At 58.6% G+C, this 115,343-nt stretch carries 101 protein-coding genes and 1 pseudogene (1 of these 102 running past the window's edge); 34 read left to right on the top strand and 68 right to left on the bottom strand.

All coding sequences use genetic code 11. The features are described 5' to 3' along the window. Nucleotides 1–796, top strand: partial view of a succinyl-diaminopimelate desuccinylase gene (dapE, locus tag ABLV64_RS06270; RefSeq protein ID WP_060656186.1) — the 3' portion only. It extends 332 nt beyond the left edge of the window; only the last 796 of its 1,128 coding nucleotides appear in the window; its start codon lies beyond the left edge, outside the window; the stop codon is at nt 794–796. A gap of 34 nt (nt 797–830) precedes the next feature. Further along, nucleotides 831–1,034 carry a YpfN family protein gene (locus ABLV64_RS06265; protein WP_002913768.1) on the top strand — a complete coding sequence of 68 codons (204 nt, stop codon included), beginning with the start codon at nt 831–833 and terminating at the stop codon, nt 1,032–1,034. 48 nt (nt 1,035–1,082) lie between these two features. Here the strand turns inward: ABLV64_RS06265 and ypfH are convergent, their stop codons facing one another. From ypfH to dapA, 6 genes are all read right to left on the bottom strand, one after another. Continuing rightward, nucleotides 1,083–1,778, bottom strand: a complete 696-nt coding sequence (ypfH, locus tag ABLV64_RS06260) for an esterase (RefSeq protein WP_004201952.1) — start codon at nt 1,776–1,778, stop codon at nt 1,083–1,085. 76 nt (nt 1,779–1,854) lie between these two features. After that, a complete protein-coding gene (locus ABLV64_RS06255; protein ID WP_065697516.1) occupies nt 1,855–3,858 on the bottom strand; it encodes a GNAT family N-acetyltransferase in 2,004 nt (667 codons plus the stop codon). A 9-nt stretch (nt 3,859–3,867) separates the two neighbouring features. Continuing rightward, nucleotides 3,868–4,743, bottom strand: a complete 876-nt coding sequence (locus ABLV64_RS06250) for a neutral zinc metallopeptidase (protein WP_004201945.1) — start codon at nt 4,741–4,743, stop codon at nt 3,868–3,870. 119 nt (nt 4,744–4,862) lie between these two features. Continuing rightward, nucleotides 4,863–5,576 (bottom strand): phosphoribosylaminoimidazolesuccinocarboxamide synthase, encoded by a 714-nt coding sequence (gene purC, locus ABLV64_RS06245; protein ID WP_002913801.1) that lies wholly within the window; start codon nt 5,574–5,576, stop codon nt 4,863–4,865. Between the two features lie 228 nt (nt 5,577–5,804). After that, a complete protein-coding gene (gene bamC / locus ABLV64_RS06240) occupies nt 5,805–6,839 on the bottom strand; it encodes an outer membrane protein assembly factor BamC (protein WP_004201942.1) in 1,035 nt (344 codons plus the stop codon). A gap of 16 nt (nt 6,840–6,855) precedes the next feature. Further along, entirely contained in the window at nt 6,856–7,734 is an 879-nt protein-coding gene (gene dapA / locus ABLV64_RS06235) for a 4-hydroxy-tetrahydrodipicolinate synthase (RefSeq protein WP_017900447.1), read from the bottom strand. Nucleotides 7,735–7,887: 153 nt separating this feature from the next. On the opposite strand from dapA, the gene ABLV64_RS06230 reads away from it, so the two are divergent. Together ABLV64_RS06230 and bcp are read left to right on the top strand one after the other, a co-directional pair. Beyond that, the gene (locus tag ABLV64_RS06230; protein ID WP_002913804.1) at nt 7,888–8,454 is read left to right on the top strand and encodes a glycine cleavage system transcriptional repressor; all 567 of its coding nucleotides are present in this window, start codon (nt 7,888–7,890) and stop codon (nt 8,452–8,454) included. Between the two features lie 3 nt (nt 8,455–8,457). After that, nucleotides 8,458–8,928 carry a thioredoxin-dependent thiol peroxidase gene (gene bcp, locus ABLV64_RS06225; RefSeq protein ID WP_004201935.1) on the top strand — a complete coding sequence of 157 codons (471 nt, stop codon included), beginning with the start codon at nt 8,458–8,460 and terminating at the stop codon, nt 8,926–8,928. 60 nt (nt 8,929–8,988) lie between these two features. Here bcp and ABLV64_RS06220 read toward each other — a convergent pair whose 3' ends face one another. Together ABLV64_RS06220 and ABLV64_RS06215 are read right to left on the bottom strand one after the other, a co-directional pair. Next, entirely contained in the window at nt 8,989–10,053 is a 1,065-nt protein-coding gene (locus ABLV64_RS06220) for an AI-2E family transporter (RefSeq protein ID WP_004201933.1), read from the bottom strand. A 54-nt stretch (nt 10,054–10,107) separates the two neighbouring features. Continuing rightward, nucleotides 10,108–10,224 carry a hypothetical protein gene (locus ABLV64_RS06215; protein WP_032425793.1) on the bottom strand — a complete coding sequence of 39 codons (117 nt, stop codon included), beginning with the start codon at nt 10,222–10,224 and terminating at the stop codon, nt 10,108–10,110. Between the two features lie 51 nt (nt 10,225–10,275). On the opposite strand from ABLV64_RS06215, the gene bepA reads away from it, so the two are divergent. From bepA to ABLV64_RS06200, 3 genes are all read left to right on the top strand, one after another. Beyond that, nucleotides 10,276–11,739, top strand: coding sequence for a beta-barrel assembly-enhancing protease (gene bepA, locus ABLV64_RS06210; protein WP_004201932.1), 1,464 nt, complete (start codon nt 10,276–10,278; stop codon nt 11,737–11,739). Between the two features lie 9 nt (nt 11,740–11,748). Continuing rightward, nucleotides 11,749–12,108 (top strand): arsenate reductase (glutaredoxin), encoded by a 360-nt coding sequence (gene arsC / locus ABLV64_RS06205; RefSeq protein WP_048297992.1) that lies wholly within the window; start codon nt 11,749–11,751, stop codon nt 12,106–12,108. 126 nt (nt 12,109–12,234) lie between these two features. Further along, the gene (locus ABLV64_RS06200) at nt 12,235–13,158 is read left to right on the top strand and encodes an Rpn family recombination-promoting nuclease/putative transposase (RefSeq protein ID WP_023290620.1); all 924 of its coding nucleotides are present in this window, start codon (nt 12,235–12,237) and stop codon (nt 13,156–13,158) included. On the opposite strand, the gene ABLV64_RS06195 is transcribed toward ABLV64_RS06200, so the two are convergent. The 5 genes from ABLV64_RS06195 to bglK all read right to left on the bottom strand — a co-directional run bounded on the left by ABLV64_RS06195 (nt 13,155) and on the right by bglK (nt 18,515). Further along, on the bottom strand, nt 13,155–13,856 hold the full coding sequence (locus tag ABLV64_RS06195; protein ID WP_020947395.1) for a DnaA inactivator Hda: 702 nt from the start codon (nt 13,854–13,856) through the stop codon (nt 13,155–13,157). The genes ABLV64_RS06200 and ABLV64_RS06195 overlap by 4 nt on opposite strands. Before the next feature lie 98 nt (nt 13,857–13,954). After that, nucleotides 13,955–15,241, bottom strand: a complete 1,287-nt coding sequence (gene uraA / locus ABLV64_RS06190) for a uracil permease (RefSeq protein WP_017900445.1) — start codon at nt 15,239–15,241, stop codon at nt 13,955–13,957. A gap of 86 nt (nt 15,242–15,327) precedes the next feature. Next, complete coding sequence (gene upp / locus ABLV64_RS06185; RefSeq protein ID WP_004201927.1) at nt 15,328–15,954, bottom strand: uracil phosphoribosyltransferase; 627 nt, start codon at nt 15,952–15,954, stop codon at nt 15,328–15,330. Nucleotides 15,955–16,181: 227 nt separating this feature from the next. Further along, nucleotides 16,182–17,612: a 6-phospho-beta-glucosidase gene (locus tag ABLV64_RS06180; protein ID WP_064794935.1), complete on the bottom strand. Its 1,431-nt coding sequence runs from the start codon at nt 17,610–17,612 to the stop codon at nt 16,182–16,184. A gap of 9 nt (nt 17,613–17,621) precedes the next feature. After that, a complete protein-coding gene (gene bglK / locus ABLV64_RS06175; protein ID WP_017900443.1) occupies nt 17,622–18,515 on the bottom strand; it encodes a beta-glucoside kinase BglK in 894 nt (297 codons plus the stop codon). 263 nt (nt 18,516–18,778) lie between these two features. Between bglK and purM the strand changes: the two genes are divergently transcribed. Continuing rightward, entirely contained in the window at nt 18,779–19,816 is a 1,038-nt protein-coding gene (purM, locus tag ABLV64_RS06170; RefSeq protein WP_117131100.1) for a phosphoribosylformylglycinamidine cyclo-ligase, read from the top strand. After that, complete coding sequence (gene purN, locus ABLV64_RS06165) at nt 19,813–20,454, top strand: phosphoribosylglycinamide formyltransferase (protein WP_348843166.1); 642 nt, start codon at nt 19,813–19,815, stop codon at nt 20,452–20,454. The genes purM and purN overlap by 4 nt, the downstream gene beginning before the upstream one ends. 50 nt (nt 20,455–20,504) lie before the next feature. On the opposite strand, the gene ABLV64_RS06160 is transcribed toward purN, so the two are convergent. After that, nucleotides 20,505–21,845 (bottom strand): glycosyl hydrolase family 28 protein, encoded by a 1,341-nt coding sequence (locus ABLV64_RS06160; protein ID WP_316937969.1) that lies wholly within the window; start codon nt 21,843–21,845, stop codon nt 20,505–20,507. 420 nt (nt 21,846–22,265) lie between these two features. On the opposite strand from ABLV64_RS06160, the gene ABLV64_RS06155 reads away from it, so the two are divergent. Both ABLV64_RS06155 and ABLV64_RS06150 read left to right on the top strand, forming a co-directional pair. Next, on the top strand, nt 22,266–23,714 hold the full coding sequence (locus ABLV64_RS06155) for an MFS transporter (protein WP_004201918.1): 1,449 nt from the start codon (nt 22,266–22,268) through the stop codon (nt 23,712–23,714). Continuing rightward, nucleotides 23,689–24,786: a glycoside hydrolase family 88 protein gene (locus ABLV64_RS06150; RefSeq protein ID WP_023318864.1), complete on the top strand. Its 1,098-nt coding sequence runs from the start codon at nt 23,689–23,691 to the stop codon at nt 24,784–24,786. Before ABLV64_RS06155 ends, ABLV64_RS06150 begins: the two co-directional genes overlap by 26 nt. A 5-nt stretch (nt 24,787–24,791) precedes the next feature. Here the strand turns inward: ABLV64_RS06150 and ABLV64_RS06145 are convergent, their stop codons facing one another. Continuing rightward, on the bottom strand, nt 24,792–26,459 hold the full coding sequence (locus tag ABLV64_RS06145) for a hypothetical protein (RefSeq protein ID WP_087771356.1): 1,668 nt from the start codon (nt 26,457–26,459) through the stop codon (nt 24,792–24,794). Between the two features lie 177 nt (nt 26,460–26,636). Here ABLV64_RS06145 and ppk1 point away from each other — a divergent pair, with 177 nt between their 5' ends. Together ppk1 and ppx are read left to right on the top strand one after the other, a co-directional pair. Next, complete coding sequence (gene ppk1 / locus ABLV64_RS06140) at nt 26,637–28,697, top strand: polyphosphate kinase 1 (protein WP_002913838.1); 2,061 nt, start codon at nt 26,637–26,639, stop codon at nt 28,695–28,697. A 3-nt stretch (nt 28,698–28,700) separates the two neighbouring features. Next, nucleotides 28,701–30,233 carry an exopolyphosphatase gene (ppx, locus tag ABLV64_RS06135; protein WP_004201914.1) on the top strand — a complete coding sequence of 511 codons (1,533 nt, stop codon included), beginning with the start codon at nt 28,701–28,703 and terminating at the stop codon, nt 30,231–30,233. A 55-nt stretch (nt 30,234–30,288) separates the two neighbouring features. Here ppx and ABLV64_RS06130 read toward each other — a convergent pair whose 3' ends face one another. After that, complete coding sequence (locus ABLV64_RS06130; protein ID WP_017900442.1) at nt 30,289–32,517, bottom strand: EAL domain-containing protein; 2,229 nt, start codon at nt 32,515–32,517, stop codon at nt 30,289–30,291. Between the two features lie 370 nt (nt 32,518–32,887). Between ABLV64_RS06130 and ABLV64_RS06125 the strand changes: the two genes are divergently transcribed. Next, complete coding sequence (locus ABLV64_RS06125) at nt 32,888–33,061, top strand: YfgG family protein (protein WP_017900441.1); 174 nt, start codon at nt 32,888–32,890, stop codon at nt 33,059–33,061. Nucleotides 33,062–33,158: 97 nt separating this feature from the next. On the opposite strand, the pseudogene ABLV64_RS06120 reads toward ABLV64_RS06125, so the two are convergent. Further along, a pseudogene (locus ABLV64_RS06120) lies at nt 33,159–34,071 on the bottom strand (LysR family transcriptional regulator). 73 nt (nt 34,072–34,144) lie between these two features. Between ABLV64_RS06120 and ABLV64_RS06115 the strand changes: the two are divergent. Then, nucleotides 34,145–35,365: an MFS transporter gene (locus tag ABLV64_RS06115; RefSeq protein WP_130944532.1), complete on the top strand. Its 1,221-nt coding sequence runs from the start codon at nt 34,145–34,147 to the stop codon at nt 35,363–35,365. Between the two features lie 138 nt (nt 35,366–35,503). Here ABLV64_RS06115 and guaA read toward each other — a convergent pair whose 3' ends face one another. After that, on the bottom strand, nt 35,504–37,081 hold the full coding sequence (gene guaA / locus ABLV64_RS06110; RefSeq protein WP_004201905.1) for a glutamine-hydrolyzing GMP synthase: 1,578 nt from the start codon (nt 37,079–37,081) through the stop codon (nt 35,504–35,506). 67 nt (nt 37,082–37,148) lie between these two features. Continuing rightward, entirely contained in the window at nt 37,149–38,615 is a 1,467-nt protein-coding gene (gene guaB / locus ABLV64_RS06105) for an IMP dehydrogenase (protein ID WP_004151980.1), read from the bottom strand. Between the two features lie 158 nt (nt 38,616–38,773). Here guaB and xseA point away from each other — a divergent pair, with 158 nt between their 5' ends. Further along, nucleotides 38,774–40,165, top strand: coding sequence for an exodeoxyribonuclease VII large subunit (xseA, locus tag ABLV64_RS06100; protein WP_017900437.1), 1,392 nt, complete (start codon nt 38,774–38,776; stop codon nt 40,163–40,165). On the opposite strand, the gene ABLV64_RS06095 is transcribed toward xseA, so the two are convergent. The 12 genes from ABLV64_RS06095 to ABLV64_RS06040 all read right to left on the bottom strand — a co-directional run bounded on the left by ABLV64_RS06095 (nt 40,149) and on the right by ABLV64_RS06040 (nt 58,224). Continuing rightward, on the bottom strand, nt 40,149–40,367 hold the full coding sequence (locus tag ABLV64_RS06095; RefSeq protein WP_004201901.1) for a zinc ribbon domain-containing protein: 219 nt from the start codon (nt 40,365–40,367) through the stop codon (nt 40,149–40,151). The genes xseA and ABLV64_RS06095 overlap by 17 nt on opposite strands. 49 nt (nt 40,368–40,416) lie before the next feature. Then, entirely contained in the window at nt 40,417–41,496 is a 1,080-nt protein-coding gene (locus ABLV64_RS06090; protein ID WP_348843164.1) for a Gfo/Idh/MocA family oxidoreductase, read from the bottom strand. Nucleotides 41,497–41,613: 117 nt separating this feature from the next. After that, nucleotides 41,614–43,092, bottom strand: a complete 1,479-nt coding sequence (gene der, locus ABLV64_RS06085; RefSeq protein ID WP_004201897.1) for a ribosome biogenesis GTPase Der — start codon at nt 43,090–43,092, stop codon at nt 41,614–41,616. A 113-nt stretch (nt 43,093–43,205) separates the two neighbouring features. Then, a complete protein-coding gene (bamB, locus tag ABLV64_RS06080) occupies nt 43,206–44,384 on the bottom strand; it encodes an outer membrane protein assembly factor BamB (protein WP_004201895.1) in 1,179 nt (392 codons plus the stop codon). 10 nt (nt 44,385–44,394) lie between these two features. After that, nucleotides 44,395–45,015 carry a YfgM family protein gene (locus ABLV64_RS06075; protein WP_004201892.1) on the bottom strand — a complete coding sequence of 207 codons (621 nt, stop codon included), beginning with the start codon at nt 45,013–45,015 and terminating at the stop codon, nt 44,395–44,397. A 34-nt stretch (nt 45,016–45,049) separates the two neighbouring features. Next, complete coding sequence (gene hisS / locus ABLV64_RS06070) at nt 45,050–46,324, bottom strand: histidine--tRNA ligase (RefSeq protein ID WP_004201891.1); 1,275 nt, start codon at nt 46,322–46,324, stop codon at nt 45,050–45,052. A 91-nt stretch (nt 46,325–46,415) separates the two neighbouring features. Then, entirely contained in the window at nt 46,416–47,537 is a 1,122-nt protein-coding gene (ispG, locus tag ABLV64_RS06065; RefSeq protein ID WP_004201890.1) for a flavodoxin-dependent (E)-4-hydroxy-3-methylbut-2-enyl-diphosphate synthase, read from the bottom strand. A gap of 26 nt (nt 47,538–47,563) precedes the next feature. After that, a complete protein-coding gene (rodZ, locus tag ABLV64_RS06060; protein WP_048295284.1) occupies nt 47,564–48,556 on the bottom strand; it encodes a cytoskeleton protein RodZ in 993 nt (330 codons plus the stop codon). Nucleotides 48,557–48,832: 276 nt separating this feature from the next. Continuing rightward, nucleotides 48,833–49,999, bottom strand: a complete 1,167-nt coding sequence (locus ABLV64_RS06055) for a bifunctional tRNA (adenosine(37)-C2)-methyltransferase TrmG/ribosomal RNA large subunit methyltransferase RlmN (protein ID WP_002913894.1) — start codon at nt 49,997–49,999, stop codon at nt 48,833–48,835. 358 nt (nt 50,000–50,357) lie between these two features. Beyond that, complete coding sequence (ndk, locus tag ABLV64_RS06050) at nt 50,358–50,789, bottom strand: nucleoside-diphosphate kinase (protein WP_004144312.1); 432 nt, start codon at nt 50,787–50,789, stop codon at nt 50,358–50,360. Between the two features lie 160 nt (nt 50,790–50,949). Beyond that, complete coding sequence (gene pbpC / locus ABLV64_RS06045; RefSeq protein ID WP_217324741.1) at nt 50,950–53,274, bottom strand: peptidoglycan glycosyltransferase PbpC; 2,325 nt, start codon at nt 53,272–53,274, stop codon at nt 50,950–50,952. Beyond that, nucleotides 53,275–58,224 (bottom strand): alpha-2-macroglobulin, encoded by a 4,950-nt coding sequence (locus ABLV64_RS06040; RefSeq protein WP_348843163.1) that lies wholly within the window; start codon nt 58,222–58,224, stop codon nt 53,275–53,277. Nucleotides 58,225–58,430: 206 nt separating this feature from the next. Between ABLV64_RS06040 and sseA the strand changes: the two genes are divergently transcribed. The 3 genes from sseA (at nt 58,431) to ABLV64_RS06025 (ending at nt 61,047) form a co-directional block, all read left to right on the top strand. Next, a complete protein-coding gene (sseA, locus tag ABLV64_RS06035) occupies nt 58,431–59,288 on the top strand; it encodes a 3-mercaptopyruvate sulfurtransferase (RefSeq protein WP_017900432.1) in 858 nt (285 codons plus the stop codon). A 164-nt stretch (nt 59,289–59,452) separates the two neighbouring features. Next, the gene (locus tag ABLV64_RS06030) at nt 59,453–60,103 is read left to right on the top strand and encodes a DUF5066 family protein (RefSeq protein WP_049116083.1); all 651 of its coding nucleotides are present in this window, start codon (nt 59,453–59,455) and stop codon (nt 60,101–60,103) included. A gap of 101 nt (nt 60,104–60,204) precedes the next feature. Continuing rightward, nucleotides 60,205–61,047: a hypothetical protein gene (locus tag ABLV64_RS06025; protein WP_230127888.1), complete on the top strand. Its 843-nt coding sequence runs from the start codon at nt 60,205–60,207 to the stop codon at nt 61,045–61,047. A 66-nt stretch (nt 61,048–61,113) separates the two neighbouring features. Here the strand turns inward: ABLV64_RS06025 and sseB are convergent, their stop codons facing one another. The 11 genes from sseB to trmJ all read right to left on the bottom strand — a co-directional run bounded on the left by sseB (nt 61,114) and on the right by trmJ (nt 70,001). After that, nucleotides 61,114–61,890: an enhanced serine sensitivity protein SseB gene (gene sseB, locus ABLV64_RS06020; protein WP_004201877.1), complete on the bottom strand. Its 777-nt coding sequence runs from the start codon at nt 61,888–61,890 to the stop codon at nt 61,114–61,116. Nucleotides 61,891–61,986: 96 nt separating this feature from the next. Then, a complete protein-coding gene (gene pepB / locus ABLV64_RS06015; RefSeq protein WP_004201874.1) occupies nt 61,987–63,273 on the bottom strand; it encodes an aminopeptidase PepB in 1,287 nt (428 codons plus the stop codon). A 107-nt stretch (nt 63,274–63,380) separates the two neighbouring features. Then, nucleotides 63,381–63,581 carry a Fe-S cluster assembly protein IscX gene (gene iscX, locus ABLV64_RS06010; protein WP_002913954.1) on the bottom strand — a complete coding sequence of 67 codons (201 nt, stop codon included), beginning with the start codon at nt 63,579–63,581 and terminating at the stop codon, nt 63,381–63,383. A gap of 1 nt (nt 63,582) precedes the next feature. Beyond that, on the bottom strand, nt 63,583–63,918 hold the full coding sequence (fdx, locus tag ABLV64_RS06005) for an ISC system 2Fe-2S type ferredoxin (RefSeq protein ID WP_004201872.1): 336 nt from the start codon (nt 63,916–63,918) through the stop codon (nt 63,583–63,585). Nucleotide 63,919: 1 nt separating this feature from the next. After that, nucleotides 63,920–65,770, bottom strand: coding sequence for a Fe-S protein assembly chaperone HscA (gene hscA / locus ABLV64_RS06000; RefSeq protein WP_004201870.1), 1,851 nt, complete (start codon nt 65,768–65,770; stop codon nt 63,920–63,922). A 15-nt stretch (nt 65,771–65,785) separates the two neighbouring features. Beyond that, a complete protein-coding gene (gene hscB, locus ABLV64_RS05995; RefSeq protein ID WP_004201868.1) occupies nt 65,786–66,301 on the bottom strand; it encodes a co-chaperone HscB in 516 nt (171 codons plus the stop codon). Between the two features lie 74 nt (nt 66,302–66,375). After that, complete coding sequence (iscA, locus tag ABLV64_RS05990; protein ID WP_002913979.1) at nt 66,376–66,699, bottom strand: iron-sulfur cluster assembly protein IscA; 324 nt, start codon at nt 66,697–66,699, stop codon at nt 66,376–66,378. A gap of 17 nt (nt 66,700–66,716) precedes the next feature. Further along, on the bottom strand, nt 66,717–67,103 hold the full coding sequence (iscU, locus tag ABLV64_RS05985; protein ID WP_002913991.1) for a Fe-S cluster assembly scaffold IscU: 387 nt from the start codon (nt 67,101–67,103) through the stop codon (nt 66,717–66,719). Between the two features lie 26 nt (nt 67,104–67,129). Continuing rightward, nucleotides 67,130–68,344 carry a cysteine desulfurase gene (iscS, locus tag ABLV64_RS05980; RefSeq protein WP_017900428.1) on the bottom strand — a complete coding sequence of 405 codons (1,215 nt, stop codon included), beginning with the start codon at nt 68,342–68,344 and terminating at the stop codon, nt 67,130–67,132. Nucleotides 68,345–68,522: 178 nt separating this feature from the next. Next, complete coding sequence (gene iscR / locus ABLV64_RS05975; RefSeq protein ID WP_002913993.1) at nt 68,523–69,014, bottom strand: Fe-S cluster assembly transcriptional regulator IscR; 492 nt, start codon at nt 69,012–69,014, stop codon at nt 68,523–68,525. A 252-nt stretch (nt 69,015–69,266) separates the two neighbouring features. After that, entirely contained in the window at nt 69,267–70,001 is a 735-nt protein-coding gene (gene trmJ / locus ABLV64_RS05970) for a tRNA (cytosine(32)/uridine(32)-2'-O)-methyltransferase TrmJ (RefSeq protein WP_017900427.1), read from the bottom strand. A 120-nt stretch (nt 70,002–70,121) separates the two neighbouring features. On the opposite strand from trmJ, the gene suhB reads away from it, so the two are divergent. Next, complete coding sequence (gene suhB, locus ABLV64_RS05965; protein ID WP_002913995.1) at nt 70,122–70,925, top strand: inositol-1-monophosphatase; 804 nt, start codon at nt 70,122–70,124, stop codon at nt 70,923–70,925. Between the two features lie 48 nt (nt 70,926–70,973). Here the strand turns inward: suhB and ABLV64_RS05960 are convergent, their stop codons facing one another. Both ABLV64_RS05960 and ABLV64_RS05955 read right to left on the bottom strand, forming a co-directional pair. Beyond that, nucleotides 70,974–71,954, bottom strand: a complete 981-nt coding sequence (locus ABLV64_RS05960) for a nickel/cobalt transporter (protein WP_135722300.1) — start codon at nt 71,952–71,954, stop codon at nt 70,974–70,976. Then, complete coding sequence (locus ABLV64_RS05955) at nt 71,945–72,583, bottom strand: DUF1007 family protein (protein ID WP_004201860.1); 639 nt, start codon at nt 72,581–72,583, stop codon at nt 71,945–71,947. Before ABLV64_RS05955 ends, ABLV64_RS05960 begins: the two co-directional genes overlap by 10 nt. A 124-nt stretch (nt 72,584–72,707) precedes the next feature. On the opposite strand from ABLV64_RS05955, the gene csiE reads away from it, so the two are divergent. Continuing rightward, nucleotides 72,708–73,985 carry a stationary phase inducible protein CsiE gene (csiE, locus tag ABLV64_RS05950; RefSeq protein WP_017900424.1) on the top strand — a complete coding sequence of 426 codons (1,278 nt, stop codon included), beginning with the start codon at nt 72,708–72,710 and terminating at the stop codon, nt 73,983–73,985. On the opposite strand, the gene ABLV64_RS05945 is transcribed toward csiE, so the two are convergent. Further along, nucleotides 73,982–75,118 (bottom strand): 3-phenylpropionate MFS transporter, encoded by a 1,137-nt coding sequence (locus tag ABLV64_RS05945; protein WP_049003912.1) that lies wholly within the window; start codon nt 75,116–75,118, stop codon nt 73,982–73,984. The genes csiE and ABLV64_RS05945 overlap by 4 nt on opposite strands. Before the next feature lie 300 nt (nt 75,119–75,418). Here ABLV64_RS05945 and ABLV64_RS05940 point away from each other — a divergent pair, with 300 nt between their 5' ends. After that, the gene (locus ABLV64_RS05940; protein ID WP_048326434.1) at nt 75,419–75,841 is read left to right on the top strand and encodes a DoxX family protein; all 423 of its coding nucleotides are present in this window, start codon (nt 75,419–75,421) and stop codon (nt 75,839–75,841) included. A gap of 55 nt (nt 75,842–75,896) precedes the next feature. On the opposite strand, the gene glyA is transcribed toward ABLV64_RS05940, so the two are convergent. Continuing rightward, nucleotides 75,897–77,150 carry a serine hydroxymethyltransferase gene (gene glyA, locus ABLV64_RS05935; protein ID WP_002914027.1) on the bottom strand — a complete coding sequence of 418 codons (1,254 nt, stop codon included), beginning with the start codon at nt 77,148–77,150 and terminating at the stop codon, nt 75,897–75,899. A gap of 325 nt (nt 77,151–77,475) precedes the next feature. Here glyA and hmpA point away from each other — a divergent pair, with 325 nt between their 5' ends. Then, on the top strand, nt 77,476–78,666 hold the full coding sequence (hmpA, locus tag ABLV64_RS05930; protein WP_032456468.1) for an NO-inducible flavohemoprotein: 1,191 nt from the start codon (nt 77,476–77,478) through the stop codon (nt 78,664–78,666). 74 nt (nt 78,667–78,740) lie between these two features. Here the strand turns inward: hmpA and glnB are convergent, their stop codons facing one another. The 5 genes from glnB to purL form a co-directional block, all read right to left on the bottom strand. Then, nucleotides 78,741–79,079, bottom strand: a complete 339-nt coding sequence (gene glnB / locus ABLV64_RS05925; protein WP_002914032.1) for a nitrogen regulatory protein P-II — start codon at nt 79,077–79,079, stop codon at nt 78,741–78,743. Nucleotides 79,080–79,144: 65 nt separating this feature from the next. Then, nucleotides 79,145–80,482, bottom strand: coding sequence for a two-component system response regulator GlrR (gene glrR / locus ABLV64_RS05920; RefSeq protein ID WP_004201849.1), 1,338 nt, complete (start codon nt 80,480–80,482; stop codon nt 79,145–79,147). Beyond that, nucleotides 80,469–81,155: a two-component system QseEF-associated lipoprotein QseG gene (gene qseG / locus ABLV64_RS05915; RefSeq protein WP_048295292.1), complete on the bottom strand. Its 687-nt coding sequence runs from the start codon at nt 81,153–81,155 to the stop codon at nt 80,469–80,471. The genes glrR and qseG overlap by 14 nt, the downstream gene beginning before the upstream one ends. Nucleotides 81,156–81,184: 29 nt before the next feature. Further along, nucleotides 81,185–82,606: a HAMP domain-containing sensor histidine kinase gene (locus ABLV64_RS05910; protein ID WP_004201845.1), complete on the bottom strand. Its 1,422-nt coding sequence runs from the start codon at nt 82,604–82,606 to the stop codon at nt 81,185–81,187. Between the two features lie 591 nt (nt 82,607–83,197). Then, entirely contained in the window at nt 83,198–87,085 is a 3,888-nt protein-coding gene (gene purL / locus ABLV64_RS05905) for a phosphoribosylformylglycinamidine synthase (protein WP_048325373.1), read from the bottom strand. A gap of 175 nt (nt 87,086–87,260) precedes the next feature. On the opposite strand from purL, the gene mltF reads away from it, so the two are divergent. Continuing rightward, the gene (gene mltF, locus ABLV64_RS05900; protein WP_094311772.1) at nt 87,261–88,877 is read left to right on the top strand and encodes a membrane-bound lytic murein transglycosylase MltF; all 1,617 of its coding nucleotides are present in this window, start codon (nt 87,261–87,263) and stop codon (nt 88,875–88,877) included. Here the strand turns inward: mltF and tadA are convergent. Both tadA and yfhb read right to left on the bottom strand, forming a co-directional pair. Continuing rightward, nucleotides 88,874–89,383, bottom strand: a complete 510-nt coding sequence (gene tadA / locus ABLV64_RS05895) for a tRNA adenosine(34) deaminase TadA (protein ID WP_023318886.1) — start codon at nt 89,381–89,383, stop codon at nt 88,874–88,876. The two genes, mltF and tadA, sit on opposite strands and share 4 nt — an antisense overlap. Nucleotides 89,384–89,445: 62 nt before the next feature. Then, nucleotides 89,446–90,081 (bottom strand): phosphatidylglycerophosphatase C, encoded by a 636-nt coding sequence (gene yfhb / locus ABLV64_RS05890; protein WP_017900418.1) that lies wholly within the window; start codon nt 90,079–90,081, stop codon nt 89,446–89,448. A 211-nt stretch (nt 90,082–90,292) separates the two neighbouring features. Between yfhb and ABLV64_RS05885 the strand changes: the two genes are divergently transcribed. Beyond that, nucleotides 90,293–91,141: a MurR/RpiR family transcriptional regulator gene (locus ABLV64_RS05885; RefSeq protein ID WP_017900417.1), complete on the top strand. Its 849-nt coding sequence runs from the start codon at nt 90,293–90,295 to the stop codon at nt 91,139–91,141. A gap of 56 nt (nt 91,142–91,197) precedes the next feature. Beyond that, nucleotides 91,198–91,458 carry a YfhL family 4Fe-4S dicluster ferredoxin gene (locus tag ABLV64_RS05880; RefSeq protein WP_004144350.1) on the top strand — a complete coding sequence of 87 codons (261 nt, stop codon included), beginning with the start codon at nt 91,198–91,200 and terminating at the stop codon, nt 91,456–91,458. 12 nt (nt 91,459–91,470) lie between these two features. On the opposite strand, the gene acpS is transcribed toward ABLV64_RS05880, so the two are convergent. The 11 genes from acpS to rpoE all read right to left on the bottom strand — a co-directional run bounded on the left by acpS (nt 91,471) and on the right by rpoE (nt 100,840). After that, the gene (gene acpS / locus ABLV64_RS05875; RefSeq protein WP_004201835.1) at nt 91,471–91,851 is read right to left on the bottom strand and encodes a holo-ACP synthase; all 381 of its coding nucleotides are present in this window, start codon (nt 91,849–91,851) and stop codon (nt 91,471–91,473) included. Then, nucleotides 91,851–92,582, bottom strand: coding sequence for a pyridoxine 5'-phosphate synthase (pdxJ, locus tag ABLV64_RS05870; RefSeq protein ID WP_017900416.1), 732 nt, complete (start codon nt 92,580–92,582; stop codon nt 91,851–91,853). Before pdxJ ends, acpS begins: the two co-directional genes overlap by 1 nt. 11 nt (nt 92,583–92,593) lie before the next feature. Next, nucleotides 92,594–93,331, bottom strand: coding sequence for a DNA repair protein RecO (gene recO, locus ABLV64_RS05865; RefSeq protein WP_004201833.1), 738 nt, complete (start codon nt 93,329–93,331; stop codon nt 92,594–92,596). 11 nt (nt 93,332–93,342) lie between these two features. Next, the gene (gene era / locus ABLV64_RS05860) at nt 93,343–94,248 is read right to left on the bottom strand and encodes a GTPase Era (protein WP_017900415.1); all 906 of its coding nucleotides are present in this window, start codon (nt 94,246–94,248) and stop codon (nt 93,343–93,345) included. Further along, nucleotides 94,245–94,925: a ribonuclease III gene (rnc, locus tag ABLV64_RS05855; protein WP_002914065.1), complete on the bottom strand. Its 681-nt coding sequence runs from the start codon at nt 94,923–94,925 to the stop codon at nt 94,245–94,247. Before rnc ends, era begins: the two co-directional genes overlap by 4 nt. Nucleotides 94,926–95,174: 249 nt before the next feature. Beyond that, entirely contained in the window at nt 95,175–96,149 is a 975-nt protein-coding gene (gene lepB, locus ABLV64_RS05850) for a signal peptidase I (RefSeq protein WP_004201827.1), read from the bottom strand. A gap of 15 nt (nt 96,150–96,164) precedes the next feature. Continuing rightward, nucleotides 96,165–97,964, bottom strand: a complete 1,800-nt coding sequence (gene lepA / locus ABLV64_RS05845; protein WP_004201823.1) for a translation elongation factor 4 — start codon at nt 97,962–97,964, stop codon at nt 96,165–96,167. Nucleotides 97,965–98,149: 185 nt separating this feature from the next. After that, nucleotides 98,150–98,629, bottom strand: coding sequence for a SoxR-reducing system protein RseC (gene rseC / locus ABLV64_RS05840; RefSeq protein ID WP_004201822.1), 480 nt, complete (start codon nt 98,627–98,629; stop codon nt 98,150–98,152). Beyond that, entirely contained in the window at nt 98,626–99,582 is a 957-nt protein-coding gene (rseB, locus tag ABLV64_RS05835; RefSeq protein ID WP_004201821.1) for a sigma-E factor regulatory protein RseB, read from the bottom strand. Before rseB ends, rseC begins: the two co-directional genes overlap by 4 nt. Further along, nucleotides 99,582–100,232: an anti-sigma-E factor RseA gene (rseA, locus tag ABLV64_RS05830; RefSeq protein WP_004201820.1), complete on the bottom strand. Its 651-nt coding sequence runs from the start codon at nt 100,230–100,232 to the stop codon at nt 99,582–99,584. The genes rseB and rseA overlap by 1 nt, the downstream gene beginning before the upstream one ends. A gap of 32 nt (nt 100,233–100,264) precedes the next feature. Next, on the bottom strand, nt 100,265–100,840 hold the full coding sequence (gene rpoE, locus ABLV64_RS05825) for an RNA polymerase sigma factor RpoE (protein ID WP_002914074.1): 576 nt from the start codon (nt 100,838–100,840) through the stop codon (nt 100,265–100,267). A 420-nt stretch (nt 100,841–101,260) separates the two neighbouring features. On the opposite strand from rpoE, the gene nadB reads away from it, so the two are divergent. Continuing rightward, nucleotides 101,261–102,880, top strand: coding sequence for an L-aspartate oxidase (nadB, locus tag ABLV64_RS05820; RefSeq protein WP_004201819.1), 1,620 nt, complete (start codon nt 101,261–101,263; stop codon nt 102,878–102,880). Here nadB and ABLV64_RS05815 read toward each other — a convergent pair. Next, the gene (locus ABLV64_RS05815; protein WP_004201818.1) at nt 102,865–103,602 is read right to left on the bottom strand and encodes a tRNA1(Val) (adenine(37)-N6)-methyltransferase; all 738 of its coding nucleotides are present in this window, start codon (nt 103,600–103,602) and stop codon (nt 102,865–102,867) included. The two genes, nadB and ABLV64_RS05815, sit on opposite strands and share 16 nt — an antisense overlap. A gap of 131 nt (nt 103,603–103,733) precedes the next feature. Here ABLV64_RS05815 and srmB point away from each other — a divergent pair, with 131 nt between their 5' ends. Then, nucleotides 103,734–105,065, top strand: coding sequence for an ATP-dependent RNA helicase SrmB (gene srmB, locus ABLV64_RS05810; protein ID WP_004201817.1), 1,332 nt, complete (start codon nt 103,734–103,736; stop codon nt 105,063–105,065). Between the two features lie 46 nt (nt 105,066–105,111). Here the strand turns inward: srmB and grcA are convergent, their stop codons facing one another. Beyond that, on the bottom strand, nt 105,112–105,495 hold the full coding sequence (grcA, locus tag ABLV64_RS05805) for an autonomous glycyl radical cofactor GrcA (protein ID WP_002914084.1): 384 nt from the start codon (nt 105,493–105,495) through the stop codon (nt 105,112–105,114). 311 nt (nt 105,496–105,806) lie between these two features. Between grcA and ung the strand changes: the two genes are divergently transcribed. Beyond that, entirely contained in the window at nt 105,807–106,496 is a 690-nt protein-coding gene (ung, locus tag ABLV64_RS05800; protein WP_004201816.1) for a uracil-DNA glycosylase, read from the top strand. Nucleotides 106,497–106,551: 55 nt separating this feature from the next. Here ung and ABLV64_RS05795 read toward each other — a convergent pair whose 3' ends face one another. Further along, entirely contained in the window at nt 106,552–107,637 is a 1,086-nt protein-coding gene (locus ABLV64_RS05795) for a tRNA/rRNA methyltransferase (protein ID WP_023318890.1), read from the bottom strand. Nucleotides 107,638–107,840: 203 nt separating this feature from the next. On the opposite strand from ABLV64_RS05795, the gene trxC reads away from it, so the two are divergent. The 5 genes from trxC (at nt 107,841) to ABLV64_RS05770 (ending at nt 113,561) form a co-directional block, all read left to right on the top strand. Then, nucleotides 107,841–108,266: a thioredoxin TrxC gene (trxC, locus tag ABLV64_RS05790; RefSeq protein WP_002914091.1), complete on the top strand. Its 426-nt coding sequence runs from the start codon at nt 107,841–107,843 to the stop codon at nt 108,264–108,266. A 69-nt stretch (nt 108,267–108,335) separates the two neighbouring features. Next, entirely contained in the window at nt 108,336–109,034 is a 699-nt protein-coding gene (tapT, locus tag ABLV64_RS05785) for a tRNA-uridine aminocarboxypropyltransferase (protein WP_032456473.1), read from the top strand. A 34-nt stretch (nt 109,035–109,068) separates the two neighbouring features. After that, nucleotides 109,069–111,720, top strand: a complete 2,652-nt coding sequence (pat, locus tag ABLV64_RS05780) for a protein lysine acetyltransferase (RefSeq protein ID WP_032456474.1) — start codon at nt 109,069–109,071, stop codon at nt 111,718–111,720. A gap of 120 nt (nt 111,721–111,840) precedes the next feature. Then, a complete protein-coding gene (gene pssA, locus ABLV64_RS05775) occupies nt 111,841–113,196 on the top strand; it encodes a CDP-diacylglycerol--serine O-phosphatidyltransferase (RefSeq protein ID WP_004201812.1) in 1,356 nt (451 codons plus the stop codon). Between the two features lie 41 nt (nt 113,197–113,237). Next, nucleotides 113,238–113,561 (top strand): YfiM family lipoprotein, encoded by a 324-nt coding sequence (locus tag ABLV64_RS05770; RefSeq protein WP_004201811.1) that lies wholly within the window; start codon nt 113,238–113,240, stop codon nt 113,559–113,561. Between the two features lie 3 nt (nt 113,562–113,564). On the opposite strand, the gene ABLV64_RS05765 is transcribed toward ABLV64_RS05770, so the two are convergent. After that, nucleotides 113,565–114,863, bottom strand: coding sequence for an MFS transporter (locus ABLV64_RS05765; protein WP_085845888.1), 1,299 nt, complete (start codon nt 114,861–114,863; stop codon nt 113,565–113,567). Nucleotides 114,864–115,343 lie beyond the last annotated feature (480 nt).

The following is a 115,343-nucleotide window of genomic DNA, read 5'->3' as shown; positions in this document are numbered from 1 at the left end:
AGAGCGTTTTGTCGCGCAGTACCCGGACCATCGGGGCCGGCTGGCGTTTTTGATCACCTCTGATGAAGAGGCCAGCGCGAAAAACGGCACCGTCAAAGTGGTGGAGACGCTGATGGCGCGTAACGAGCGTCTGGACTACTGTCTGGTCGGCGAACCCTCCAGTACCGAAGTGGTCGGCGATGTGGTGAAAAACGGCCGCCGCGGCTCGCTGACCTGTAACCTGACCATTCACGGCGTACAGGGCCATGTCGCCTATCCGCACCTTGCCGATAACCCCGTCCATCGCGCCGCGCCGATGCTGGCGGAGCTGGTCAATATCGAGTGGGATAAAGGCAATGAATACTTCCCGCCGACCAGCATGCAGATTGCCAACGTGCAGTCCGGTACCGGCAGCAACAACGTGATCCCGGGCGATATGTTCGTCCAGTTCAACTTCCGCTTCAGTACGGAGCTGACGGACGAGACGATCAAAGCCCGGGTGGTCGCCCTGCTGGAAAAATACCAGCTGCGTTACAGCGTGGAGTGGTGGCTCTCCGGCCAGCCGTTCCTTACCGGACGGGGCAAGCTGGTGGATGCGGTCGTCAACGCCATTGAGCACTATAATGAGATCAAACCGCAGCTGTTAACCAACGGCGGCACCTCAGACGGACGGTTTATCGCGCGCATGGGAGCGCAGGTGGTTGAGCTGGGCCCCGTGAACGCCACAATTCACAAAATTAATGAATGTGTGAACGCCGCCGACCTGCAGCTGCTGGCGCGGATGTATCAACGCGTAATGGAACAGCTGGTCGCCTGACGTACTGACGTACTGACGTAAAGAGGAAGCGCGCATGGAATGGCTTATTAAACATTGGTGGATTCTGGTGCTGGTCTTTTTGGTGGGGGTAATTATCAACGTGATTAAAGATCTAAACCGCGTTGACCACAAAAAATTCCTCAACAACAAACCCGATCTGCCGCCGCACCGTGATTTTAACGATAAATGGGACGATGACGACGACTGGCCGAAGCACGACCAGTCGAAGAAACCGTAAGTTTGCCGTTATCGCGGTAGCGCCCGCCTGTAACCCCGCCCGCCGGGGTTACAGCATTTCGATGATATCGTCCCCTTTCGGCGTACTGCCGCTCAGCGCCTCATCAAAATAGTGCTTCGGCACGGTGTAGCGCAGTCGCTCGATCGCGAACTGCATGCTGCGATCGTCAATGGCATGCCCCAGATCGTCCACAATATCTAAGGTCACGTCGCCCCCCGCCTGCAACAGCGCCTCCTGTGCCGACACCGCCCACGCCAGATCGATAACCCGATCGTCACCACCGTGGATCAGGTGAATGGTGGTGGCCGTCGTTGCGGTAACCGGCAGCGTCGCATAGCGGCCATTAAAGGCGATCACCCGCGAAGCCAGATCCGGCGCTGCTTTGATGCTTTCCAGCGACATGATCGCCCCCTGAGAGAAGCCGATCAGCGCGGTGGCCAGTGGGCTGATGCCGCTCTTTTCCTGCCAGTAGCGCACAATTTCAATAAAGGTCGGCATAATGGCGTCGATACGCTGCTGACGATTCTCTTCCGTCACTCCCTGCACCGAAAACCACTGCCGACCGTCAGGACCGCAAGGCTCCACCCCGCCAATGCTCACGATCAGCGCATCAGGAAACTGCGGCGCGAACCAGCTGCCAATTTGCCCCATGGAGACCGGGTTATCCCCCACGCCATGAAACAGCAGCAACAGCTGTTGCGCAGGCGTCGCAGGGCTTTGAACAATAAAATGATCGTGTTTCATGGCTGTCTCCTTAGTGTATGCGGGCAGTGTACGCCGCTCGCCAGATATGACCATGCCATTTAACTGAATGAGTTAGTTAAAAAAATTGCAGGTTCGCCACCTGCTGATGCAGCGCCTCGGCGCGCGCTGCATCGAGGAAGCGCAAGGCGTCAGCGGCCTCCTGACGCCATCTCGCCAGCAGGGCTTTACGCCCTGTTAGCTGCAGCGCGGCGCAGAGTTCGGCCTCTTCTTCCCCCTGCAGACGCCCGCGCAGGGCCGGCAACGGGATGTCGACCTGCAACAGCAGGCGATTGAGGCAACCCAGCGCCGCGGCCAGCGGGCGATGGGCGAAAGCAAAGCTCGCCGCTTCCAGCCAGTCCTCATCACTAAGCATAGCCCCTGAAACGGCCGGCAGCGGCGCGGACGCTTGCCGCCACGGGCGCAGCCAGTATTCATCACGCTGTAGCCGCTGTGCCTCCCGTTGCGCGAGCTGATGCCCCGCTGCAGTCAGCGGGAACAGAGCCATCGCGGTATAGCACCCGCTGCTGGCCTCGCGATGGGTGCCCAGCCGCACGAGAATAAACCCACAGCGTTGCCAGAAGCGCCACAGCTCAGGGGTATAGCCAAAGCTGACGGAGAGATAATCATAACCTGCGGCATCGGCGGCGATATCGGCGATCATCTGCTGCCCAAGCCCTTCGCGCTGGCGGGCTGGGTGGACGGCGATCCGGCTGACCCGCAGCCCGCGCAGCGTCGCCGCCAGGGGAGTGCCGCCATGCGCCGCCAGCGACTGGGCGACCAGGTTCCCCCGCGGCCGGCGAAAACCCGCCCACACCGCCCGGCTGAGTTCGGGAGAAAGTCCCCCTTCGGCCACCAGCCACAGGGCGCCCGCCACCGCACCGCCGGCGCGAGCGCAGCGGAAAGCCTGGCCTGGAGCGTCCATCATGCGCCGCAGATCGAGAGGAGAAGTGCGGTAATGCGCCCCGGATAACAGCTGGTACATCGCTTCCGGCAGCGCCGGCTGCGTTTGCCAGCTGGACTGATTGACCGCCTCCAGGACTACCTCCCCCGTCGGCGCGTCGCGAAATGCCTCATCGCTGAAGATCAGCAGCTGGCTGATGGCCGACTCCAGCGGGCAGCCTGCGGCCCAGCGGATCGGCGCGCTCAGGCTGAACAATTGCAGATAGGGCAGGCTGGCGCAAAATTTCAGCAGGAACCCGCGACCGGTGCCCTCATAACCCTGCACCGTCGTGGTAAGTAGCGTGCGGGGAAAACGGCTAACCAGCTGCCGGAGAAGCGGAGCCGGTATAGCCGCGGCCTCATCGACAATCAGCCAGGACGCCTTTTCCTTCGACGACAGCAACGCATCAGGAGCCATAAAGCGAAACGCCTCGCCGGCAAAGCTCGCCAGCACGTCGACGGCGCTGCGGGTCGGGGCGGTAACGATGGCCTCACCCGCGAGCTGGCGCAGCAGCATGCCCGCGAGGGCGGATTTCCCTCGCCCTCGTTCAGCCGTCACTGCTGCGATACCAGGCGGTAGACGCAATAATTGCCCAAGGATCGCCGCCTGTTCGGCCAGCGGGTGACCATCGGCGGGATGCCAGTCAGGGCGCCGGACGGCCAGCGGGAGCCGCGGCGAGTCCGACTGCCGCCAGAGCAGCACCTCGGGGTCGGCGATAAACTGCCGACAGCAGCGGAGAACAAAGTTGGGGGTAGAGATCGGGTCGGGCGTATCGCTCCAGCGCAGGGAGTCCTCATCCACCCGGGACGGCCAGTCGGCGAAAGAGGGCGTCAGCAGCACCAGCCAGCTTCCCGCCCGCAGCGTACCGCTCAGGGCCGCCAGGGCGGCCACATCAAACCCGCGCCGGGCATCGAAAAAGGCGTGCATCACTTCCCGCCCCAGCAGCGTCTTCAGGGCGCCAGGCGCCACGCCGGGCGCAGAAACCGGCTCGGAGCCCACCCACAGGCCATCGCCGCCGAGCCGCTCCCGCAGCGCCTGCGCCTGCTGCAGCGTCCAGGCCTCGTCGCCGCTGAGCACCAGCAGGCGGCGAATCCCCTCCCGCGCCATCTGCGCGGTGAGGTCAAGCAGCGCGTCCATCATCAGGGGCGATTACAGCGCGCTGCCGAAGGTGTTGCACTGCGCCGGGTCGCCGCTGTCGAAACCGCGTTTGAACCAGGTGTAGCGCTGTTTTGACGTTCCGTGGGTAAAGCTGTCCGGTACCACCCGCCCCTGGCTCTGCTGCTGCAGACGGTCGTCGCCGATGGCCTCGGCGGCGTTTAACGCCTCCTGCAGATCGCCGGTTTCCAGAATATCCTGCTGCTGCATATTATGCCCCCAGACGCCGGCGAAGCAGTCTGCCTGTAGCTCCATCTTAACCGACAGCCGGTTGGCTTCGGCCTCGGTGGCATGCTGCTGTTGCTGGCGAACCTTCGGCTCAATGCCCAGCAGTTTTTGTACGTGATGACCCACTTCATGGGCAATGACGTACCCCTGGGCAAAGTCGCCATCGGCGCCCAGTTTATTTTTCATCTCATCGTAGAATGACAGGTCGATATAGACCGTACTGTCGGCAGGACAGTAGAACGGCCCCATCACCGACTGGCCGGTACCGCAGCCGGTACGGGTCGCGCCGCGGTAGAGCACCAGCTTTGGCTGAGGGTACTGGCGGCCCATCTTTTCAAAAATCGGTCCCCAGGTATCTTCGGTGGTGGCCAGAATGACGGAAGTAAACTTCGCCGCTTCATCGTCTTTCGGACTGATGGAGCGCTGCGTGGAGGTCTGCTGCTGCGGCATCGGTTCGCCGGTCAACATGCCGGTCAAATCCACGCCGTAGTAGCCCGCCACCAGCACAATAATCAGCAGTACAATGCCGCCCTTCCCGCTCGGCAGACGGAAGCCGCCGCCCCCGCCGCCGCCAAACGGCGAGCCTGATTGTCCACGTCGATCTTCAACATTGTCGCTTTCGCGACGCCCTTGCCAGCGCATAAGCACCTCATTCCCTGTTATGTATCAATAGCAGAGATCGTAGGCGGTTCAGCGCAGGATTACCACAGGAAACAGCAAGAGACGCCAGAAGATGAGGCCATCTTCTGGCGGCGGGCGGGTTAGTCGAGCTTAACGCCCAGACGGTGAGCCACTTCTTCGTAGGCTTCGATCAGGCCGCCAAGGCTCTGGCGGAAGCGGTCTTTGTCCATTTTATCGAGGGTGTTTTTGTCCCACAGGCGGCTGCCGTCCGGCGAAAACTCATCGCCCAGGACCACTTCGCCTTTGAACAGACCAAACTCCAGCTTAAAGTCCACCAGAATCAGACCGGCGTCATCGAACAGCTTTTTCAGCACGTCGTTGGCTTTGTAGGTCAGCTCGCGCATCCGCGCCAGATTCTCTTTGCTCACCCAGCCGAAGGTTTCGCAATAGGAGTCGTTGACCATCGGATCGTGCATGGCATCGTTTTTCAGGAACAGATCGAACAGCGGCGGATTCAGCTCGATTCCTTCTTCAATGCCTAAACGTTTTACCAGCGAGCCTGCCGCACGGTTACGCACCACGCACTCCACCGGCACCATATCCAGTTTTTTTACCAGGCATTCGGTATCGGAGAGCAGCGCTTCCATCTGGGTAGGGATGCCCGCTTCTGCCAGTTTGCTCATAATGAAGTGGTTGAACTTGTTATTCACCATGCCTTTACGATCGAACTGCTCGATGCGCGCGCCATCACCTGCTGACGTATCGTTACGGAATTCCAGTACCAGCAGGTCCGGATTATCGGTGCTGTATACTGTCTTCGCCTTACCACGATACAACTCAGCTTGCTTTTTCATCTTTCACTACTCCAGTGATATTGAGCCTAAAAATACGTTTCCACCTATACACAAAATCATTCAAAGTGCATCGAGGCGGCAACTGAGCGAATCCCCAGGAGCTTACAAAAGTAAGTGACTGGGGTGAACGAAGGCGGCCAACAAAGAGGCAATTTGAAGGATGATGTGCATACGCACACGTTTGCGTCACTATATATTAAAAGGGCCGGATTGCTCCAGCCCTTTCGTTTACTTGTTAAATGCGGCCTGGAATACGGCTACCAGGGCGTCATTTTGCGACTGCGTCAGGGTGTGGCCTTTCGGGTCGATGAACTGCAGGCTACTGCGGTTATCGAGGTCGCCGACCTGAAGTTTGTAGTCACCGGAGGCCAGCTGCGGGTCGCGTGCGCCCAGCTCCTGCCAGCTGCTGTCAGACAGCGGCTTGTAGGTCAGCGCCATGCTGCCCTGAGAGCGCGTGCTGTCGGTCACTTTCATCCCCACTTTCTCGAGGGCGCCTGGCAGACGCTGCCACACCATGTTAAACGGCGCGCGAACAACGAGCATCGGCAGACCCGTATCGTCGGCAGCGCTCTGCACGTCGAAGGTGGCGCCCGCGCTGCGCTGGGCGGCGTTCTGGGCGCTGGTGGCGTTCATGTCCAGGCCTTCCGAAATGACGTTCAGCATGGCGGTGCTGTAGCGCTGCAGTGACGCCGGATCGGCAACCGGTTTACCCGCCTGCTCCAGATTCACCAGCTTGACCACCACCGCTTGCTGATAGCCCTGCGGTTTGACGGAGATTTGATAACGACCGCGATACTGCTGATCTTCATCAAGACGGTTCCACTCAACCCAGTCGGTGTTCAGCGTCTGGCTCGCATCATCGCGCTTGGCGATAACGTAGTTCTTCGACTGAAGAATGCTGGTAACCTGCGCCCACAGCGAACCGCTGCGGCCGTTCTCGACCATCAGCGTCGCGGTATCGCCGTTGAACTGGGTGCGGGCGCCGCTAACCAATGCCAGCGGCTGCGCCGGCGGGCGAATGTCCAGCGCCTTGCCGACCGCGCCGGTGCTGTTGGCCACCGGAATGTTGTAATCACCCACCTGAATCGGCAGGATCATCCCCGCCGGCGCGTGAAGTTCGCTCAACGGTGACGCCTGTAAATAGGCCTCATCACCGCTCACCTGACGCTTATAGCGCGAGTCGGAACTACAGGCCGCGAGGAGTAGAACCAGCGAAACACCCGCAACCTTCGCCAGGCGCGACTTCTGTACTGAGTAAGCCATCAAATCTCCCTAAACTTTACAGCAAACCGGCATGCTTCAGCGCGGCGGTAACGGCTTCACGACCCTGGTCGGTGATAGGCGTCATCGGCAAGCGCAGCGTATCGGTCGCCACAAGACCCAACGCCTTGCATCCCCATTTCACCGGGATAGGATTGGGTTCGACAAATAATTTTGTATGCAATGGCATCAGACGCTGGTTAATCGCCCGGGCTTCGGCAAATTGACCCGCCAGCGCCAGACGGCACATGTCGGCCATTTCGCGCGCCGCCACGTTGGCGGTGACGGAAATCACGCCCACGCCGCCGAGCTGCATGAAGTCCATACCGGTCGCATCGTCACCGCTCAGCAGAATAAAGTCGTCTGAAACCAGCTCTTTGATCTGGTGAACGCGACTTAAGTTCCCTGTAGCTTCCTTAATACCGACAATATTTTTAATTTCCGCCAGACGGCCAACGGTTTCCGGCAGCATATCGCAACCGGTACGGGACGGCACATTATACAGAATTTGCGGCAGGTCAGTATGTTCGGCGATAGCTTTAAAGTGCTGGAACAGGCCTTCCTGGGTAGGACGGTTATAATAAGGAGTGACCGTCAGGCAGCCGACAACGCCGCTGTCGTTAAAACGCTTGGTCAGGCTAATCGCCTCTGCGGTTGCATTGGCTCCCGTTCCAGCGATCACCGGGATACGCCCGTCAGCCAGTTCCAGCGTCATCATCACCACGTCGCCGTGCTCTTCATGGCTCAGCGTTGCGGATTCACCGGTAGTCCCTACCGAAACGATCGCCGAGGTTCCGTTGGCGACATGGTAATCAATCAGTTTTTTCAGGCTTGTCCGGCAGACATTACCGTTTTCATCCATCGGCGTGACAAGCGCTACAATACTTCCCGTGAACATGGGCCATCCTCAGAGCAGAAGTGCGACAAGATTCTCAATGTTACGTTTGGAGCTGCAATAAAAGCAAGAGACCCGACGCCATCAGGGATGTTGTATGGCGGTTTTTTTTATGCTTTCCTAATGTTACCTCACCTTTTTAAAGGAAGAACAGGTTTGACAGCCTCATTACAACACTATCTGGTTATTACCGCCCTGGGGGCTGACCGTCCCGGCATCGTGAATACGATCACTCGCCACGTCAGCAGCTGCGGTTGTAATATCGAAGACAGCCGGCTGGCCATGCTCGGTGATGAGTTTACGTTTATCATGCTGCTTTCCGGGTCGTGGAATGCGATTAACCTGATCGAATCAACCCTGCCGCTGAAAGGCGCGGAGCTGGAGCTGTTGATCGTGATGAAACGCACCACCGCGCGCCCCCCGCAGGCCATGCCAAACACCGTCTGGGTCCAGGTTGAGGTGCCGGACTCACCGCATATCATCGAGCGCTTCACTGCCCTGTGCGATACATGGAATATGAATATCGCGGAACTGGTTTCCCGCACGCAGCCGGGAGACGGTGATTCCGCGCAGCTTTTTATTCAGATAACTGCCCACAGTCCTGCGACGCAAAATGCAGCAAATATCGAACAAGCGTTCAAAGCCCTATGTACAGAACTCAACGCACAAGGCAGTATTAACATCGTTAATTATTCACAGCATGATGAACAGGATGGAGTTTAACCCATGACCCCACTGAAAGCCGGTGATCTTGCACCGAAATTTAGCTTACCGGACCAGGACGGCGAGGAAGTAAATTTAACCGACTTCCAGGGACAGCGTGTCCTGGTTTATTTTTACCCGAAGGCCATGACCCCGGGCTGCACCGTCCAGGCGTGCGGCTTGCGCGACAACATGGACGACCTGAAGAAAGCCGGTGTGGAAGTGCTGGGCATCAGCACCGATAAACCGGAAAAGCTCTCCCGCTTCGCCGAAAAAGAGCTGCTGAACTTTACGCTGCTGTCTGATGAAAACCATCAGGTTTGCGAGCAGTTTGGCGTCTGGGGCGAAAAATCCTTTATGGGGAAAACCTACGACGGGATCCACCGTATCAGCTTCCTCGTCGATGCCGATGGCAAAATCGAACACGTCTTTGATGACTTCAAAACCAGCAATCACCACGACGTGGTGCTGAACTGGCTGAAAGAAAACGCCTGATGCAAAGCAAGACGCCGGGTGAGAGAACCTCGCCCGGCGTCTTTTTTTATCCTCAATGCCTTAGTCGTCGTCGACCACCAGGCCATCCGGCCAGGCATGCACCACCGCTTTAATCAACGTGGCCAGCGGAATGGCGAAGAAGACGCCCCAGAACCCCCACAAACCGCCAAAGATCACCACCGACAGGATAATCACCAGCGGGTGCAGATTCACCGCTTCCGAGAACAGCACCGGGACCAGCAGATTGCCGTCAAGCCCCTGAATAATCAGATAGACCGCGAACAGACTCCAGAACTCGGTGCCCGCGCCAAACTGAAACAGCGCCACCCCCACCACCGGAATGGTCACCACAAATGCACCGATATAGGGGATCAGCACCGAGAAGCCCACCAGCACCGCCAACAGCAGCGAGTAGTTGAGGCCGAAAAGGATGAAGCCTATCCAGGTGGCGACGCTGACGACAATCATCTCCAGCACCTTACCGCGAATGTAGTTGGTGATTTGCTGGTTCATCTCCTTCCATACCTGCCCGGCCAGGCCGCGGTTGCGCGGCAGCACGCGGCGTACCGCGTTGAGCATCTGCTCTTTATCCTTCAGCAGGAAGAAGACCATCAGCGGCACCAGCACCAGATAGACCGCCAGCGTAAGCAGCCCCACCAGCGAGGCGAGAGAATACTTGACCACCGAGTCGCCCACCGTCAGCATCCGGGTGCGCATATTTTCCGCCATCGCATCGATGATGCCGGCATCCATTAACGCCGGATAGCGCCGCGGCAGCGTGGCGGCAAAATCAGAGAGCTTGTTGAGCATGCCCGGCATATCGCGGATAAGGTAGATCCCCTGCTGCCAGGCCACCGGCAGCACCACGAAGGCCAGCAACAGCAGGATGCCCACGAAGAGGATCAGCACCAGCGAGGTCGCCCAGGTGCGCGACAGACCGATGCGTTCCAGGCGCACGGTCGGCCACTCCAGCAAATAGGCCAGCACGATAGCCACCAGTAACGGGGCCAGCAGGCCGCTGAAAAAGAACATGATGCCGAAACCGGCAAGCAAAATAACCAGCAGCGCTATCGCCTCAGGGTCGCTGAATCGACGGCGGTACCACTGCATTAACATCTCGAGCATAAAACCTTCCCTGAAGCGCAAAGCGGCGACAAACGGAGGAATTGTATCGAAATGTCACAAAAAAGACTTCGCTTTTTGATGCGCAGCAGACAAACCCGTCTCCGCCGTGAAGAACCTATTTTCAATGTGTCTAACGCCAGCTAAACTCGCTGGGATGCGGCCAGGGAACATTGCGTCGCACAATCGGTCAAACTGGCACACCCACATTACAGGACAGAGGTTATGTTCAGGCAGTTGAAGAAAACGCTGGTGGCGACCGTGATCGCGTCGCTGACGCTGGGTTCGTTAGGCCCTGCTTTTGCTGACTCCGCAGATACCCTGCCGGACATGGGGACCTCCGCAGGAAGCACGCTGTCGATTGGTCAGGAAATGCAGATGGGGGATTACTACGTCCGCCAGCTGCGCGGCAGCGCGCCGCTGATCAACGACCCTCTGCTGGTGCAATACATCAACGGGCTGGGCATGCGTCTGGTCTCGCATGCGAATTCGGTGCGCACCCCGTTCCACTTCTATTTGATTAATAACGACCAAATCAACGCCTTCGCCTTCTTCGGCGGCAATGTGGTCCTCCACTCGGCCCTGTTCCGCTATTCCGATAATGAGAGCGAACTGGCCTCTGTCATGGCGCACGAAATTTCCCACGTTACGCAGCGGCATCTTGCCCGCGCAATGGAAGATCAGAAGCGCAATGCGCCGCTGACCTGGGTCGGCGCGCTGGGTTCAATTCTGCTGGCGATGGCCAGCCCGCAGGCCGGGATGGCGGCGCTGACCGGGACGCTGGCCGGTACCCAACAGGGCATGATCAGCTTCACCCGCCAGAACGAAGAAGAGGCCGACCGGATTGGTATTCAGGTTCTGCAACGCTCGGGATTCGACCCGCAGGCCATGCCGATGTTTATGGGTAAACTGCTTGATGAGTCGCGCTACTCGACGCGGCCGCCGGAAATGCTGCTCACCCACCCTCTGCCGGAAAGCCGGCTTGCCGATGCTCGTAACCGCGCCAACCAGATGCGCCCGGTTGTCGTACAGTCCTCAGCGGACTTCTATCTGGCGAAGGCGCGTACCCTCGGAATGTACACCAACGGCGACAATAAGCTGGGCACCGATCTGCTCAACGCCTGGGATAAAGGCAATATCCGCCAGCAGCATGCCGCGCAGTATGGCCGCGCCCTGCTGGCGATGGAAAGCAACAACTTTGACCAGGCGCGCAAAACGCTGCAGCCGCTGCTCAGCGCCGATCCGCAAAATCCCTGGTATCTCGATCTGGCTACCGATATCGACCTCGGGCAGAAGAAAACCGGCGACGCCATCAACCGCCTTAAAAACGCCCGCGAGCTGCGCACCAATCCGGTGCTGCAGTTGAACCTGGCCAACGCCCTGCTGCAGGGCGGCCAGCCCGGGGAAGCGGCGACCATCCTGAATCGTTATACCTTTACCTATAAAGAGGATGGCAACGGCTGGGACCTGCTGGCTCAGGCGGAAGGCGCCTTGGGCAATCGCGACCAGGAGCTGGCGGCGCGGGCAGAAAGCATGGCGCTGGTCGGCCAGCTGGAACAGGCGATTTCCCTGCTCAGCAGCGCCAGCTCGCAAGTGAAACTCGGTAGTCTGCAGCAGGCCCGCTACGATGCCCGCATCGACCAGCTACGTGAGCTACAGGCCCGCTTCCGCCCCTACCAAAAAATGTAAGGAGACCCCATGACCGACGCGGTAAAAATTTACCATAACCCACGCTGCTCGAAGAGTCGCGAAACGCTGAGCCTGTTGAAGAGCCACGGCATCGATCCTGAGGTGGTGCTTTATCTTGAGACGCCACCGGATGCCGGGACGCTGCGTCAACTGCTGCAGCTGCTGGGTATGGAGAGCCCCCGCGAGCTCATGCGCCAGAAAGAGGATCTGTATAAATCGCTTAATCTTGCCGACCCGGCGCTCAGCGACGCGGCGCTGATACAGGCGATGGTCGACAACCCTAAGCTCATCGAACGCCCCATTGTCGTTAGCCGCGGCCAGGCGCGTATTGGCCGACCGCCGGAGCAGGTCCTCGAGATCGTGAGCTAACCCACCCGCGCCGCGCTATCGCGGCGCTTTTTTACGTAGCCGATTCCAGATCTTCCACGCCAATCCCTCCCGCCCGTCTTGCAGTGCTACTGTTCATCTAACGCTCAATCCACTGGACGGATGAACATGAAAAAACCAACCTCAACGCCTCACGATGCCGTATTTAAGACCTATCTCTCCCATCCTGATACCGCCCGCGATTTTCTGCGGCTATACCTGCCCGAGACGCTGCTTAAGGTGTGCGATCTGCGTACGCTGCATCTCGAGTCCGGGCATTTTGTCGAAGACGATCTGCGTCCCTTTTACGCCGACATTCTGTATTCCCTGAAAACCACGGCGGGAGACGGCTATATTTATGCGCTTATCGAACACCAGAGCACGCCCGATCGGCATATGGCCTTTCGTCTGATGCGCTACGCCATCGCCGCCATGCAGCGCCACCTTGATGCCGGCCACGATCGGCTGCCGCTGGTGATCCCTGTTCTCTTCTACCACGGTCTGGTGAGCCCCTACCCGTTCTCGCTGCGCTGGCTCGATGAATTCGTCGCTCCGGAGCTGGCCGGCCACCTTTATCACGGGGCGTTTCCGCTGGCGGACATTACCGTCATTCCGGATGACGACATTGCCACCCATCAGCGCATGGCGACGCTGGAGTTACTGCAAAAACATATTCGACAACGCGATCTGGCGCAGCTCCTCGACAAGCTGAGCGAATTATTATTGACTGGTCTGGCGACGGAATCGCAGGTACAAGCCCTGATGCACTATCTGGTGCAGGCAGGCAACGCGCGAGAGCCGATCAAGTTCATTCGCGAGCTGGCGTTACGTACGCCGCAGCACAAGGAGACGTTGATGACAATTGCGGAATATCTGGAACAACAGGGCCTGGAGCGGGGCCTGGCGCAGGGCCTGGCGCAGGGCCGTCAGGAAGGCCGGAAGGAAGAGGCGCAGCGTATCGCCGCCGCTATGCTACACAGTGGCCTGGCGCGCGATCTGGTCGCCCGGTTGACCGGGCTGACGGAGGAGGAACTGACTCCGCAGGCGGACTAGAGTTTAAGGATCTCTTTCACGAAGGGGATCGTCAGCTTGCGCTGAGCGGTAATCGAGGCATGATCCAGCTGATCGAGGGTCATAAACAGCGAGCGCATTTCGCGATCCAGCCGCTTCAGCAGGAAGCGGCAAACGTCCTCCGGCATCTCGAAGCCGCGCAGTCTGGCGCGCAGCTGCAGGGCCTGCAGCTTGTCTTCATCCGACAGCGGCTGCAGCTTATAGATCTGCCCCCAGTCAAGCCGCGAGGCGAGATCCGGCAGACCAAGATTCAGTTGCCGCGGCGGCCGATCCCCGGTGATCAGCAGACGGGTTTTACCTGATTCCAGGATCCGGTTGTAGAGATTAAAGATGGCCATTTCCCAGGGCTCATCCCCGGCGACGCACTCGATGTTATCGATGCAGACCAGCGCCAGCTGTTCCATCCCCTCCAGCACCTCCGGCACAAACCAGGTGCGTTTATCCAGCGGCACGTAGCCCACGGCATCCCCGCGCTGGGAAAGCTCGGCGCAGGCGGCGTGTAACAGGTGGCTGCGACCCGCCCCTTCACGTGACCAGATATAAATATACCCGCTGTGTTCCTGGCGCAGTACGTTCTGGAGGGCAGCAAGTAGGGAAGGATTATCACCCGGCCAGAAACTCGCGAAGGTTTCGTCGTCAGGAAGATACAGTGGCAAAGAGAGCTGTGCCGGTGCGTTCAGATGGACCTCAACATAGGCTTACAGAAAAACCCGAAGAGTTTATCACAGATTTAGGTCAGGAGAGAACCGGGCGGGATCGCCGCCCGGCCAGACGATCGTTATTTAACCTCTTCGCTATCCGCGGCGTCGAGAACCACCTCTTCCGGACGCAGGACGCTGATAAGCTTGAAAATCAGGCTGAGCGCGATACCGACGATGGTGGCCAGCGCCATCCCTTTCAGCTCAGCGGCGCCGATGTGCACTTTGGCACCGCTGACGCCGATGATCAGGATCACGGAGGTGAGAATCAGATTCTGCGCCTTGCTGTAATCCACCTTCGATTCAATCAGTACGCGGATCCCTGAGGCGCCGATTACCCCGTACAGCAGCAGCGACACGCCGCCCATCACCGGCACCGGGATGATCTGGATCGCCGCCGCCAGTTTGCCGACGCAGGAGAGCAGAATCGCAATGATCGCCGCGCCGCCGATAACCCAGGTACTGTAGACGCGGGTAATCGCCATCACGCCGATATTTTCCCCGTAGGTGGTGTTAGGCGTCGAGCCGAAGAAGCCGGAAACGATCGTCGACAGGCCATTGGCAAACATCGAACGATGCAGGCCCGGGTCGCGGATCAGATCGCGTTTGACGATATTAGCCGTCACCACCAGGTGACCGACGTGCTCGGCAATCACCACCAGCGCAGCGGGCAGAATGGTGAAGATGGCGAACCATTCAAAACGCGGCGTGTAGAAGGTTGGCAGCGCGAACCAGTGCGCTTCGGCGATCGGGGTGGTATCGACCACGCCCATCACAAACGACAGCGCATAGCCCACCAGAACGCCAATCAGGATCGGGATAATCGCCAGGAAGCCGCGGAACAGGACCGAACCAAACACCGTCACCGCCAGGGTCACCATCGAGATAATAATGGTTTTACTGTCCGGCGACTGGCCGTCGGCCGGCAGCAGCCCGGCCATGTTGGCCGCCACGCCCGCCAGCTCCAGACCGATAACCGCCACGATGGCCCCCATCGCCGCCGGGGGGAACATCACATCCAGCCAGCCGGTACCGGCTTTTTTGACAATAAAGGAGACGAGGCAGAACAGCACGCCGCACATAATGAAACCGCCCAGCGCCACTTCATAGCCCAGCGGCAGCAGGAGCAGCACCGGAGAGATAAAGGCGAAACTCGATCCCAGATACGCCGGGATTTTGCCTTTACAGATAAAGAGGTACAGCAGCGTACCAATACCGTTGAACAGCAGCACGGTGGCTGGGTTGATGTGGAACAGGATTGGCACCAGCACCGTTGCGCCAAACATGGCAAACAGGTGCTGCAAACTAAGCGGGATAGTCTGTAAAAGCGGCGGTCTTTCACTCACCCCGATAGCACGGCGCGTCATAGTGTTTTCCTCTGAGATGGTTAGTTATGTGTGTTTTATTCAAAAAAAAGCCGACTCTCAAAGTCGGCTTATTTATCGTTATGCGATTATTTCGTACCAAAGATCTTGTCGCCGGCATCGCCGAGACCGGGAATGATGTACCCGTGCTCGTTCAGTCCCTTATCGACAGAGGCGGTGTACAGCTCAACGTCCGGGTGCGCTTTCTCCAGCGCGGCAATTCCTTCCGGCGCCGCCACCAGTACCAGCACCTTGATGCTGGTGCAGCCGGCGTTTTTCAGCAGATCGATAGTGGCGATCATCGACCCACCGGTGGCCAGCATCGGGTCAACCACCAGCGCCATACGCTCATCGATGTTGGACACCAGCTTCTGGAAGTAAGGTACCGGCTCGAGGGTCTCTTCATTGCGATAAATACCCACCACGCTGATACGCGCGCTCGGCACGTGCTCAAGTACCCCTTCCATCATGCCGAGGCCTGCGCGCAGGATTGGCACGACGGTAATTTTCTTGCCCTTGATCTGCTCAACTTCCACCGGGCCGTTCCAGCCTTCGATGGTCACTTTCTCGGTCGCCAGATCGGCAGTGGCTTCATAAGTCAGTAAGCTGCCCACTTCAGAGGCGAGTTCACGGAAGCGTTTGGTGCTGATGTCGTGCTCGCGCATCAGGCCCAGCTTGTGTTTGACGAGTGGGTGTTTGACTTCCACAATCTTCATTCTCTTTCTCCTCTGAGGGGCAGCCACAAAAAAAAATCGCGGGATTATACCGCTTTTTTCGGATTAGGCCATACCCATCTTGCTTGACGTATATCAAGCAAAGTGATTTAGAGACAAAAAAACCGGAGGCGAGGCTCCGGTTTTAGCGCGGGGTTCTGCCGGGCGGCGCTAACGCTTACCCGGACCGCAAACCCCGCCGGCCCGATAAGCGCAGCGCCACGGGGGAATTATAGCTGCTCCCCGTTGCTGGCAATCACCTTCTTATACCAGTCGAACGACTTCTTCTTACTGCGCTCCAACGTGCCGTTGCCTTCATTATCTTTATCCACGTAGATAAAGCCGTAGCGTTTTTTCATCTCCCCCGTTCCGGCGGAAACCAGATCGATACAGCCCCACGGGGTATAACCCATCAGATCGACGCCATCCTCGACCACCGCCTTTTTCATCTCCGCTATATGCGCGGAGAGATAATCGATACGGTACTGGTCATCCACGCTGCCGTCCGCTTCACGAACATCGATCGCGCCAAAACCGTTTTCGACAATAAACAGCGGTAGCTGATAGTGATCCCAGAACCAGTTCAGCGAATAGCGCAGGCCGACCGGGTCAATCTGCCAGCCCCAGTCCGACTTTTTCACGTACGGGTTGGAGACCAGGCTGGTGGTTTCATCATAATCGAGCAAGGGGTTGTCTTCGGTGGCTTTGGTGGCGAAGGACATATAGTAGCTAAAGCCGATGTAGTCGACACAGCCTTCTGTTAACGCCTGACAATCGGCTTCGGTGATGTCCAGGCTAAAGCCGCGGCGGGCAAAATAGTTGAGCAGATGCTGCGGATAGCGGCCGCGCACGTGGACATCGGTGAACCAGTACCGACGGTGCATGGCGTTCATCGCCATCATCATATCGTCCGGCGCGCAGGTCAGCGGATAGATAGGGCACATGGCGATCATGCAGCCTATCTGCAGAGCAGGGTTGATCTCGCGCGCCGCTTTCACCGCCAGGGCGCTGGCCACCAGCTCATAATGTGCGGCCTGGTACATTACCGGTTCCCGATCTTCACCCGGCAAATACTTCAGACCGGAGTTGGTGAAAGGGGCGAAGTCCTCATGGTAGTTAGCCTGGTTGTTGATCTCGTTGAAGGTCATCCAGTACTTCACTTTATGCTGATAGCGGGTGAAGACGACCCTGGCGAAGCGCACGAAAAAGTCGATCAGCTTGCGGTTACGCCAGCCGCCGTACTCGGTGACCAGGTGATAGGGCATTTCAAAATGCGACAGCGTAATGACCGGTTCAATACCGTGTTTCAGACATTCGTCGAACAGATCGTCATAAAACTGCAGGCCAGCCTCGTTCGGCTCCTGTTCATCGCCCTGCGGGAAAATACGCGTCCAGGCAATCGAGGTGCGGAAACATTTGAAGCCCATTTCGGCAAACAGCGCCAGGTCCTGCGGGTAGCGATGATAAAAATCGATCGCCTCATGGTTCGGGTAGTTTTTTCCCGCCACCACGCCGTCGGTGATTTCCCGCGGCACGCCGTGGGCGCCGGCGGTCATCACATCCGCCACGCTGACCCCCTTGCCCCCCTCCTGCCAGCCGCCCTCTAACTGATGCGCCGCCACCGCGCCGCCCCACAGAAAACCTTCTTTAAATCCGGACATAGTCTCTCCCTAAGGTCGATCGTCGCCAGGCGAACGATAGTGCTGATTGAAATGGTAAACCGCGCCAATCAGGCCGGCATCGTTGCCGTGACTGACGGTATCGAGATAGTCGGCAATGCCGAACCAGGCCAGATGCTGGCGCAGCAGCGTCAGAAATCCAGGACGTTCCACAACGCCGCCGCCGATAAAAATGGTCTGCGGATCGAAGATATTGACGAGGTTATAAAGGCCATGGCCCAGGCCATTGAAGAACTCGGCGACCAGACGCTGGCAAACCGGGTCGCCGGCGTCATAGCGGTCAAAAATCATTTCGCCAGTGACGCTATCCAGCGGCGCGCCAATATGTTCTGCATAGCGATAGCGCAGCACCCGCAGGGTGCAGTTTTCATTCATCGAGTAGCGACGGGGATCGCGTCCGCCGGGACGATCGGTAAGCATATAGCCGAACTCGCCGGCGCGAAAACGCGCCCCGTGGATCAGCTGATGTTGGCAAAAAATCGCTCCACCGATGCCAGTGCCGATAGTGAGCACCAGAAAATTGGCCATCTCCGCCGCTTTACCCTGCCAGCGCTCGGCCAGCAGCACGCAGTTGGCGTCGTTTTCCACCGAGACCGGCAGCCCGGTTCGCGTCTCGAGCCATGATTTCATGGCGAAGTTATCAAATCGACGAATAGCGCCGCCCATGGTGATAAATCCGCTGTGCGGATCGACATAGCCCGGCGCGCTGATGGCAATGCCTTCGCATGACGGGTGGGCCGCCAGCCACGACAGCATGGTCTGTAAGATATGATCGCCATCGCTGTCATTGATTGACTGCTTCGCGGTTTCCAGCAGCCTTCCGTCGCGGGTCATGACGCCCATCTTTAACGCGGTGCCACCGATATCAAATGCCGCAATCTTCATTCATCCCTCCCCTGTCGAACATAAATCACCGGTAATCCATACGGCGATCAATCACAGAAACCGGTTTCAGTAATATGATGGGGATTACCTGACACTGAGGCAAGCACAAGGCTGTACCCGGTTTCATTTTCGTGAGCAGTATCAAATTTGACCATCCGCCAACGGTTTTAAGCCGACTGTAAAGCAGGCTCGCAAACGTTTGCTTTCCCTGTTAGAATTGCGCCGATTTTTCTTGCTTACCGCAAACGCGTGGAGACTTCGCAGTGACCGACAAAACCTCTCTCAGCTATAAAGATGCCGGCGTGGATATTGATGCAGGCAACGCTCTCGTCGACCGTATTAAGGGCGTGGTGAAGAAAACCCGTCGCCCGGAAGTGATGGGTGGACTGGGCGGATTCGGCGCGCTGTGCGCACTGCCGCAGAAATACCGCGAGCCGGTACTGGTCTCCGGCACCGACGGCGTCGGTACCAAGCTGCGTCTGGCAATGGATCTGAAGCGTCACGACACCATCGGCATCGACCTGGTCGCCATGTGCGTGAACGACCTGGTGGTTCAGGGCGCTGAACCGCTGTTTTTCCTTGATTACTACGCCACCGGTAAACTGGACGTCGATACCGCAGCCAGCGTCATCAACGGTATCGCCGAAGGCTGCCTGCAGTCCGGTTGCGCGCTGGTGGGCGGTGAGACCGCAGAGATGCCGGGGATGTACCACGGCGAAGATTACGACGTGGCGGGTTTTTGCGTCGGGGTGGTGGAAAAATCAGAAATCATCGACGGCAGCAAAGTCGCTGACGGCGATGTGCTGGTGGCGCTGGCCTCCAGCGGCCCGCACTCTAACGGCTATTCGCTGGTGCGTAAGATTATTGAAGTTAGCGGCGTTGACCCACAGACCACCGACCTTGACGGCAAACCGCTGGCCGACCATTTGCTGGCGCCGACCCGCATCTATGTGAAATCGGTTCTCGACCTTATTGCCAGCGTTGACGTCCACGCCATCGCCCATCTGACCGGCGGCGGCTTCTGGGAAAACATCCCGCGCGTACTGCCGGACAACACCCAGGCGGTGATTGATGAGTCTTCCTGGCAGTGGCCGTCCGTTTTCAACTGGCTGCAAACCGCCGGTAACGTCAGCCAGCATGAGATGTACCGTACCTTTAACTGCGGCGTGGGGATGGTTATCGCCCTGCCGGCAGCAGAAGCAGACAAGGCCATTGCCCTGCTGAACGAGAAAGGTGAAAACGCGTGGAAAATCGGGTATATCAAAACCTCCGATTCCGAACAGCGTGTGGTCATTGCATGAAAAACATTGTGGTGCTGATTTCCGGTAGCGGCAGTAATTTGCAGGCGATCATCGACGCCTGTGGCCGGAAACAGATAAACGGCACCCTGCGTGCGGTATTCAGTAACAAGGCCGATGCGTTCGGCCTTGAGCGCGCGCGCGCGGCCGGGATCCCGGCCCACGCGCTGGCGCAAAGTCAGTTTGCCGACCGGGAAGCGTTCGATCGTCAGCTGATGCATGAAATTGACGCCTACGCCCCGGATCTGGTGGTGCTGGCGGGCTATATGCGTATCCTTAGCCCGGCCTTTGTCAGCCACTATCAGGGACGACTGCTGAACATCCACCCTTCGTTACTGCCGAAGTATCCTGGCCTGCATACCCATCGCCAGGTGCTGGAAAACGGTGACGAGGAGCATGGGACCTCGGTGCACTTCGTCACCGATGAGCTGGATGGCGGTCCGGTTATCCTGCAGGCCAAAGTGCCGGTCTTTGCTGGCGACAGCGAGGAAGAGGTTACGGCGCGGGTACAGGCCCAGGAACATGCCATTTATCCGCTGGTGATAAGCTGGTTCGTCGAGGGGCGTCTGCGCATGGTGGGCAACCACGCCTGGCTGGATGAACGACAGCTTCCCCCCCAGGGCTATGCCGCTGAAGAATAAGCACGTCTCGCCCCGGTCATTGCCGGGGCTACTTTCTCACTTCTCCCCGGTTATTTATCTGTGTTTTCCAGGCAAAGTGCGTTGTGGTTCCACCCCGCAGGCAATGGCGTCGGCCGCTGGTAATCAAACTCACGTAGCGTCAGGTCAGTCACGCCGTTGGCATACATCACCGGCAGCCCTCCCGGGTAAGGCTCAACCCCCCAGGCACGGCCGCTGTACGGATTCAGACACCAGGCATTATCCATGCCCATGCCGGTTGGCGACTGCGGGTTACACGGCGGACGCACATCATAAAGCCCCTGCTCCGCCTGTGGATTAAGCTTCTGGTGGAGCTGGATGCCGTCAAAAAGAATGCGCTGGATCAGGCCCGCTGGTTCACTATGCAAATTAATCGCCCCTTCACACTCCCCGACCAGACCGCGAAACTGGATCCGAGTGATGGCGCCGGGGGCGATAGCCGGATCGCGATGGCGTGCGGAAAGAAAAACCGGATCCGCCTCCCCCCAGTGACAGGCTGGCGCGCTCACGCAAGCAAACGCTATGTTGCTGAAGATCATCCGCCGCAGCTGGCCGCCGTCGCGGGATAGCAAGCCGATCCCGCGATTGGAATCAAAGATGGTGCAGTTGCTGACCAGCACATCTTCAATATCCTGCCAGGTTTCCGTACCGACTTTTAAGGCGCAGCTTTTCGACCGCAGCGTACAGTTCACGATCGTAACCTGACGCAGCGGACGCTGAATATGCGCAGGCTTGGCCGTGGTTTTCAGACAGATAGCGTCATCGGCGGCGCTGAAATAGCAGTTGGCGATATGCACCTGCTGGCAGCTGTCGATATCCAGCGCGTCGGTATTGGCCATCGTCAAATCGTTATCCACGGTAATCCCGTTAATCGTCACGCCGATACACGAGACCAGATGTATGGTCCACATCGGCGCATGGCGCACGGTAATATTTTCCAGTCGCACGCCGCGGCAGTTCTCCAGCAAAATGATGCGCGGCCGCCGCTCGACGGGCTGGCGGTACCCCATGGCATCGACATCCCGGGAAAACCAGCCGTCGGCGCTACCGTAGATCTCACCGCCGCCACAGATACTCACATTTTGCGCATCGAGAGCATAAAGAAAGGCCCGGTGGGAGCACTCTGCCTGGCTCAGCGCGACCGCTTGGGTAAAATCATCGCCGTTTTCGCTGACGATCAGCTTGGCGCCCGGCGACAGCCACAGGCAGGTATTTGACCCTATCCGCAAGCCGCCGAGCGCGTACCTGCCGTGATCGACCACCAGCGTACCTCCTCCGGCCTCCGCCAGCTCGTCCAGCGCCTGTTGAAAGAGAGCGGTATCGGGAGTGACGCCATCCGCGTGGGGATGGCGCTGAGAAAGATGAATATTCATAGCGTATCCTGAAAATCAAACAGGCAGCTATCACACCATCTCCTGCCCGACCAGCGTAGGGGAGAAACTGCCCGCGGGGCAATATCTGCGCAGCATTTCACATTCACCAGGTCCGTCCGGGATAAAATGTGATGGATAACGCAAATCCTGCGCGGCCAACCGCGAAAAGCGTACTCTCCGCACAGTTCCCGCCCGCGGCCATCGCGTCAGCCGTGAGCCATATCACGGGATTTATTTCATTTCATCGCCATTTGGCAGGCTGCTCGCAGAACGGCGCAAAATCCCCGTATCCGGCATTTTCGCCCCCGCCCCCCCTCTTTTACTGTGCAACCTCGCTTTCCTTACCAAAGAGATACGCTTATGACGAGGACAGTAACCCCAACGCGAGAAGTCAAAACCCGCAATATCCTCTGCTGGGGGATGGGTGATATTTTCGGTAGCGGCGCGATGACCATTACCGGCCTGTGGCTGCTCTACTTCTATATTGAGGTCGCCGGGCTCTCCCCCGCCGCCGCCGCCTCCATTTTCGCCATCGCCAAAATCTGGGATGGGATCACCGATCCGGTGATGGGCTACATCACTGACAACATCCGCACCCGCTGGGGACGCCGGCGGATTTTCTTTATTCTCGGCGCGCCGATGTCGCTCTGTTTCGCCCTGATGTGGGTGAGCGGTTTCGGTTACGCCTGGTACCTCGGCACTTATTTACTTTTCAGCACCGTGTTTACGCTACTGATGGTGCCTTACGATACACTGCCGGCAGAAATGACCTCGCGCTACGATCTGCGCTCTAAGATGTCGGGCGCGAGGATGCTGTTCGCGCAGGCGACGGCCTTTCTCGCCGCGCTGATCCCCGGGCAAATCATGGCTCACGTCGCCGACCAATCGCAGGCATTTCTCTATATCGGCATCGTCTTCGCCCTGCTCTTCGCCCTGCCGTGGATTTTTGTCTGGCGCGGCACCTGGGAGCGCGACGCTCTTCCGCCACCGCAGGCCCGCCAGGGGTTGCTTAAAACCCTGGGGTCGTTATACCGGGAGATGGCTTCAACGTTTCATCTGCGCACTTTCCGCATTCATATCATGATGTACGTCGGCGGCGCGGTGGCGTTGGATATTTTCGGCTCGCTGTTTATGCATTACATGACCTATGTATTGCGCGTCGGGACCTCCCTGGCATCGCAGGCGATGAGCCTGATGACGCTGTTTCAGTTCTTCGCCATCCCGTTCTTCACCTGGCTGTGCATTCGCGTTGGCAACGGCAATGCCTATAAGCTGGCCATTGCGCTGATCCTCTGCGCTTTGCTGTGGTTCAGCCAGCTTAGCGCCGGCTTTAGCCATCTCTCCTGGCTGCTGCTCGGCGGTGCGGTGGTAATGGGCGTCGCCCGCGGGGGAACCTATCTCATTCCGTGGAACGTCTATAACTTTCTGCCGGATGTCGATGAGGCCTATACCGGCGTGCGCCGCGAGGGAATTTACGCCGGCGTGATGATGCTGACGCGCAAGTTCTCCCAGGCGCTGGCGCTGTTTATCGTCGGACTGGCGCTGGAGGCGTTTGGCTTCACCAAGGGCGCTGAAGCGCAGAACGCCGCCGCCCTTAACGGCATCTGGTGGGTTTTCCTGGTGGGCCCCGGCCTGCTGGCGATCCTGGCCATGTATGGCGCATTTCGTTTCCGCTTAAGCCAGCCGCGCCATCAAATTCTGATTAACGAGCTGGAGCGCCTGCGCGCTGGCGGCCATCCGCAGGATGCCAGCCCGCAGACGCGAGAAACTATTGAACTACTAACCGGTCATCCGCACCGCAATGCCCGCTGGCAACACGCCGTCTTACCGCAAGGGAGTGATTATGTCGCAGAAAAGCAACCGTCCTGAACTCCTTCAGCGTATTGAAGCGCTGATCGATAACCTAACCGCCATTAACGATAAGAGCGGCCAGTATCTGCAGCGGCTGGCCGATGGCCGGGTCATTGATACGAAAGGCTGGGAGGGCTGGGAATGGACGCACGGCATCGGTCTGTTCGGACTGTTTCGCTATCAGCAGTTGACCGGTTCCCCCCGCGCCCGTCAGCTGATTGACGACTGGTTCAGCGCCCGCTTCGCCGAGGGAACGCCGGAGAAAAACATCAATACGGCTTGTCCGTTCTTAACGCTGGCGCTGCGCTACCAGCAGGCGCCGCGCAGCGACTGGCGCGCCTACCTCGACTGCTGGGGCGAAGCCATCTATCGCCAGATGCCACGCACCGATGAAGGCTGTCTGCAGCATGTCACCTATGAGAGCGCGCATCAGCAACAAATCTGGGACGATACGCTGATGATGGCGGTATTGCCTCTGGCCATACTGGGCAAAATGTTTGATAAACCGCGCTGGGTGGAAGAGGCCATCTACCAGTTTTTACAGCATCTGCACTATCTCAGCGACCGCCAGAGCGGCCTGTGGTATCACGGCTGGCATTTCGCCGGCCGACACCACTTCGCCGGCGCTCTGTGGGCCCGAGGCAACAGCTGGATAACCCTGGCGATCCCGGAGCTGCTGGAGATGCTCGATCTCGACGAGCATGATGCTGTTTACCGGCAATTGCAAAATACCCTGCAGATACAGGTCGCCGCGCTTGCCCGCTGCCAGAGTGACAACGGTTTGTGGCCAACGCTGCTCAACGACCCCGACAGCTATCTGGAAGCCTCGGCGACCGCCGGGTTTGCCGCCGGCATCTTCAAAGCGATACGCCTCGGCTATCTGGAAGCGGATTATCTGCCGGTGGCCGAGCGCGCGTGCGAGGGAATTATCGACCATATTTCACCACAGGGTGAACTGTTGCAGGTGTCGTTCGGCACCGCGATGGGCCACGACCTTGATCACTATCGTCACATCCCGCTCACCGCCATGCCCTATGGCCAGGCGATGGCGATGCTGTGCCTGGTGGAAGCCCTGCATCGCACGCTGTAAAAGCGTTACCTGAGCGCCGTCAGTTCGGTGCTCAGGCTATCCGCCAGGCTACGCACCCGTCCGGGATCGAACATGACGTAGAACGCCGGCGAGGCGTCGCTCATCTGCTGGCAGAGCGTTTCCATCTCAGACGCGCAACGGTACAGCGCCTGCACATTGATATGGCAGATCTCCCGCATGCTCCAGCTGTTCTCCACCTCGCGGGCGAAATGCAGCGTAAAAAAGGCCTTTTGCGCATGGGTAAACAGCTGGCAATAGAGCGCCAGCCCCTGCCACTCTTCACGCCACTGCCGCTCCAGCGCGGCAGGAAACTCCGCCGTGTGGGCAAACGCCAACGCCTCTTCCCCCAGGCGCTGCGCGCCGCTGGCCACCTCATCCTTTTCCTGCGCGATTTGCGTCAGATTGCTCATCGACTTCTGCGGGTCGTCGCGGGTGAAATGAATATCCTGCGCCGACCCCGGCAGCCAGTGGCTACGCGCCAGCTGACCGTACAGGCTCCACACCGCCTGCCCGTAGCTTTCCGGCAGCTGGCTGTGGCGATGGAAGACGTGGTCGCGCACGTAGATCGCCTGGTAGAGCGTTTGCGCTCCCTGCTCGAGAAGCTGCCGGAACTGCTGCGCCACGTCGTCAGGCGGACACCAGCCGTAGCGCTGCGCCAGCCACTGGTCGAGCAACTGCTGCTGGTTTTTCGCCATCCCGTCCCCCAGCAGCTGGCTGCAGGCGAACAGGTTGCATTCGCTTAAGGTATCGGGGATCCAGTGGTTATCAATACTTTCCCAGCTGGCTTTACAGATAGCGCCGGTGATACGCGGATTCCGGCTTTGGCACCACAGCAGCCGCCCCTGCAGTTCATCGATACGCAGAAACGGCATAACTCCCCAACCAACTTCCTCCCCGGCCAGATCGATATCAACCCACACATCCCGCGTCTGCACCGCCAGCAGCGCCGGGTTATTGGGAAAGGCTGGCCAGAAGCGTTCCGGGGTCAGTTTAATCGATACCGATACCGTCGGCGGCAGCGGTTCAATAGCGTCCAGCACGGTACTGAGATCGTCGTTGCTTGCCGGGAAGACGCGTATTACCAGATGTTTGTTTTGCGCCGCGACGGCCTGGCTCAAGGCGCCAAAACAGCGGCGATACAGCACGAAGCTCTGCGCCGGCTGGCGCCCTTCCCCCGCCTCGCGACGCTGCCTATCCCACTGCGGGCGGGAGATCGGCAACAAGCCGTCAGTGCTGGAAAGGGCGATAATCAAGCCGCTGAGCGCCGGTACGCCCTCGCAGACGGCGCGGACTTTGTCGGTCAACCAACGGCTCCAGAAATCCACATCAAAACGCACACCGCCCGGGTTATCCAGCAGTTCCGGATGCGCTAACAACAGCTCCGTCGGGAAACTGAGCTCTTTCGCCTGCAGATAAAAGCGCAGCCCCAGTTCCCGACAGCGCAGCGCCAGGCGGTTGAGATAGATACAGCGCGCTCGCTGCTGGCTCGACAACCGGTCGTTATAGTCAAACGGCGTGTAGCCCTGCGGCGATACCAGCTTGCCGAACAGCTCCGCCTGGCCGATCACCACGGTATTAAAACCATGTTTTATGGCATATTCCATTAAGCGACAAGCTGACGGCCAGTGCCAGATATCCTGATTATTGAGCTCCAGCGCCCGCGTTTCCCACATCGTTTCGCCCCCCATTTACTCATGATTGAACATAACGTAAGCAAACAAACGCGTCCGCTTTTTCCCGACATCAGGTTGAAAGAAAACTGTCATATTGCTTTGACATAGTTGGACATTCAATGGCAATGCTCGCCATAATGAAACAAGCGACATCAATGATCCGGAGTGTGAGTTGTAATGGGCCAGGAAAAGCTATACATCGAAAAAGAACTCAGCTGGTTATCTTTTAACGAACGCGTGCTGCAGGAAGCGGCGGACAAAAGTAACCCGCTGATTGAGCGCATGCGCTTCTTAGGGATCTACTCCAACAACCTTGATGAGTTTTACAAAGTGCGCTTCGCTGAGCTTAAGCGCCGGATTATTATCAGTGAAGAACAAGGCAGTACCGCCCATTCTCGCCACCTGTTAGGCAAAATCCAGGCCCGCGTTCTGAAGGCCGATCAGGAATTCGATAGTCTGTATAACGAACTGCTGCTGGAGATGGCGCGCAACCAGATCTTCCTGATCAACGAGCGCCAGCTGTCCGTCAATCAGCAGGCCTGGCTGCGCAACTACTTTAAACAGTATTTGCGGCAGCATATCTCGCCGATCCTGATTAACCGCGAAACGGACCTCGTGCAGTTCCTGAAAGATGATTACACCTATCTGGCGGTGGAGATTATCCGCGGGGAGAACATCAACTATGCCCTGCTGGAAATTCCGTCGGATAAGGTCCCGCGCTTCGTAAACCTGCCGCCGGAAGCGCCTCGCCGCCGTAAACCAATGATCCTGCTGGATAACATTCTGCGCTATTGCCTGGACGACATCTTTAAAGGCTTCTTTGATTACGATGCGCTGAACGCCTACTCGATGAAAATGACCCGTGACGCCGAGTACGATCTGGTGCATGAGATGGAGTCGAGCCTGATGGAGCTGATGTCCTCCAGCCTGAAACAGCGCCTGACCGCCGAGCCGGTTCGCTTCGTCTACCAGCGCGATATGCCGGACGCGATGGTCGAAATGCTGCGCGATAAGCTCTCCATCTCCAACTATGACTCAATGCTGCCGGGCGGCCGCTATCACAACTTCAAAGACTTTATCGGCTTCCCGAACGTGGGTAAGGCCAATCTGGTCAATAAACCTATGCCGCGCCTGCGTCATCTGTGGTTTGATAAATTCCGCAACGGCTTCGACGCCATTCGCGAACGCGATGTGCTGCTCTACTACCCCTATCATACTTTTGAGCATGTGCTGGAGCTGCTGCGTCAGGCCTCGTTCGACCCCAGCGTACTGGCGATCAAAATCAACATCTACCGCGTGGCCAAGGATTCGCGCATCATCGACGCGATGATCCACGCCGCCCACAACGGTAAAAAAGTCACCGTAGTGGTGGAGCTGCAGGCGCGTTTTGACGAAGAGGCCAACATTCACTGGGCGAAACGCCTGACGGAAGCGGGCGTCCACGTTATCTTCTCCGCGCCGGGCCTGAAAATCCACGCCAAGCTGTTCCTGATCTCGCGTAAAGAAGGCGATGAGGTCGTGCGCTACGCCCACATCGGCACCGGTAACTTCAACGAGAAGACCGCGCGGATCTATACCGACTATTCGCTGTTAACCGCCGATGCGCGCATTACCAATGAAGTTCGCCGGGTGTTTAACTTTATTGAAAACCCCTACCGCCCGGTCAGCTTCGATTACCTGCTGGTGTCGCCGCAGAACTCGCGTCGTCTGCTGTATGAGATGATCGACCGCGAGATCGCCAATGCGCAGAACGGGCAACCGTCCGGTATTACCCTGAAGCTGAACAACCTGGTGGATAAAGGACTGGTAGACAGACTGTATGCCGCCTCCAGCTCCGGCGTGCCGGTCAACCTGTTAATCCGCGGCATGTGCTCGCTGATCCCCGGTCTGGAAGGCATCAGCGAAAATATTCGCGTCATCAGCATTGTGGACCGCTTCCTCGAGCATGACCGGGTCTATTGTTTTGAAAACGGTGGCGATAAGCAGGTCTGGCTCTCCTCTGCCGACTGGATGACGCGTAATATCGATTATCGCATCGAAGTTGCCGCCCCGCTGCTCGACCCGCGCCTGAAACAGCGGGTGCTGGATATTTTTGATATCTTGTTCAACGATACGGTAAAAGCGCGCTATCTTGATAAAGAACTGAGTAATCGCTATGTGCCGCGCGGCAATCGCCGTAAAGTGCGCGCTCAGATGGCGATTTACGATTATCTCAAATCACTCGAACAACCCGACTAACCTATGCCAATAAACGAAAAAACCCCTCGGCCGCAGGAGTTCGCTGCGGTTGACCTTGGTTCGAACAGTTTTCATATGGTGATCGCCCGTGTCGTCGACGGCGCCATGCAGATCATCGGACGCCTGAAACAGCGCGTACATCTGGCCGATGGCCTCGATGAAAACTCGGTGTTGAGCGAAGAAGCCATGACCCGCGGGCTGAACTGCCTGTCGCTGTTTGCCGAACGCCTGCAGGGGTTCTCCCCTTCCAGCGTCTGCATCGTCGGGACGCATACGCTGCGCCAGGCGACCAATGCGGCAGAGTTTCTTAAACGCGCGGAAAAAGTGATCCCCTACCCGATCGAGATCATCTCCGGTAATGAAGAAGCGCGCCTGATTTTTATGGGCGTGGAGCACACGCAGCCGGAGCGCGGCCGTAAGCTGGTGATTGATATCGGCGGCGGTTCGACCGAGCTGGTCATCGGTGAAGATTTTGAGCCCCGGCTGGTGGAAAGCCGTCGCATGGGCTGCGTGAGTTTCTCCCAGGCCTACTTCCCCGGCGGGACCATCAATAAAGAAAATTTCCAGCGCGCTCGCCTGGCGGCGGTGCAAAAACTGGAAACCCTGGCCTGGCAGTTCCGTATTCAGGGCTGGACCGTGGCGCTGGGCGCCTCCGGTACCATTAAGGCCGCCCAGGAAGTGCTGGTGGCTATGGGCGAGAAGGACGGGTTTATTACGCCGGAGCGCCTCGAAATGCTGGTCAGTGAACTGCTGAAGCATAAAAACTTCGACGCGCTCAGCCTGCCCGGCCTCTCGGAAGATCGTAAAGCGGTCTTTGCCCCGGGGCTGGCCATTCTGTGCGGCGTATTTGACGCGCTAGCCATTAAAGAGCTTCGTCTGTCTGATGGCGCGCTGCGTGAAGGCGTGCTGTACGAAATGGAAGGCCGCTTCCGCCACCAGGATATTCGTAGCCGTACGGCGCAGAGTCTGGCGAATCAGTACAACATCGATCGCGAACAGGCGCGCCGGGTGCTGGAAACCACCACCCTTATGCTGGAGCAGTGGCAGGAGCAGAATCCCAAGCTGGCCAATCCGCACCTGGCGGCGCTGTTGAAGTGGGCGGTGATGCTCCATGAGGTGGGCCTGAATATTAACCACAGCGGCATGCACCGCCACTCGGCCTATATTCTGCAGAACAGCGACCTGCCGGGCTTCAACCAGGAGCAGCAGATGCTGATGGCCACCCTGGTGCGCTATCATCGCAAAGCGATAAAACTCGACGATCTGCCGCGCTTTACGCTGTTCAGGAAAAAGCAGTTTCTGCCGCTGATCCAGCTGCTGCGCCTCGGCGTGCTGCTGAACAACCAGCGTCAGGCCACCACCACGCCGCCGACGCTACGACTGCAGACGGAAGCTCACCACTGGACGCTGACCTTCCCGCACAACTGGTTTAGCCAGAATGCGCTGGTGCTGCTGGATCTGGAAAAAGAGCAGCAGTACTGGGAAGGTGTGCCGGAGTGGCTGCTGAAAATTGCGGAAGAAGAGCCAGACGCCTGATCGCCTCTATGGATATCATGCGAGCCGGGCCATCGCGCCCGGCTTTTTTACGGCTTCAGGCGCTCATCCCCTCCGCCAGCTGCGTCAGAGGCACCGGGACGCCAATATCATAGCCCTGCATATAATCGATCCCCAGCGCGATGACCGCCTGGCGTATCTCCGGCGATTCAACATATTCGGCCACCACCTGCATGTTCTTCATCCGCGCCAGACGACAGATTGAATCCACCACCTGGTAATCAAGACTGCTGGCGAGCAGATTGCGAATAAAGCTGCCGTCTATTTTAAGAATATCGACGTTCATCGTTTTTAACCGCGCATAGCTGGCGTAGCCGGTACCAAAATCATCGATAGCTACCCGGCAGCCCAGTGCCCGCAGGTGCTCTAATGTCTGGCAAACTAGCTCGGGGTTGCTGAGCGCATAGTTTTCGGTCAGCTCGAAAATAATCTGCCATGGCTCAATGTTGTAGGCCTGCAGCAGGTTTTCGACCTCCTCGGGAAACTGACTGCGGCTCAACGAGACCGGAGAGAGGTTGATCGCCAGCCGCAGACCGGGCAGCGCCCGCCGGTTGGCATCCATAAAGGCCAGGGTATGCTCAATGACCCACTGATCCACGCGCGTGGACAGCCCAAACTCGTGCGCCACCGGCAGGAACTCGTTGGGCCCCGTCAGTTCGCCCGACTCGCCTTTCATCCTCAACAACACTTCATGGTAATTGTCGCCGCGAATGCCCTGGATAGGCTGCGCCATCAGGACAAAATAGTCTTGCTCCAGCGCCTTGAGGATGCGGTTCATCATCGCCACTTTGTCTTTCAGATCCTGCTGGACATGCCCGGCGCCGCGGCGCTGCAAATTCTCCGGATGGCCGCTGGCCAGCGACATGTCGGCAATCGTGTTCAGCTCGCCAAGCAGCAAATACAGATGCTTCACCGGCGAGCGGACGTTGCAATAGCTCATGCCGATCCGCGGCTGCAGGGGGACCCCGTCCCAGTGAAAACGGAACTGTCGCAAGGAGCGCTCAATTAAGTGAATGCGCGCCTGGTGCCCTTCGCTGTTGAGACGAAACACTAAATCGTGACCGGCAAGATGATATACCGCTTCGTTCGGCTCCAGCAGCGCACGCAGGTGATTCGCCAGCATTTGCTTATACTGAATACGCAACAGCACCCCGTAGTGGCGGCCCAGCAGTTCAAGCTCAGGAATACGCAAAAAACAGAGCGTCGACCAGCTCGCGCCGTTCAGCGCCCGGCTCAGCGCCCGCAGATTCGGCATATGTACTACCGGGTCGAGGAAGGCCATCTGTCGGATCCGGGCGTAGATCAGCCGCTGCTGTGTTGCCAGCATCGCCGTATAGGCGACAATAAACGAGAACACCAGGTAGCTTGACGAGGTGATCGCCAGCTGAGTGTTATAACTTGGATAAATAGGTAAATAACGGTAATGAAAATGGATCACGGCGATCAGTACCGGCGTCCATATCAGCGAGATAAAGCGATAGCCAAAACGCATCGCCCCCCACAGCATCACCGGCATCAATAAGGATAATGTATAATTTGTACTAAATATGGTGCTGGTATCATTAAGCGGCATCAATAATAGCCCCAGCAATAGGGTTAATATCGCCGCCCAACTGATGATTTCAATTTTCTTTATTTTTGGATCAATTTGTAAGCGAACCTGAGAAATATACCCGCGCAAATAAAAAGGGTTACGAATTACCCGCAGCAGTAAATAACATAACGGTACGCCGGTCAGGCACCCCACCATCAGCGCCTGAAAGGTGATTAACGACCGTAAACTAAACGGCGAGACGCCGGTCATATCCGTTGTGCGCGGATGTAGCCCCAGATACTCGGCGATCTGCGACAAAATCAGAAAAATGACCGAAGGGAGCAGCATTTGCCAGAACAGACGATGCGGCATCAGCCTGACGTTACCGTGCGATACCTGCTGCCGTTGGGGAACAAAGATGCGATATCCGCCCCAGCAGAGCACGCAGGGGATCAGAAAATGGAACAGTACGCCAACGGCCTGCTCCGGCGTCATGCCCCGGGCCAGCGTTAGCAGCAGACCAACGATAATACCGGGGATCGCCGCCCAGCCGAAAAACATCATCAGGCTGAGCACCAGCGCCAGGGGAAGATAATAAAGATAAACCATGTGCCCATTCAGCATGGTATATGTATTCATCCCTCTGGCAAGGGGTAATAATAACACAGGCAGGAGAAGCGGTAAGGCCCACCATTTGTCGCGATATTGTTGATAGTATTTTAATAAATTCATAGGTGCTCTACAGAGAGCCTCTGCTCCTGCGAGGCATATTCAGGCAGGCATCCAACCACCCCATGCTGACCGCATAAGTAATAACGATACGGTAACGTCCGCTGATTTTAGTGGTGAAGAGAATGAGGCTGTTGATGTAAATCAACAAATGCTGACACCAACATTAATAAAACTTATTTTTTCAGCTTTTCGTGGCTAATAAAGAGAGCATGTAAATACGAGGATTATCTTATATAACATTAATTAATGTTTTCACTGCCGCACTTTTACATCTGCATCAATTGACCCCACCTCGTTCCTGTGCCTTAATACCCCCATCGCCCATCTTCGGGTATACTTCAAGGAACCTTTTGTGAGTCAGGCACCCAGTATGCGTAAACGACATCGATTTAACCGTCGCATGACCCGTATCGTACTGCTTATCAGCTTTCTCTTCTTCTTTGGACGCTTTGTCTACTCCTCCATCGGCGCCTGGTATCATCACCAGGATAAAAAAGCGTCGCAGGAGTCAACGCTCACCGTCGAGCCCTCCGCCCGCGAGTAACCCGTTGATCCTGATGCCGGATACGCCACTATCCGCAGGTAGAGACGCCCGTTTCCGAGGCACTATCCCTGACGAGGCATGTTTTGCCGCTGACGATTTATAAGCGCACGGCCTGCAGCAGACGCAGCATTTCCGCCATTCCTTTGGTAATCACTTTATCCTGACGCATGACAACCGCCAGCTGACGGTACAGCGACGGGGCCAGAGAATGTACCGTTAAGCCATAGCGATCCTCCGCCTGCTCTACCGCCATGCGGGGCACAATACTGTAGCCCAGCCCGGCCCGCACCATGCGTTTGATCGCCTCGATGCTCCCCAGCTGCATCACCGGCGTGACCGCCAGGCCCGCCGAACGGAACCAGCGGTCAATCAGATCCCGCGTGCCGCTGCCCGCCTCGAAGGCAATGAGCGGCAGCGCCTGCAGCTCCTCAGGGGTACACACCGCCGGGATCCCCGCCTCGTGGCTGGGATGGATGACCACGAACTCCTCGTCCACCACGGCGGTCACCGCCAGACTGCGTCCCTGAACGGGCAGCGTGACCAGCCCAAGATCGAGCCGGTTTTCCTCCACCGCCCGGACGACATCCAGCGTGTTGCCGGTGGTCACCCCCACCGTCAGCAGTGGGTGCTGCTGACGAAGATGCTGCAGCAGCGGCGGAAGAAGATGAATGCAGGCCGTCGCGCCGGTCCCCAGAGTCAGTGAGCCATTAACTTCCTGACTAAATGCACTGACCGACTGCACCGCGCTATTCACCGCCCGATCGATCTGCTCGCTGTGGGCCAGCAGCGCCATTCCCGCCGCCGTCGCCTTGATCCCGCGCCCGGTGCGCTCCAGCAGTCGGGTCTGTAAAAATTGCTCCAGCTGACGCACCTGCAGGCTGACGGCAGGCTGGGAGATCCCCAGCGCGTCGGCGGCGGCTGAGAAGCTGCCGCGCTGTACGACCAGCCGGAAGGTCGCCAGGTTTCCCAGGTTCAGTGTTGTCATGCAAAGTTTCTCTTATACCGCGCATAAGGTGGCCGCTCTGCCAGAACAATAGCCTGCCGGGTATGCTCAGGACAACTCTCTTAACGGAATGAAAAACCATGGGAACACCGGCTATTCCCCGACGCCTAGCCTTCACCGCGGGCGCTCAGCAACTGATCAACTGGGGTATCTCTTTTTATATGCCCGGCACCTTTGCCGGAGCTATCACCGCCGACAAGGGATGGAGCTCGCCGCAGATCTATCTTGGCCTGACGCTTGCGATGCTGATCATGGCGGCGGTCTCCCCGCTGGTCGCTAGGCTGCTGGCTCGCTTTGGCGGACGACTGGTGGTCACCAGCGGAACCTTACTGATAGCCGCCAGTTGCGCGATGATGGCCTGGAGCCCTTCGCTGGTCGGCTGGTACGGCGCCTGGCTGCTGACCGGCGTCGGCATGCGGCTGTCGTTGTATGATGCCCTGTTCGCCGCGGTAGTGAACCTTTACGGCCAGCAGGCGCGGAAAACCATCTCTCAAATCACCCTCGCCGGCGGTCTGGCCTCTGCCCTCTTCTGGCCGCTGGGGGAGGCTTTACTCACCGTGATGTCCTGGCAGGATGCCCTGCGGGTCTATGCGCTGTTTGGCCTGCTGAGCGCATGGCTGAGTTATCAGCTGCCTCGTCAGCGGCTCGGCTCATCGACGAAAGCGAAAGCCCCAACAGCGGATGGCGATCGGCGTAACGGCATACGTTATGCGCTCTTTATTGCGCTGATCACCTTCATCTCCACCGGCACCTCCACCCATCTGCCGGAGTTTATCAGCCACTTTGGCCTGCCGGTTGCCATCGGAATGCTGTGGGGATTTGGCCAGACCGGCGCCCGGCTGGGGGAAGTGCTGGCCGGTCGACGCATCACCCCGCTCGCGCTGACGCGTTTTACCGCGCTCGCCATGCCGCTCTGTTTTCTCCTTGGTGTCAGCAGCACGGCGTATGCCGGGTGCGCAGCCGGGTTTGTGCTCGGCTATGGCGCGATAAATGGGCTGGTGACGATTGTGAAAGCGACGCTGCCGCTGGCGCTGTTTAGCGCAGAAAGCTACGCCAGCCGCACGGGTCTCCTGCTGATCCCCGGGCAACTGATGGCGGCGGCCGCCCCCTTTACCTATGCATGGCTGAACCATCGGCTGGGTATCGTGGGTGGAATGTGGATTTCCACCGGGTTAACGCTGATCGTTGCCGGACTGGCGCTGGCGATGGCGCGCTCGGTGGGTAAAACAGAGCCGGGCAAGCGTCCAGCCCTCTGCCCGGGGGCAAAACATAGGCCGGCTGAACATCTGCCGGAACCATAAACGGGTACATTCACCGGGGACACAGGAAACCACCCAGTGATGGATAGCGGTGAGGGATGACGGGATTGAGGCTGGGCATAAATTAAAAAACCCTCTGTAACAACAGAGGGTTTCGTTTTATTCAACTAACGCCGGGGATTATTCCCACTCAATCGTTGCTGGCGGCTTACCGCTGATGTCATACACCACGCGGGAGATACCGTTCACTTCATTGATAATGCGGTTAGAGACGCGGCCGAGGAAATCATACGGCAGGTGCGCCCAGTGCGCGGTCATGAAGTCGATGGTTTCCACCGCACGCAGGGAAACCACCCAGTCGTATTTACGGCCATCGCCCATCACGCCGACGGAGCGAACCGGCAGGAATACAGTGAACGCCTGGCTCACTTTGTTGTACAGGTCAGCTTTGTGCAGCTCTTCGATGAAGATAGCGTCCGCGCGACGCAGCAGGTCGCAGTACTCTTTCTTCACTTCGCCCAGCACGCGCACGCCGAGGCCCGGGCCCGGGAACGGATGACGGTAGAGCATATCGTACGGCAGACCCAGCTCCAGACCGATCTTGCGCACTTCGTCTTTGAACAGCTCACGCAGCGGCTCAACCAGCCCCATCTTCATCTCTTTCGGCAGGCCGCCCACGTTGTGGTGAGATTTGATGACGTGCGCTTTACCGGTGGCGGAAGCGGCAGATTCGATAACGTCAGGATAGATGGTGCCCTGCGCCAGCCATTTGACGTCGTCCAGCTTCAGCGCTTCTTCGTCGAACACTTCCACGAAGACGCGACCGATGATCTTACGTTTCGCTTCCGGATCGCTTTCACCTGCCAGCGCGTCGAGGAAGCGCTGCTCGCCTTCCACGTGAACGATGTTCAGGCCAAAGTGGTCGCCAAACATCTCCATCACCTGCTGGGCTTCGTTCAGACGCAGGAGACCGTTATCCACGAATACGCAGGTCAGGTTTTTGCCGATGGCGCGGTGCAGCAGCATCGCGGTCACCGAAGAGTCCACGCCGCCGGAGAGGCCGAGGATTACTTTGTCATCGCCAACCTGCTGGCGAATACGCTCAACGGCGTCGTCGATGATTTTCGCCGGGGTCCACAGCGCTTCGCACTGGCAGATGTCGCGCACGAAGCGCTCCAGCATACGCATACCCTGACGGGTGTGGGTCACTTCCGGGTGGAACTGCACGCCGTAGAAGCGTTTTTCTTCGTTGGCCATAATGGCGAACGGGCAGTTGTCGGTGCTGGCGACGGTGACGAAGTCAGACGGGATGGCGGTGACTTTGTCGCCGTGGCTCATCCACACGTCCAGCAATGGTTTGCCGTCCGCGGTCAGGGAGTCTTCGATACCGCGCACCAGCGCGCTGTCGTTAACCACTTCAACCTGCGCGTAGCCAAACTCACGCTCGTTAGAGCCTTCTACATGGCCGCCCAACTGCATCGCCATGGTCTGCATACCGTAGCAGACGCCAAATACCGGCACGCCGGCTTCGAACACATACTGCGGCGCGCGCGGGCTGTTCTCTTCGGTGGTGCTTTCCGGGCCGCCGGAAAGAATGATGCCGCTTGGATTAAATTCGCGGATCTGTGCTTCCGTGACATCCCATGCCCACAGCTCACAGTAGACGCCCAGTTCACGCACGCGACGCGCCACCAGCTGAGTATACTGTGACCCGAAGTCGAGAATGAGAATGCGATGTTTATGAATGTTTTCCGTCATTGACGCTAATTCCGAGGCAAGTGAAACAGAGTAAATAAATCGCCCGACGCAAGGTCGGGCGAAGAAATCAGGAGCCCAGGCGGTAGTTCGGGGACTCTTTGGTGATGGTCACGTCGTGAACGTGGCTTTCCTGGATGCCCGCACCGCTGATGCGTACGAATTCAGCTTTGGTACGCAGCAGGTCAATGGTACCACAGCCGGTCAGCCCCATACAGGAGCGCAGGCCGCCCATCTGCTGGTGAATGATCTCTTTCAGGCGGCCTTTATAGGCCACGCGGCCTTCGATACCTTCCGGCACCAGTTTGTCAGCGGCGTTATCGCTCTGGAAGTAGCGGTCAGAGGAGCCTTTCGACATCGCGCCGAGGGAACCCATCCCGCGATAGGATTTGTAAGAGCGCCCCTGATAGAGTTCGATTTCGCCCGGGGATTCTTCGGTACCGGCCAGCATGGAGCCGACCATCACTGCCGCCGCACCGGCCGCGATCGCTTTGGCGATGTCGCCGGAGAAACGGATACCGCCGTCGGCGATAACCGGAATTCCGGTGCCTTCCAGCGCTTCCACCGCGTCGGAAACGGCGGTGATCTGCGGCACGCCTACGCCGGTCACGATACGGGTAGTACAGATGGAGCCCGGGCCGATGCCTACTTTCACCGCACTGCAGCCGGCTTCCGCCAGCGCGCGCGCGCCTGCGCCAGTGGCGACGTTGCCGCCGATGATCTGCAGGTCTGGGTATTTCGCACGTGTTTCACGAATACGTTGCAGAACGCCTTCGGAGTGGCCGTGAGAGGAGTCAATCAGCAGGACGTCAACGCCCGCTGCCACCAGCGCGTCAACGCGCTCTTCGTTGCCCGCGCCGGCGCCAACCGCAGCGCCTACGCGCAGACGGCCCTGCTCATCTTTACAGGCGTTCGGTTTACGTTCCGCTTTCTGGAAGTCTTTTACGGTGATCATCCCGCGCAGGTGGAAGCTCTCATCCACAACCAGCGCTTTCTCAACGCGTTTTTCGTGCATCTTAGCGAAGACCACTTCACGGCTTTCGCCTTCACGCACGGTGACCAGACGCTCTTTCGGGGTCATATAGACGCTGACCGGCTGGTTCAGATCGGTAACGAAACGCACGTCGCGGCCGGTGATGATGCCGACCAGCTCGTTCTCTTCGGTAACCACCGGGTAGCCGGCGAAGCCGTTACGCTCGGTCAGCTCTTTCACTTCACGCAGGGTGGTGGTCGGCAGAACGGTCTGCGGGTCGGTGACCACGCCGGACTCATGTTTCTTCACGCGGCGAACTTCTTCCGCCTGGCGCTCGATGGACATGTTTTTGTGAATAAAGCCGATGCCGCCTTCCTGTGCCAGGGCAATAGCCAGACGCGCTTCCGTTACGGTATCCATGGCTGCGGAGAGCATAGGAATATTCAGACGAATGGTTTTCGTCAGCTGAGTGCTGAGATCGGCTGTATTCGGCAGAACGGTAGAATGAGCGGGAACGAGGAGGACGTCGTCAAACGTCAGGGCTTCTTTAGCGATACGTAGCATGGGCAATATCTCGACCAGGGTGGATAAATATTGCCGTGGCATTATACAGAGCGTAACCGATTGCATCTACCCTTTTTTGCAAATAATACTTGCCATCCCCTCTGAGCGCGTTACTATCGACTGAATAACCTGCTGATTTAAAGTTTGATCTTGCTCACATGTTACCCTCTCAATCCCCCGCAATTTTTACCGTAAGCCGCCTCAATCAGACGGTGCGTCTGCTGCTTGAGCGCGAAATGGGCCAGGTTTGGATCAGCGGCGAGATCTCTAACTTCAGCCAGCCTTCTTCCGGCCACTGGTACTTCACCTTAAAAGACGATAACGCCCAGGTGCGCTGCGCGATGTTCCGCAACAGCAACCGCCGGGTCACGTTCCGCCCGCAGCACGGGCAGCAGGTGCTGGTTCGCGCCAACATCACCCTGTATGAGCCGCGCGGCGACTACCAGATTATCGTTGAAAGCATGCAGCCCGCCGGCGAAGGGTTGCTGCAGCAGAAGTATGAGCAGCTGAAAACGCAGTTAACGGCGGAAGGGCTGTTCGATCAAAAACATAAGCAGGCGCTCCCCTCCCCCGCCCGCTGCGTCGGGGTCATCACCTCGAAAACCGGTGCCGCGTTGCACGATATTCTTCATGTCCTCAGGCGCCGCGACCCCGGGCTGCCGGTGATCGTCTACCCGACCGCGGTTCAGGGTGACGATGCTCCCGGGCAGATTGTGCGCGCCATCGCGCTGGCGAACGCGCGCCGGGAGTGTGACGTGCTGATTGTCGGACGCGGCGGCGGTTCGCTGGAGGATCTGTGGAGTTTTAACGATGAGCGGGTGGCGCGAGCTATCTTCGCCAGCCAGATCCCTATCGTCAGCGCCGTTGGCCATGAAACCGACGTCACTATCGCTGATTTTGTTGCCGACCTGCGCGCGCCGACCCCTTCTGCCGCCGCAGAGATCGTCAGCCGCAATCAGCAGGAGCTGCTGCGCCAGCTGCAGGCCGGGCAGCAGCGGCTGGAGATGGCGATGGACTATTTCCTCGCCAGTCGCCAGCGCCGTTTTACCCAGTTGTTCCATCGTCTGCAGCAGCAGCACCCGCAGCTGCGGCTGGCCCGCCAGCAGACCGCTCTGGAACGCCTGCGCCAGCGGATGCGCATCGCCGTGGAATCGCAGTTGAAACGCGCCGATCAGCGGCAAAAGCGTACTGTTCAGCGCCTGAATCACTACAACCCGCAGCCGCGCATCCACCGGGCGCAATCGCGCCTCCAGCAGCTGGAATACCGGCTGGCGGAAACGATGCGTGGCCGCCTCAGCGAGCGGCGGGAACGGTTTGGTCACGCGGTGACCCATCTGGAGGCGGTGAGTCCCTTAGCCACCCTCGCGCGCGGCTATAGCGTCACTTCGGTGAGCGACGGCACGGTACTAAAGCAGACAAAACAGGTCAAAACCGGCGATCTGCTCACCACCCGCCTGAAAGACGGCTGGGTCGAAAGCGAAGTGAGGCAGATTGCGCCGGTGAAAAAAACGCGGGCCAGAAAGCCATCGCCGCCTAAACCAGCGGAATAAATTCCACCCGTTTTTTCGAGATCAGGCCGTGCCCGTGCTGGCAAAAGTAATCCACCGCGCCGCACGCTTTCAGCACCTCCAGCGGCTGGTGGCATTCCGGGCAGCGCGCTTCAAGGGCAAATACCCTTTCGCACTGAGCGCAATGCGCGCTGCTGCCTTTGACATCTAACGGCGCGTGGCACAGAGGGCAATCAAGTTCCATAACCATTCCTTTCAACGTTTATCTGCATCTATTTTACCATGTTCCGGGTTTAATGAGGGCCGCGTAATTGCTGCTGCAACCTGAGCAGCCACTCCACTTCCTCAAGCCGACGCCACGTCAGCCCGGCCACGCTTTCGGGCGCCCGGGTAAACACATTCTCCGCGCCAAGGATCTGCTCATCGAGACAGTGCGCATAGATCGCTCCGGGCCGGGTCCAGCGCTGGATCCGCTCACCGTCCTGTAGCGTCGCCACCTCGCCATCAGGGGCGCGATCGAGGGCGAGCATTCGCCCATCCCGCAGCCCTATCCGCATTCCCTTTTGCCCGCCCGCGGGGCCAGCATATTTGTTAAGCCAGATATTCAGCGGGATATCGCCCAGGCGTCCCTGCAGATGCGCCTCTCCCTCGGCGGTGACCATATCCCCATGAGCAATGTCCCGGCCGAGACGGTCTTTCACCGCCCGGACGGCGAGGTCCAGCGTCACATCGCCACCGCAGCCGAGCAGGGTTTCACGCAGCATCGCCAGGACATGGGTACCGATATCGAGGATCACGCCGTCGGGATGACGCAGCTGCCGGGTATCCAGCTCGCCGGTGGCAAAGTTGAGCGCGACCGGTTCTCCGGCAGCGTTAAAGCCGCTTGGCTCCAGCAAATAGCCTTCGATCCAGACGATATCCTGCGCTGAAAGGTGCGGCGGCGGCAGGCCGCTGGCCTCCTCTTCCGCCTGCCACGGCGGAGCAAGAGCGTTCAGCGCTAACCCACGCGCCATCCAGTGGTCGAGGGCCAGCACGCGACCGGCCTCCCTGGCCGGCGCCAGCAGCGCCCGCAGCCGGGCGGCCTGCTCAAGGTTGGCCACAATCGGTTTCTCCACCACGATGCGGGGAATGGCGCTGGCTAACGCCCTCTCCAGCACGGGCAGGTGCTGGAGAGATGAGGTGGTAATGAAGAGCGTATCCAGGGGTTCGGCCAGCAGCGCCGACAGCGAATTGCGGCGCTGGATCCCCGGCAGCGCTCTGCTGCAGTCCAGGTCATAGCCCTGGCAGCTATCAATACGGTATCCCAGGCGGCGCAGCGCCGGTAAACAGGCAGTTTCTACCACCGCGCCAAGGCCGATAAAGCCAATCTGCATAATAAGTCCACTTTTGAGCCGGTCTGTTCCCGGCGAAGTATCGCGGGATTATGGCGGAAAGTTTTGACTTTTACCGGCGCGGCGGCCACAAAAAACCCGCCGAAGCGGGTTTAATGATTATTTGCTTTTCTTGATGTGCTTGATCAGGCGCTTACGTTTACGCATCTGGTTCGGCGTCAGGGTGTTGCGCTTGTTGGCGAACGGGTTTTCCCCTTCCTTGAACTGGATACGGATTGGCGTGCCCATCACGTCCAGGGATTTACGGAAATAGTTCATCAGGTAGCGCTTGTAGGAATCCGGCAGATCCTTCACCTGGTTACCGTGGATCACCACGATAGGTGGGTTGTAGCCCCCGGCGTGAGCATATTTCAGCTTCACGCGTCGGCCGCGAACCAGCGGTGGCTGATGATCTTCCGCCGCCATGTTCATGATCCGGGTCAGCATCGCGGTGCTTACGCGGCGGGTAGCGCTATCGTAGGCTTCACGTACCGATTCAAACAGGTTGCCGACGCCGCTGCCGTGCAGGGCGGAGATGAAGTGCACCCGGGCAAAGTCGATAAAGCCCAGACGATAGTCGAGGGTCTCTTTCACCTGCTCCTTCACTTCCTGGCTCAGACCGTCCCATTTGTTGACGACGATCACCAGGGAGCGACCGCTGTTGAGGATAAAGCCCAGCAGCGACAGATCCTGATCGGAGATGCCTTCACGGGCATCAATCACCAGCAGCACGACGTTGGCGTCTTCAATCGCCTGCAGGGTCTTGATGACCGAGAATTTCTCCACCACGTCAGTAATTTTGCCGCGCTTGCGCACCCCGGCGGTATCGATGAGCACGTATTCGCGCTCGTCACGCTGCATCGGGATGTAAATGCTGTCGCGGGTAGTGCCCGGCATATCGTAAACTACCACGCGATCTTCGCCGAGGATGCGGTTGGTGAGCGTCGATTTACCGACGTTGGGACGTCCGACAATCGCCAGTTTGATCGGCAGATCCTGCGGATTGAAGTCGTCTTCCGGCTCTTCTTCCGCTACACCGTTCTGCTCAGCTTCGAATTTTGCCCAGTATTCGGCGTCTTCATCCACCTCTTCCTGCGGATTAACCTCATCTACCCATGGCAGCAGGGCCTGCTCCAGCAGGCTGGTCACACCGCGGCCGTGCGAAGCGGCAATAGGATAGATATCGCCCAGGCCAAGCGACCAGAAGTCCGCCATCGCCTGGTCGACGTCGATGCCGTCGGTTTTGTTAGCCACCAGGAAGGTGGGCTTTTCACGAGAGCGCAGGTGTTTAGCGATCGCGATGTCCGCCGGCATCAGGCCCGCGCGCGCATCGACCATAAACAGCACCACATCGGCCTCTTCGATTGCCAGCAGCGACTGCTCCGCCATCCGGGTTTCCACGCCCTCTTCCGTACCATCAATACCACCGGTATCGATACAGATGAATTCGCGGCCTTCGACTTCGGCCCGACCGTACTTACGGTCACGAGTCAGCCCCGGGAAATCCGCAACCAGCGCATCACGAGTGCGCGTCAGGCGGTTAAAGAGCGTGGATTTTCCAACGTTAGGGCGCCCGACAAGCGCGACCACAGGTATCATGTTAAATGCCTCATACAATCACTAAGCAACATCGTCATAACGACGTTTTTAAAAAAGTCAAAACGGCCCCTGTCTGCCAGGGGCCGTTTCTTAATCACTCACGACAGCGGTAATTAACGCGTAATCGCGTACAGCGTACCGTCTTTCGCCTGGATCAGCAGTCGACCATCGGCCACAACCGGGTCGGTCAGGAAGCCGGAGCTGTCCACTTTCTGCTGCGCCACAAAATGGCCATCTTCCGGGTTCACCCAGTGCATATAGCCTTCGCTATCGCCGACCACCAGATTGCCATTATACAACACCGGCGCGGTCAGCAAACGGTGCAGCAGATCGCTTTGTGTCCACAGGGTCACGCCACCATCGGTAGTCAGCGCCAGCAGGCGGTCATTCTGGTCAACCAGATAGATACGGTTGCCATCGACGATGAAATCATTCACCGAACCCAGCTCGCGTTTCCACATAATCTGGCCGCTACGCAGATCCAGCGCGGTCAGGTTACCGTTGTAAGCCAGCGCATAGACAACGCCGTTGACGATAATCGGCGTGGTGTCGACGTCGCTCAGACGGTCGATTTCCGTCGGCCCGGTGGCCGTGGAAATACGCTGCTGCCAAATCATCTGCCCCTGCTGCATCAATACCGCGCTGACGCGGCCATTGTCGCCGCCCACGATCGCCGCGCCGTAGGCGGTGGCCGGAGCGGATTCGCCGCGCAGGGAGAGCGCAGGCATATCCAGGTTCACCGTCCATTTCACGGCGCCATCGGTCTCATTCAGCGCCTGCAGCTGGCCGTTACTGGTGTGGACCAGCACCATGCCATCGCTCACCACCGGGCGCGACAGCGCTTCGCCGGCGACGCGGGTTTGCCAGGCCACGGTACCATCGCTGGTATTCAGCGCATACAGCTGCGCTTTTTCACTGCCGATATAAACATGGCCGCCCGAGACGGTCACACCGCCGGAAAGCAGCGCCGGGGTACGCGAGAACCAGCCATCTTTCTCCGCCAGATTCACCGACCATACCTCTTTACCGTCGTCGGCGTTCAGCGCTTTGACGGTGCCTTTACGGTCAGCGGCATAAACCACGCCGTCGGCGAAGGCCGGATGAAGGTTAGAGTAAAATTCGCCGATACCATCGCCAACCGAGGTGCTCCAGGACGTGGACGGCGTAAACTGGTTTTCTACCGTCGGCAGCGGTGACATTTTCACCACATCTTCTTCGCTATTAAACAGCGAACACCCGCTCAGCAAGGTAACGGAAAGCAGCCCTGGCAACAGTAATTTACGCAATTGCATCGAGTCCCTCTCAGATGGACAAATTATTCATTTTCATACGCATCATTTCGCTGAGCGCAGGAGAAGCATCGCTTTTCACGCCAGCTTCCCACGCCGCACGGGCCCCTTGCTTATCGCCTTTGCTCAACAGAATTTCGCCGCGCAAATCAGCCACAATAGCGGTCCAGCCTTCACCTTTAATGCTGTCGAGGGTTTTCAGCGCCGCATCAGCCTGCTTCATCTGCAGTTGAACGCGGGCAAGACGCATACTGATAACCGATTTCAGATTATCATCAGACGCGGCAGCCAGCCCCTGCTGAAGCTGCTTTTCGGCGTTCGGCAGATCGTTCTGTTCAACAAAATGCTGTGCCAGCTCGAGAGAAGCGAAGGCGCCGTAGGTATTTTTATTGTCAGCCGCGAACTTCTCCGCCCCTGACAGCACTTCTGGCGTATTTGATTTCAGCGCGGAAGTCGCCTGTTCGTAAGCCAGCGACGCGTCTCTGGCGGTATCCTGCTGATGGGAGGTCCAGTAGCGCCAGCCAACCAGCGCGCCAATCCCTAAAATCACCCCGACCGCCAGCGCTTTGCCGTTTTCGGCAAAGAAGCGCTTCAGCGCATCGACCTGATCGTTCTCGTTGTTAAAAGTTTCCACGCAGTCCTTCTCCTGACTAATAATTCCCGGGAGATTAACCCAGAAGTGTGCGCAAATGCGCGGCAACGCTCTCCTGCGTTACGGTAGTTTGCTCACCTGAGCGTAAATCCTTCACTACCACGTTTCCGTCAGCGATCTCTGACTCACCCAGCACCAGCGCGACGCGTGCGCCCCACTTATCAGCGCGGGCGAACTGCTTCTTAAAGTTGCCGCCGCCGTGGTTGGTCATCAGTTTCACGCCGGGTAGCGCATCGCGAACCTGCTCAGCCAGACGCATGGCGGCGGACTGAGTATCGGTTCCGGAGGCTACCAGGTATATATCGACAACAGGATCGGCTTTAAATTCCGGATTCACTGCCTGGACCAGTAAAACAAGACGTTCCAGCCCCATGGCGAAGCCCACGCCCGGGGTGGCACGACCGCCAAGCTGCTCAACCAGACCGTCGTAACGGCCGCCGGCACAGACGGTGCCCTGGGAACCGAGACTGGTGGTCACCCACTCAAACACGGTGCGGTTATAGTAGTCGAGACCGCGCACCAGGCGCTGGTTGACGGTATAGCGGATCCCGGCATCGTCAAGCAACGCGCACAGGCCGGCAAAGTGGGCTTTCGACTCTTCGTCGAGATAATCGCCGAGCGCCGGCGCGTCGTTCAGCAGCGCCTGCACGTCCGGGTTTTTGGAGTCCAGCACCCGCAGCGGGTTGGTATACATCCGGCGTTTGCTGTCTTCATCAAGCTTATCGGTAAACTGCTCGAGATAAGCCACCAGCGCGTCGCGGTAGTTGGCGCGGGCTTCCAGCGAACCGATGGAGTTCAGCTCAAGGCTAACGTGATCGGAGATGCCCAGCTCACGCCACCAGCGCGCGGTCAGCATGATCAGCTCCGCATCGATGTCCGGCCCCTGCAGGCCAAAAACTTCGGCGCCGATCTGATGGAACTGGCGGTAACGGCCTTTCTGCGGACGCTCGTGGCGGAACATCGGCCCGACGTACCACAGGCGCTGTTCTTGATTGTACAGCAGACCATGTTCGATGCCGGCTCGTACGCAGCCCGCTGTCCCTTCCGGACGCAGCGTCAGGCTGTCGCCGTTGCGGTCCTCAAAGGTGTACATCTCTTTTTCAACCACGTCGGTCACTTCGCCGATCGCGCGTTTGAATAACGGGGTCTGCTCTACAATCGGCAAACGGATTTCGCTGTAACCGTAGCTACCGAGCACCTGCTTCAGTGAGCCTTCAATGCGCTGCCAGAGAGCGGTTTCGCCCGGCAGATAATCGTTCATGCCACGGATGGCTTGAATGTTCTTTGCCACGTTTATTCTCTTTATATATACAAAAATGAACCCCGGCGCCTCGCGCCCGCAGGTTCAATCATACACGGGAAGCGTATCGCTTCCCAACACGTTATTTTGCTTCAAGCTGTTGAACGTCAATCCGACGGGCTTCATCGAGCATCGAGGCTTTGGCGCGGATCCGCGCTTCAAGCTGGTCGATCATGTCGTTGTTGTCCAGGCGATCTTTACGCACGCCGTCTTCATACAGGCCGCTTTTCTTGTTGCCGCCGGTCACCCCGAGGGTGGAAACCAGCGCTTCGCCCGGGCCGTTCACCACGCAGCCGATGATCGAAACATCCATCGGGGTGATGATATCTTCCAGACGTTGCTCCAGGGCGTTCACCGTACCGATAACGTCAAACTCCTGACGCGAACAGGTCGGGCAGGCGATGAAGTTAATACCGCGGGAACGGATACGCAGCGATTTGAGGATATCGAAGCCAACCTTGATCTCCTCCACTGGATCCGCCGCCAGCGAGACGCGCAGCGTATCGCCGATCCCTTCGGACAACAGCAGCCCAAGACCGATCGCCGATTTCACCGCGCCGCTGCGCGCACCGCCCGCTTCGGTGATCCCGAGGTGCAGCGGCTGATCGATCTGTTTCGCCAGCAGGCGATAAGACTCTACCGCCAGGAAGACGTCAGAGGCTTTAACGCTGACTTTAAACTGATCGAAGTTAAGGCGATCGAGATGATCAACGTGGCGCATGGCAGATTCGAGCAGCGCCTGCGGCGTCGGCTCGCCATATTTTTCCTGCAGATCTTTTTCCAGCGAGCCGGCGTTGACGCCAATGCGGATCGGGATGTTTTTATCCCGTGCGCAATCTACGACCATGCGGATGCGCTCTTCGTTGCCGATGTTGCCTGGGTTGATACGCAGGCAGTCGACGCCATATTCTGCGACTTTCAGCGCAATACGGTAGTCAAAGTGGATATCGGCGACCAGCGGGACGTTGACCTGCTGTTTGATCAATTTGAACGCCTCAGCGGCGTCCATCGTCGGAACAGAGACGCGGACAATATCCGCGCCTACGCGCTCTAACGCTTTGATTTGATTTACGGTCGCAGCCACATCAGTGGTGCGCGTATTGGTCATTGACTGAACGGCGATGGGGGCCCCATCGCCAATTGGCACATTACCAACGTAAATACGTTTAGATTTTCTACGTTGAATCGGAGCCTGGTTATGCATGAAAAATCTCCCGCGTTACCCGTCTGTTACTGCGCCGGTGATGATTCGGCATTAAGGGTCAGACGCGCAACCTGGTTAGTTCTGATAAAACGACTTAAATCGACAGGCTTGCCCAGATACTGGATCTCTACCGCAGCCGGGGCGCCAATTTTCAGCTTATACGGCGCCTGACCGCTCAGGTTAAGGTTTCCGCCTTTACGCTGCAGGCCGCTGAACAATTTTTTGCCGGTGGCATCGCTCACTTCCAGCCAGCAGTCGGCGGAAAAGTTCATCACCAGATCCTGCGCCGATGCCGCCGGGTTCGTCACGTTCGCCTGATTGGTCGGCAACGGCGTGGCCGGGGTAGCCGGCGCCGTCGGGGCTGCGCCTGCGGTATCGACATTGGCCTGGGAAGGCGCGACAACGGCGTTATTGTCCGCTGGCGTCTGAGCCGGTGCGCTGGTGGTCGGGGCGCTGGCGGTATCGGTTGGCGCGCTGTTCGCAGCGCTATCGGCGGTCGGGGCTGCCGGGGCGCTGGTATCCAGCGGCACGCTCTGGCTACTGGTGTCGCCGCTGTTCAGCTCAGCGGAAGACTGATCGGCCATGGTGGAGATCTCTTCCTGCTGCGCCTTATGGTCTTGCCACCACCAGGCGCCGCTCAGGCCGATAACCACAAACAGCACCAGCCAGGTGAAGCTCATCAGCCAGCCGTCGCGTTTTTTGCGACGTTTACCTAAAGAGAAGCTCTGCATTGGCGCGACTTTCGCCGCACGGATGGGCGCTTGCTTGGCCATCATCGGCAGCAGCTCGTCTTCTGGAATATGTACGAGGCGAGCATAGGAGCGGATGTAACCGCGCAGGAAGGTGGAAGCGAGGTCGGCAGGCGCCTTATCGTCTTCAATATCACGAACCGTGGACACCTTCAGGCATAAGCGTTCTGCCACCGCTTGCTGGCTAAGTCCGAGTTGTTCGCGGGCGTGACGCAGACGCGCGCCCGTGGTGTTTGCTTCTTGATGATCTTGAGTGGCTTCAGTATTCATTCGCTACAACTACTGGTACGTGAAATTTAAAGTTCAGCGCGGGAAAAAGCCGGCGCCGCGAGACATCTGTGGTACGTCAGCCTCACAGTATAGGACTGTCAGCCGCGCGATCACAGAGACGAATCAAAATTGAATGCTAAGCGGTTGTTGTGCCGCTACATACTGCCTCAAAGTCGACAAAAACGCACCGTAATTATTAACCGAATCAGCGTATTTCGCCTGGCTATAGGTCATAAATATGGCCCGTGCCGCCTGCGCTGCACGGGCCATCATTTGTCAGACCGCTTTTACGTCAATCGCTTCGCCCTGCATCCGCTTACGCAGCGTGCGCTTGGTACGGTCGATAACATCGCCCGCCAGCTGACCGCAGGCGGCGTCGATATCGTCGCCGCGCGTTTTACGCACGATGGTCGTAAAGCCGTACTCCATCAGGACTTTGGAGAAACGGTCGATGCGGCTGTTAGAGCTGCGGCCATACGGCGCGCCCGGGAACGGGTTCCATGGGATCAAGTTGATCTTACACGGCGTATCTTTCAGCAGCGCCGCCAGTTCGTGGGCGTGCTCAGTGCCGTCGTTGACATGATCCAGCATCACGTACTCGATGGTCACCCGGCCCTGGTTGGCGTTGGACTTCGAAATATAGCCGCGCACCGAGTTGAGGAAGGTCTCGATGTTGTACTTTTTGTTGATCGGGACGATTTCGTCACGAATGGTATCGTTCGGCGCGTGCAGGGAGATCGCCAGTGCGACGTCGATCATATCGCCGAGTTTATCCAGCGCCGGCACCACGCCGGAAGTCGACAGGGTGACGCGACGTTTGGAGAGGCCAAAGCCGAAATCGTCGAGCATGATTTCCATCGCCGGAACGACGTTGTTGAGGTTCAGCAGCGGCTCGCCCATGCCCATCATCACCACGTTGGTGATCGGACGTACGCCGGTGGTCTTCACCGCGCCGACGATTTTCGCCGCGCGCCAGACCTGGCCGATAATTTCGGAAACCCGCAGGTTGCGGTTAAAGCCCTGCTGGGCGGTGGAGCAGAATTTACACTCCAGCGCGCAGCCTACCTGGGAGGAGACGCACAGGGTGGCGCGGTCTTCTTCCGGGATATAGACGGTCTCGACGCGCTGATCGCCAACGGCAATCGCCCATTTGATGGTCCCGTCGGTTGAGCGTTGTTCTTCAACTACTTCCGGGGCGCGGATCTCCGCCACTTCTTTCAGTTTACTGCGCAGGACTTTGTTGATGTCAGTCATCTCATCAAAGTCGTCGCAGCAGTAGTGATACATCCATTTCATCACCTGATCGGCGCGGAAAGGCTTCTCGCCCATGTTTTTGAAAAACTCGCGCATCTGCTGACGGTTTAAATCCAGCAGGTTGATTTTGGCATCTTTGTTCGGCACCGTCAGAGCGGCGGTATCAGGCGTGACAATTTGTTCAGACATAATGTTTTCCGGCCTCGTTATTACACGTTATGGCCCCAGGTGGGTTGAAAAAGAAACGCCCCGGAGAGCGACAGCTCGTCCAGGGGCGCTATATTCTACAAATTCTGGCGCATCATTGCCACGTTTGCACAAAGCAATGATAAAAAATCTGTAACTGACTGCTCAATCCTCTAAGGCTTTTCGATTGTCGCAAGGCGGCAAGCAAGTGACAAATTCGTCGGGAACGAATTTGACCAGCCGTAGGCTGGCCTCCGGTGAGAGGCAGGAGCCTCTCATTAATCCCCGGGAGCATAGATAACTATGTGACCGGGGTGAACGCGCGCAGCCAACGCCGCGACGGTCGAAAAGACGACGAGGATTAGCGAGTGCGCGGGCAAACCTCGCCTTCAGCAAAGAAGAACGCGATTTCGCGAGCAGCGGATTCTACAGAGTCGGAACCGTGGGTGCCGTTCTCGGTGAAGCTGTCAGCGTAGTCAGCGCGCAGGGTACCCGCCAGCGCGTTTGCCGGGTTGGTCGCGCCCAGCAGATCACGGTGACGCTGAACCGCGTTTTCGCCTTCCAGGACGGAAACCACGATCGGGCCGGAGGTCATGAACTCAACCAGACCGTCGAAGAACGGGCGACCTTCGTGCTCAGCATAGAAACCACGAGCCTGCTCAACGGTCAGGTGCAGCATTTTGGTGCCGACGATTTTGAACCCTGCAGCTTCAAAGCGGGAAAAGATGCTGCCAATAACGTTTTTTGCCACCGCGTTTGGTTTGATGATGGAAAAAGTACGTTCAATAGCCATGATTACCTCTAATTAAATGTTCTGTTGTTGCACATACGATCGTATGGCCTGGCGCGCATTATAATGAGCATCCCCGCCCCTGCCTACGGATGAAGGTAACATTTTGTTAAAATAAGATGAGTATTGAAAACACAAACCGCCAACAACAAATTTACCCTGGTTATTGCAGGGTGAAACGCGCGGCCGCCGTTTGCCCTGCCTCATCCATCACCACCAGCTGCCACTCGCCGGGCTTATCCAGGGTTAGCGTGGTTCTCGCGCCGGCGGCATCTATCGGCTGGCCGTTGATAAACCACCAGCGCCGCCCTTCCCCGCCGCTGGTTTGCAGGGGCAACATCACCCGCGCCTCGCCCGGCAGACGTTTAATCACCGCCCCCTCGCGGACCCCGGAGAGCACCAGCGGTGCGACATCCTGAGTTTGCAGCGGCGGACATGCCCTTGATGCCGGCCCCAGACGCGTGGCGCGACGCTCACCCGGCGGTAGCCAGGGTTCCAGCGGCAGCGGCCAAACCTCAACCACCGTTTCGCGCGCCCCGGGACAATCCGCCGCCACCCGTTCGCCGTGTTCATTACGCCACACCGGGAAGCGGATCCCGCGCGCGCCCTCCTGCCCCGGCAGCAGCAGGGTCGGCGGCTGGCTGTCTTCCAGCAGCCAGCTGGCCAGGCGACGACGGCAGTTGCTGTCGCCCGCCGGCAGCACCTGGCCGCCGGGCCAGCAGAGCGTCCCGCGGCTGACCGTTGCCGGGCGCGGATCGACCGGCAGGCCGCCGCGGCTCATCGCCGGGCGGGCGAGCAGCAGATTATTGACCTGATTGAGCAACGGCACCGCGCTGGCGAAACCAAACTGCCCCACCACCGGCGTACCGTCCGGACGACCGGTCCAGATACCTATCAGATAACGCGCATTGAGACCCACCGCCCATGCATCGCGATACCCGTAGCTGGTGCCGGTCTTCCAGGCCAGCGGCACCACTTGCGGGAGTGAGGCATCGGGAACCGGTTGCGCTTCGCCGGCCAGGATGCGCCGGACGATCCACGCCGCCCCCGGGGATAGCAGCGCCCTTTCCACCAGCGGGTCTCCGGGCTTCATGCGCAGCCGCGCCGCCTTCCCGTGGCGGGCAAAGGCGCTGTATGCCGCGACGATATCTTCCAGCCTCGCCCCGGCGCCGCCGAGGATCAACGACAGATTTGGCTCGGCGCCGGCGGGCAGCATCAGGGGCAACCCGGCATTGCGCAAATTCGCCGCGAAACGTTTGGGCCCGTAGGCTTCAAGCACCTGGACCGCCGGCAGATTCAGGGAGCGCACCAGCGCCTCGCTGGCGCTCACCGGGCCGTGAAAGCCGCTGTCAAAGTTACCGGGGCGATAATCGCTAAAGCGCCGCGGCACATCCTGCAATAACGACGACGGATGAATCAGCCCCTCATCCATCGCCAGCGCATAAATGAAGGGTTTCAACACCGACCCCGGCGAACGGACCGCCGACGCCATATCAATGTGGCCAAAGCGGCTGTCGTCCGTAATATCCGCCGAACCCACCCAGCCGCGGACTTTCATATCCGTGTGATCGACCACGACCATCGCCAGCGAACTGCGCGGCGGCAGGCGCGATTTCCAGTTCAGCGCCAGATCCTCAAGCTGCCGCTGGAGTCCGGCATCGAGGGTCGTCACCACCTTTTCATCACCACTGCTCGCCAGCGCCCGACGGGCGAAGAGCGGCGCCAGCTGCGGCATCTGGCGCGGAAACAGCCACACCGGCTCCTCCATCGCCTCCTTTACCGCCTGCTCCGGCCAGACGCCCTGACTGACCATACGCGCAAGCACTTTATCGCGCGCCGCCTGGGCCCGCTGCGGCCAGCGGTCCGGACGTAAACGGCTGGGCGCCTGGGGCAGCACCGCCAGCAGCGCCGCCTCGCCGTAGCTAAGCCTGGCAGGCGGCTTCCCGAGATAGGCCCAGCTGGCCGCGCCGATACCCTGCAGGGTGCCGCCAAACGGCGCGCGGTTCAAATAGAGGGTCAGAATGTCGCTTTTTGACAGATGCCACTCCAGCTGCAGCGCACGCCACAGCTGGCGCAGCTTGCCGCCGAAAGTGCGGGGGTGGGGATCGAGCAGGCGCGCCACCTGCATGGTAAGCGTGCTGCCGCCGGAAATGACCCGCCCGGAGGTGAGATCCTGCCAGGCGGCGCGCACTACAGCGAAGGGATTGACCCCCGGATGGCGCCAGAACCAGCGGTCTTCATACTGGATGAGCGCCTGAAGATAACGCGGCGACACGTCGGCGAGAGTGACCGGATAACGCCAGACGCCCTGCGCGTCGGCAAACCGCCACAGCGGCGTCCCGTCCTCCGCCACCACCACGCGGGCGGGCGTAACGTCCCGCAGCGGCAGCGGCCACAGGCGATCGGCCGCCAGCACCGCCAGCCAGAGCAGAAAAATAAACGCCGCCAGCCCGCGCCAGCAGCGTTTTACCCGAGGCAATACGCGCATTTACGGCGTCACGGTGAGCGGGCCGCTGGCCGCTCCGGTCGCCCGCCACTGCGGCACATACATCGATTCCACCTGCGGCTGCGGGACCTGATAAGTGCCCGGCGTCACCGCTCGCGCCAGATAAACCAGCGTCACCGGCTGACCTTCATTGACCGCGACTGCGGCGACGAAGCGGTCATCGCGGAACTCGATATGCTGAATATCCGCCTGCTGCATCTGGTTAAGCAGGTTTTGCACCGCTTCGCCATTCTCCTGCAGGCTGGCGCTGCTGTTGGCCAAATTCTGGTTTTCCAGCTCCAGACCGGCTGGCAACAGATCAACCACCAGCGCGTCAGGCACGTTGCGTCTGGCGGTCACCTCCAGCTTGACGAGTACCAGTTCGCCGCTGCGCAGTGATGACAGCGATTTCTGCCGCCCCTGGGTATCGAGAATAGTTCGTTCAATCCCCAGGACGTTACCGCCCGGCTGCGGCGCGCTTTGCGGATAGCCGCTGCTGTCAAGGCGCAGCCACAGCGGTTGACTGCCGGTGTTGCTCACCTGCAGTGCCGCCAGCCGATCGCCGTCGAGGTTGCGGGTTTGCGCTTTGTCGCCGGTCAGCGGCTCCGCCTGCAGCGAGGTTTGCGCCTGCCAGCTGCCCGGCAGGTCGGCCAGCGTCCGTCCGGCAAGGAACAGGGCGTTGGTTTCCTGGGTCGACAGCCAGCGCTGGCCATAGGCCTCTTCCGACAGCGTGCTCAAAAGCTGATTTTGCACCTCCGGCAGCAGCTTATTCTCTTCCAGCAGCGCCAGCTTCAGGGCGTCATCGCGAAGCGGGCTACCGTAATCGCCCAGCCAGCGATTCTCATCCTGACGCGGGGTGGCAACCGCCAGCTTCAGCGCGGCGTCGCCGCGCGACGCATCGCCCATGGTTTTCAGCGCGATGCCGAGCTGCAACAGCGGCAAGCCGGAACGCGCCTGGTCGTGACGGCTCCAGATTTCACGCAAGGCGCCGAGGGGGGCTTTTTGCTGACGCGCCAGCACCAGCGCGGCATAGGCCTGAGCGGCAAAGCGGCTGGCCTGGGCGTCGTCGCTGTAGCGTACGGTCATCAGCCCCGGCTCCTGCAGGTAGCGCAGCAGGCGTTCATTGCCTTTATTGATAGCGTTGACCGGCACGCTGTAACCCTGCTCGCCGGCGCGAACGAGGAAATCCATGGCGTAAGCGGTCAGCCAGTACTCTTCCGGCCCCTCTTTATCCCATAGCGCAAAGCCGCCGTTTTCCAGCTGCATCTGCAGCAGGCGCGAAATACCGACATCGATTGCCGCGCGGCGTTTTTCGTCGCTATCGCCGCTGATGCCCAGCGCCTTTAGCTGCGCCGCGCTGGTATACAGGGACGGGAACAGGCCGCTGGCGGTCTGCTCAAGGCAGCCGTAAGGATAGGCTTTCAGATCGCGGATATAGCGCGCGAGATTCAGCGGCGGCTTGCCGCTGAGCAGCAGCTGACCCTGCAGCGTCTGCGGGGCGAAACCTGCCGATTGTGCCGCTGGCGCCTGCCAGCTTTCGCCGGGCTGCAGCACGGCGCCGCTGTTGACGGTCTGCGCCGGGAACGCCGGACGAACGCCGATTTTCCACTGTTTCTGCAGCGGGGCGAAGGTTTCCCCCGGCAGGCTCAGGCCGCTGATCGTGGCGTTCACCTGGCCATCGCCGAAGCCCGCCAGCGCGCTCACCGGCACAAAAAGCGTGCTGCGTGCCCCCGGCGCCAGCTGCACCGGCGGCAGTTGACCCTCGGTCAAGGACACCAGCCCGCTGGCGGCAAGATGCACCTGCAGGGTTTGCGGTTTATCGGTCAGGTTGCTGAGATCCAGCGCCAGACGCGTAGTGTCGCCGCTGGCGAGGAAGCGCGGAGTGTTCAGCTCGGCGATGACCGGGGCGGCCACCACCACTTTATCTTCGCTGCTGCCAAAGTCATTCGCCGTCCAGGCCTGAGCCATCACCCGCAGTTCGCCGTTAAAATCACCGATCGGCAGCGTCACCGTCCCTTCGCCCTGATCGTTCAGCACCACCGGCTGCGCTTGTTGGGCGATGATGGTCACATGATTAACCGGCGGTTTACCGCCACGTTTTAACTCGTCGCCATCGCCGCCGAAGCGCAGGCTGGCCACACGTCCCTGTCCTTCAATGACCTGGCCGTAAATATCATAGATATCCGCCCCATAACGTTTCTGGCCAAAGAAGGCGTTCCACGGATCCGGGGTGGCGTAATCGGTAATATTCAGCACCCCGCTATCGACCGCCGAGAGCAGAACGTTCACCTGTTTCGGCGCCTCGCCCTCTTTGACGCTGGCTTTCACTTTCACCGTCAGCGGCTGGTTGGGGCGCATTTTATCCGGGGCCTCCAGCGCCAGCGTCAGGCGACGGTTTTCATCGCCCAGCGGCAGATGCAGCAGGCCCACCGCGCGTTTCGGCGTCGCCGAGCGGGATTTATCGCCAGGACGAACCACCAGCGTGCTGAGGTAGAGGTCGTGACGATTCCAGGCTTTATCCACCGGGATCGACAGGTCCATCCCCTCGGCAGGTACGTCAACCTCCTGCCACCACAGCGGCCCTTCGCTGGATTCCACCATCGCGTAGCCTTTACCCGCCGCCGGGGCAGCAATGTGCAGCCTGATGGTGTCACCCGGCTTATAGCTCGGTTTATCCAGCTTCATGGTGACCCGGTCCGGACGCGCTGCGCCGGTGCCTTCGCTGTTATCCTGCCAGCTGTAGCCCGCCCAGAAGCGCACGCTGCTGACGACATCGTCCGGTCCTTTCACCTCCAGGCGATAGGAGCCCCACTCTACCGGAAAGCTCACTTTACCGATCTGGCCGGCCTGCAAATCCAGCGACTCCTCGCCCTCCTGCAGATCTTTTTGATCGAACTGCGACTGCCAGCCTTCGCTGTCGGACCAGTTCCAGTAATAATCGCGGCGCTCGCGGATCAGCCGTACCTGCAGGCCGGAAACGGCTTTTTTCTCGCCTTTGGCGTCGGCATAGACGATATCAAACGCGGCGTTGCTGTTTTCATCCACCACCGGCTGCTTCACCGTAGTGTCAGTGCGGTAGTCGTAAACGTCCTTCAGGGTAAATTGCGGGCGGATCCCCGGCAGCGCCTCGGCAGGCCAGATCGGCTGCATAACCGTACGGGTGACCGGACGCCCGCCGGACTCCAGCAGGCTCGCCTGCAACACCACCTGCAGCGGCGAATGGCTATCCTGCCACTGGCTTGAGGTCGTCACTTCACCATGGCCGTTTTCATCCAGCGTCAGCTGGACTTCATCAAGGCTGCGGGAGAGATTTTCTTCCGCGATATCGCCGAACTGGAAGCCCGGCAGAGCGGCGACGGCGTCGCGCAGCGGGCGCAGGAACAGTTTGCCCTGCAGCTGGTTGCCGCTGGCCGGCGCGCCGTAGAGATAAGCGCCGCTGACGCCAAAGGCGACATCGGCATTCGGCGCGACAGGCGCCGCCTGCGGCGTCAGCTTCAGCGCCATGCGTTCCGGCATGAAGTCTTCGACGTGGAAATCCCATTCGCGGGGCTGATTGTCGCCGGTGCTGGCGCGAATGTGCCACATGCCGGTGGCCGCGCCGCTGTCGAGCGGATAAGTAAACTGGTACAGGCCGTTAACCGGCTTGCTCATCACCGAGCGGATCACCTGGCCATCCGGCTGGACCACCTCCAGCTTCACCGGCTGTTCCGCCAGCGGCTTGCCGTCGCTATCGCGCAACAGCGCATTGAGGATCACCGTTTCGCCCGGACGATAGAGATCCCGTGGGCCAAACATAAAGAACTGTTTACTGAAGCCAGGCGCGCCGGCAATGGAGAACTCCGCCAGATCCAACGCCGGCAGTTTGAGGTCAAGGAGCGTGGTCTGCCCCTCTTTGCGCGCCAGCAGCAGCGCGGCTTCTTTATCGGTTTGCAGGGTGACGTGGCCCTGGCTATCGCTTTTCGCCTGCGCCAGGGTCTGCCCTTTGGCGTTGAGCAGCTGGACGTCGATACCAGACTGGGCGGCGCCGTTTTCCAGGCTCTGGGTAAAGACGTCCAGCCGGTTATGGTAACGATGCGCCGACACGCCGATGTCGCTAAGGGTAAACAGCGTCGCCGCGTTGCTGTAGCTATAATGACCCGCCGGGTTCATGACCGCCACGTAGACGCCAGGCTGCTGGAGCGGCTTGATGTCGCTCAGCGGCAGCAGCAGCTTTTCGCGGGTATTGCGCGCCGGATTGAGGTCAAAGCGGCCGCTGTATACCAGATCGGCCATCTTCAGCAGCTCGTCGGATTCCCAGTTGCTTAATGAATTGCGGTATTCCCACTGACTGACGAAGGCCGAGAGCGATTCCGGCTTAATGCGGAAGAAGTTCACGTCGACGTTATCGACGTTCAGCGCCATCACCGGCAGCCCGGCGATCACGTTGCCCGGCAGCAGCGAGCCGCGGCTGGCAAACCCAACGCTTGGCGCGATATCACGGGTGGTCAGAGTCTTCTCGAATGGTTTATCGAGCGTCGCCTTGTTCAGGGCGACCAGCGTCGGGTCGACCGAGACAATCAGCTCGCGCTTTGGCTCCAGGTGACGCAGACGCAGCTCTTTGAGGTTCGGCGCCAGCTCCCAGGCGCCATCTACCTTACCGCTCTTCTTATCCACCAGGTGTACGCTGCGGGAGAAATCCTGGTCCGGCTGCAGCGGCACGGAAAAGGTTAGCACCAGGGTCGCGGCGCCATCCAGCTGCACCTCCGAGGCGTCGAGCAGCGTCAGCGCTTTGCCCTGACTTTTTTCCGCCAGCGCCGCCAGCTGGGCGCTGTCCGGTTTTGCCGCCGCGCCAGGGCCGCTATCGGCGGCCGGCGTCGGGGCCGTAGCCTGCGGTGCACCGCTGTCATCACACCCGGTTAATGAAAATGCGGTAAGGAGCGCCAGTGACAGCGCCGCTAAACGAAATGGTTTCATCCTTCTAACCCCTCGGCCGGTGGGCCTGATGCAAATTATCACTTTTTATTATGCGTTAAGGCGGCGCTTCTCAACAGTGATGACGCGGGTTTCTGCCGATTAATCAGAAAAGTGCCGTGACGTCGTCCCCACTCTGGCGTCCTTAACTTGTCAGCACCCGATAAAACGCCGACAATTCAGTCATGAATAGTAAAACGGAGGCACCTATGTCCACCTCGTTTTTTGTCGCCGCCGACTGGCTGGCGGAACATATTGATGACCCGGAGATCCAGATTATCGACGCCCGCATGGCGCCCGCCGGACAGGAGGCCCTGCGCGATATGGCCGCGGAGTACCGCGCCGGCCATGTGCCGAACGCGCTGTTTTTCGATATCGAGGCGCTGTCCGATCACACCAGCCCGCTGCCGCATATGATGCCGCGCGCCGAGGCGTTTGCCGTCGCCATGCGCGAACTGGGCGTCTGCAGCGATAAGCACCTCGTGGTTTATGACGAAGGCAATCTGTTTTCCGCGCCTCGCGCCTGGTGGATGCTGCGCGCCTTTGGCGTGGAGAAGGTGTCGATTCTGGCCGGTGGACTGGAGGGCTGGCGCCGCGACGAACTGCCGCTGGAACAAGGGGTGCCGGAGGTGGCCGAAGGGGAATTCGACGTACGCTTCGATCCTCAGCAAATTAAGCGCCTGACCGACGTGCTGCTGGTCAGCCATGAAGGGTCGGCGCAGATTGTCGATGCGCGTCCGGCGGCCCGGTTTAACGGCCTGGCTGACGAACCGCGCCCGGGCCTGCGGCGCGGGCATATCCCCGGCGCGCTTAACGTGCCGTGGACGGATCTGGTGATTAACGGCGAGCTGAAGACCGTCGACGAGCTGAACGACATCTTTTTGCGTCAGGGCGTCGATTTTGACCGGCCCATTATCGCCAGCTGCGGCTCCGGCGTGACGGCGGCGGTGGTGGTGCTGGCGCTCACCACGCTTGGCGTGAACGGCGTCTGCCTGTACGACGGCTCATGGAGCGAATGGGGGGCGCGCAGCGATCTGCCGATTGAACCGGCTCCTGCCGCTCAGTAAACGCCGTATGGCCGCGGGCGCCCCGTTCCGCGGCCACTAAATAATTTCTGATTTTCCCCGCCTCTTTCTCCTGCCAGCCGCTAAACCGGTTACTCTGTGCTGCCGCAGGGCTTGCGCCTGCCGGGTTCGCTTTACTGCCACCCACTATATAAGGAAATTGAATGATGGCTTTTTCATTACCGGATCTCATGGATGTCGTACACAAGCACAACCGCAATCCCACCCCAAAACCGATGCCCGTAGAGGAAGTGGATCGCCTGCGAGTACGGAAATACCGCGATCCGCAAAATAGCGAAACCGTGGCGCTTCCGGAAAGTTTGAAAGCGCTGCTGGCTTACGATTGCCAGCTGACAAGCCCCCACGGTCAACGGGTGCTGGAATCGGTTCTGGACGCCATTGATGAACATGGCGTCCTGCTTTCCGACTCGCTGGATGAAGATGCTTATTATATGAATGGCCTTGATATGATCGGGCTGGATATTGAAGAGCTGATGCCCGTCTGGAACGACGATCCGCGTCTTCCTGCCCTGATTCGCCTCTGCCATCCCGGAGATCAGCAGGTATTTATCTATGTCACCGAGCGTGATGAACAGGGTGAATATCCTGTCGTCCGCTTCGAGGGTAAAGAGAATGACCTTTGGCTGGCAGAATCGTCACTGATTGAATATCTGCAGGAGATTTTTGCCGGTGGAGATGAGAGCCACGACGAATGGCAGCATCAGCAAGCCCTCAACCAGGCACGCGATGGCGCCTTGCTGGAGCTGGAATATCTTCATGAGGATCTTTACGCCAGGCTCGAAGGTTGCCCTGACTAATTCACCATCTCCCGCCGAAAGCGCGCTTAACGGGCGCCGTCGGGGCCAGCTCCAGGAGGGAGCGCTTAATCCCTAACCTGATGTCACCACAAGGAGTGAAAATGGCATTAGTCTCCAACCCACATTCTGCTTATTCCCCGCGCCTTCCCTGGCTGGGAGGCATCGCTGGCCTGCTGGTCGGCGGCGCGATCCTCTATTTTTGGCCGCAATGGAACCGAACATGGTTAAGCCTGGTTCCTGCGCCCGTTTCCGTCTATACCCGCTTTCTCGGCGTCACTTTGGCAGACGTCCCGCTGATCACCTATGGTCATCAGGCGCTGCTGGGTTTTCTGATGGTGCTGCTCGCGCCCGGTTATGGTAAATCGACGCTTGCCGCATGGATGATGCACAACCCGGCGTCAAGCCGCCGCTGGCCCGGCGAGGTACTCCGTGCCTGGGTGACGAAATTTGGCCTGCTGGTCATGGTCTTTTGCAATCTGTTCTTTTTGTCCCGGGTCGGATCCGGGACCCTGGCGTTATATATTTTTATTCTCCAGCACATCAGCGTTGCCGCGGCGGTGACGTCAGGAGGGCTGCTGCTGCGTGACGCCCGACGTCTGGCCCGCACATTCGATGCTCAGCTGGCGGATCTGCGCCTTCTGATGCTCCTCACCCTCGGATTCCAGACGATTTTGCCGGCGCAGATCACGCTGATGAGCGCCCGGGGCGTGAATACGCCGCTGGGCTGGTATATTGTCAGCGCGCAGATGGTGGGGGTGTTACTGGCGTTTATGCTGGTCGCCGGGCTGGTAGCAGCGCTACGCTATCTGCTGGGAGAGGAAAGGTGCCGGGCCTGGCGCGGGGATATGGCGCTCTTCAACGGCATCGTCACGCTGTGCGTGGCGGGATTTCTGCTCTATCACATGGTGTCAGCCTATCCGCGAATCGTTGCCGCCCTGCATTAATCTTTACCAACCCGCTATGGCATCGAGCTGAAAGTATAGCGAAACCGGGGGCTGGCGCCCCCGCTGTCAGATAATGCGGTTTTGTTTGAAATCGCGCAGGAAGCTGCCCCAGCGCTTTTCATAGAACGGCGTGATATGGGCAATCATAAAGTGGCTGATGCCCTTCTCGCCGTCTACCACCTGGCAAATATCGATCGGCTCATCGCCGGGCAGGGTATCGGTGGCCACGCTGCCGGTGGTCTGAATAATGGACTCGATATCCCCTTCCGCTTCAATGCCGATAAGCAGATTAGCAGGCGCGTCGGCGTGCTCTTTGATCGAGCACAGGAACGCCCGCTTGACGGTTTTCAGCGTTTTGAACAGCGTGGTCAGCGAATCCACCATCTGCGCCGGCGGCTCGGCGACTTCAGACAGCAGCAGCGCTTCGCCCCCCTCCAGCACCGTCTGGGTGCTGAGCGGGCTGCCCTCTTCCCCGAGCAGATGGCTGATTTCCCGCGGGGTGAATTCTTTACCGCTCGGCAGCTTCGGGTTGAGGAACAGCGATTCGCCGAGAGTCATCGCCATCAGCGTGCGGGCCGGCATCATCACGAAAGCCTGTTCGTCTTCCACCGCCTGCTGCAGAGCCTCCAGCGAAGTGAAGAACGGAATGACCGACGTGCCGTCATCTTTTTCCCAGTGCTGCAGATCCAGCGCGCTATCTTCGACAATCTGCTCGCCATCGGCTGCGCTGCCCGGTACCCAGACGGTGGCCTCAAGCAGCGCGCTGAAAAATGCCGGACGATGAGCGGGCTCGGTAGCCGCTTTTTCCAGCAGGGTTTCTAATTCGTTTTTGGTTTCGGACATAGTTTGGCTACTTCAAAAATCGCCCGGCGGCGCGACGTCCGCACGGGCCTGCGGATTTTCCAGGCCGGGTAAGCGTAGCGCTACCCGGCAAGGCCATTACTCAGCCGTCAGCAGATTGGCGATAGTACGTACGCCAAGCCCCGTCGCGCCCGCCGACCACTGCTCAACGGCCGATTTGCGGTAGGTTGCCGAACAGTCGATATGCAGCCAGCCCTGGTGGTAGTTTTCCACGAAGTGGGACAGGAAGCCCGCCGCGGTGCTGGCGCCGGCCGGATAGGCGGCGCTGCCGGTATTGTTCAGTTCCGCGAAGTTAGACGGCAGCTGATTACGGTGGAATTCGGCCAGCGGCAGACGCCAGAACGCTTCATTTTCCGCCTGGGCGCTCGCCAGCAGGCGATTCGCCAGCGCATCGTCAAAGCTGAACAGCGCGTGGTAGTCGTTGCCGAGGGCGGTTTTCGCCGCGCCGGTCAGGGTGGCGGCATCGACGATCAGCTCAGGCTTCTGCGCCGAAGCGTCAATCAGGCCATCCGCCAGCACCAGACGACCTTCGGCGTCGGTGTTCATCACTTCGACGGTTTTGCCGTTGCGATAATGAATAATATCGCCCAGTTTGAAAGCGTTGCCGCTGATCAGGTTGTCGGCGCAGCACAGATAGAGCTTCACGCGCTTATTCAGCCCGCGGGTAATGGCGAAAGCCAGAGCGCCGGTGACAGTCGCCGCGCCGCCCATATCAGACTTCATTGAATCCATAAAGGCGCTCTGTTTGATGCTGTAGCCGCCGGAATCAAAGGTGATGCCTTTACCTACCAGACAGGCGTATACCGGGGCTTCTTTATCGCCGGTCGGGTTATAGTCCAGCGCCAGCAGAACCGGCGGACGCTCGGAGCCGCGGCCGACGGTGTGCAGGCCGAGATAGCCCTGCTCACGCAGATCTTCGCCTTTGGTGATGCGATAGCTCATCTTTTCGCCCGCCACGCTGCACAGCAGGTCGACGGCGCGCTGCGCCAGCTGCTCCGGGCCCAGCTCTTCCGCCGGCGCATTGATGGTGTCGCGCACCCAGTCAATAATGGTCAGACGGTTATCCAGCTCGCTTTTCTGCACATCGTCCAGGGTCGGCCATTCAACTTTTCGGGTGCCTTTCGGGCCTTTATAGCCCGCCCAGAACGCCCACGCGCGGTCGGTGTTCCAGCCTTCGCCGCTTAACGCGACATGCTTGATGCCCATGCCGTCAATTTTACGCGCCGCGCGCTGAATCAAGCCCAGGTCGTCTTTACCGTTGAGATGCAGGGCAATGCCATCATTATTAATGCTGTAAGACGCCTTCTCTCCCCAGCGCGCATCGGCTGGCTGAGTGGAAAGCGTAATCTTCATGGCTTCGGTCATTATCATTATCCTTCTTAGCAAACGGGCCACCGTATGGCAGCCCGTAACGTTCTCTCGCTCGATGATTCATCCGACTTTATACCGCCGCATAAATCATGACGCGAAAATTATTCGGCTTCGTCTAACCAGACTAACAGAATCGCCTCGAGAATTTTTTCATTGGATGCGTTCGGATCATCATCAAACTCTTCCAGATCGCAAATCCACTGATGCATGTCGGTAAAGCGAACGGTTTTTGGGTCGAGGTCAGGGTAAGCGTCATACAGCGCTTCGCCGATTTCACGACTGTCGGTCCATTTCAGTGCCATATTAGTGCTCGCGTGCGTGGTTGATGGTGTAACGCGGGATCTCAACGACCAGATCTTCGTCGGTGACGCGCGCCTGGCAGCTCAGGCGGCTGTCAGGCTCCAGTCCCCAGGCTTTATCCAGCATATCGTCTTCATCTTCGGTACTTTCCGCCAGCGAGTCAAAGCCTTCACGCACGATGCAGTGGCAGGTGGTGCAGGCACAGGATTTTTCGCAAGCGTGTTCAATCTCGATGCCGCTACGCAGCGCCGCATCCAGAATAGTCTCACCGGTCTCAGCTTCCACAACGATGCCATCCGGACACAGGTCCTGGTGGGGCAGAAATACAATTTTTGGCATTTTAAACCTCGTCCACGGATTGGCCTTTCAGCGCGATACGGACCGACTGATCCATACGGCGGGCGGCGAATTCCTGGGTTTGTGTGTCGATATTTTTAATCGCTTCTTTAATGGCGTCGGCGTCGTCGCCTGCCGCGGCGGCGCGTACCTGCTCCGCAGCAGCATCGATAGCCTGACGCTCCGCGGCGCTTAACAGCGCGGCGTCGGCGGCCAGCGCGCTTGTCAGGCTTTCCAGGACGCGTGCGGCTTCTACTTTCTGTTCAGCCAGCATGCGCGCCTGAATATCCTGTTCGGCGTAGCTCATCGAATCTTTAATCATGGTGGCGATTTCGCCATCGGTCAGACCGTAAGACGGTTTCACCTGAATAGAGGCTTCCACGCCGGTCGATTTTTCCATCGCCGTGACGCTCAGCAGGCCATCGGCATCCACCTGGAAGGTGACGCGAATATGCGCCCCGCCCGCCGGCAGCGCCGGGATACCGCGCAGCGCAAAGCGCGCCAGCGAACGGCAATCCTGCACCAGCTCACGCTCGCCCTGCATCACATGAATGGACATCGCCGTCTGGCCATCTTTGAAGGTGGTGAACTCCTGGGCGCGGGCCACCGGAATGGTGGTATTACGCGGGATCACTTTCTCCACCAGACCGCCCATGGTTTCCAGCCCTAACGACAGCGGGATAACGTCGAGCAGCAGCAGTTCGCTGTCCGGCTTGTTGCCGACCAGAATATCGGCCTGGATCGCCGCGCCAATGGCGACGACTTTGTCCGGGTCAATGGCGGTCAGCGGGGTGCGGCCGAAGAATTCGCCTACGCGCTCGCGCACCAGCGGCACGCGGGTCGAACCGCCGACCATCACCACTTCCAGCACCTCTTGCGCCTCAACGCCAGCGTCTTTCAACGCCCGGCGGCAGGCCATTAACGTGCGTTTTACCAGCGGGGCGATCAGATCGTTAAACTGGCTGCGAGTGATATCGCCCTGCCAGCCGCCGACCTCAACGTGCGCCACCTCGGCATCGCTAAGGGCAATTTTCGCCGCGATGGCGGCATCCAGCAGCTCACGCTGCAGGCGGTTGTCGCTACGGTCGCTGAAGCCTGCCTGCTCGCGCAGGTAGTCCGCCAGCAGATGATCGAAATCATCCCCGCCGAGGGCCGAGTCGCCGCCGGTAGCCAGCACTTCAAACACCCCGCGGCTTAAGCGCAGAATAGAGATATCGAAGGTGCCGCCGCCGAGATCGTAGACCGCAATCACCCCTTCCTGGCCGGAATCAAGGCCATAGGCGATAGCCGCCGCGGTCGGTTCATTAAGCAGGCGCAGCACGTGCAGACCCGCCAGACGCGCCGCGTCTTTGGTCCCCTGACGCTGGGCGTCATCAAAATAAGCGGGAACGGTGATCACCACGCCGTCGAGCTCGCCGGCCAGCGCTTCAGTGGCCCGGGCAGCCAGCGCTTTCAGAATATCGGCGGAGACGCGAATCGGGTTCAGCAGGCCGCCGGCGGTCTGGATCATCGGCAGGCCGTTTTCACTGGCCTGCAGCTGATACGGCAGATGCGGATAGCGATGTTGGATATCGGCGAGGGAGCGCCCCATCATCCGTTTCACGGAGCTGATGGTGTTGGCGGGATCCTGGGCGGCGTTCAGCCGGGCGTCATAGCCGACGGTCAGCCCCGATGCGTGGTAGTTCACCACCGACGGCAGCAGATAGCGGCCTTGATGATCGGGCAGAGTCTCGGCCTGGCCGCTACGCACGGTAGCCACCAGAGAATTGGTGGTGCCCAGGTCGATACCGGCCGCCAGACGACGCTGGTGCGGCGCGGCGCTCAGGCCGGGCTCACTAATTTGTAATAAGGCCATAATTGCTTCCGAAAATTAAAAATCGAGCAGTTTTTCTTCGAGTTCTTCAGCACTGCTGCGCAGTTTATCGAGGAAACGGAGCTTACGCACCGTGTCCGCCGCCGCCTCCCAGCTCTCATTATGCAATTGGTCAACCATCAGCTGATGGCGGGTATCAAACAGCGCTTTCACTCGTTTGATAAAGCTTTCCAGCCGCGCTTCGTCTTTCGCCTGGCCGATCTCATCCAACTCTTCGCGCAGTTCCAGCTGTTCCATCAGGAACGCGGTATCGCGAACGGTATGCTGCTCGCTGGCCAGATCGAAGCCATGCAGCGAGAGGAGGTATTCTGCGCGGGTCAGGGGATGGCGCAGCGTCTGCCAGGCCTGGTTAATGGTGGCGGAATACTGAACCGCCGCAAGCTGCTCCGCAGCGGGCGCGCTGGCAAATTTATCCGGATGGTACTGGCGCTGCAGATCCTGATACCGGACAGCCAGTTGTTCAAGCGAGAGGGTATAGCTGGCTGGTAACCCGAAGAGGGTGAAATAGTCCATAGTAACCTCAGGGTCATGCATCTAAACGAAAACCCCACGCGCGGCGTGACCGCGGTGGGGTTGGGGTGTACCGATTATACGTTAAAGCTTTCGCCGCAGCCGCACTCATCTTTGACGTTCGGGTTGGTGAACTTAAACCCTTCGTTAAGGCCTTCTTTGACGAAGTCCAGCTGCGTGCCGTCGAGGAATTGCAGACTTTTGCCGTCGATCACGACCTTCACGCCTTTGTCTTCAAACACGGTGTCTTCAGCCGCCGGCTCGTCAACAAACTCCAGTACATAGGCCATACCTGAGCAGCCGGAGGTTCTCACGCCCAGGCGCAGGCCAAACCCTTTTCCGCGGTTTGCCAGGAAGGCATTGACTCGCGCTGCTGCACTGTCGCTAAGAGTAATCGACATAACAAAACCTCAACTAATTATTTTGCTTCACGTTTGCTTTTGTAATCCGCAATCGCGGCTTTAATCGCGTCTTCCGCCAGAATAGAGCAGTGAATTTTCACCGGCGGCAGTTCCAGTTCATCGGCGATATCGGTGTTCTTGATCGCCTGCGCTTCGTCCAGGGATTTACCCTTCACCCACTCGGTGACCAGGGAGCTGGAAGCGATAGCAGAACCACAGCCGTAGGTCTTGAAGCGCGCGTCTTCAATGATACCTTCATTGTTGACTTTAATCTGCAACTTCATCACGTCGCCGCAGGCCGGCGCGCCGACCATGCCGCTGCCGACGTTCTCGTCGCTGTTGTCAAAAGAGCCGACGTTGCGCGGGTTCTCGTAATGATCGATAACTTTTTCGCTGTATGCCATGATGAATTCTCCTTATTGGTGCCGAATTAGTGATGTGACCATTCAATACTGTTCAGATCCACGCCCTGTTTGAACATTTCCCACAGTGGAGAAAGCTCGCGCAGACGGCCAATGGATTTACGAATCAGGTTGATGGCGTAGTCAATCTCTTCTTCGGTAGTGAAACGACCTAAAGAGAAACGAATAGAACTGTGCGCCAGTTCATCAGTCATGCCTAACGCGCGCAGCACGTAGGATGGCTCAAGGCTCGCGGAAGTACAGGCTGAACCGGAGGAAACCGCCAGGTCTTTCAGCGCCATAATCAGCGACTCGCCTTCAACATAGTTGAAGCTGACGTTAAGAATGTTCGGCGCGCCCTGCTCAAGGTCGCCGTTGAGGTACACTTCTTCCATATCCTTCACGCCGTTCCACAGACGGTTGCGCAGCGTGCGCAGACGCGCCATCTCGCTTTCCATCTCTTCTTTGGCGATACGGTAAGCTTCACCCATGCCGACGATCTGGTGAACAGGCAGAGTACCGGAACGCATACCGCGCTCGTGGCCGCCGCCGTGGATTTGCGCTTCGATACGAATGCGCGGCTTACGACGCACGTACAGCGCGCCGATGCCTTTCGGACCGTAGATTTTGTGACCGGAGAAGGACATCAGGTCCACTTTCAGCTGGCTGAGATCGATAGGCAGCTTGCCCACGCTCTGGGTGGCGTCTACGTGGTAAATGATACCGCGGGCGCGACACATCTCGCCGATGGTAGCGATATCCTGCACCACGCCGATTTCGTTATTCACATGCATGATGGAAACCAGGATGGTGTCGTCACGCATCGCCGCTTCCAGCTCTTTCAGATCGATAATCCCGTTGCTCTGCGGCGCCAGGTAGGTCACTTCGAAGCCTTCGCGCTCCAGCTGACGGCAGGTATCCAGAACCGCTTTATGCTCGGTTTTGCTGGTGATGATGTGCTTGCCTTTTTTCTGATAAAAGTTGGCAGCACCCTTGATCGCCAGGTTGTCGGATTCAGTCGCACCAGAGGTAAAGACGATTTCGCGCGGGTCGGCACCGACCAGCTCGGCAATCTGATTGCGGGCGATATCAACCGCCTCTTCAGCCTGCCAGCCAAAACGGTGGGAACGAGAGGCCGGGTTACCAAAGGTCCCGTCCATGGTCAGGAACTGCATCATTTTCTCGGCAACACGCGGGTCCACCGGCGTGGTTGCGGAGTAATCGAGGTAAATCGGTAATTTCATTGCTCTTAAACTCCGTACATCACTCAATGCAAGGAATCAGGCAACCGGCTTGATGTACGACCGAGTACACGGAATGTCGGAGCATCCCGGCCTGATTCTGAAAGCTCTTTATAATCGTTGTCCCGCCGTTTCGCGCTGCCTCGCCCTGTCAGCCGCAGCCCGAAACGGGACGGGTCACTCAGGCGCGCAGTTTAACGTCGATCGCGTCCTGGGTGCGCGCATTGCGCTGGGTTTCGTGCTGATGCTGACGACCGGAAACATCGAGGATCTCCTGGTTATTCACCAGTTCTCCGAGGGTGATATTGTTCAGGAAGCCGGTCAGACGCTCACTCAGATCGCGCCACAGCGCGTGAGTCAGGCATTTATCGCCGCCCTGACAGCCGCCCTTGCCCTGGCAACGGGTGGCGTCAACGGATTCGTCCACGGCGCTGATGACTTCGCCGACGGCGATACTGCCGGCATCTTTACCTAACAGATAACCACCGCCTGGGCCACGAACGCTGGAAACCAGGCCATTTTTACGCAGGCGAGAGAACAGCTGTTCCAGATAGGAAAGCGAAATTCCCTGACGCTCTGAAATATCTGCCAACGGCACCGGGCCCGTTTCAGAGTTGAGCGCAACGTCAAGCATCGCGGTCACGGCATAACGCCCTTTAGATGTCAGTCTCATGTCTTACTTAACCTCAAACTCGCCCCTGGCCGGGCTTTTTATTAATATGGGTATTGCATAGCAGGGCCAAGTCTGACATTCCCGAGTAATTTGGTCAACTATTTACTTGACTGTTTTAGTCAGGTATTTGGCTTTCCGTGCCGTTATTAATTTCGAGCCGCTCCCGGGGTCGGCCAAAGGCCTCGCCCGGGCTACAACAGAGATGTAGATTCGTAGGCCGGATAAGCGAAGCGCCATCCGGCGTTAACGCTCTTACTTACCTTTATTCTGCTGCTCAATAGACGCCAGCATGCCGCGCAGGATGTTCAGCTCCTGGCTTTCCGGACGTGCGCGGGTGAACAGACGACGCAGCTTGTTCATCACCTGCCCCGGATGATTCGGGCGGATAAAGCCCGTCGCCAGTAGCGTCTGCTCAAGATGGTCGTAGAATCGCTCCAGATCGTCCACCAGCGGGTACGGCGCCTCTTCATGTTCAACCGCCGGCTGCGCTTGCTCCTGCGCCGCCAGCCAGGCCATCCGCACTTCATAGGCGATAACCTGCACCGCCATCGCCAGGTTCAGCGAGCTGTACTCCGGATTGGCGGCGATGGCCACATGGTAGTGACACTTCTGCAGTTCATCGTTAGTCAGGCCAACGCGCTCGCGGCCAAACACCAGCGCCACCGGCGCATGCTGGCCTTCGGCGATGCTTTTCAGACCGCATTCGCGCGGGTCGAGCATCGGCCACGGCAGCGTGCGGGAGCGCGCGCTGGTGCCAACCACCAGGCTACAGCCCGCCAGCGCTTCATCAAGGGTATCGACGATCTGCGCGTTGCCAATGACGTCGCTGGCGCCCGCAGCCAGAGCAATGGCCTGGGAATCAGGCTTCACCAGCGGATTGACCAGCCACAGGTTGGTTAAGCCCATGGTTTTCATCGCGCGGGCAACGGAGCCCATATTGCCGGTGTGGGAAGTTTCTACCAGTACGATTCGAATATTTTGCAGCATTATGGTTCTTCGGCTAAAGATTATTCGGGCATGCTACCATAAAACGGAGACATAAGCAGATTTCGCTGTTATTATATGCGCCGTTTTTTCCCGTTCTTTAACATCCAGTGAGAGAGACCGATGCATCCGATGCTGAACATCGCCGTGCGCGCCGCGCGCAAGGCGGGTAATTTAATTGCCAAACACTACGAAACGCCAGACACCGTAGAAACCAGCCAGAAAGGCAGCAATGATTTTGTGACCAACGTCGATAAAGCCGCCGAAGCGATTATTATCGAAACCATTCGCAAATCTTACCCGCAGCACACCATTATCACCGAAGAAAGCGGTGAACACGCTGGTGAAGAGCAGGATGTTCAATGGGTTATCGATCCACTGGATGGCACCACCAACTTCGTAAAACGTCTGCCGCACTTCTCTGTTTCCATCGCCGTACGCATCAAAGGCCGTACTGAAGTCGCGGTGGTTTACGATCCGATGCGTAACGAACTGTTCACCGCGACCCGCGGCCAGGGCGCGCAGCTGAACGGCTACCGTCTGCGCGGCAGCAACGCTCGCGACCTCGACGGCACCATCATCGCGACCGGCTTCCCGTTCAAGGCGAAGCAGCACGCCACCACTTACATGAATATTCTCGGCAACATGTTCACCGAATGCGCCGATTTCCGCCGTACCGGCTCCGCCGCACTGGATCTGGCCTACGTTGCCGCCGGCCGCGTTGACGGTTACTTTGAAATCGCCCTGAAACCATGGGATTTCGCCGCAGGCGAGCTGATCGCTCGTGAAGCAGGCGCTATCGTGTGCGACTTCACCGGCGGTCATAACTATATGCTGACGGGCAACATCGTTGCCGGTAACCCGCGCGTGGTAAAAGCGATGCTGGCGAACATGCGCGAGCAGCTGAGCGATGCGCTGAAGCGTTAATCTCTTACTGATGTCAAAAAGGAAGCCGCGGCTTCCTTTTTTTATGTTCTAAAACGGTCGCAAACCGCCGCCTGGCGCGATCGCGCTACTCCACATCACGACAGCGGCCACCAGCAGCGCCACGCCGCCGGCCAGCGCCAGCGTCAGCCAGCCTACCTGGCGCCACAGCGGCGGCGCCTGATGCTGACCCAGCTTCACCGCCAGCTGGCGAAAACTGTGCACCAGCAGCGCCAGCGCCGTGATAGTCAATGAGGTCCCTGCCGCCATCGCCAGCGCCGCCGCCATCCCCCAGTTGAACACCCCGATCACTTTGCTGAACAGCAGGACCATGATCGCCCCCGAGCAGGGACGCATGCCCATCGACAGGACAATCACGGTGCGAGCCCGCCAGTCATCGCCGGCCTGCAGCTGCTCCGGGGCCGGGAGATGCTGATGCCCGCAGCCGCAGTGTTCGTTATGAACATGATGCGGGGTGAACGCGGTAAACGTTGGCCGGCTCAGCAGCAGACGCAGCTTTTTCAGCGCCCGCCAGCAGAGCAGCAGACCTAACGCGCCCACCAGCAAATAGCTGCCCTTCTCCAGCCAGAAACTGCTGAGATGCAGCTGGCGCGCTGGCAGCTGCAGTAGCGCCAGCACCACCACCACCAGCGCGATAGCCACCAGCCCCTGCAACAAAGAGGCGGCCAGCGTCAGGTTAATACTCGATTTCAGCTTTGAGGGATGGGTGGCAAGCCAGGTCGTAATGACAATTTTGCCGTGGCCGGGCCCTAAGGCATGCAGCACCCCGTAAACGAAGCTGAATCCAAGCAGCGACAGCCCCGCCGCAGCCGGGTTCTCCGCCACCGCCTGCAGCAGGCGGCTGAGCTCCAGATTGAGCGCGCGCTGCCAGACCGCGCTCTGCATCAGCACCTGCGGCCAGGCCAGCCACAGCCAGATGCCGCCCGTTACGCTCACGGCCAGCAGCAGCGCCAGCGGCCACAGCGCTTTCCAGCGCGAAGTTCGCGCGCGAGGGGTAAAAATTACTGACATGTCAGCGTCACCTTCTGGGCAAAATAGCTGCCCAGCGCCATATCCTCAGGCGGCGCATCCGCTTTATCCAGCGACTGGGCGTATGAGAGCATTTTGTCATTCGGTTTTGGCGTCATCACCGTTGCCTTACAGACGGCCTGCAGCGCGGCGGGCAGGGAAAAATCGCTATCTTTGTCATAAAACATATCGACATAGTAGGTCGGATCGAAAGTGGAAAAGGTAAATGTCTGCCCGGCAACGGGTTGCGGCGTCGCCAGCGGCAGGGTGAAGGTCAGTACCGCCTGCAGGCCGTCGCGCTCAAGACCGTAGCCGTCGGGGCGATTGTCAAATTTCACCCGCTGGCCGTTGTGCCACAGCTCGCTGAAATAGTGCTGGCCGAGCACGTTGGCCATCACCTCCGCCGCCAGTTTTTTCCATACTTCGCTGCCCGGTTTAGCGTTTCCGGCGTCGTAAAGCAGATCCGAGGAGGTTATTTCATCCATTGTCCAGCGCATTTTAAAGGCGCTCAGCAGGCCGTCTTTGACCACCGGCTCGCTCTGCAAACTGATGAAGCTATGCGGATGCGCAGCGGCTGTCCATGATAAAACCATGAAAAACGCCGCGCTGGTGCATTGTTTCACTCTGTTCATCTGTTCCTCACGTGAAAAATTCTGTGAACTTCGCCAGCAATCCTGAGCTAAAGCGGGCGCACTTCCCTGCCCCCGCCGCCGTCATTGTCTATCCTTAGCGGAAACCCTAACTGGAACTTACCAGATGATGACCGTCATTGAACCACCATCTGCGCTTTCCAGTCCACAGCGCCGTAGCCAGGTGCTCCTGATGTTTTATCTGCCCGGACAGTCGGTAACGACTGAACGGCTTGGCAGAATCAACCTCGTTGATGAGACCACGGCCCGGCAGGATATCGAGGAGACCGGACGCGAAATTCAGCGTTACCACCGCCTGACCCTTCGGTCACAGGTGGACGGCAGCTATCGGATTGAAGGCGCCGCGCTCGACCAACGTTTATGCCTGCTGCATGCGCTGCGGCGGGGCCTGCGCCTGTGCCCGCAGTTCGTTAACCATCATTTTACCCCGGCGCTGAAAACGCAGCTTAAACAGGAAGGCATCGCCCGTACCTTGTACGATGATACCAACCTGCAGGCGCTGGTGAACCGCTGCGCACGAGCGCTCAATCGCCAGTTCGACTGCCGGGACGTCCAGTTTCTGCGCCTGTACCTGCAGTACTGCCTGCTTGAGCATCACCGGGGCTATTCACCCGACTTCAATGATGAACAGCAACGCTGGGCGCAGACCGCCGCCGAGTTCACTCTGGCGCAGGAGATTGTCCGCCACTGGCAGCGCCGGGTCGGCGCTCCGCCGCATGTCGGAGAGCCTTTTTTCCTCTCGCTGCTGTTTATGATGCTCAAAACCCCCGATCCGCTTCGCGATGGTCACCCGCAGGATCGACGCCTGCGGCTGGCTATTTCCGGCCTGATCCACCGCTTCCAGATGCTCGCCGGCAGGTCGTTCAGTGACGAGCAGGGGCTGAGCGACCAGCTTTATATTCACTTGTCGCAGGCATTGATCCGCAGCGTGTTTGCCATCGGCATCGACAGCACGCTCACGGAGGAAGTGAGCCGGCTCTATCCTCGTTTACTGCGTACCACCCAGGCGGCATTGAGCGAATTCGAGGAGGCCTGGCACGTCCGTTTTAATGAGGAAGAGACCAGCTTAATCGCGGTGATCTTTGGCGCCTGGCTGATGCAGAAAAGCGACCTGCACGAGAAGCAGGTTCTGCTGCTGACCGATGATAATCCGGATATGGAAGCGGCCCTGGAGCAGCAGCTGCGCGAACTGACGCTGCTGCCGCTGAATATCAAATACCAGAGCGTAGAGCGCTTTCAGAAGGAAGGCGCGCCCAAAGGGGTGACGCTTATCGTCACTCCCTATGCGACGGCGCTGCCGCTGTTTTCACCGCCGCTGATCCACGCGGAGAACTGCTTCACCGAACGCCAGCAGCAGCATATCTGCGCGATGCTCGAGGACTAGGCCGCCACCGTTTTTGGCCGAATAGCCAACGCCGGGATGGTCAGCAGCGCCATTACCCAGAACACGCCCTGGTGCAGGTGCTGATAGAGGAAGCCGGCGAAGACGGTCATAATGGCGATACTCCCGCCCATCGCCACCGCGGAGTAGACGGCCTGCAGGCGGATCACTTCGCTGCCCTGGCGGGCGGCGATATAGCGCATCGCCGCCAGATGACACACCGTAAAGGTCCCGCAGTGAAGGATCTGCGCGAGGATAAGCCCCGGCAGCGCTGTGGTCCAGCCCATCAGCGTCCAGCGAACCAGCCCGCACAGGGCAGAGAGCAGCAGCAGATCCCGCGCGCTGAAGCGGCGGAACACCTTTTTACTCAGCGCGAAGATCACCACTTCCGCCACCACGCCTAACGACCACAGATAACCGACCGCCGAGGCAGAATACCCGGCCTGCTGCCAGTAGATGGCGCTAAAGCCATAGTAGGCGGCGTGCGCTCCCTGCAGCAGACAAACGCAGGCGAGAAAGCGCCAGCTTTGGCGCACCAGCGTCAGCCAGGCCGCCATTCCGGCCCCCTGCTGCGGGCGCGACGCCCCCTGAGGCATCACCGACGGCTTAAGCAACATGCCGAGCAGCATCGAGGCGACGCCCAGGCTTAGCATCAGCAGGATCGCCCGGTAATCGAACAGGCTCACCAGCTTACCGGTCAGCGCCGAACCAATCACAAAGGCGATGGAGCCCCATAGCCGCACCCGGCCATAGTCCATGGTGATCTGCTTTTGCCAGGTATTGGCCAGAGCATCCGTCAGCGGCACCAGCGGTGAAAAGAACAGGTTGAAGCCGATGATAATCGCCAGCAGCCATGCTACGTGGGTGCCGGCCCAGAAGGCCAGCGCGAAGAGCAAGGTTAACAGCGCCAGCACGCGCAGCGCGGCGATCAGCCGGGAGGGATCGCTCACCCGCGGGGCGATCAGCAGACTGCCGAGAAAACGGGCCACCAGACCGGCGCCAAGCAAAATGCCGATGGTTTCCGGGGTCAGCCCGTTGCCGGCCAGCCAGACGCTCCAGAAGGGCAGAAAAATACCGTAGCTAAAAAAGTAAGTGAAATAACTGAGCGCCAGCCAGCGCGTGGAGTGCAAGACCATGATTTCCTCCCGAATGGTGGCGATAGTCTGGCGATAAACCCCATCGTGAGTAAACCTGTGTCTCACTCTCTATATGGAAGTTGAGTACATTTGTCTTTAAATCGTGACGCGCATCACGGAGCACTCCCCACTCCGTCACCGGTTGTATTAAATAAAATCCGATAACCGGGCATCAAAGTGCGACCAACGATACGGCGAAATCCTAATGAAACGAAGCGCGACATTATTATTTTCCTGCTATGGCGGCTGGCAACTTTGTGTATTACGTTTAAATCACACGTCTCTCATAACGAGCTGATTATGAACACACTCCGCTATTTTGATTTTGGCGCATCCCGCTCTCTGCTACTGCTCATCGCCCGCATCGCCGTGGTGGTTCTGTTTCTACTTTTTGGCTACCCCAAACTGCTGGGCTTTAGCGGTACGGTGCAATACATGGCCGCCTCCGGCGCGCCGATGCCGACCCTGGCGGCGATTATCGCCGTCATTATGGAAGTGCCTGCCGCGATTTTAATTGTGCTGGGCTTTTTCACCCGCCCGCTGGCGGTCATCTTTATCTTCTACACCCTCGGCACGGCGGTGATTGGCCATCACTACTGGGATATGACTGGCGATGCGGTATTGCCGAACATGATTAACTTCTGGAAAAACGTCAGCATCGCCGGCGCCTTCCTGCTGCTAGCGGTAACCGGCCCCGGGGCGATCTCCCTCGACCGCCGCTAATCTCCAGACGCAAAAAAGGCCGCATACGCGGCCTTTTTGATGTCAACGCTAACGCTTACGCATATACCGGGAAGCGGGCGCAGATATCCAGCACTTTACCTTTCACGCGCTCAATGACCGCGTCGTCATTGATATTGTCCAGCACGTCACACATCCAGCCAGCCAGCTCTTTGACTTCCGCTTCTTTAAAGCCGCGACGAGTCACAGCCGGAGAACCGATGCGGATACCGGAGGTCACGAACGGGCTCTTCGGATCGTTCGGCACGCTGTTTTTGTTGACGGTGATGTTGGCGCGGCCCAGGGCGGCGTCAGCTTCTTTACCGGTCAGGTTTTTATCCACCAGGTCCAGCAGGAACAGGTGGTTCTCAGTACCGCCAGACACCACTTTGTAGCCGCGGTTCAGGAACACTTCCACCATTGCTTTGGCGTTTTTCGCAACCTGCTGCTGGTAAACTTTAAACTCTGGCTCCATCGCTTCTTTCAGCGCCACCGCTTTCGCCGCGATAACGTGCATCAGCGGGCCGCCCTGCGCGCTTGGGAATACCGCAGAGTTCAGCTTCTTATACAGCTCTTCGCTACCGCCTTTCGCCAGGATCAGGCCGCCGCGCGGACCCGCCAGGGTTTTGTGGGTGGTGGTGGTCACGACGTGAGCATGCGGAACCGGGTTCGGGTATACGCCAGCGGCAATCAGGCCTGCCACGTGCGCCATATCGACGAACAGGTAAGCGCCGATGCTGTCGGCGATTTCACGCATTTTTGCCCAGTCAACGATACCGGAGTAAGCGGAGAAACCACCGATGATCATCTTCGGTTTGTGTTCCTGAGCCTGCTTCGCCATGTCGTCGTAGTCAATTTTGCCGGACTCATCAATACCGTAAGGGATGATGTTGTACAGTTTGCCGGAGAAGTTAACCGGGGAGCCGTGAGTCAGGTGGCCGCCCTGCGCCAGGTTCATACCGAGCACGGTGTCGCCCGGCTGCAGCAGCGCGGTGTAGACGGCAAAGTTAGCCTGGGAGCCGGAGTGCGGCTGGACGTTAGCATAGTCAGCGCCGAACAGCTCTTTCGCGCGGTCGATAGCCAGTTGCTCAACCACGTCGACGTATTCGCAGCCGCCGTAGTAACGCTTGCCCGGATATCCTTCAGCGTATTTGTTGGTCAGCTGAGAGCCCTGCGCCTGCATTACGCGCGGGCTGGTGTAGTTTTCGGAGGCGATCAGTTCGATGTGCTCTTCCTGACGTACTTTTTCCTGCTCCATAGCCTGCCACAGTTCGGCATCATAATCGGCAATGTTCATTTCACGCTTTAACATCCGCATCTCCTGACTCAGCTAACAATAAAATTTCGGCCTAAAAAGGCGGTCCGATTGGACAACGGCCCACAGTATAACCGAATCATTCTGTGATAACAGGTCTTGACAAAGGATTTTACGCAAACGTTTGGCTCCGCATGACACAAGGCTTTGAGCAATAACGCCTCTCTCAGTATCAACGGATTTCTTTTCAGGATTGTGATGCAAATTCTTCATGTTGTAACTGCAACGGCGGAAAGTGTTAAAGAACCATTTACAACGCAGGGTTATTTCCTTAAGATGCATTTAAAATACATCATTAAGATAACACCCAAGGAAGCACACTATGCTCGACGCTCAAACCATCGCTACGGTCAAAGCCACCATCCCTCTGCTGGTAGAGACTGGACCAAAGTTAACCGCCCATTTCTACGATCGGATGTTCGCGCATAACCCGGAGCTCAAAGAGATCTTCAATATGAGCAACCAGCGCAACGGCGACCAGCGTGAAGCGCTGTTCAACGCCATTGCCGCCTACGCCAGCAATATCGATAACCTGCCTGCCCTGCTGCCGGCGGTGGAAAAGATCGCCCAGAAACACACCAGCTTCCAGATCAAACCGGAGCAGTACAATATTGTTGGCAGCCATCTACTGGCGACCCTCGATGAAATGTTCAGTCCGGGCCAGGAAGTGCTCGATGCCTGGGGTAAAGCCTACGGGGTGTTGGCGAACGTCTTTATCGGCCGCGAAGCCGAGATCTATCAGCAAAACGCCAGTAAAACCGGCGGCTGGGAAGGGACTCGCGCGTTCCGCATCGTGAAGAAAACCCCGCGCAGCCAGTTTATCACCAGCTTTGAGCTCGAGCCGGTCGACGGCCAGCCGGTCGCCGATTACCAGCCTGGCCAGTATCTGGCCATCTGGCTGAAGCCGGAAGGCTTCGAATATCAGGAAATTCGCCAGTACTCCCTGACCCGCAAAGCGGACGGTAAGGGCTACCGCATCGCGGTTAAACGCGAAGAAGGCGGCCAGGTTTCCAGCTGGCTGCATAACCATGCCAGCGAAGGCGATGTGGTCTATCTGGCCGCCCCGGCGGGAGATTTCTTCCTTAATGTTGAGCCGCAGACGCCGGTCACCCTGATCTCCGGCGGCGTCGGGCAAACGCCGATGCTGGCGATGCTGGATGCGCTGGCGAAGAGCCATCATCAGGGTCAGGTGAACTGGTTCCATGCGGCGGAAAATGGCGAGGTCCACGCCTTTGCCGATGAAGTGCAGGCGCTCGGCGCGGCGCTGCCGGCGTTTACCGCTCACGTCTGGTATCGCAACCCGAGCGAGGCTGACCGTCAGGCAGGACGTTTTGATAGCGAAGGTTTGATGGATTTAGCGGCGGTGGCGGAAACTATTCGCGACCCGCAGATGCAGTATTATCTCTGCGGCCCGGTAGCGTTTATGCAGTTTGCAGCGAAGCAGCTGGTAGAATTAGGGGTCAATAAAGACCACATTCATTACGAATGCTTCGGCCCGCATAAGGTGCTGTAAGCCCCGACGCCGCGGGGATTTGTAGGCCGGGTAAGCGCAGCGCCACCCGGCAATACTGCAACGAGCGGCGAGCGTTAAATCGCCGCGTCGTCTTCTTCGCCGGTACGGATACGAATGACCCGCGCCACGTCGAAGACAAAGATCTTGCCGTCACCGATTTTACCGGTCTGCGCGGTACGGATGATGGTATCCACACAGGTATCGACGATATCGTCGGTCACCACGATTTCAATTTTCACTTTCGGCAGAAAATCCACCATATATTCCGCGCCGCGGTAGAGTTCGGTGTGCCCTTTCTGGCGGCCAAAGCCTTTCACTTCCGTTACCGTCATCCCGGTGATGCCGACTTCGGCCAGCGCTTCACGCACGTCATCCAGTTTGAAAGGTTTAATAATCGCATCAATCTTTTTCATGGTGTTCCTGTCTTAGTCGCGTAACCGGTTGCTTACCGTATCATATCTTGCGCTATGTTGCGGAGCTACTCTTTAAAGTCATTGGCGTCGAGCTCATGGCGCGACAGCAGCTTATAGAATTCGGTGCGGTTGCGTCCAGCCATCCGCGCGGCGTGGGTGACGTTGCCCCTGGTAATCTGCAGCAGCTTGCGCAGGTAGTTCAGCTCAAACTGATTGCGCGCTTCCACGAAGGTCGGCAGCGCCGTGTTCTCGCCTTCCAGCGCCTGTTCCACCAGCGCATCGCCGATCACCGGCGACGAGGTCAGGGCCACGCACTGCTCAATCACGTTCACCAGCTGGCGCACATTGCCCGGCCATTTGGCGGCCATCAGCCGCTTCATTGCATCGCTGGAAAATGCCCGCACGAACGGCTTATGGCGATCGGCGGACTGACGCAGCAGATGGTTGGCCAACAGCGGAATATCTTCCGTGCGTTCGGAGAGCGGCGGGATCTTCAGGTTAACCACATTGAGGCGATAAAACAGATCTTCGCGAAACTCGCCGCGGGCCATCGCCTTCGGCAGGTCGCGGTGGGTGGCGGAGATGATCCGCACGTTGATTTCGATATCGCGGTTGCTGCCGAGCGGGCGAACCTTACGCTCCTGCAGGACGCGGAGCAGCTTCACCTGCAGGGCGACAGGCATATCGCCGATCTCGTCGAGAAACAGCGTGCCGCCTTCTGCGGCCTGGAATAACCCTTCGCGGTTGCTGACCGCGCCGGTAAAGGCGCCCCGCGCATGGCCGAACAGTTCGGACTCGAGCAGCTGTTCCGGCAGCGCGCCGCAGTTAATCGCCACGAAAGGCTTGTCATGACGCGGGCTGGCGTTGTGGATCGCCTGGGCGACTATCTCCTTCCCGGTCCCGCTCTGGCCGTTAATCAGCACGCTGACGTCGGACTGCGCCACCATCCCAGCCTGCTCGAGCAGGCGCAGCATCAGCGGGCTGCGGGTGACAATCGCCTGGCGCCACGCTTCGTCGGTGGCTGGCGATCGCTGCTCCAGCGCCTCATCAATGGCTTTATACAAGGCGTCTTTATCAACTGGCTTGGTCAGGAAGCTGAAGACGCCCTGCTGGGTGGCCGCCACCGCGTCGGGGATCGAGCCATGGGCAGTGAGAATGATCACCGGCATGCCGGGCTGCCCCTTCTGGATCTCACTGAACAGCTGCAGGCCGTCCATTTCATCCATCCGCAGATCGCTAATCACCAGATCCACTTTCTCACGTCCCAGCACGCGCAGCGCTTCCGGTCCGCTCTCGGCGGTGACCACGCTATAGCCTTCGCTGACCAGACGCATGCCGAGCAGCTTCAGCAGCCCCGGATCGTCATCCACCAGCAGCAAACGCGCCGGTTTACGGATCGTCATGGATCACCTCCGGTACTTTTTCGCTGCCGAAATTGCCGCCCGGCTTGCGGCTGGAGAGCTGGCGTTCAATATCCGTCAGATTCTCCAGCTTACGGGTGGTCAGCTCCAGCTGCTGGCGCAGCGACTGCTCCTGCTGGCGCAACGTCTCCAGCTCGCTATCGCTGGACTGCTGAAGCTTCGCGTAGCGGGCTCGTTCCTCCACCAGCTGCAGCTGACGGGTCTGCCCGTCGCGCCAGAGCTGATACAGCGGGCGGACCTGAACGGCAATTTGCGGGCTGAAGGTGTCGAGACGCGTCACCAGCTCGCGGCGCTCGTCAGGGGTAATTTTGGCATCGGCAAGCAGAATGCCGCGGCGGAACGCGTCCTGCCAGCTGTCGTCGGTATGGCGTTTCGCCTCCGCTCGCGCCTGCACCGGCGCGAGACGATCGGCGCAGTCAATGCCCCGCAGCCAGTAGAGGGGGTTTTTGTCGCTGGCATCGCTGCTGTGCGCCCAGATATCAGCGCAGTCCACGGCGACAAAATCGGCCACCTGGTGCTGCGCCTGCCCGGGGGCGGCGGCACCTTCCGCACTATGCGGCGAGAAGCCGGCGGAACACCCCGCCAGCGTCAGACAAGCAATGCCTGAGAGCAGCCATCCGCTAAGGGAACGGCGCCAGGCCAGGAATTGGGACATAGTTCCCCGATATCGATTCATTAGTTGGATTATTCCGGCGCTGAGGGAAGCGTAATGCGAAAACAGACCTGCCCGGCGGGGGCGTCAACCAGACTGAGTTCCCCTTGCATCTGACGGACACAGTCGCGGGCGATGCTTAACCCCAGCCCACTGCCTTTAACGGCCCCCTTACGCTGGTGACTTCCCTGGTAAAAAGGCTCAAAAATCATATTCTTTTCCGCGGCCGGGATCGGTTCGCCGCTGTTGGCGACATCAATACGCACCTGCTCTCCGTGCCGGTAGCTATGGATACGAATGTTACCGGATTCAGCGCCATAGTGCACCGCATTGGAGTAGAGATTATCCATTACGCTTATCAATAACGCAGGCTCCGCCAGACAATGCCGCGCCCGCAGCGCCAGCTCGGTATGCATCAGTTTAGCCCGCGCAGGCAAACTGTGCGCCGCCACGACGTTTTCCACCAGCTCCACCAGGTCCACTGCTTCCCGGGCTACCGGGCCGTCGGCCTGTTTGCGGTTGTAGTCCAGCAGCTGTTCAATCAGCTTTTGCAGGTTGCGGCTGCTGCTGTCGAGGATCTCGACGATCTCCTGCTGCTCCGGCGTCAGCGGTCCGGCGACCCGGTCGGCCAACAGCTCGGTGCCTTCACGCATACTGGCCAGCGGGGTTTTAAGCTCATGCGACAGATGGCGAAGAAACTGATGCCGCTGCGACTCCAGCCATGCCAGGCGCTCGCTGAGCCAGATGATGCGCTTGCCCACCGAGCGCAGCTCGCGCGGGCCAGTAAACAATGCCGCGTCGTCCAGCGACTTCCCTGCGCCCAGCTGATTGATCATTCTTTCGATACCTTTCACCGGGCCGATGATCATGCGGGTGAAAAGCAGCACCAGCGCCAGGCTCAGCAGAAACAGCACCAGCGCCTGCCAGCCGAAAAACTGGCCGCGCTCGGCAATCTCCTGCTGCAGCTGCTGGCCGCGGGAATAGACCACCGCCCGGGTCGCCTGGACCATGTCGCTGTTATTACTGGCGAAAACTTCCAGTCTGGCGGCTGCCTCGGCGTCAGGGCCGCTGTTGTTACACTGCAGCTGCGCCAGATCGCTGACATCCTGGCGCAGCGCCTGCCAGAGCTTTTCGTCCGGCAACACGCCGGCGTGCGCGTCCAGCATCTGGCTGTAGCGCTGCCGCTGGTTTTGATAGACGCGCGCCAGCGTCGGATCGTCCAGCACGCAGTACTGGCGATAGCTGCGTTCCATCTCCAGCGCGGCATTGATCATCGCCTCACTGCGGCGGGCATCGACCAGCGTCGTACGGTTGATATGCGCCGCCTGGGCGCTGAGGGCATTGAGGCTCTGCCAGGCCTGCCAGGCCAGCACCAGTAACGGCAGCAGGATCAGCACAAAGGAGAGCGTCACCAGCTGACGCAGCGAACGGGGAAAAAGAGAGAGTCGCTTCAAAGGTGTGGTCTCAATCATTAGCTCTGGTCGATGCTAACTGAGGAGCGCGCCGGAGAAAAGCGATACCCGTCGCCACGGCGCCCCAGAAACAACAAAGCCAGGCGCAAGGCCTGGCTTTGTTCAGGAATGAGGCGGTGCCTTACTCGACGTTTCGCCCGATGTCTGATAAAGCCAGGCTATTATCAGGAGTTGGACGGCAGGCACCTGTTTGTGCGTCATTCGAAGTTTATGTAGCGCGTCCCGAAGGGGCTGACATAAGAAGGTGAATGAGCCACTGGTTATTATTATGCATGAACTATGCCACCTTTCCAAACATTTTATTAACACATTGATATATATGGCTTTAACCATAAAAGCCAGCCACCCCAGCGCAGTACACTTTTTATCCATAGCGTCGCCAATTAGCGACACCAAATGTATCCCAAGTTACTCATCATTTAAATCAATAACTTAAGTGTCGCCTTTTGGCGACACTGCAATATGCCGGTTGTCGGTGATTCCCGACACCCTGGCGTGCCGGCCGTCACATATAAAAAAAGCCCCCTGCCTGAGCAGGGGGCCGATACGTTCGCGTGACACGCTGCGGGAAAATTAACCCAGCTGTTTACGCGCATTGCGGAAGATACGCATCCACGGGCTGTCTTCGCCCCAGTTTTCCGGGTGCCAGGAGTTGCTTACGGTGCGGAAGACGCGTTCCGGGTGCGGCATCATGATGGTCGCGCGCCCGCTTTCGCTGGTCACGGCGGTGATACCGTTCGGGGAACCGTTCGGGTTCGCCGGATAGGTTTCGGTCACTTTGCCGAAGTTATCCACGAAGCGCAGCGCCACCAGGCCTTTGCTCTCCAGCTGGGCCAGATGCGCGCTGTCGCGCACTTCCACCTGACCTTCGCCGTGGGAGACCGCAATCGGCATCTGTGAGCCAACCATGCCTTGCAGCAGCAGAGACGGGCTTTGCGTCACTTCCACCAGGCTGAAGCGCGCTTCAAAGCGGTCAGAGTGGTTGCGCACAAAGCGCGGCCACAGGTCGCTGCCCGGGATCAGCTCGCGCAGATTGGACATCATCTGACAGCCGTTGCACACGCCGAGCGCCAGGGTCTGCGGACGATGGAAGAAGGTCGCGAACTCATCGCGCACGCGCTCGTTGAACAGAATCGACTTCGCCCAGCCTTCACCTGCCCCCAGCACGTCGCCGTAGGAGAAGCCGCCGCAGGCCACCAGGGCATGGAAATCGCCGAGACCGGTGCGGCCCGCCAGCAGGTCGCTCATATGCACGTCAATGGCGTCAAAGCCAGCGCGATGGAAGGCCGCCGCCATTTCAACGTGAGAGTTCACACCCTGCTCGCGCAGGACGGCCACTTTCGGACGCGCGCCGGTGGCAATGTACGGTGCGGCGACATCGTCATTAATATCAAACGAGAGCTTCACATTGAGGCCCGGGTCGGCGTCGTTGGCTTTCGCCTCGTGCTCCTGATCGGCGCAGGCCGGGTTGTCGCGCAGACGCTGCATCTGCCAGGTGGTTTCCGCCCACCACATGCGCAGCGTGGTGCGGCTTTCGCTAAACACCGTCTGATCGCCGGCGGTCAGCACGAAGCGATCGCCCTCGACCGCTTTACCGAGGTAATGCACACAGTCCGCCAGGCCGTTAACTGCCAGAATGGCTTCCACCGCCTCACGGTCTGCGGCGCGGACCTGGATCACCGCCCCCAGCTCTTCGTTGAACAGCGCCGCCAGACGGTCGTCGCCCAGCGCGGCGATATCCGCCTCCACACCGCAGTGGCCGGTAAAGGCCATTTCCGCCAGGGTGACCAGCAGGCCGCCGTCGGAGCGGTCGTGGTAGGCCAGCAGTTTACGCTGCGCCACCAGGGCCTGCATCGCATCCCAGAAGCCTTTCAGCTGCGCGACATCGCGCACGTCAGCCGGCTTGTCGCCGAGCTGGCGATAGACCTGCGCCAGCGCCGTCGCGCCCAGCGCGTTGTGCCCTTTACCGAGGTCGATCAACAGCAGGGCGTTATCTTCCGTCGAGAGCTGCGGCGTGACGGTATGACGAACATCTTCGACACGGGCGAAGGCGGAGATCACCAGCGACAGCGGAGAGGTCATCTCACGCTGCTCGCTGCCTTCCTGCCAGCGGGTTTTCATCGACATTGAGTCTTTGCCGACCGGAATGGTCAGGCCCAGCGCCGGGCACAGCTCTTCGCCCACCGCTTTCACCGCCTCATACAGGCCAGCGTCTTCGCCCGGGTGGCCGGCAGCGGCCATCCAGTTAGCCGACAGCTTCACGCGGTTCAGCTCGCCAATCTGCGTGGCGGCGATGTTGGTCAGCGCTTCGCCAACCGCCAGACGGCCGGAGGCGGCGAAGTCCAGCAGAGCAACCGGGGCGCGCTCGCCCATCGCCATCGCTTCGCCGTAGTAGCTGTCGAGGCTGGCGGTGGTTACCGCGCAGTTGGCCACCGGGATCTGCCACGGGCCGACCATCTGGTCGCGAGCGACCATGCCGGTCACGGTGCGATCGCCGATGGTCACGAGGAAGGTTTTCTCGGCCACCGTCGGCAGGTGCAGTACGCGGTTAACCGCGTCGGCGATGGTGATCGGTTGGCGATCCAGCGCGCTGCCCTGGGCTTTCAGAGTCTGCACGTCGCGGGTCATTTTCGGCGTTTTACCAAGCAGGACGTCCAGCGGCAGATCGATCGGCTGATCGTTAAAGTGGCTGTCGCTCAGGCTCAGGTGCTGCTCGGCGGTGGCTTCGCCGATAACCGCATAAGGCGCGCGCTCGCGGCGGCACAGCTCGTCGAACAGCGGCAGTTGCTCCGGGGCGACCGCCAGGACATAACGTTCCTGCGATTCGTTACACCAGATCTCCAGCGGGCTCATGCCTGGCTCATCGCTCAGGATATCGCGCAGCTGGAATTTACCGCCGCGGCCGCCGTCGCTAACCAGCTCCGGCATGGCGTTGGAGAGACCGCCGGCGCCGACGTCGTGGATAAACAGGATCGGGTTGGCGTCGCCCAGCTGCCAGCAGCGGTCGATCACCTCCTGACAGCGACGCTCCATTTCCGGGTTGTCACGCTGGACGGAGGCGAAATCGAGGTCGGCATCGGACTGACCGGAGGCCATGGAAGACGCCGCGCCGCCGCCGAGGCCGATGTTCATCGCCGGGCCGCCCAGCACGATCAGCTTCGCGCCGACGGTAATCTCGCCCTTCTGCACGTGCTCGCCGCGGATGTTGCCGATACCGCCGGCCAGCATGATCGGTTTGTGGTAGCCGCGCAGCTCTTCGCCGTTATGGCTGGTGACTTTCTCTTCATAGGTGCGGAAGTAGCCGTTCAGCGCCGGACGACCAAATTCGTTGTTAAACGCCGCGCCGCCCAGCGGGCCTTCGGTCATGATGTCCAGGGCGGTGACGATGCGATCCGGTTTCCCGAAATCTTCTTCCCACGGCTGTTCGAAGCCCGGGATGCGCAGGTTGGAAACCGAGAAGCCCACCAGACCCGCTTTCGGCTTCGCGCCGCGGCCGGTGGCGCCTTCATCGCGGATCTCGCCGCCGGAGCCGGTTGCCGCGCCCGGCCATGGGGAGATGGCCGTCGGGTGGTTATGGGTTTCCACCTTCATCAGAATGTGCGCCGGCTCCTGATGGAAGTCGTAGCGCCCGGTCTGGTGGTCGGCAAAATAGCGCCCCACTTCAGACCCTTCCATCACCGCGGCGTTGTCTTTATAGGCCGACAGGACGTAGTCCGGCGTTTTTTCGAAGGTGTTTTTGATCATTTTGAACAGCGACTTCGGCTGCTGTTCGCCGTCGATGATCCAGTCGGCGTTGAAAATCTTGTGGCGACAGTGCTCTGAGTTCGCCTGGGCGAACATGTACAGCTCGATGTCGTTCGGATTGCGTCCCAGACGGGTAAACGCGTCCTGCAGGTAGTCAATTTCGTCATCTGCCAGCGCCAGACCCAAACGGAGGTTGGCGTCAATCAGCGCCTGACGCCCTTCGCCCAGCAGGTCAACGCTGGTCACCGGCGTCGGCTGATGGTGAGCGAACAGCTTTTCGCCCGCTTCCAGCGCGTCGAAGACGCTCTCCATCATGCGGTCGTGCAGTTCCGCCGCCACCGCGGTCCACTGCGCTTCGCTCAGGGTCGAGGCTTCAACATAATACGCCACGCCGCGCTCCAGACGCACAACCTGAGCCAGGCCGCAGTTATGGGCGATATCGGTAGCTTTAGAAGACCAGGGAGAGATGGTGCCAGGGCGAGGGGTCACGAGCAGTAATTTACCGGTCGGGGTATGGCTGTTTAAGCTCGGGCCATATTTAAGCAGTCGCGCCAGGCGCTCGCGATCGTCAGCGCTCAGCGGGGCGTTCAGATCGGCAAAATGAATATACTCGGCGTATATGGCGCTTACCGGAAGGTTGGCCGCCTGAAATCGTGCCAGCAGTTTATTAATACGGAATGCCGACAGTGCAGGTGAACCACGCAAAATTTCCATCATAAGTCTCTCGTCTTCGAAGCTTTCAGGGTGAGCCAGGGGGGGAAACGGGCGTCATTATAGTGAATCCTGCGCCCCGACGAAACCGTTTGCGTAGAAATAAAATCATTGATGCTGTTTATCAATAAATGTGACGCCTATCGCGAATAAGTTGCCAACTGGCGCATTCTTAAGCAGAATGCCGCTCATTCGACGACAACCTTGCGTTTTTTCCGGACATCGCCTGCTGAGGAACCTGAAGCTGCAGAAGATTAACGCGCTGAAAAAATTAAAGATTAATTATCTGCTGATCGGCATTGTCACCCTTTTGCTGGCGGCTGCCCTGTGGCCGTCGATCCCCTGGTCCGGTAAACCCGAGAACCGGGTGGCGGGTATTATCGCTCGCGGCGAGCTGCGCATCAGCACCATCAACTCGCCGATGACCTTTGCCACCATGAACAATAAAACGTTCGGCCTGGACTACGAACTGGCGAAGCAGTTTGCCGACTACCTCGGCGTGACGCTTAAGATAACCGTCCGGCAGAACATCAGCCAGCTGTTTGACGACCTCGACGACGGTCAGGCCGATATGCTGGCTGCCGGGCTGGTCTATAACCAGGAGCGGGTGAAAAACTATCAGGCCGGCCCCACCTACTATTCTGTTTCGCAACAGCTGGTCTACCGCGTCGGCAATACCCGGCCGCGCACCCTCGCGGCGCTGACCGCCGAGCAGCTCGCCATCGCTCCGGGCCACGTGGCGATCAACGACCTGCAGACCTTAAAAGCCGAGAAATACCCGGATCTTGCCTGGCGCGTGGACGAAAAGCGCGGCACCACGGCGCTGATGCAGGCGGTGATTGACGGCAAACTCGATTACACCATCGCCGACTCGGTGGCCGTCAGCCTGTTTCAGCGCGTCCATCCGGAGCTGGCGGTAGCCCTCGATATCACCGACGAACAGCCGGTCACCTGGTTCAGCGCCCGGGACGATGATAATTCCCTGTCGGCGGCGATGCTTGATTTCTTCAACAACATCAATGAAGACGGCACCCTGGCGCGCCTGGAGGAGAAGTACCTCGGCCACGGCAACGATTTTGATTACGTCGATACCCGCACCTTCCTGCGCGCGGTGGAAAACATTCTTCCGGAGGTGCAGCCGCTGTTTGAAAAGTACGCCCGCGAGATCGACTGGCGCCTGCTGGCCGCCATCGCCTGGCAGGAATCCCACTGGGATCCACAGGCCACCTCTCCTACCGGCGTGCGCGGCATGATGATGCTCACGCGCAATACGGCGCAAAGTCTGGGGCTGACTGACCGGACCGATGCGGCGCAGAGTATCGACGGCGGCATGCGCTATCTACAGGATATGATGGATAAAGTGCCGGATTCGATCCCGAAAGATGAACGCATCTGGTTTGCGCTGGCCGCTTACAATATGGGCTATGCCCATATGCTGGACGCCATGGCGCTCACCCGCAAACAGAAAGGCAATCCTAACAGCTGGGCGGACGTTAAGCTGCGTTTACCGCTGCTGAGCCAGAAACCCTATTACAGCAAACTAAAATACGGCTATGCCCGCGGCCATGAGGCCTACGCCTATGTGGAAAACATCCGCAAATATCAGATAAGCCTTGTCGGCTATTTGTCAGAGAAGGAGCGCCAGCAGCAGCAAACGCTGGCCCTGGCGGAAGATTACCCGGCCGTGCTCCCCAATGAGCTCGAACAGCCGCAGGAGACCACCCTGCCCTTTTTCAAGTTTCGCGCCGAAAAACAGATGGATAATGCCCGGATGAAACTCCCGGGCCACCTGTATTAACTTTCCCCGTTCTGCTCCCGGGCTTTCTTCAGCGCTTTTTTCTCTTCCCGCCGCCAGCGGAAGAAGTCGCTCAGCATGGCAGAGCAGGACTCCGCCAGCACGCCTTCGCTAATCTCAACCCGATGGTTCATTCCCGGGTGGTGCAGAACATCCATCAGCGAGCCGGCGGCGCCGGTCTTAGCATCCCTGGCGCCAAACACCAGGCGGGCGATACGGCTGTGCACCATCGCCCCCGCGCACATCACGCAGGGCTCGAGGGTCACGTACAGCGTGGCGTCGATCAGCCGGTAGTTTTGCAGCACCAGTCCGCCCTGGCGTAAGGCCATAATTTCCGCATGGGCGGTAGGGTCGTGACGGCCTATCGGTCGGTTCCAACCCTCGCCAATGACCTGATTGTTATGCACCAGCACCGCGCCCACCGGCACCTCACCCTCTTCCCAGGCGCGCTTCGCCAGCGTCAGGGCATGACGCATCCAGTATTCATCATTGAGTTCGAGGTCAGACACAGCGGCCACTCCAGCAGAAAAAGCGGGGCGCATTATACATGGGAGCTATCAATTACACACTATTACTCCAGCTGCTGCAGCTCTCCCTGCGGGGTGACCCGCCAGCGATGCTGGCAAAAGCCGAGCAACGGGTTATCCTGCTCACTGTCGCTATAGCCGCTATACAGCTGCAGCGGTGCGCCAATCTTTTTCTCCAGCTGCACCACCTTTTCATGGCCCAGGCAGCGCAGGGTCAATACCCAGCCGCCCCAGCGGCGCGCGGTTCGGCTGGCTATCAGATTCACCCGCGGCAGCCAGAGGGTATCGCGATAAACCTGTTCCACCAGCGACTGCGGCGAGCCGGTGATCAACCAGACGTCGGCATCGGTACTGGTCAGGTAGGCCGTCAGCCGCGCATGAACCACGGGAAACGCTGTCACATGATGACGAAACCAGCCGACAAACTCCGCTTCCAGCCGCTTCAGTACCGCCTCGCGACGGCCAAAGGTTGACGCCCACAGCAGGAGGCTCATCGGCCAGCGCGCCGCCCTCCCGCACACCGCCAGCCCGGCAAGGATCGCCGGCCCCATCGCCACCACCAGCAGCAGGTTCAGCGGCAGATGGCGCAGCAGGTAGCGCAGAAAACTGCCGAACATATCCTGTTGATGCAAGGTTCCGTCCAGATCGAAAAACACCACTCTCCGTTCACTGTGCTGCAAACTGCCCCCTTCTCTCAGGATTCACTTCTCGTTAGGGTAAGCTTAACAGTCTTATGCCATGAAGAGGGAAAACATCCCTGCCGTTAAGGAAGAATTAAATTAGCAGGCGAAGGAAAAATTGTGGCTTATGAATTTTTAATTCGTGGTATACCCCTTATAATCGAATAAAAATTCTGTCAGTCACGAGCCGGACGGCTCCAGCGGAGCTCCAATGAACTGTTTAACGCGTATTCGTCAGCGCTATCCCACCCTGGCGGCGAGCGACAAAAAGTTGGCCGATTTTATTCTGAGCCAACCCGATGACACCCGGCACCTCAGCTCACAGCAGCTGGCGACGGAAGCCGGGGTGAGTCAGTCCAGCGTGGTTAAATTTGCCCAAAAACTGGGGTTCAAAGGCTTTCCGGCGCTGAAGCTGGCGCTGAGTGAAGCGCTGGCCAGCAGCCCGGATCCGCACTCCGTCCCGGTACATAACCACATTCGCGGTGACGACCCGCTACGTCTGGTGGGCGAGAAACTCATCAAAGACAATGTCGCCGCCATGCATGCCTCGCTGGACGTCAACACTGAAGAGACGCTGCGGGAAGCCGTCACGCTGCTGCGCAACGCCCGGCGGGTGATCGTCACCGGGATTGGCGCGTCCGGCCTGGTGGCGCGTAACTTTAGCTGGAAGCTGATGAAGATCGGCGTCAACGCTGTCTCTGAGCAGGATATGCACGCTCTGCTGGCGACGGTGCAGGCCATGTCCAGCGACGATCTGCTGCTGGCGATCTCTTACTCCGGCGAGCGTCGGGAGATCAATATGGCGGCCGGTGAAGCGCTGCGCGTCGGCTGTAAGATCCTGGCGATCACCGGCTTTAGCCCTAACGCCCTGCAGCAGCAGGCGACCCACTGCCTGTATACTATCGCCGAAGAGCAGGCGACGCGCAGCGCGGCCATCTCCTCCACCAGCGCGCAAATGATGCTCACCGACCTGCTGTTTATGGGGCTGGTGCAGCAGGATCTGGAGCGGGCGCCGGAGCGCATTCGCCATAGCGAAGCGCTGGTGAAAAAGCTGGTCTGAGCAGAAAATGGGCGTATAATGCCCGCCCTGTTTGTGTTGTTTCTGAGATTTTCCTGATGGCGCTGTTAATTACCAAAAAATGCATCAACTGCGATATGTGCGAGCCGGAGTGCCCCAATGAGGCCATTTCGATGGGTGACAGCATTTATGAAATTAACAGCGACCGCTGCACCGAATGCGTGGGCCATTACGATACGCCCACCTGCCAGAAGGTGTGCCCGATCCCGAATACTATTCTGAAAGATCCGGCACACGTCGAGAGTGAAGAACAGCTGTGGGATAAATTCGTCCTGATGCACCACGCGGATAAAATTTAACCGCCGTCGCGCTTAGCTTTCGACAATCACCGTGGCGCAGGCGTAATGGCGCTCATCGGCGAGCGTGACATGAATATGGCTCACCCCCAACCGTTCCGCCAGCCGTTGCGCCTCACCCCATAGCCGCAGCTTCGGCTTGCCCAGCTCATCGTTGTAAACTTCGAACTGATTAAAGGCCAGCCCGTTGCGGATCCCGGTCCCCAGCGCTTTCGCCGCCGCTTCCTTGACCGCAAAGCGTTTCGCCAGGAAACGCACCGGCTGCTGATGCTGCTCCCAGATACTCCATTCATGGTCGCTCAGCACCCGGCGGGCAAGGCGATCGCCGCTGCGGGCGATCACCGCTTCGATGCGGGCGATCTCGACGATGTCGGTACCCAGCCCGAGAATGGCCATTAGCCGCGCGCTTCCAGCATCAGACGCTTCATTTCCGCGACCGCCTCTTTCAGGCCGCTCATCACCGCGCGGCCAATAATCGCGTGGCCGATATTCAGCTCATGCATTTCCGGCAGCGCGGCAATCGCTTTCACGTTGTGATAGGTCAGACCGTGACCCGCATTGACCTTCAGGCCGAGGCTGGCGGCGTAGGCGGCCGCTTTGGCAATGCGTTCCAGCTCCTTCGCCTGCTCGGCGTCGGTTTTAGCATCGGCATAGCAGCCGGTATGGATTTCGATATAAGGCGCGCCAACGTCCGCTGCCGCTTTAATTTGTGCTTCATCCGCATCGATAAACAGGGAGACCAGGATGCCGGCATCCGCCAGGCGTTGACAGGCATCACGCATCTTGTCGCGCTGGCCGGCGACGTCCAGCCCGCCTTCGGTGGTCACTTCCTGGCGCTTCTCCGGCACCAGGCAGCAGAAATGCGGTTTGGTTTCGCAGGCGATCGTCAGCATCTCTTCGGTGACCGCCATTTCAAGATTCATGCGGGTGTGCAGCGTCTGGCGCAGGATACGCACATCGCGATCGGTGATATGGCGGCGGTCTTCGCGCAGATGCACGGTAATGCCGTCGGCGCCGGCCTGTTCGGCAATGAAAGCCGCCTGAACCGGATCCGGGTAGGCGGTGCCGCGGGCGTTACGCAAGGTCGCGATATGGTCAATATTGACCCCTAACAGTAATTCAGCCATGACAATCCTCGTTAATCATTCTTCGTATTATCCGCTCGCGCCTTTCGCGCGGGCATAAACTGGCGAAACAATTCCCGGCTCTTGAGCGGTTTGCCGCCGAGATAGGGCTTCAGGGCGATACGGGTAAAGCGCTTCGCGGCGCGCAGCGTATCAACATCAGGAAACTCGCGACTCGCCAACGCTTTCAAATGGTGCCCGGTAAACGTGTTGTTATCAATCACCAGGCTGGCAATAAAGCCTTTTTCTTCGCGATAGCGGTAGGTCATGGTGTCGTCCACCGGCTCGCCGCTCCCGGCGCAGTGGAGAAAATCCACGCCATAGCCCAGGTGCCCGAGCAGCGCCAGCTCAAAGCGCCGCAGCGCCGGCTCCGGCGAGCCGCTGGCCCCGGCGAGCGCCTGAATGCAGTGCAAATAGTCAAAAAAGAGTTCGGAGAAGCGCGTTTCGTGCTCCAGCACACGGGAGATAAGCTCGTTAACGTAAAGACCGCTGTAGAGGGTGATGCCGCTGAGCGGCAGCGCCAGCGAGACAGCTTCCGCGCTGCGCAGGGTTTTGACTTCGCCGCGGCCGCCGAAGCGAACCAGCAAGGGGGTAAAGGGCTGTAAAGCGCCTTTAAGATTCGAGCGTTTGGAGCGTGCGCCCTTGGCAACCAGGCGCACGCGACCGGATTCTTCCGTGAAGACGTCCAGCATCAGGCTGGTTTCGCTCCACGGTCGGCTATGCAGGACAAAGGCGCGCTGCCATCCATCCACGTTGCGTTAACTCAGAGGTCGTCAACATAACCGAGACTGCGCAGGGCGCGCTCGTCATCGGCCCAGCCGGATTTCACTTTAACCCACAGCTCGAGGTGCACCGGCGCTTCAAACATCTCCTGCATGTCCTTACGCGCTTCGATACCGATGGTTTTGATTTTGGCGCCTTTGTTGCCAATCACCATCTTCTTCTGCCCTTCACGCTCGACGAGGATCAGGCCGTTGATGTCGTAACCGCCGCGCTCGTTGGTCACAAAACGTTCGATTTCCACGGTGACGGAGTACGGCAGCTCAGCGCCAAGGAAACGCATCAGTTTTTCACGGATGATTTCGGAGGCCATAAAGCGCTGGGAACGATCGGTAATATAATCTTCCGGGAAGTGATGGATCGCTTCCGGCAGATGCTTACGCACGATCGCCGCGATGGTGTCGACGTTGGTCCCCGTTTCCGCCGACATCGGCACGATATCAAGGAAGTTCATCTGGCTGGCGAGGAACTGCAGGTGCGGTAACAGATCCGCTTTTTCCTGCACGTTATCTACCTTGTTGACCGCGAGGATCACCGGCGCTTTCGCGTCGCGCAGCTTGTTGAGCACCATCTCGTCGTCCTGCGTCCAGCGGGTGCCTTCCACCACGAAGATGACCAGTTCAACATCGCCAATCGAGCTGCTGGCCGCTTTGTTCATCAGGCGGTTAATGGCGCGCTTCTCTTCCATATGCAGGCCCGGAGTATCGACGTAAATCGCCTGATACGGCCCTTCGGTATGGATGCCGACGATGCGGTGACGGGTGGTCTGCGCTTTACGGGAGGTGATCGAGATCTTCTGCCCAAGCAGCTTATTCAACAGCGTGGATTTGCCAACGTTTGGACGACCCACGATGGCGACAAACCCACAATAACTTTTTTCTTCGCTCATTCCAGCTCCAGCTTTTTCAGCGCCTGTTCGGCGGCAGCCTGCTCCGCCTTACGACGGCTGGAACCTGTGCCAACCACCGGTTCACTCAGGCCACTGACCTGGCAGTGGATAGTAAATTCCTGATCGTGCGCTTCGCCGCGCACCTGGACCACCAGGTAGGACGGCAGCGGCAGATGACGACCCTGCAGATACTCCTGCAGACGCGTCTTCGGATCCTTTTGCTTATCGCCCGGGCTGATTTCGTCCAGACGAGTCTGGTACCAGGAGAGAATTAAGCGTTCAACGTTCTGAATATCGCTGTCGAGGAAAACCCCGCCAATTAACGCTTCAACGGTGTCCGCGAGAATCGATTCGCGACGGAAACCGCCGCTTTTCAGTTCGCCCGGCCCGAGGCGCAAGCATTCGCCCAGCTCAAACTCGCGGGCGATTTCCGCCAGCGTGTTGCCGCGCACCAGCGTCGCGCGCATACGGCTCATGTCGCCTTCATCCACGCGAGGAAAGCGATGATACAGCGCGTTAGCGATCACGAAACTTAAAATGGAGTCGCCTAAAAATTCCAGGCGCTCATTATGTTTGCTGCTGGCACTGCGGTGAGTTAATGCCTGTTGCAACAGCTCCTGATGATGAAAAGTGTAGCCCAGCTTTCGTTGAAGCCGATTAATTACGATGGGGTTCATGCGTTACCAATAAATGAATGCGTCAAAGATGCAGCACACGAAACCGACCTGAGCATACGCTTCAAACAGGAAGTTGAAACAGACCAATACGCTTTCGTGTGCAGTGTCACCCGGCAGAGCGACAACCAAAAACTTCGGGGGGATATTCTATACGCAACGACACGGGATGTCGTTAGTTTGAATGGATTTAAATACTAAATAATTCACGCCGCTGCGATAACAGCAGCGGCGTGAATTCAGCAGATGAAATTAATGAATTCCACCAATGCGCGATAACCGCACACCGGTCGGCCATTCACCTTCCTGCTTTTCAAAACTCATCCAGATAGCGGTGGCTTTTCCGACCAGGTTTGCTTCCGGCACAAAGCCCCAGTAACGGCTGTCGGCGCTGTTATCCCGGTTGTCGCCCATCATGAAGTACTGACCCGGCGGCACAATCCAGGTGGCCAGCGGCAGACCGCTCTGATGGTAATACATGCCAGCCTGATCCTGAGCAATCGGCACCATCAGAATACGATGCGTGACGTCGCCCAGCGTCTCCTGACGCTCGGTGAGGCGAATGCCGTCGGCTTTGGTTTCGCCCTTCGGCAGCTGCCAGAAACCGCTGCTCGCCTCGCCGCCGTTGCTGCGGGAGAAAGTCTGAACGAAATCGCTCGGCTCCACGTTGGAGTAAGTCACCGGCAGCGCGTTGCCGCAGGCCTGTCCGGAGCTACAGCCCGGCTGAATAGTGACCTGCTTGGCAATCGGATCGTAGGTGACCTTATCCCCCGGTAGCCCCACCGCGCGCTTGATGTAGTCCAGGCGCGGGTCTTCCGGATATTTAAACACCACGATGTCGCCGCGCTTCGGATGACCCGTCTCGATCAGCGTTTTCTGATAGATAGGATCTTTAATGCCGTAGGCAAATTTCTCCACCAGGATGAAATCGCCAATCAGCAGAGTCGGCATCATCGAACCGGATGGGATCTGGAACGGCTCATAAATGAATGAACGTACCACCAGAACGATCGCCAGCACCGGGAAAACCGATGCGCCGGTTTCCAGCCAGCCCGGTTTCGGGCCGACTTTCTTCAACGTCTTTTTGTCCAGCTGCTCGCCGGTCGCTGCCTGAGCAGCGGCCTGACGCTCACGACGTTTCGGTGCAAAAATGAACTTGTCCAGGCACCATAAAACGCCCGTCACCAGGGTTGCAATCACCAGGATCAGGGCAAACATGTTCGCCATGCCAACTCCTTAGGGTTATTTGCCGTCTTTACCAACGTGCAGAATGGCGAGGAACGCTTCCTGCGGCAGTTCAACGTTACCGACCTGCTTCATACGCTTCTTACCTTCTTTCTGCTTCTGCAGCAGCTTTTTCTTACGGCTGACGTCACCGCCGTAGCATTTCGCCAGCACGTTTTTACGCAGCTGTTTCACGGTAGAGCGCGCGATGATGTGGTTGCCGATGGCCGCCTGAATCGCGATGTCGAACTGCTGACGCGGAATAAGATCTTTCATCTTTTCCACCAGCTCGCGGCCGCGATACGGCGCGTTATCGTTGTGGGTGATCAGAGCCAGCGCATCGACGCGCTCGCCGTTGATCAGCACATCGACGCGTACCATGTTCGACGCCTGGAAGCGTTTGAAGTTGTAGTCCAGCGACGCATAGCCGCGGGAGGTAGACTTCAGACGGTCGAAGAAGTCGAGCACCACTTCCGCCATCGGGATTTCGTAGGTCAGCGCCACCTGTTTACCGTGGTAAACCATGTTGGTCTGCACACCACGTTTCTCCACGCACAGAGTGATCACGTTGCCGAGGAACTCCTGCGGCAGCAGCATGTGACACTCGGCGATCGGCTCGCGCAGCTCCTGAATATTATTCAGCGGCGGCAGCTTGGACGGGCTGTCGACGTAGATAACTTCTTTGGAGGTGGTCTCCACTTCGTAAACTACCGTCGGCGCGGTGGTGATCAGGTCGAGATCGTATTCACGCTCCAGACGCTCCTGAATGATCTCCATGTGCAGCAGGCCGAGGAAGCCGCAGCGGAAGCCGAAGCCCAGCGCGGTAGAACTTTCCGGCTCGTAGAACAGAGAGGCGTCGTTGAGGCTCAGTTTGCCCAGCGCATCGCGGAAAGCTTCATAATCATCGGAGCTCACCGGGAACAGGCCGGCATACACCTGCGGTTTCACCTTCTTAAAGCCAGGCAGCGCTTTGTCTGCCGGGTTGCGGGCGGCGGTCAGGGTATCGCCCACCGGCGCGCCGAGGATGTCTTTGATCGCGCAGACCAGCCAGCCTACCTCGCCGCATTTCAGCTCGGTACGGTCAACCTGTTTCGGGGTAAAGATGCCCAGACGGTCGGCGTTATAGACCTGGCCGGTGCTCATGACCTTGATCTTATCGCCCTTGCGCATGGTGCCGTTTTTAATCCGCACCAGCGACACCACGCCGAGGTAGTTATCGAACCAGGAGTCGATAATCAGCGCCTGCAGCGGCGCGTCCGGATCGCCTTCCGGCGGCGGAATATCGCGCACCAGACGCTCCAGCACGTCGGTCACGCCGACGCCGGTTTTCGCCGAGCAGCGCACCGCATCGTGGGCATCGATCCCGACGATATCTTCAATCTCGTCCGCTACGCGCTCAGGGTCGGCCGCAGGCAGGTCGATCTTGTTGAGTACCGGAACGACCTCCAGGTCCATCTCCATGGCGGTGTAGCAGTTGGCCAGGGTCTGGGCTTCTACGCCCTGCCCGGCGTCAACCACCAGCAGCGCGCCTTCGCACGCGGCGAGGGAACGGGAGACTTCATAGGAGAAGTCCACGTGGCCCGGGGTGTCGATAAAGTTCAGCTGATAGGTCTCACCGTCGTTGGCCTTATAGTCCAGGGTGACGCTCTGCGCCTTGATAGTGATCCCGCGTTCGCGCTCAAGATCCATGGAGTCCAGAACCTGGGCTTCCATTTCACGATCAGAAAGGCCACCGCAAATCTGGATGATACGGTCAGACAGCGTCGACTTACCGTGGTCGATGTGAGCGATGATCGAAAAGTTACGTATATTCTTCATATTTAGAGTTAATTATGCCTTACGAGTATCATGAGGCCGCTGTACTGTGCCTGACGTTTTTTAATCCGAAAACGCCGCATTCTACACTACATCCTTGAAACCAGGAAATGCTGTTAGATCCAGCATAACCGCAGAAATTGTGGCGTTGTAACAGGAAGGGTAAATAAAGATAAGGGCCAGTGAAATCACTGACCCATGTCGGAGGAAGGCGTTTCGATACGCACCAGATCCGGCGGCAACGCGACGCTCAGGATCACCGGCTGCCACGACTGGCGCGCTGCCAGCTGCGGCGACAGACCGCGCGCCACCAGGAACCCGCCGACGCCGCCCAGCAGCGCGCCGCAAAGTGACGCGATATCGCTGGCAAACAGCACCTGGAAAATCGACGCCATCACAAACAGCCCCACCAGCGGCGCCATGTAGACCAACAGCGCCGAACCCAGCAGACTGCTCTCGGCGATCCCCAGCTCCACTTTTTGCCCCGCCGTCAACGGCTGCTCGCAGGGCACGCTGATGGTATGGCTGGTCTGCGGCCCCAGCTTGTTTAATACCCGGCTGCCGCAGCCGGCGCGGGAGGCGCAACTGCTGCAGGAGGCTTTAACGTCGCAGTGCACCTGCGCCACGCCGTTATGCCAGGAAACCACGGTGGCCCACTCTTTGATCATTGTACTGCCTTGAATTTAATGCTGTCTGAGATACGCTTCGCCGTCTGCGGCGGCAGTTCGCCCACCACGGTGATCTCCGCGTTATCGCGTACCGTCGTGCTGACGGTGCGTCGGCCGGTGCGCAACAGCTGGTCGCTGCTGGCCGCGGTGGCGCGGTTGATATTGATCGAGAAGCTGAACAAGCCGTCGGAATAGAGACGTGATTCTACCGGACCATCAAAGGTGGGTAGACGACGCTGGCTGCTGGAAACCTCAGTCATGCCCTGAGGGAGCCACGTCGGCGCCCAGTTGAAGTTGGCTTTGTCGCCCCCTTCAGGCACCGACAGCTGCGGCGGCAAATTCGCTTTTGCCAGCGTCTCCATGCTGGCGCTGACGTTATCGCCAACGTTGAAAGAGACGACCCGGAACTGCTCCAGTGTTTCACCGTCGCGGTCGAGTAAATCAACGCGCAGCGGCAGCTTAGTCTCAGCGTCCAGCCAGGCGATAAAGCTATAGCGCGTGCCGTCGCGAGCCACGACGCGGATCACGTCGCAGAGGCGGTCGGCGATACGGGTACGGCCCACGGAGATAAAATCATAGGCTGCGCTGAGACGTTTGAAATCGCTGTAAACCAGCGACGGCAGCGAATCGACGATATAGTCGCCGTTCAGGGTGAACGGATCGAGGCCGGGTTCAAAATAGCTGATTTCCGTACCGCGCAGGACCACTTCCCGGCGCGGACCGTCCAGCTGCAGAAGCTGCGCCAGCGGTTGATTGTTCAGTCGCGCGTGACGATAGCGCAGCGACTCAACGCCTTGTTTGCTGATGCTGACGAACGAGAGCTCATAGTTGAGGGACTGGCTGGCCAGGTTCATCTGCTGCAACAACGCCCCGGACGATGTATCAGCCGAGGCGTTGACAGAGAACAACAGACTGCCTGCCATGAGCGACATGGCACACCAAAGTTGCTTCATTACTGCGATTGCGTTCCTAAAGTTTGATAACCCGGCACCTGGACTGCGGCCTGCTGAGTCTGGGCCTGGCCAAACTGAAGCTGCTCAGCGTGCAGGCGGCGCTGCAGTTCGTAGTCCTGCAGCATGGCGTTAATCCGCCGGCGCTGTTCCTGGACCTGAGCCTGCTGGCCGCTACCTGCTGATGCGTCAGCCGGTACGCCAAGACTTACCGGGCTCGCTTTGCCCATCATTGGCAGCGTATTGAACACCGGCGCCTCTGGCTGCTGAGCGGCATCAGACTGCCCATTATAGTGCTGGACGCCGACGATAACCGCAAGCGATACGCAGGCGGCAACGCCCATCTGGGTCAGTGAGCTGGCCCACGGACGCACTTTGTTCCAGAACGGCATCTGCCGCCACTGGTGTGGTGCGGGCTGAGATTCAGGAATAAGCGGCGCCGTCTGACGAACGGGCTCATTTTCAATGGCGGCCATCACCCGGGCGGAGATATCAAATTGCAGCACCTCTGCGGTATCGCCACGCAGCGTATCGCGGATAAGGTGGTAACTCTCCCAGGTTTTTTGCATCTCAGAAGAACGACTCAGCTCGTTGAGCAGTTCGTTATCCAGCGTTTCACCATCCATTAAAGCCGAAAGTTTTTCTTTCTGCATGCCTGATACCCTTTTCCAGTATTCCGCTATCGTCAACGCCTGATAAGCGGTTGAACTTTATTATCAATAGCTTCTCGCGCCCGGAAGATACGCGAACGCACCGTCCCAACCGGACAATCCATGATAGCGGCTATCTCTTCATAGCTCAGGCCATCCAGCTCCCGTAACGTAATTGCCATGCGTAAATCTTCCGGGAGCGATTCAATGGTACGAAAAACTATTTGTCTCAGTTCTTCTGACAACATTAAGTTCTCAGGGTTCGAAATTTCTTTCAACGCTCCGCCGCTTTCGAAGTTTTCCGCCTCGTTGGCGTCAACATCGCTGGACGGCGGACGGCGTCCCTGAGCAACCAGATAATTCTTCGCCGTATTGACGGCGATACGGTATAACCAGGTGTAAAAAGCGCTATCTCCCCGGAAAGAGTCCAGCGCACGCCATGCCTTAACGAACGATTCCTGAACGACGTCAGCGATATCGCCCGGCGGTACATAGCGGGAAACCAGGCTCGCGACCTTATGCTGATAGCGCACTACCAGCAAATTAAACGCTTTCTGATCTCCTTTCTGGACCCGTTCAACAAGGACCTGATCCGTTAACTGCTCGCTCATCCGAGGTAATGTCTCCCCAAACCCAATTCCCATGCGTCTTCAAAACACCACCCAAAATCTGCATTATGAGCAAGCTGACTGTTGGAGTGTATGAAAACAATAAAGTTCCGTTACGCTTTTTGTTTTTTGTCTGGCAACGGCGGCAGATCGTTATCAATCATTATATGCCCTGGTTGCTAAACGATAGGTTAGTCAATAAGAAAAAGCGCAGGCCCGCCTGAAGGGTATCGTAACACGGCGTTTATTTCACTATAAAATCCAATGCTATCAACCTGCCACGCGTCTCATTTTCGCCGTGCTCCAGACCGTTTCCGCTCGCCTGCTGTTTAGCCGTCACAACGCCCGCCAAAAAAAATGTACGATTCCTCACGAGCTGGTGCTATTGTGAGCTAAATGTGTTTAGTAAATTAAACAAAGACGATGAATACCACTCCTGACTTCTCTTGTGATGTGTTGATTATCGGCAGCGGCGCTGCCGGCCTCTCCCTTGCGCTGCGCCTGGCAGAGCACAGTTCGGTGACCGTGCTGAGTAAAGGGCCGATCAGCGAAGGTTCTACGTTCTATGCCCAGGGCGGGATTGCCGCCGTTTTCGACGAGACGGACAGTATTGAATCCCATGTCGAAGATACCCTGATTGCCGGCGCAGGGTTATGCGATCGCCATGCGGTCACCTTCGTCGCCAGCAATGCCAGATCATGCGTCCAGTGGCTTATCGATCAGGGCGTATTGTTTGACACTCAGGTCCAGGCCAATGGCGAAGAGAGCTATCATCTCACGCGCGAAGGGGGCCACAGCCATCGGCGCATTCTCCACGCCGCCGACGCTACCGGCAAAGCGGTGGAGACGACTTTGGTCGATAAAGCCCTCGCCCACCCCAATATCCGCATCCTTGAGCGCAGCAATGCCGTCGACTTGATCGTATCGGATAAGATTGGCTTGCCAGGTACGCGCCGGGTGGTCGGGGCGTGGATCTGGAACCGCAATAAAGAGCGCGTGGAAACCTGCAGCGCGAAGGCGGTGGTGCTCGCCACCGGCGGAGCCGCCAAGGTTTATCAATACACCACTAACCCCGACGTCTCTTCCGGAGACGGTATCGCGATGGCCTGGCGGGCGGGCTGCCGGGTGGCAAATCTGGAATTTAATCAGTTTCACCCCACCGCGCTGTATCATCCGCAGGCGCGCAACTTCCTGCTTACCGAAGCGCTGCGCGGCGAAGGCGCCCACCTTAAACGCCCGGACGGCACCCGCTTTATGCCGGACTTTGACGAACGCGGCGAGCTGGCCCCACGCGATATCGTCGCCCGCGCCATCGATCATGAGATGAAGCGCCTTGGCGTGGACTGTATGTTTCTTGATATCAGCCATAAACCCGAGGCGTTTGTTCGCCAGCACTTCCCGATGATTTACGAAAAGCTGCTCGGCCTGGGAATTGATTTAACCAAAGATCCGGTGCCGGTCGTCCCTGCCGCACATTACACCTGCGGCGGCGTGATGGTGGATGATAATGGCCGCACCGACGTCGATGGGTTATACGCTATCGGCGAAGTCAGCTATACCGGGCTGCACGGCGCGAACCGTATGGCCTCGAACTCGCTGCTGGAGTGCCTGGTTTACGGCTGGTCCGCCGCGGAAGATATTGCCCGACGCCTGCCGCTGGCCCAGAAGGTTAGCACCCTGCCGGCGTGGGATGAAAGTCAGGTGGAGATCCCGGATGAACTGGTGGTTATCCAGCATAACTGGCACGAGCTGCGGCTGCTGATGTGGGATTACGTGGGGATTGTGCGCACCACCCGCAGGCTGGAGCGCGCCCTGCGGCGCATTACCATGCTGCAGCAGGAGCTGGATGAGTATTACGCCCGCTTCCGCGTCTCGAATAATCTGCTGGAGCTGCGCAATCTGGTGCAGGTGGCGGAGCTTATCGTACGCTGCGCGATGTTGCGCAAAGAGAGCCGCGGTCTGCATTACACCCTCGATTATCCGCAGTCGCTGCCGAACAGCGGCCCGTCGATACTGTCGCCCCTGGCTCACATAAAGAGATAAAAATCCTCGGTCAGAGCGGTAAAGCCTTCAGAATACTGCTGCTCTGGCCCGCGAATCGCCAGCCTGTCGCTGAAACACTCCCCCGCCGTCGGGGAGAAAGCCAGCAGCACCCGGTGCGGCGGCCGCAGCTCGGTCTCCGCCACGTCAGTGCGCAGTCGCAGGTGCCAGCCCATCGCGGTTGCCCGTTCGATAAACGCATTACCGATATCTACCGGCAGCACCACGCAAAAAAAGCCTTCTTCGGTGATATGTTCAGCGGCGCAGGTCAGCAGAGAAGCGTGATCGAGCGTAGTGGTATACCGCGCCTGCTCCCGCTGCGAGGTGGCGCAAGGCACCCCTTCCGCAAAAAAGGGCGGGTTACTGATTATCAGTTGATAGCGTCGGGTCTGCGGCGGCTGCCACTGATGAATATCGGCCTGACAGACCTCAACCCGCGCAGCCCATGGCGACGCGAGAGCATTTTCCTGCGCCTGGGCGGCGGCCTCTGCGTCCAGTTCAACCGCATCGATACATACATCATCGCCGGTACGCTGGGCGAGCATTAGCGCCAGCAGACCGCTGCCCGCGCCAATATCCAGCACATGCTTCACCCCGGCAATCGGCGCCCAGGCACCGAGCAAAATGCCGTCGGTACCCACCTTCATCGCGCAACGATCGTGGGCGATAAAAAACTGTTTGAAGGTAAAACCATTGCGCGGCAGCGCAAACTTCGACTGAGACATCCTCAATAACCTTGCCGACAAAAACTCCTGAACGTAAGGCTATGCACAATACCGGAGAACAGATAGCCTTACAAACAGATGAACATTACGTCAGTAACGTCTATAATCGGCGGCCCACTCAGAGGTAGAACATGACTGTAACGACTTTTTCCGAACTTGAACTCGACGAAAACCTGCTGGAGGCCCTCCAGGATAAAGGTTTCACTCGCCCGACAGCCATTCAGGCCGCCGCTATTCCGCCTGCGCTCGATGGCCGTGACATCCTCGGTTCAGCGCCGACCGGCACTGGTAAAACGGCGGCGTATCTGCTGCCAGCGTTGCAGCACCTGCTCGATTTCCCGCGTAAGAAATCCGGCCCGCCGCGTATTCTTATCCTGACGCCGACCCGCGAGCTGGCGATGCAGGTGGCTGACCACGCCCGCGAGCTGGCAAAGCATACCCATCTGGATATCGCCACCATTACCGGCGGCGTAGCCTACATGAACCACGCGGAAGTGTTCAGCGAAAACCAGGACATCGTGGTCGCCACCACTGGTCGCCTGCTGCAGTATATAAAAGAAGAGAACTTCGACTGCCGCGCCGTCGAGACCCTAATCCTCGATGAAGCCGACCGCATGCTGGACATGGGCTTTGCGCAGGATATCGAAACCATCGCCGGTGAAACCCGCTGGCGCAAGCAGACCATGCTGTTCTCCGCGACGCTCGAAGGCGATGCGATCAAAGACTTCGCCGAACGTCTTCTGGAGGAGCCGGTTGAAGTTTCCGCTAACCCGTCGACTCGCGAGCGCAAGAAAATCCATCAATGGTACTACCGCGCTGACGATATCGAACATAAAACCAAACTGCTGGTGAATCTGCTGCAACAGCCGGAAGCTACCCGCGCTATCGTCTTTGTGCGCAAGCGCGAGCGCGTGCATGAGCTGGCCAACTGGCTGCGTGAAGCCGGGATTAACACCTGCTGGCTGGAAGGCGAGATGGTGCAGGCCAAGCGTAACGAAGCCATCAAGCGTCTGACCGATGGCCGCGTAAACGTGCTGATCGCTACCGACGTCGCCGCCCGCGGTATCGATATTCCGGACGTCAGCCACGTCTTTAACTTCGATATGCCGCGCACCGCCGACATCTATCTGCACCGTATCGGTCGTACCGGGCGTGCAGGTAAGAAAGGCACCGCGATTTCGCTGGTTGAAGCGCACGACCACCTGTTGCTGGGCAAGATCGGCCGCTACGTTGAAGAACCGCTGAAAGCTCGGGTGATTGATGAATTGCGACCAAAAACCCGCGCGCCAAGCGAGAAGCTGACCGGTAAACCATCGAAGAAAGTGCTGGCGAAACGCGCCGAGAAAAAAGAGAAAGAAAAAGAAAAGCCGCGGGTGAAAAAGCGCCACCGCGATACGAAAAATATCGGTAAGCGCCGGAAACCAAGCGCAGCCGGGACGCCATCAGCGCCCAACGAAGAGTAAAAAAAAACGCCGGGTTATCCCGGCGTTTTCACATCTGGCGTTAGCCTTACAGGCTTTCGGTAAAGGTACGAGCGATAACGTCGCGCTGCTGTTCCGGCGTCAGGGAGTTGAAGCGCACCGCGTAGCCAGAAACACGAATGGTCAGCTGCGGATATTTTTCCGGATGTTCAACCGCGTCCAGCAGGGTTTCACGACGCAGCACGTTAACGTTCAGGTGCTGACCGCCTTCCACGCGAACTTCTGGTTTCACGTCTACCGGGATCTCACGGTATTCGATTTCACCCAGTTTGCTGACCGCCACCACGTCATCTTCCGCAAAACCACCTTTGGCGCACAGGCAGCGCGCTTCGCCTTTTTCACTATCCAGCAGCCAGAAAGAGTTCAGCAGGTCGTCGTTTGCCGCTTTAGTAATTTGGATACCAGTAATCATTTGATGCCTCCCAGGCAGTGTTTATTCGATTTTGGCCTCTTCGCGGCCAATTGGTAAAACCATTGTTGTATGAGTGTATATATATCAGCCGCCCCTTCGGCATTCTTTGATGTAAATCAATAAAAACCACTCACTCTAAGTGGGTATGCAAGGATTTTATTGTTTTACATCAAGTTACGCCATGCGCTGCTATAAATAATTTTGTAAATTTTCAATTTTTTTTGCATGAAGGCCCGCGTTGAGCCGTGCCGATTTTGTTCTGTAGAAAGAAGCCGTTAAGCTATAGCAATGACCCTTTGCAGGAGAGCAAGATGACCACCCCTTTAACCTGGCATGACGTGCTGGCGGATGAAAAGCAACAACCCTATTTTCTCAATACTCTGAAGACCGTCGCCGAAGAGCGCCAGTCCGGGATCACCATCTATCCACCGCAAAAAGACGTCTTCAATGCGTTTCGCTTTACCGAACTGGGCGATGTCAAAGTCGTCATTCTCGGCCAGGACCCCTATCACGGCCCGGGGCAAGCCCACGGTCTGGCGTTCTCGGTTCGCCCGGGCGTCGCCATCCCGCCCTCGCTGCTAAATATGTACAAAGAGCTCGAGGCCACTATCCCTGGCTTTACCCGCCCTACCCATGGTTACCTGGAAAGCTGGGCGCGCCAGGGAGTGCTCCTGCTGAATACGGTCCTGACCGTCCGCGCCGGGCAGGCGCACTCGCACGCCAGTCTCGGCTGGGAAACGTTTACCGATAAGGTAATCGCGTTAATCAATGAGCATTGCGAGGGAGTGGTCTTTCTACTGTGGGGCTCCCATGCACAGAAGAAAGGCGCGATTATCGATCGCCAGCGCCACTGCGTACTGAAGGCGCCGCACCCGTCACCGCTCTCTGCACATCGCGGCTTCTTTGGCAGCAACCATTTCGTGCAGACCAATCAGTGGCTGACCGAGCGCGGCGAAGCGCCGATTGACTGGATGCCGGTCCTTCCCGCCGAAAGCGAGTGATCGACAGCCATAAAAAAAGCCAGCATCAGCTGGCTTTTTTATTCAGGGACAGGTATTACGCCTTGTTCTGACGCCACCACTCCGCCAGCAGAACGCCGGTCGCCACAGAGACGTTCAGGCTTTCGACATTGCCGGTACCATCGATGGCGACGCTGAGGTCCGCGCTGGAGATCGCTGCATCCGACAGGCCATCGCGCTCCTGGCCTAACACCAGCACCATTTTCTTCGGCAGCTCGGCTTTAAACAGCGGGGTACCATTATGGCTGGAGGTCGAGACAATCGCGTAGCCCGCCTGACGGAATTGATCAAGAGTATCGATGAAGCTGTCGCCGGTGATCGGCTCAACATGTTCCGCACCGCCTTCCGCCGTACGGATCGCCGCGCCGGACTCCAGCACGCCGGCATCCTGAACCACAACGCCCTTCACGCCGAAGTGCGCGCAGCTGCGCATGATCGCCCCGAGGTTGTGCGGGTTACCCACGTCTTCCAGCGCCAGAACGCAATCTTCTTCTGCGGCCTTCGCGACCCACTGGGCAACAGAGGTGCCGTGGCGTTTTTTGATCAGGAAGCAGACGCCGCCGTGGTGATCGGTCCCGGAGGCTTTCGCCAGCTCGGCTTCATCAACCACATGATAGGCTTTACGGTTAGCCGCCATCCAGCGCAGCGCCTCTTTAAAACGCGGCGTCACGCTCTGAATAAACCAGGCGCGGACAATAGCTTCCGGGCGGCTCTGGAACAGGGCCTGACAGGCGTTTTCACCATACACGCGGGTCTCTTCCGCGCGCTGGCGACGCAGTACTTCCGGATCGATAAAGCTCTTCCCGCTGATCCCGCCGTGATCTTCTTTTACCGGCGTCTCATCGCCAGGGGCGCGGGAAACGGTACGCCACGGGGACGCATCGTCACGATGAAAATCATCGCGCTTGCGCTCATCACGCTTGCGGTCATCGCGTTTACGATCGTCACCGCGGCTGTTTCGTTCGTCACGCGCAGGGCGGCTGCGGCCGTCAACACGAGATTTTCCTGGACGACCTCCCCCTTTCCCGGTACGTGGGTTATGGGTGCGTTTGTCAGAATCATCATCACTGCGGACATACATCACTTTGACCTTGCCGCTTTTATTTTTCAGTTCGTCGCTCATCAATTTTCTCCACCTGCGCTGCGCGAAGCGCGCAGATTACCCGATGTGTCATCGCTTCGCCATGATTTCGTTTAAAAGCCGGCCTCTATTGCACTCATCGAACAAAACGCATTGTCCTTAAATAACACTTAATCGATAATATGTAACATCACAGAAACATATCGGCCACGTGCCACGTTGCAACCCATAACCAGAGGTTAGTTATGAATACCGTTTGTGCCAGTTGTCAGGCTCTGAACCGCCTCCCGGACGATCGTAGCGCGGATGGCGCAAAGTGCGGACGCTGCGGTCACGATCTTTTTGACGGCGACGTCATCAACGCGACCGGGGCAACGCTGGATAAACTCTTAAAGGACGATCTGCCGGTCGTTGTTGATTTCTGGGCGCCATGGTGCGGTCCCTGCCGTAGCTTCGCGCCGATCTTTGAAGACGTTGCGGAAGAGCGTAGCGGGAAGATGCGCTTTGTGAAAGTTAACACCGAAGCGGAACGTGAGCTTAGCGCACGGTTTCGTATCCGCAGCATCCCGACCATTATGATGTTCAAAAATGGCGAAGTGATCGACATGCTCAATGGCGCGGTGCCAAAAGCGCCATTTGATAGCTGGCTGAACGAAGCCGGACAGCAGTAATCCTTCCGGGGCACCGCTTGTGCCCCGTTTTAGCCTCTGCGACAATAGCGCTTTTCATTAGCGACTCCCATGACTGATAACGCTGTCCTTCGCCTGCGCGCCGAACGTCTCGCGCGAGCCACCCGCCCTTTCCTTGCGCGCGGTAATCGCATCCGCCGCTGCCAGCGCTGTCTGCTGCCGCTCAAGCAGTGTCTGTGCGCCACGTTAACGCCGGCGCAGTCCACCAGCCGCTTTTGCCTGGTGATGTTTGATACGGAACCGATGAAGCCCAGCAACACCGGTCGGCTCATCGCCGATATTCTGCCGAATACCGAGGCTTATCAATGGTCGAGAACCGAGCCGCCGCAGGGGCTGCTTGACCTGGTCGCCCATCCCGATTACCAGCCGATGGTGGTGTTCCCCGCCTCCTACGCCGGGCCGGAGCGCCAGGTCCTGAGCGCGCCGCCGTCTGGCAAACCGCCGCTGTTTATCATGCTCGACGGCACCTGGACCGAAGCGCGTAAAATGTTCCGTAAGAGCCCTTATCTGGACGCGCTACCGATAATCTCCGTCGATCTGTCCCGCATCTCAGCCTACCATCTGCGCGAGGCGCACGCCGATGGACAATATTGTACCGCGGAAGTGGCCATCGCCCTGCTGGACCTGGCGGGCGATGCACCGGCCGCCGCAGCGCTTGGCGAACACTTCACCCGCTTCCGGACCCGTTACCTGGCGGGAAAAACCCAGCATAAGGGCAGTATCACAGCGGACCAGGTGGAAAACGTTTAAAATCATTCGGTCACTGGGATGAAAGGAGACCGGTATGAGCCAACGAGGCCTGGAAGCACTGCTGCGACCAAAGTCCATCGCCGTTATTGGCGCATCAATGAAACCGCAGCGCGCTGGCTATCTCATGATGCGCAACCTGCTAGCCGGTGGCTTCAATGGCCCGGTGCTGCCGGTGACCCCCGCCTGGAAGGCGGTGCTCGGGGTGCTGGCGTGGCCCACCATCGAGAGCCTGCCCTTTACGCCGGATCTGGCGGTACTCTGTACCAACGCGCGGCGTAATCTCGAGTTGCTTGAAGCCCTGGGGCAGAAAGGCTGCAAGACCTGCATCATTCTTTCTTCGCAGCCTGAGCAGTATCCGGCGCTGCTGGCGTGCGCCACCCGCCATCAGATGCGCCTGCTCGGCCCCAACAGTCTCGGCCTGCTGGCGCCGTGGCAAGGGTTGAACGCCAGCTTTTCGCCGGTGCCGATCCATCGCGGTAAACTGGCCTTTATCTCGCAATCGGCTGCCGTCTCCAACACCATCCTTGATTGGGCGCAACAGCGCGAGATGGGGTTTTCCTACTTCATCGCGCTGGGTGATAGTCTGGATATAGATGTCGATGACCTGCTGGACTTTCTGGCCCGCGACAGCAAAACCAGCGCCATTTTGCTCTACCTTGAGCATCTCAGCGACGCGCGCCGGTTTGTTTCCGCCGCGCGCAGCGCCTCGCGAAACAAGCCGATCCTGGTGATTAAAAGCGGCCGTAGTCCCGCGGCGCAGAAGCTGTTGCACGTCAACTCCGGGATGGATCCGGCATGGGATGCGGCCATCCAGCGTGCTGGTCTACTGCGGGTCCAGGATACCCATGAGCTCTTCTCCGCCGTGGAAACCCTGAGCCATATGCGCCCGCTGCGCGGTGAAAAACTGATGATCGTCAGCAACGGCGCGGCGCCGGCGGCGCTGGCGCTGGATGAGCTTTGGTTGCGTAACGGTAAGCTGGCGACCCTCAGCGAGGAGACGCGCGAGGCTCTGCGCCAGGCGCTGCCGGGCGGCGTCGAGATCGCCAACCCACTGGATCTACGCGATGACGCCAGCAGCGAACATTATCAGCGGGCGGTGAATATTCTGCTTAACAGCCAGGACTATGACGCGCTACTGGTGATCCACTCTCCCAGCGCCGCCGCGCCGGGCACCGAGAGCGCCCTGGCGCTGATCGACGCCCTGAAGCACCATCCGCGTGGCAAATATGTCACCGTGCTGACCAACTGGTGCGGCGAATTCTCCTCCCAGGAGGCGCGACGGCTGTTCAGCGATGCCGGCCTTCCCACCTACCGTACGCCGGAGGGGACCATCACCGCCTTTATGCATATGGTCGAGTACCGCCGTAACCAGAAACAGCTACGCGAGACCCCCGTGCTGCCGGACTCGTTAACCGCCAATACCAGCGAGGCGCATGCCCTGCTCCAGCAAGCGATCGATGACGGCGCCACCACGCTGGATACCCACGAGGTCAGCCCGGTACTCCGGGCCTACGGCATCCACACACTGCCAACCTGGATCGCTGCTGACAGCGCGGAAGCGGTGCATATTGCTGAGCAGATAGGCTATCCGGTTGCGTTGAAGCTGCGTTCCCCGGATATTCCGCACAAATCAGAAGTACAGGGGGTCATGTTGTATCTGCGTACCGCGGCAGAAGTGCAGCAGGCAGCGGATGCGATGATCGATCGCGTCAGGCTGGCCTGGCCCCGGGCGCGCATTCATGGCCTGCTGGTGCAGAGTATGGCCAATCGCGCCGGCGCCCAGGAGCTGAGAGTGGTGGTTGAGCACGATCCTCTCTTCGGCCCGTTGATTATGTTGGGCGAAGGCGGCGTGGAGTGGCGGGCCGAGGACCAGGCCGCCGTGGCGCTGCCGCCGCTGAATATGAACCTGGCGCGTTATCTGGTGATCCAGGCGATCAAAAATAAGAAGATCCGCGGCCGCAGCGCATTGCGACCGCTGGATATCGCGGGCTTAAGCCAGCTGCTGGTTCAGGTCTCGAACCTGATCGTCGACTGCCCGGAGATCCAGCGCCTGGATATTCATCCCCTGCTCGCCTCCGGCAACGAGTTTACGGCGCTGGATGTTACCCTTGGGCTTGCACCCTTCAGCGGCGACAGTGAAAGCCGTCTCGCTATTCGTCCCTATCCGCACCAGCTGGAGGAGTGGGTGGTGATGAAAAATGGCGATCGCTGTCTGTTCCGGCCGATCCTGCCGGAAGATGAACCGCAGCTGCTCGCGTTTATCGCCCAGGTCACCAAAGAAGATCTCTATTATCGCTATTTTAGTGAGATCAACGAATTTACCCATGACGACTTAGCCAATATGACCCAGATCGACTACGATCGAGAAATGGCGTTTGTCGCCGTCAGGACCACCGCGGAACAGAGCGAGATCCTTGGCGTGACGCGGGCGATCTCCGACCCTGATAATATTGATGCCGAGTTTGCTGTGCTGGTCCGTTCAGATTTGAAAGGGTTAGGCCTGGGCCGAAGGCTGCTGGAAAAGCTGATCGCCTATACGCAAAGCCATGGCCTGCAACGGCTGAATGGGATTACGATGCCGAATAACCGAGGCATGATCGGCCTCGCCAGAAAGCTGGGATTCACCGTTGATATTCAGCTGGAAGATGGGATTGTCAGTCTGTCGCTGCCCCTGAATCAGGGATAATCGCGCGACGCTGACCGCAATTGTTGACCACATTAGCGGGTAGTAATGGTATTATTGCCCGCTTACGTCGTCTGCATGGTACAGAAGACCCTTCAATAAACAGAGAAGAAACGCACTGTGATGTTGTCAAAATTTAAGCGTAATAAACATCAACAACACCTTGCCCAACTCCCTAAGCTTTCTCAGTCAGTTGATGATGTAGAGTTCTTTTACGCCCCTGCGGATTTCAGGGAAGCGTTACTGACCCGGATTGCCAACGCCACTCAGCGTATATGCATTATTGCGCTCTACCTGGAGCAAGATGATGGCGGAAAAGGAATTTTGCAGGCCCTGTATGACGCCAAGCGTCAGCGTCCGCAACTGGATGTTCGCGTCCTCGTGGACTGGCACCGCGCTCAACGTGGCCGTATCGGCGCCGCCGCCTCCAACACCAACGCCGACTGGTATTGCCGGATGGCCACTGAAAATCCGGGCGTAGAGATCCCCGTTTACGGCGTGCCGATTAACACCCGGGAGGCGCTCGGCGTTCTCCATTTCAAAGGCTTTATTATCGATGACTGCGTCCTCTACAGCGGCGCCAGCCTGAACGATGTTTATCTGCATCAGCATGATAAGTACCGCTATGATCGCTATCAGTGCATCCGAAACGGCAAAATGGCGGACGTCATGTTTGACTGGGTCGACAATAATCTGGTTCAGGGACGCGGTGTGAATCGTCTCGACAGACCGGATCGGCCAAAAAGTCCGGAAATCAAAAACGACATTCGCCAGTACCGTCAGGAGCTCCGCGACCGCAGCTACCATTTTGTCGGCACCGCCGGTGACGAAGAACTCTCCGTCACCCCGCTGGTAGGCCTGGGGAAATCCAGCCTGCTGAACAAAACTATCTTTCACCTGATGCCCTGTGCCGAGCACAAGTTAACGATCTGCACCCCCTACTTCAACCTTCCTGCCGTGCTGGTAAGAAATATCATCCAGCTGCTACGCGACGGTAAACAGGTGGAGATTATTGTCGGCGATAAAACCGCTAACGATTTCTATATTCCCGAAGATCAGCCGTTTAAAATCATCGGCGCGCTTCCTTATCTGTATGAAATCAACCTGCGGCGTTTCCTCAGCCGGCTGCAGTATTATGTGAATACCGATCAGCTGATCGTCCGCCTGTGGAAGGATGACGATAACAGCTACCACCTGAAAGGCATGTGGGTTGATGATGAGTGGATGCTGCTCACCGGCAACAACCTTAACCCGCGCGCCTGGCGACTCGATCTGGAAAATGCCATTCTGATCCACGATCCAAAGCAGCAGTTGGGGGCCATGCGGGAGAAAGAGCTGAAGCTCATCCGCACCCACACCACGGTGGTGAAACATTATCGGGATCTGCAAAGTATTGCCGACTACCCGGTGAAAGTGCGTAAACTGATCCGCCGACTGCGGCGGATCCGCATCGACCGGCTGATCAGCCGTATTCTCTGACAATCAGCCCCGCCTCGACGGGGCTTTTTTCTGGAAGCACTATGCGTACGATAATCGTGATTGCTTCGCTGATGTTAACGGGCTGCAGCCACATGGCAAATGATGCATGGTCCGGTCAGGACAAAGCCCAGCATTTTCTGGCCTCGGCGATGCTGTCTGCCGCGGGCAATGAATATGCGCAACATCAGGGTTACAGCCGGGACCGCAGCGCCGCTATCGGCCTGATGTTTTCTGTCAGCCTCGGCGCCTCAAAAGAGCTTTGGGACAGCCGCCCGGCAGGGAGCGGCTGGAGCTGGAAGGATTTCGCCTGGGATGTAGCCGGCGCGACCACCGGCTACGCTGTGTGGCAACTGGCGCACCAGTAGCGGCTAAAGACGCAGGCCTTTGCCCTTGCGATGCAGCATCAGGGAGACCAGGAAGGCGATGGCCGCCATCACCGTTACGTACCAGTAAAAAGCGTGCTCTATCCCCGCCGATTTAAGCGACAGCGCGACATACTCCGCCGAGCCGCCAAACAGGGCATTCGCGACGGCATAGGAAAGCCCTACCCCAAGCGCACGAACCTGCGCCGGGAACATCTCGGCCTTCAGGATGCCGCTGATCGAGGTATAGAAACTGACAATCAGCAAGGCGCAGATCACCAGGCCGAAGGCAGAATAGGGGGAGCTCACTTTTTGCAAGGCGCTCAGGATAGGCACGGTAAATAATGTCGCCAGTACGCCAAAGCACAGCATGGAGGTACGGCGGCCTACTTTATCCGAAAAAGCGCCGAACAGCGGTTGAACCAGCATATAAACGAACAGCGCCGCAGTCATGATCACGCTGGCGGTGCTGGCCGTCATTCCCGCCGTGTTGACCAGATACTTTTGCATATAGGTAGTAAAGGTATAAAAGGTCAGCGATCCGGCGGCGGTAAAGCCCAACACCATCACGAAGGCCCGGCGATTACGCCACAACCCTTTAAATGAGCCAGCCTCTTTCAGCGCCCGGGTCTCCTGCTTTGAGGTTTCGTCCAGCTGGCGACGCAGCCACAGCGCGACGATGGCCAGTACTGCCCCGAGAGCAAAAGGAATACGCCATCCCCATGCATGCAGATCTTCGTCGCTCAGCACCTGCTGGAGCGCCACGACCACTAATACCGCCAGTAGCTGTCCGCCAATTAACGTGACGTACTGGAAGGAGGCGTAGAAGCCTTTCTTTCCTTCAATCGCCACTTCACTCATATAGGTCGCGCTGGTGCCATATTCTCCCCCGACCGACAGCCCCTGGAACAGACGGGCCAACAGAAGCAACGCCGGAGCCCAGGTGCCGATGACTGCATAGCCCGGCAGGCAGGCAATTACCAGTGAACCAAAGCACATCATGCAGACCGAAATAAGCATGGACGTTTTACGTCCGCGGCGGTCAGCGATCCGACCAAACAGCCAGCCACCGATAGGACGCATCAGAAATCCGGCGGCGAATACGCCTGCCGTTTGTAAAAGTTGAGTGGTGGTATTTCCGGATGGAAAGAAGATATGGGCAAAATAGAGCGAGCAGAATGAGTAGACGTAAAAATCAAACCACTCAACCAGATTTCCCGAGGAAGCGCCAACAATTGCCCAAATACGACGACGGGTGTCAGCCTGCTCCGGCGCGGCCCGTTCGGTAATGCTACTCTCTGTCATTGTTATATTGCTCCAGCAAAGACTGCAATCTGTCTTGTCGGGCGTACCACGTCACGCAGACAAATTAGTTAGTAAACTAAATGTTATATAATTGTTATATCTTTATATGTGATTGCATTCACATTTTTTTTCGCAAGCACGGTTTTCGCGATCAACGCCAGCGCAGGAGCAAGGAAAAAGTGGATTATGGCGAAGGGATTGCCACGACGGGGTTTTATGTTGCTTTGAATGAAGATGATGAGGGAGATATGGTGGGATTTTCGCCGGAGGCGGTGCTGAGCCCCCCTGGCCGGGCTACCGGGGCGTGGCCCCATGTCGGACCCGTAGCCCCGTAAAGCGCAGCGCCACCGGGGAGGCATGCCGGCATCTTCCCCGGATGACACAAACGCAAAAAAGCTCAGCCTTCCGACTGAGCTTTCTGCTTTATTTGATGCCTGGCAGTTCCCTACTCTCACATGGGGAGACCCCACACTACCATCG

It is taken from the genome of Klebsiella sp. JB_Kp031, from assembly GCF_040064295.1.
Lineage (GTDB): Bacteria > Pseudomonadota > Gammaproteobacteria > Enterobacterales > Enterobacteriaceae > Klebsiella > Klebsiella quasipneumoniae.
Note: the sequence above shows the minus strand (reverse complement) of the source record. Positions and strands in the feature narration are given on the sequence as shown.

Coding starts and splice junctions, on each gene's coding strand:
- hscB (WP_004201868.1), bottom strand. CDS start 66,301: ATGGACTATTTCACCCTCTTCGGGTTACCAGCCAGCTATACCCTCTCG.
- ABLV64_RS05795 (WP_023318890.1), bottom strand. CDS start 107,637: ATGAGCGACGAACTGAAAAATAAAAGCGGCAAGGTCAAAGTGATGTAT.
- bamB (WP_004201895.1), bottom strand. CDS start 44,384: ATGCAATTGCGTAAATTACTGTTGCCAGGGCTGCTTTCCGTTACCTTG.
- dapA (WP_017900447.1), bottom strand. CDS start 7,734: ATGTTCACGGGAAGTATTGTAGCGCTTGTCACGCCGATGGATGAAAAC.
- ABLV64_RS05770 (WP_004201811.1), top strand. CDS start 113,238: ATGCGTACGATAATCGTGATTGCTTCGCTGATGTTAACGGGCTGCAGC.
- ABLV64_RS05955 (WP_004201860.1), bottom strand. CDS start 72,583: ATGAACAGAGTGAAACAATGCACCAGCGCGGCGTTTTTCATGGTTTTA.
- rpoE (WP_002914074.1), bottom strand. CDS start 100,840: ATGAGCGAGCAGTTAACGGATCAGGTCCTTGTTGAACGGGTCCAGAAA.
- ABLV64_RS06030 (WP_049116083.1), top strand. CDS start 59,453: ATGGCTTTTTCATTACCGGATCTCATGGATGTCGTACACAAGCACAAC.
- qseG (WP_048295292.1), bottom strand. CDS start 81,155: ATGTCCCAATTCCTGGCCTGGCGCCGTTCCCTTAGCGGATGGCTGCTC.
- ABLV64_RS06095 (WP_004201901.1), bottom strand. CDS start 40,367: ATGGAACTTGATTGCCCTCTGTGCCACGCGCCGTTAGATGTCAAAGGC.
- lepA (WP_004201823.1), bottom strand. CDS start 97,964: ATGAAGAATATACGTAACTTTTCGATCATCGCTCACATCGACCACGGT.
- pepB (WP_004201874.1), bottom strand. CDS start 63,273: ATGACCGAAGCCATGAAGATTACGCTTTCCACTCAGCCAGCCGATGCG.
- ABLV64_RS06090 (WP_348843164.1), bottom strand. CDS start 41,496: ATGCAGATTGGCTTTATCGGCCTTGGCGCGGTGGTAGAAACTGCCTGT.
- ABLV64_RS05945 (WP_049003912.1), bottom strand. CDS start 75,118: ATGGTCTTGCACTCCACGCGCTGGCTGGCGCTCAGTTATTTCACTTAC.
- ABLV64_RS06180 (WP_064794935.1), bottom strand. CDS start 17,612: ATGTCCGGATTTAAAGAAGGTTTTCTGTGGGGCGGCGCGGTGGCGGCG.
- bamC (WP_004201942.1), bottom strand. CDS start 6,839: ATGGCTTACTCAGTACAGAAGTCGCGCCTGGCGAAGGTTGCGGGTGTT.
- rseC (WP_004201822.1), bottom strand. CDS start 98,629: ATGATCAAAGAGTGGGCCACCGTGGTTTCCTGGCATAACGGCGTGGCG.
- ABLV64_RS06155 (WP_004201918.1), top strand. CDS start 22,266: ATGGGTGATATTTTCGGTAGCGGCGCGATGACCATTACCGGCCTGTGG.
- glyA (WP_002914027.1), bottom strand. CDS start 77,150: ATGTTAAAGCGTGAAATGAACATTGCCGATTATGATGCCGAACTGTGG.
- pssA (WP_004201812.1), top strand. CDS start 111,841: ATGTTGTCAAAATTTAAGCGTAATAAACATCAACAACACCTTGCCCAA.
- ABLV64_RS06255 (WP_065697516.1), bottom strand. CDS start 3,858: ATGATGGACGCGCTGCTTGACCTCACCGCGCAGATGGCGCGGGAGGGG.
- ABLV64_RS06025 (WP_230127888.1), top strand. CDS start 60,205: ATGGCATTAGTCTCCAACCCACATTCTGCTTATTCCCCGCGCCTTCCC.
- trmJ (WP_017900427.1), bottom strand. CDS start 70,001: ATGCTGCAAAATATTCGAATCGTACTGGTAGAAACTTCCCACACCGGC.
- ABLV64_RS05940 (WP_048326434.1), top strand. CDS start 75,419: ATGAACACACTCCGCTATTTTGATTTTGGCGCATCCCGCTCTCTGCTA.
- mltF (WP_094311772.1), top strand. CDS start 87,261: ATGCCGCTCATTCGACGACAACCTTGCGTTTTTTCCGGACATCGCCTG.
- ABLV64_RS06115 (WP_130944532.1), top strand. CDS start 34,145: ATGGGAACACCGGCTATTCCCCGACGCCTAGCCTTCACCGCGGGCGCT.
- ABLV64_RS06130 (WP_017900442.1), bottom strand. CDS start 32,517: ATGAATTTATTAAAATACTATCAACAATATCGCGACAAATGGTGGGCC.
- ppk1 (WP_002913838.1), top strand. CDS start 26,637: ATGGGCCAGGAAAAGCTATACATCGAAAAAGAACTCAGCTGGTTATCT.
- glrR (WP_004201849.1), bottom strand. CDS start 80,482: ATGACGATCCGTAAACCGGCGCGTTTGCTGCTGGTGGATGACGATCCG.
- ABLV64_RS06040 (WP_348843163.1), bottom strand. CDS start 58,224: ATGAAACCATTTCGTTTAGCGGCGCTGTCACTGGCGCTCCTTACCGCA.
- iscS (WP_017900428.1), bottom strand. CDS start 68,344: ATGAAATTACCGATTTACCTCGATTACTCCGCAACCACGCCGGTGGAC.
- ppx (WP_004201914.1), top strand. CDS start 28,701: ATGCCAATAAACGAAAAAACCCCTCGGCCGCAGGAGTTCGCTGCGGTT.
- iscU (WP_002913991.1), bottom strand. CDS start 67,103: ATGGCATACAGCGAAAAAGTTATCGATCATTACGAGAACCCGCGCAAC.
- ABLV64_RS05880 (WP_004144350.1), top strand. CDS start 91,198: ATGGCGCTGTTAATTACCAAAAAATGCATCAACTGCGATATGTGCGAG.
- ABLV64_RS05765 (WP_085845888.1), bottom strand. CDS start 114,863: ATGACAGAGAGTAGCATTACCGAACGGGCCGCGCCGGAGCAGGCTGAC.
- ispG (WP_004201890.1), bottom strand. CDS start 47,537: ATGCATAACCAGGCTCCGATTCAACGTAGAAAATCTAAACGTATTTAC.
- srmB (WP_004201817.1), top strand. CDS start 103,734: ATGACTGTAACGACTTTTTCCGAACTTGAACTCGACGAAAACCTGCTG.
- ung (WP_004201816.1), top strand. CDS start 105,807: ATGACCACCCCTTTAACCTGGCATGACGTGCTGGCGGATGAAAAGCAA.
- glnB (WP_002914032.1), bottom strand. CDS start 79,079: ATGAAAAAGATTGATGCGATTATTAAACCTTTCAAACTGGATGACGTG.
- sseB (WP_004201877.1), bottom strand. CDS start 61,890: ATGTCCGAAACCAAAAACGAATTAGAAACCCTGCTGGAAAAAGCGGCT.
- ABLV64_RS05885 (WP_017900417.1), top strand. CDS start 90,293: ATGAACTGTTTAACGCGTATTCGTCAGCGCTATCCCACCCTGGCGGCG.
- hscA (WP_004201870.1), bottom strand. CDS start 65,770: ATGGCCTTATTACAAATTAGTGAGCCCGGCCTGAGCGCCGCGCCGCAC.
- ABLV64_RS06265 (WP_002913768.1), top strand. CDS start 831: ATGGAATGGCTTATTAAACATTGGTGGATTCTGGTGCTGGTCTTTTTG.
- purL (WP_048325373.1), bottom strand. CDS start 87,085: ATGATGGAAATTTTGCGTGGTTCACCTGCACTGTCGGCATTCCGTATT.
- ABLV64_RS06160 (WP_316937969.1), bottom strand. CDS start 21,845: ATGAATATTCATCTTTCTCAGCGCCATCCCCACGCGGATGGCGTCACT.
- purC (WP_002913801.1), bottom strand. CDS start 5,576: ATGAAAAAGCAAGCTGAGTTGTATCGTGGTAAGGCGAAGACAGTATAC.
- csiE (WP_017900424.1), top strand. CDS start 72,708: ATGATGACCGTCATTGAACCACCATCTGCGCTTTCCAGTCCACAGCGC.
- pdxJ (WP_017900416.1), bottom strand. CDS start 92,582: ATGGCTGAATTACTGTTAGGGGTCAATATTGACCATATCGCGACCTTG.
- ABLV64_RS06215 (WP_032425793.1), bottom strand. CDS start 10,224: ATGTTCCCTGGCCGCATCCCAGCGAGTTTAGCTGGCGTTAGACACATT.
- sseA (WP_017900432.1), top strand. CDS start 58,431: ATGTCCACCTCGTTTTTTGTCGCCGCCGACTGGCTGGCGGAACATATT.
- iscR (WP_002913993.1), bottom strand. CDS start 69,014: ATGAGACTGACATCTAAAGGGCGTTATGCCGTGACCGCGATGCTTGAC.
- acpS (WP_004201835.1), bottom strand. CDS start 91,851: ATGGCCATTCTCGGGCTGGGTACCGACATCGTCGAGATCGCCCGCATC.
- suhB (WP_002913995.1), top strand. CDS start 70,122: ATGCATCCGATGCTGAACATCGCCGTGCGCGCCGCGCGCAAGGCGGGT.
- ABLV64_RS06250 (WP_004201945.1), bottom strand. CDS start 4,743: ATGCGCTGGCAAGGGCGTCGCGAAAGCGACAATGTTGAAGATCGACGT.
- uraA (WP_017900445.1), bottom strand. CDS start 15,241: ATGACGCGCCGTGCTATCGGGGTGAGTGAAAGACCGCCGCTTTTACAG.
- ABLV64_RS05960 (WP_135722300.1), bottom strand. CDS start 71,954: ATGTCAGTAATTTTTACCCCTCGCGCGCGAACTTCGCGCTGGAAAGCG.
- rnc (WP_002914065.1), bottom strand. CDS start 94,925: ATGAACCCCATCGTAATTAATCGGCTTCAACGAAAGCTGGGCTACACT.
- hmpA (WP_032456468.1), top strand. CDS start 77,476: ATGCTCGACGCTCAAACCATCGCTACGGTCAAAGCCACCATCCCTCTG.
- ypfH (WP_004201952.1), bottom strand. CDS start 1,778: ATGAAACACGATCATTTTATTGTTCAAAGCCCTGCGACGCCTGCGCAA.
- rseB (WP_004201821.1), bottom strand. CDS start 99,582: ATGAAGCAACTTTGGTGTGCCATGTCGCTCATGGCAGGCAGTCTGTTG.
- nadB (WP_004201819.1), top strand. CDS start 101,261: ATGAATACCACTCCTGACTTCTCTTGTGATGTGTTGATTATCGGCAGC.
- iscA (WP_002913979.1), bottom strand. CDS start 66,699: ATGTCGATTACTCTTAGCGACAGTGCAGCAGCGCGAGTCAATGCCTTC.
- trxC (WP_002914091.1), top strand. CDS start 107,841: ATGAATACCGTTTGTGCCAGTTGTCAGGCTCTGAACCGCCTCCCGGAC.
- fdx (WP_004201872.1), bottom strand. CDS start 63,918: ATGCCAAAAATTGTATTTCTGCCCCACCAGGACCTGTGTCCGGATGGC.
- era (WP_017900415.1), bottom strand. CDS start 94,248: ATGAGCGAAGAAAAAAGTTATTGTGGGTTTGTCGCCATCGTGGGTCGT.
- tapT (WP_032456473.1), top strand. CDS start 108,336: ATGACTGATAACGCTGTCCTTCGCCTGCGCGCCGAACGTCTCGCGCGA.
- ABLV64_RS06150 (WP_023318864.1), top strand. CDS start 23,689: ATGTCGCAGAAAAGCAACCGTCCTGAACTCCTTCAGCGTATTGAAGCG.
- bepA (WP_004201932.1), top strand. CDS start 10,276: ATGTTCAGGCAGTTGAAGAAAACGCTGGTGGCGACCGTGATCGCGTCG.
- ABLV64_RS06125 (WP_017900441.1), top strand. CDS start 32,888: ATGCGTAAACGACATCGATTTAACCGTCGCATGACCCGTATCGTACTG.
- arsC (WP_048297992.1), top strand. CDS start 11,749: ATGACCGACGCGGTAAAAATTTACCATAACCCACGCTGCTCGAAGAGT.
- ABLV64_RS05815 (WP_004201818.1), bottom strand. CDS start 103,602: ATGTCTCAGTCGAAGTTTGCGCTGCCGCGCAATGGTTTTACCTTCAAA.
- ABLV64_RS06055 (WP_002913894.1), bottom strand. CDS start 49,999: ATGTCTGAACAAATTGTCACGCCTGATACCGCCGCTCTGACGGTGCCG.
- ABLV64_RS06220 (WP_004201933.1), bottom strand. CDS start 10,053: ATGCTCGAGATGTTAATGCAGTGGTACCGCCGTCGATTCAGCGACCCT.
- pat (WP_032456474.1), top strand. CDS start 109,069: ATGAGCCAACGAGGCCTGGAAGCACTGCTGCGACCAAAGTCCATCGCC.
- grcA (WP_002914084.1), bottom strand. CDS start 105,495: ATGATTACTGGTATCCAAATTACTAAAGCGGCAAACGACGACCTGCTG.
- iscX (WP_002913954.1), bottom strand. CDS start 63,581: ATGGCACTGAAATGGACCGACAGTCGTGAAATCGGCGAAGCGCTGTAT.
- rseA (WP_004201820.1), bottom strand. CDS start 100,232: ATGCAGAAAGAAAAACTTTCGGCTTTAATGGATGGTGAAACGCTGGAT.
- ABLV64_RS06145 (WP_087771356.1), bottom strand. CDS start 26,459: ATGTGGGAAACGCGGGCGCTGGAGCTCAATAATCAGGATATCTGGCAC.
- ndk (WP_004144312.1), bottom strand. CDS start 50,789: ATGGCTATTGAACGTACTTTTTCCATCATCAAACCAAACGCGGTGGCA.
- pbpC (WP_217324741.1), bottom strand. CDS start 53,274: ATGCGCGTATTGCCTCGGGTAAAACGCTGCTGGCGCGGGCTGGCGGCG.
- xseA (WP_017900437.1), top strand. CDS start 38,774: ATGTTACCCTCTCAATCCCCCGCAATTTTTACCGTAAGCCGCCTCAAT.
- ABLV64_RS06200 (WP_023290620.1), top strand. CDS start 12,235: ATGAAAAAACCAACCTCAACGCCTCACGATGCCGTATTTAAGACCTAT.
- bglK (WP_017900443.1), bottom strand. CDS start 18,515: ATGAAGATTGCGGCATTTGATATCGGTGGCACCGCGTTAAAGATGGGC.
- guaB (WP_004151980.1), bottom strand. CDS start 38,615: ATGCTACGTATCGCTAAAGAAGCCCTGACGTTTGACGACGTCCTCCTC.
- guaA (WP_004201905.1), bottom strand. CDS start 37,081: ATGACGGAAAACATTCATAAACATCGCATTCTCATTCTCGACTTCGGG.
- upp (WP_004201927.1), bottom strand. CDS start 15,954: ATGAAGATTGTGGAAGTCAAACACCCACTCGTCAAACACAAGCTGGGC.
- lepB (WP_004201827.1), bottom strand. CDS start 96,149: ATGGCGAACATGTTTGCCCTGATCCTGGTGATTGCAACCCTGGTGACG.
- der (WP_004201897.1), bottom strand. CDS start 43,092: ATGATACCTGTGGTCGCGCTTGTCGGGCGCCCTAACGTTGGAAAATCC.
- bcp (WP_004201935.1), top strand. CDS start 8,458: ATGACCCCACTGAAAGCCGGTGATCTTGCACCGAAATTTAGCTTACCG.
- rodZ (WP_048295284.1), bottom strand. CDS start 48,556: ATGAATACTGAAGCCACTCAAGATCATCAAGAAGCAAACACCACGGGC.
- purN (WP_348843166.1), top strand. CDS start 19,813: ATGAAAAACATTGTGGTGCTGATTTCCGGTAGCGGCAGTAATTTGCAG.